Source organism: Streptomyces sp. RB17 (assembly GCF_009604455.1).
Lineage (GTDB): Bacteria > Actinomycetota > Actinomycetes > Streptomycetales > Streptomycetaceae > Streptomyces.
Map to the genome: position 1 here is coordinate 453,383 of NZ_WEGL01000006.1, position 111,765 is coordinate 565,147.

105 protein-coding genes and 5 pseudogenes (2 of these 110 only partly in view) are annotated in these 111,765 nt (G+C 72.6%); 63 read left to right on the top strand and 47 right to left on the bottom strand.

Features of this window, described 5'->3' with window-relative positions; translation table 11 throughout:
• Together SRB17_RS27250 and SRB17_RS48135 are read right to left on the bottom strand one after the other, a co-directional pair.
• Positions 1-639, bottom strand: the 5' portion of a protein-coding gene (locus tag SRB17_RS27250) for an SDR family NAD(P)-dependent oxidoreductase (protein ID WP_153542757.1). The gene continues 192 nt to the left of window position 1, outside the view; the window shows 639 of its 831 coding nt (coding positions 1-639); the start codon lies at positions 637-639; its stop codon lies beyond the left edge, outside the window.
• Positions 640-808: 169 nt separating this feature from the next.
• Positions 809-2,023 carry a PucR family transcriptional regulator gene (locus tag SRB17_RS48135; protein WP_194294155.1) on the bottom strand — a complete coding sequence of 405 codons (1,215 nt, stop codon included), beginning with the start codon at positions 2,021-2,023 and terminating at the stop codon, positions 809-811.
• Positions 2,024-2,197: 174 nt separating this feature from the next.
• On the opposite strand from SRB17_RS48135, the gene SRB17_RS27260 reads away from it, so the two are divergent.
• From SRB17_RS27260 to SRB17_RS46635, 3 genes and pseudogenes are all read left to right on the top strand, one after another.
• Positions 2,198-4,516 (top strand): molybdopterin cofactor-binding domain-containing protein, encoded by a 2,319-nt coding sequence (locus tag SRB17_RS27260; protein ID WP_153542759.1) that lies wholly within the window; start codon positions 2,198-2,200, stop codon positions 4,514-4,516.
• Between the two features lie 8 nt (positions 4,517-4,524).
• On the top strand, positions 4,525-5,001 hold the full coding sequence (locus SRB17_RS27265; RefSeq protein WP_323376306.1) for a (2Fe-2S)-binding protein: 477 nt from the start codon (positions 4,525-4,527) through the stop codon (positions 4,999-5,001).
• Positions 5,002-5,234: 233 nt separating this feature from the next.
• Positions 5,235-5,423, top strand: a pseudogene (locus tag SRB17_RS46635) (XdhC/CoxI family protein); the annotation flags it as partial.
• Here SRB17_RS46635 and SRB17_RS27270 read toward each other — a convergent pair.
• Together SRB17_RS27270 and SRB17_RS27275 are read right to left on the bottom strand one after the other, a co-directional pair.
• Positions 5,371-6,021: a TetR/AcrR family transcriptional regulator gene (locus SRB17_RS27270; RefSeq protein ID WP_228396302.1), complete on the bottom strand. Its 651-nt coding sequence runs from the start codon at positions 6,019-6,021 to the stop codon at positions 5,371-5,373. The pseudogene SRB17_RS46635 and the gene SRB17_RS27270 overlap by 53 nt on opposite strands.
• Positions 6,022-6,105: 84 nt before the next feature.
• Positions 6,106-7,056 carry an alpha/beta fold hydrolase gene (locus SRB17_RS27275; protein ID WP_153542761.1) on the bottom strand — a complete coding sequence of 317 codons (951 nt, stop codon included), beginning with the start codon at positions 7,054-7,056 and terminating at the stop codon, positions 6,106-6,108.
• Between the two features lie 182 nt (positions 7,057-7,238).
• Here SRB17_RS27275 and SRB17_RS27280 point away from each other — a divergent pair, with 182 nt between their 5' ends.
• From SRB17_RS27280 to SRB17_RS27290, 3 genes are all read left to right on the top strand, one after another.
• Positions 7,239-7,910 carry an HAD family hydrolase gene (locus SRB17_RS27280; protein WP_153543023.1) on the top strand — a complete coding sequence of 224 codons (672 nt, stop codon included), beginning with the start codon at positions 7,239-7,241 and terminating at the stop codon, positions 7,908-7,910.
• Between the two features lie 42 nt (positions 7,911-7,952).
• Positions 7,953-9,173 carry an acyl-CoA dehydrogenase family protein gene (locus SRB17_RS27285; RefSeq protein ID WP_323376307.1) on the top strand — a complete coding sequence of 407 codons (1,221 nt, stop codon included), beginning with the start codon at positions 7,953-7,955 and terminating at the stop codon, positions 9,171-9,173.
• Between the two features lie 334 nt (positions 9,174-9,507).
• A complete protein-coding gene (locus tag SRB17_RS27290) occupies positions 9,508-11,223 on the top strand; it encodes an MFS transporter (RefSeq protein ID WP_153542762.1) in 1,716 nt (571 codons plus the stop codon).
• A 371-nt stretch (positions 11,224-11,594) separates the two neighbouring features.
• On the opposite strand, the gene SRB17_RS27295 is transcribed toward SRB17_RS27290, so the two are convergent.
• Positions 11,595-12,080, bottom strand: a complete 486-nt coding sequence (locus SRB17_RS27295) for a hypothetical protein (protein ID WP_194294156.1) — start codon at positions 12,078-12,080, stop codon at positions 11,595-11,597.
• Between the two features lie 294 nt (positions 12,081-12,374).
• Between SRB17_RS27295 and SRB17_RS27300 the strand changes: the two genes are divergently transcribed.
• Together SRB17_RS27300 and SRB17_RS27305 are read left to right on the top strand one after the other, a co-directional pair.
• On the top strand, positions 12,375-13,016 hold the full coding sequence (locus SRB17_RS27300) for a phosphoribosyltransferase (protein ID WP_153542763.1): 642 nt from the start codon (positions 12,375-12,377) through the stop codon (positions 13,014-13,016).
• Between the two features lie 34 nt (positions 13,017-13,050).
• On the top strand, positions 13,051-14,463 hold the full coding sequence (locus SRB17_RS27305) for an RtcB family protein (RefSeq protein ID WP_153542764.1): 1,413 nt from the start codon (positions 13,051-13,053) through the stop codon (positions 14,461-14,463).
• Positions 14,464-14,511: 48 nt separating this feature from the next.
• Here SRB17_RS27305 and SRB17_RS27310 read toward each other — a convergent pair whose 3' ends face one another.
• Positions 14,512-14,970, bottom strand: coding sequence for an archease (locus SRB17_RS27310; RefSeq protein WP_153542765.1), 459 nt, complete (start codon positions 14,968-14,970; stop codon positions 14,512-14,514).
• Positions 14,971-15,147: 177 nt separating this feature from the next.
• Here SRB17_RS27310 and SRB17_RS27315 point away from each other — a divergent pair, with 177 nt between their 5' ends.
• Positions 15,148-15,573: a CBS domain-containing protein gene (locus tag SRB17_RS27315; protein ID WP_153542766.1), complete on the top strand. Its 426-nt coding sequence runs from the start codon at positions 15,148-15,150 to the stop codon at positions 15,571-15,573.
• Between the two features lie 104 nt (positions 15,574-15,677).
• Here the strand turns inward: SRB17_RS27315 and SRB17_RS27320 are convergent, their stop codons facing one another.
• The 3 genes from SRB17_RS27320 to SRB17_RS27330 are packed head-to-tail and all read right to left on the bottom strand — an operon-like array spanning position 15,678 to position 18,027.
• On the bottom strand, positions 15,678-16,667 hold the full coding sequence (locus tag SRB17_RS27320) for an acyl-CoA dehydrogenase family protein (RefSeq protein ID WP_153542767.1): 990 nt from the start codon (positions 16,665-16,667) through the stop codon (positions 15,678-15,680).
• Positions 16,667-17,890, bottom strand: coding sequence for an acyl-CoA dehydrogenase family protein (locus tag SRB17_RS27325; RefSeq protein WP_153542768.1), 1,224 nt, complete (start codon positions 17,888-17,890; stop codon positions 16,667-16,669). Before SRB17_RS27325 ends, SRB17_RS27320 begins: the two co-directional genes overlap by 1 nt.
• Positions 17,890-18,027: a hypothetical protein gene (locus SRB17_RS27330; protein WP_153542769.1), complete on the bottom strand. Its 138-nt coding sequence runs from the start codon at positions 18,025-18,027 to the stop codon at positions 17,890-17,892. Before SRB17_RS27330 ends, SRB17_RS27325 begins: the two co-directional genes overlap by 1 nt.
• Before the next feature lie 78 nt (positions 18,028-18,105).
• On the opposite strand from SRB17_RS27330, the gene SRB17_RS27335 reads away from it, so the two are divergent.
• Together SRB17_RS27335 and SRB17_RS27340 are read left to right on the top strand one after the other, a co-directional pair.
• Positions 18,106-18,894 carry an SDR family oxidoreductase gene (locus tag SRB17_RS27335; RefSeq protein ID WP_153542770.1) on the top strand — a complete coding sequence of 263 codons (789 nt, stop codon included), beginning with the start codon at positions 18,106-18,108 and terminating at the stop codon, positions 18,892-18,894.
• A 104-nt stretch (positions 18,895-18,998) separates the two neighbouring features.
• Positions 18,999-20,156 carry an acetyl-CoA C-acetyltransferase gene (locus SRB17_RS27340; RefSeq protein ID WP_153542771.1) on the top strand — a complete coding sequence of 386 codons (1,158 nt, stop codon included), beginning with the start codon at positions 18,999-19,001 and terminating at the stop codon, positions 20,154-20,156.
• A 14-nt stretch (positions 20,157-20,170) separates the two neighbouring features.
• On the opposite strand, the gene SRB17_RS27345 is transcribed toward SRB17_RS27340, so the two are convergent.
• Genes SRB17_RS27345 through SRB17_RS27360 form a run of 4 tightly spaced genes read right to left on the bottom strand, consistent with a single transcriptional unit; the run spans position 20,171 to position 23,646 of the window.
• Entirely contained in the window at positions 20,171-21,220 is a 1,050-nt protein-coding gene (locus SRB17_RS27345) for an NAD(P)H-dependent flavin oxidoreductase (RefSeq protein ID WP_323376353.1), read from the bottom strand.
• Between the two features lie 11 nt (positions 21,221-21,231).
• Entirely contained in the window at positions 21,232-22,005 is a 774-nt protein-coding gene (locus SRB17_RS27350; RefSeq protein WP_153542772.1) for a CoA-transferase subunit beta, read from the bottom strand.
• On the bottom strand, positions 21,998-22,855 hold the full coding sequence (locus tag SRB17_RS27355; RefSeq protein ID WP_153543026.1) for a CoA transferase subunit A: 858 nt from the start codon (positions 22,853-22,855) through the stop codon (positions 21,998-22,000). Before SRB17_RS27355 ends, SRB17_RS27350 begins: the two co-directional genes overlap by 8 nt.
• A gap of 14 nt (positions 22,856-22,869) precedes the next feature.
• Positions 22,870-23,646, bottom strand: coding sequence for an enoyl-CoA hydratase family protein (locus SRB17_RS27360; protein WP_153542773.1), 777 nt, complete (start codon positions 23,644-23,646; stop codon positions 22,870-22,872).
• 79 nt (positions 23,647-23,725) lie between these two features.
• Between SRB17_RS27360 and SRB17_RS27365 the strand changes: the two genes are divergently transcribed.
• Together SRB17_RS27365 and SRB17_RS27370 are read left to right on the top strand one after the other, a co-directional pair.
• Positions 23,726-24,565, top strand: a complete 840-nt coding sequence (locus tag SRB17_RS27365; protein ID WP_153542774.1) for an SDR family oxidoreductase — start codon at positions 23,726-23,728, stop codon at positions 24,563-24,565.
• A 2-nt stretch (positions 24,566-24,567) separates the two neighbouring features.
• A complete protein-coding gene (locus SRB17_RS27370) occupies positions 24,568-25,479 on the top strand; it encodes an SDR family oxidoreductase (protein ID WP_323376354.1) in 912 nt (303 codons plus the stop codon).
• Positions 25,480-25,590: 111 nt separating this feature from the next.
• Here the strand turns inward: SRB17_RS27370 and SRB17_RS27375 are convergent, their stop codons facing one another.
• On the bottom strand, positions 25,591-26,355 hold the full coding sequence (locus SRB17_RS27375) for an alpha/beta fold hydrolase (protein ID WP_153542776.1): 765 nt from the start codon (positions 26,353-26,355) through the stop codon (positions 25,591-25,593).
• A gap of 114 nt (positions 26,356-26,469) precedes the next feature.
• A complete protein-coding gene (locus SRB17_RS27380; protein WP_153542777.1) occupies positions 26,470-28,179 on the bottom strand; it encodes a carbohydrate binding domain-containing protein in 1,710 nt (569 codons plus the stop codon).
• 255 nt (positions 28,180-28,434) lie between these two features.
• Here SRB17_RS27380 and msrA point away from each other — a divergent pair, with 255 nt between their 5' ends.
• Complete coding sequence (gene msrA, locus SRB17_RS27385) at positions 28,435-28,956, top strand: peptide-methionine (S)-S-oxide reductase MsrA (protein WP_153542778.1); 522 nt, start codon at positions 28,435-28,437, stop codon at positions 28,954-28,956.
• 131 nt (positions 28,957-29,087) lie between these two features.
• On the opposite strand, the gene SRB17_RS27390 is transcribed toward msrA, so the two are convergent.
• The 4 genes from SRB17_RS27390 to SRB17_RS27405 all read right to left on the bottom strand — a co-directional run bounded on the left by SRB17_RS27390 (position 29,088) and on the right by SRB17_RS27405 (position 32,807).
• Positions 29,088-30,167 (bottom strand): sensor histidine kinase, encoded by a 1,080-nt coding sequence (locus tag SRB17_RS27390; RefSeq protein ID WP_153542779.1) that lies wholly within the window; start codon positions 30,165-30,167, stop codon positions 29,088-29,090.
• Positions 30,160-30,855, bottom strand: a complete 696-nt coding sequence (locus SRB17_RS27395) for a response regulator transcription factor (RefSeq protein WP_153542780.1) — start codon at positions 30,853-30,855, stop codon at positions 30,160-30,162. Before SRB17_RS27395 ends, SRB17_RS27390 begins: the two co-directional genes overlap by 8 nt.
• A gap of 68 nt (positions 30,856-30,923) precedes the next feature.
• Positions 30,924-31,628 carry a VanZ family protein gene (locus SRB17_RS27400; RefSeq protein ID WP_153542781.1) on the bottom strand — a complete coding sequence of 235 codons (705 nt, stop codon included), beginning with the start codon at positions 31,626-31,628 and terminating at the stop codon, positions 30,924-30,926.
• Between the two features lie 105 nt (positions 31,629-31,733).
• Entirely contained in the window at positions 31,734-32,807 is a 1,074-nt protein-coding gene (locus tag SRB17_RS27405) for an NAD(+)/NADH kinase (protein ID WP_153542782.1), read from the bottom strand.
• Between the two features lie 266 nt (positions 32,808-33,073).
• Here SRB17_RS27405 and SRB17_RS27410 point away from each other — a divergent pair, with 266 nt between their 5' ends.
• From SRB17_RS27410 to pqqB, 8 genes are all read left to right on the top strand, one after another.
• Positions 33,074-34,813: a hypothetical protein gene (locus tag SRB17_RS27410; protein ID WP_323376308.1), complete on the top strand. Its 1,740-nt coding sequence runs from the start codon at positions 33,074-33,076 to the stop codon at positions 34,811-34,813.
• A 233-nt stretch (positions 34,814-35,046) separates the two neighbouring features.
• Positions 35,047-35,187 (top strand): hypothetical protein, encoded by a 141-nt coding sequence (locus SRB17_RS45535; RefSeq protein ID WP_194294157.1) that lies wholly within the window; start codon positions 35,047-35,049, stop codon positions 35,185-35,187.
• Positions 35,188-35,197: 10 nt separating this feature from the next.
• Positions 35,198-35,521 (top strand): DUF2795 domain-containing protein, encoded by a 324-nt coding sequence (locus SRB17_RS27415; protein WP_153542783.1) that lies wholly within the window; start codon positions 35,198-35,200, stop codon positions 35,519-35,521.
• Between the two features lie 140 nt (positions 35,522-35,661).
• Positions 35,662-37,176, top strand: coding sequence for a purine-cytosine permease family protein (locus SRB17_RS27420; RefSeq protein ID WP_153542784.1), 1,515 nt, complete (start codon positions 35,662-35,664; stop codon positions 37,174-37,176).
• On the top strand, positions 37,173-37,724 hold the full coding sequence (locus SRB17_RS27425) for a cysteine hydrolase family protein (protein ID WP_153542785.1): 552 nt from the start codon (positions 37,173-37,175) through the stop codon (positions 37,722-37,724). The genes SRB17_RS27420 and SRB17_RS27425 overlap by 4 nt, the downstream gene beginning before the upstream one ends.
• Entirely contained in the window at positions 37,721-38,428 is a 708-nt protein-coding gene (locus SRB17_RS27430; protein ID WP_323376309.1) for a GntR family transcriptional regulator, read from the top strand. The genes SRB17_RS27425 and SRB17_RS27430 overlap by 4 nt, the downstream gene beginning before the upstream one ends.
• Positions 38,429-38,811: 383 nt before the next feature.
• Positions 38,812-39,210, top strand: a complete 399-nt coding sequence (locus SRB17_RS27435) for an SseB family protein (RefSeq protein WP_153542786.1) — start codon at positions 38,812-38,814, stop codon at positions 39,208-39,210.
• Positions 39,211-39,418: 208 nt separating this feature from the next.
• On the top strand, positions 39,419-40,315 hold the full coding sequence (pqqB, locus tag SRB17_RS27440) for a pyrroloquinoline quinone biosynthesis protein PqqB (RefSeq protein WP_153542787.1): 897 nt from the start codon (positions 39,419-39,421) through the stop codon (positions 40,313-40,315).
• Positions 40,316-40,369: 54 nt separating this feature from the next.
• Here the strand turns inward: pqqB and SRB17_RS27445 are convergent, their stop codons facing one another.
• The 4 genes from SRB17_RS27445 to SRB17_RS27460 all read right to left on the bottom strand — a co-directional run bounded on the left by SRB17_RS27445 (position 40,370) and on the right by SRB17_RS27460 (position 44,351).
• A complete protein-coding gene (locus tag SRB17_RS27445) occupies positions 40,370-40,789 on the bottom strand; it encodes a MarR family winged helix-turn-helix transcriptional regulator (RefSeq protein ID WP_153542788.1) in 420 nt (139 codons plus the stop codon).
• A 75-nt stretch (positions 40,790-40,864) separates the two neighbouring features.
• Positions 40,865-41,215, bottom strand: a complete 351-nt coding sequence (locus SRB17_RS27450; RefSeq protein ID WP_153542789.1) for a VOC family protein — start codon at positions 41,213-41,215, stop codon at positions 40,865-40,867.
• Between the two features lie 119 nt (positions 41,216-41,334).
• Entirely contained in the window at positions 41,335-43,647 is a 2,313-nt protein-coding gene (locus SRB17_RS27455; protein WP_153542790.1) for an ABC transporter permease, read from the bottom strand.
• On the bottom strand, positions 43,644-44,351 hold the full coding sequence (locus SRB17_RS27460; protein WP_153542791.1) for an ABC transporter ATP-binding protein: 708 nt from the start codon (positions 44,349-44,351) through the stop codon (positions 43,644-43,646). Before SRB17_RS27460 ends, SRB17_RS27455 begins: the two co-directional genes overlap by 4 nt.
• A 140-nt stretch (positions 44,352-44,491) precedes the next feature.
• On the opposite strand from SRB17_RS27460, the gene SRB17_RS27465 reads away from it, so the two are divergent.
• Both SRB17_RS27465 and SRB17_RS27470 read left to right on the top strand, forming a co-directional pair.
• Entirely contained in the window at positions 44,492-45,343 is an 852-nt protein-coding gene (locus SRB17_RS27465; protein ID WP_228396303.1) for a sensor histidine kinase, read from the top strand.
• Positions 45,344-45,360: 17 nt separating this feature from the next.
• Positions 45,361-46,086, top strand: a complete 726-nt coding sequence (locus tag SRB17_RS27470) for a response regulator (RefSeq protein WP_153542792.1) — start codon at positions 45,361-45,363, stop codon at positions 46,084-46,086.
• 52 nt (positions 46,087-46,138) lie between these two features.
• Here the strand turns inward: SRB17_RS27470 and SRB17_RS27475 are convergent.
• Positions 46,139-46,783 (bottom strand): annotated as a pseudogene (locus SRB17_RS27475) (LacI family DNA-binding transcriptional regulator); the annotation flags it as partial.
• Here SRB17_RS27475 and SRB17_RS27480 point away from each other — a divergent pair.
• The 14 genes and pseudogenes from SRB17_RS27480 to SRB17_RS48140 form a co-directional block, all read left to right on the top strand.
• Positions 46,775-47,422, top strand: a pseudogene (locus SRB17_RS27480) (glycosyl hydrolase 53 family protein); the annotation flags it as partial. The pseudogenes SRB17_RS27475 and SRB17_RS27480 overlap by 9 nt on opposite strands.
• A 188-nt stretch (positions 47,423-47,610) precedes the next feature.
• Positions 47,611-47,898, top strand: coding sequence for a helix-turn-helix domain-containing protein (locus tag SRB17_RS27485; RefSeq protein WP_153542793.1), 288 nt, complete (start codon positions 47,611-47,613; stop codon positions 47,896-47,898).
• A gap of 62 nt (positions 47,899-47,960) precedes the next feature.
• The gene (locus SRB17_RS27490) at positions 47,961-48,920 is read left to right on the top strand and encodes an SMP-30/gluconolactonase/LRE family protein (RefSeq protein ID WP_153542794.1); all 960 of its coding nucleotides are present in this window, start codon (positions 47,961-47,963) and stop codon (positions 48,918-48,920) included.
• Between the two features lie 67 nt (positions 48,921-48,987).
• Positions 48,988-49,449: a fluoride efflux transporter CrcB gene (crcB, locus tag SRB17_RS27495; protein WP_153542795.1), complete on the top strand. Its 462-nt coding sequence runs from the start codon at positions 48,988-48,990 to the stop codon at positions 49,447-49,449.
• Positions 49,446-49,826 carry a DUF190 domain-containing protein gene (locus SRB17_RS27500; protein WP_153542796.1) on the top strand — a complete coding sequence of 127 codons (381 nt, stop codon included), beginning with the start codon at positions 49,446-49,448 and terminating at the stop codon, positions 49,824-49,826. Before crcB (SRB17_RS27495) ends, SRB17_RS27500 begins: the two co-directional genes overlap by 4 nt.
• Positions 49,823-50,197: a fluoride efflux transporter CrcB gene (gene crcB, locus SRB17_RS27505; RefSeq protein ID WP_323376310.1), complete on the top strand. Its 375-nt coding sequence runs from the start codon at positions 49,823-49,825 to the stop codon at positions 50,195-50,197. Before SRB17_RS27500 ends, crcB (SRB17_RS27505) begins: the two co-directional genes overlap by 4 nt.
• 75 nt (positions 50,198-50,272) lie before the next feature.
• Positions 50,273-51,109: an undecaprenyl-diphosphate phosphatase gene (locus SRB17_RS27510; RefSeq protein WP_153542797.1), complete on the top strand. Its 837-nt coding sequence runs from the start codon at positions 50,273-50,275 to the stop codon at positions 51,107-51,109.
• Positions 51,110-51,281: 172 nt separating this feature from the next.
• Positions 51,282-51,962, top strand: coding sequence for a FadR/GntR family transcriptional regulator (locus SRB17_RS27515; protein WP_153543030.1), 681 nt, complete (start codon positions 51,282-51,284; stop codon positions 51,960-51,962).
• Positions 51,959-53,398, top strand: coding sequence for an amino acid permease (locus SRB17_RS27520; protein WP_323376311.1), 1,440 nt, complete (start codon positions 51,959-51,961; stop codon positions 53,396-53,398). The genes SRB17_RS27515 and SRB17_RS27520 overlap by 4 nt, the downstream gene beginning before the upstream one ends.
• A 40-nt stretch (positions 53,399-53,438) precedes the next feature.
• Entirely contained in the window at positions 53,439-54,455 is a 1,017-nt protein-coding gene (locus SRB17_RS27525) for an asparaginase (protein WP_153542798.1), read from the top strand.
• Positions 54,456-54,588: 133 nt separating this feature from the next.
• Positions 54,589-56,001 carry an aspartate ammonia-lyase gene (aspA, locus tag SRB17_RS27530; protein ID WP_153542799.1) on the top strand — a complete coding sequence of 471 codons (1,413 nt, stop codon included), beginning with the start codon at positions 54,589-54,591 and terminating at the stop codon, positions 55,999-56,001.
• Positions 56,002-56,065: 64 nt separating this feature from the next.
• Positions 56,066-57,004, top strand: coding sequence for a glutaminase (locus tag SRB17_RS27535; RefSeq protein WP_153542800.1), 939 nt, complete (start codon positions 56,066-56,068; stop codon positions 57,002-57,004).
• Positions 57,005-57,149: 145 nt separating this feature from the next.
• Complete coding sequence (mptB, locus tag SRB17_RS27540) at positions 57,150-58,553, top strand: polyprenol phosphomannose-dependent alpha 1,6 mannosyltransferase MptB (RefSeq protein WP_153542801.1); 1,404 nt, start codon at positions 57,150-57,152, stop codon at positions 58,551-58,553.
• Entirely contained in the window at positions 58,550-59,932 is a 1,383-nt protein-coding gene (locus SRB17_RS48140) for a glycosyltransferase family 87 protein (RefSeq protein WP_323376312.1), read from the top strand. Before mptB ends, SRB17_RS48140 begins: the two co-directional genes overlap by 4 nt.
• Before the next feature lie 59 nt (positions 59,933-59,991).
• Here the strand turns inward: SRB17_RS48140 and SRB17_RS27550 are convergent.
• Together SRB17_RS27550 and rho are read right to left on the bottom strand one after the other, a co-directional pair.
• Positions 59,992-60,825, bottom strand: a pseudogene (locus tag SRB17_RS27550) (D-alanyl-D-alanine carboxypeptidase family protein); the annotation flags it as partial.
• 101 nt (positions 60,826-60,926) lie between these two features.
• Positions 60,927-62,075 (bottom strand): transcription termination factor Rho, encoded by a 1,149-nt coding sequence (gene rho, locus SRB17_RS27555; protein ID WP_153542802.1) that lies wholly within the window; start codon positions 62,073-62,075, stop codon positions 60,927-60,929.
• A gap of 362 nt (positions 62,076-62,437) precedes the next feature.
• Here rho and SRB17_RS27560 point away from each other — a divergent pair, with 362 nt between their 5' ends.
• A complete protein-coding gene (locus SRB17_RS27560; RefSeq protein ID WP_323376313.1) occupies positions 62,438-63,703 on the top strand; it encodes a cytochrome P450 in 1,266 nt (421 codons plus the stop codon).
• Between the two features lie 94 nt (positions 63,704-63,797).
• On the opposite strand, the gene SRB17_RS27565 is transcribed toward SRB17_RS27560, so the two are convergent.
• Positions 63,798-63,935: a hypothetical protein gene (locus tag SRB17_RS27565; RefSeq protein ID WP_153542804.1), complete on the bottom strand. Its 138-nt coding sequence runs from the start codon at positions 63,933-63,935 to the stop codon at positions 63,798-63,800.
• On the bottom strand, positions 63,932-64,330 hold the full coding sequence (locus SRB17_RS27570) for a nuclear transport factor 2 family protein (RefSeq protein ID WP_153542805.1): 399 nt from the start codon (positions 64,328-64,330) through the stop codon (positions 63,932-63,934). Before SRB17_RS27570 ends, SRB17_RS27565 begins: the two co-directional genes overlap by 4 nt.
• A gap of 89 nt (positions 64,331-64,419) precedes the next feature.
• On the opposite strand from SRB17_RS27570, the gene SRB17_RS27575 reads away from it, so the two are divergent.
• Together SRB17_RS27575 and SRB17_RS27580 are read left to right on the top strand one after the other, a co-directional pair.
• Entirely contained in the window at positions 64,420-64,983 is a 564-nt protein-coding gene (locus SRB17_RS27575) for a PadR family transcriptional regulator (RefSeq protein ID WP_153542806.1), read from the top strand.
• Positions 64,984-64,987: 4 nt separating this feature from the next.
• Positions 64,988-65,740 carry a class I SAM-dependent methyltransferase gene (locus SRB17_RS27580; protein WP_153542807.1) on the top strand — a complete coding sequence of 251 codons (753 nt, stop codon included), beginning with the start codon at positions 64,988-64,990 and terminating at the stop codon, positions 65,738-65,740.
• Here SRB17_RS27580 and SRB17_RS27585 read toward each other — a convergent pair.
• The 6 genes from SRB17_RS27585 to SRB17_RS27610 all read right to left on the bottom strand — a co-directional run bounded on the left by SRB17_RS27585 (position 65,710) and on the right by SRB17_RS27610 (position 71,145).
• A complete protein-coding gene (locus tag SRB17_RS27585) occupies positions 65,710-66,453 on the bottom strand; it encodes a GntR family transcriptional regulator (protein WP_153542808.1) in 744 nt (247 codons plus the stop codon). The two genes, SRB17_RS27580 and SRB17_RS27585, sit on opposite strands and share 31 nt — an antisense overlap.
• Before the next feature lie 128 nt (positions 66,454-66,581).
• The gene (locus SRB17_RS27590) at positions 66,582-67,748 is read right to left on the bottom strand and encodes a serine hydrolase domain-containing protein (protein ID WP_153542809.1); all 1,167 of its coding nucleotides are present in this window, start codon (positions 67,746-67,748) and stop codon (positions 66,582-66,584) included.
• 120 nt (positions 67,749-67,868) lie between these two features.
• On the bottom strand, positions 67,869-68,837 hold the full coding sequence (locus SRB17_RS27595) for an acetylxylan esterase (protein WP_153542810.1): 969 nt from the start codon (positions 68,835-68,837) through the stop codon (positions 67,869-67,871).
• A gap of 116 nt (positions 68,838-68,953) precedes the next feature.
• A complete protein-coding gene (locus tag SRB17_RS27600) occupies positions 68,954-69,538 on the bottom strand; it encodes a hypothetical protein (protein ID WP_153542811.1) in 585 nt (194 codons plus the stop codon).
• Positions 69,539-69,785: 247 nt separating this feature from the next.
• Positions 69,786-70,547, bottom strand: a complete 762-nt coding sequence (locus SRB17_RS27605; protein WP_323376314.1) for a ferredoxin reductase — start codon at positions 70,545-70,547, stop codon at positions 69,786-69,788.
• Positions 70,540-71,145, bottom strand: a complete 606-nt coding sequence (locus SRB17_RS27610) for a sulfite oxidase-like oxidoreductase (RefSeq protein ID WP_153542812.1) — start codon at positions 71,143-71,145, stop codon at positions 70,540-70,542. Before SRB17_RS27610 ends, SRB17_RS27605 begins: the two co-directional genes overlap by 8 nt.
• 179 nt (positions 71,146-71,324) lie before the next feature.
• Between SRB17_RS27610 and SRB17_RS27615 the strand changes: the two genes are divergently transcribed.
• Together SRB17_RS27615 and SRB17_RS27620 are read left to right on the top strand one after the other, a co-directional pair.
• Positions 71,325-72,248, top strand: a complete 924-nt coding sequence (locus tag SRB17_RS27615) for a quinone oxidoreductase family protein (RefSeq protein ID WP_153543033.1) — start codon at positions 71,325-71,327, stop codon at positions 72,246-72,248.
• On the top strand, positions 72,245-73,006 hold the full coding sequence (locus SRB17_RS27620; RefSeq protein WP_323376315.1) for a GNAT family N-acetyltransferase: 762 nt from the start codon (positions 72,245-72,247) through the stop codon (positions 73,004-73,006). The genes SRB17_RS27615 and SRB17_RS27620 overlap by 4 nt, the downstream gene beginning before the upstream one ends.
• 22 nt (positions 73,007-73,028) lie before the next feature.
• On the opposite strand, the gene SRB17_RS27625 is transcribed toward SRB17_RS27620, so the two are convergent.
• The gene (locus SRB17_RS27625; protein WP_153543035.1) at positions 73,029-73,427 is read right to left on the bottom strand and encodes a MarR family winged helix-turn-helix transcriptional regulator; all 399 of its coding nucleotides are present in this window, start codon (positions 73,425-73,427) and stop codon (positions 73,029-73,031) included.
• Positions 73,428-73,552: 125 nt separating this feature from the next.
• Between SRB17_RS27625 and SRB17_RS27630 the strand changes: the two genes are divergently transcribed.
• Positions 73,553-74,665: a hypothetical protein gene (locus SRB17_RS27630; RefSeq protein WP_153542813.1), complete on the top strand. Its 1,113-nt coding sequence runs from the start codon at positions 73,553-73,555 to the stop codon at positions 74,663-74,665.
• Between the two features lie 122 nt (positions 74,666-74,787).
• Here the strand turns inward: SRB17_RS27630 and SRB17_RS27635 are convergent, their stop codons facing one another.
• From SRB17_RS27635 to SRB17_RS48150, 3 genes and pseudogenes are all read right to left on the bottom strand, one after another.
• On the bottom strand, positions 74,788-76,029 hold the full coding sequence (locus tag SRB17_RS27635; RefSeq protein ID WP_323376316.1) for a DUF2201 family putative metallopeptidase: 1,242 nt from the start codon (positions 76,027-76,029) through the stop codon (positions 74,788-74,790).
• Positions 76,026-77,282: an AAA family ATPase gene (locus SRB17_RS27640; protein WP_153542814.1), complete on the bottom strand. Its 1,257-nt coding sequence runs from the start codon at positions 77,280-77,282 to the stop codon at positions 76,026-76,028. Before SRB17_RS27640 ends, SRB17_RS27635 begins: the two co-directional genes overlap by 4 nt.
• A gap of 1,461 nt (positions 77,283-78,743) precedes the next feature.
• Positions 78,744-79,460 (bottom strand): annotated as a pseudogene (locus SRB17_RS48150) (hypothetical protein); the annotation flags it as partial.
• Between the two features lie 298 nt (positions 79,461-79,758).
• Between SRB17_RS48150 and SRB17_RS27655 the strand changes: the two are divergent.
• Positions 79,759-80,565, top strand: coding sequence for a putative protein N(5)-glutamine methyltransferase (locus SRB17_RS27655; protein WP_153542815.1), 807 nt, complete (start codon positions 79,759-79,761; stop codon positions 80,563-80,565).
• Between the two features lie 148 nt (positions 80,566-80,713).
• On the top strand, positions 80,714-83,020 hold the full coding sequence (locus SRB17_RS27660; RefSeq protein WP_228396306.1) for a SpoIIE family protein phosphatase: 2,307 nt from the start codon (positions 80,714-80,716) through the stop codon (positions 83,018-83,020).
• A gap of 52 nt (positions 83,021-83,072) precedes the next feature.
• Here SRB17_RS27660 and SRB17_RS27665 read toward each other — a convergent pair whose 3' ends face one another.
• Entirely contained in the window at positions 83,073-85,151 is a 2,079-nt protein-coding gene (locus tag SRB17_RS27665; RefSeq protein WP_153542816.1) for a SpoIIE family protein phosphatase, read from the bottom strand.
• A 318-nt stretch (positions 85,152-85,469) separates the two neighbouring features.
• On the opposite strand from SRB17_RS27665, the gene SRB17_RS27670 reads away from it, so the two are divergent.
• The 4 genes from SRB17_RS27670 (at position 85,470) to SRB17_RS27685 (ending at position 89,724) form a co-directional block, all read left to right on the top strand.
• The gene (locus tag SRB17_RS27670; protein WP_153542817.1) at positions 85,470-86,351 is read left to right on the top strand and encodes a hypothetical protein; all 882 of its coding nucleotides are present in this window, start codon (positions 85,470-85,472) and stop codon (positions 86,349-86,351) included.
• Positions 86,352-86,457: 106 nt separating this feature from the next.
• Positions 86,458-86,829, top strand: coding sequence for a hypothetical protein (locus tag SRB17_RS27675; protein ID WP_153542818.1), 372 nt, complete (start codon positions 86,458-86,460; stop codon positions 86,827-86,829).
• Between the two features lie 302 nt (positions 86,830-87,131).
• A complete protein-coding gene (locus SRB17_RS27680) occupies positions 87,132-89,147 on the top strand; it encodes an NADPH-dependent 2,4-dienoyl-CoA reductase (RefSeq protein WP_153542819.1) in 2,016 nt (671 codons plus the stop codon).
• 31 nt (positions 89,148-89,178) lie between these two features.
• Positions 89,179-89,724 (top strand): PadR family transcriptional regulator, encoded by a 546-nt coding sequence (locus SRB17_RS27685; protein ID WP_153542820.1) that lies wholly within the window; start codon positions 89,179-89,181, stop codon positions 89,722-89,724.
• A 21-nt stretch (positions 89,725-89,745) separates the two neighbouring features.
• Here the strand turns inward: SRB17_RS27685 and SRB17_RS27690 are convergent, their stop codons facing one another.
• Both SRB17_RS27690 and SRB17_RS27695 read right to left on the bottom strand, forming a co-directional pair.
• On the bottom strand, positions 89,746-90,309 hold the full coding sequence (locus SRB17_RS27690) for a hypothetical protein (RefSeq protein WP_153542821.1): 564 nt from the start codon (positions 90,307-90,309) through the stop codon (positions 89,746-89,748).
• A 204-nt stretch (positions 90,310-90,513) separates the two neighbouring features.
• Positions 90,514-91,488 carry a fibronectin type III domain-containing protein gene (locus tag SRB17_RS27695; RefSeq protein ID WP_323376317.1) on the bottom strand — a complete coding sequence of 325 codons (975 nt, stop codon included), beginning with the start codon at positions 91,486-91,488 and terminating at the stop codon, positions 90,514-90,516.
• Positions 91,489-91,927: 439 nt separating this feature from the next.
• On the opposite strand from SRB17_RS27695, the gene SRB17_RS27700 reads away from it, so the two are divergent.
• The gene (locus SRB17_RS27700) at positions 91,928-92,692 is read left to right on the top strand and encodes a glycoside hydrolase family 75 protein (protein ID WP_323376355.1); all 765 of its coding nucleotides are present in this window, start codon (positions 91,928-91,930) and stop codon (positions 92,690-92,692) included.
• A 22-nt stretch (positions 92,693-92,714) separates the two neighbouring features.
• On the opposite strand, the gene SRB17_RS27705 is transcribed toward SRB17_RS27700, so the two are convergent.
• The 3 genes from SRB17_RS27705 to dhaK form a co-directional block, all read right to left on the bottom strand.
• On the bottom strand, positions 92,715-93,125 hold the full coding sequence (locus SRB17_RS27705; protein ID WP_323376318.1) for a PTS fructose transporter subunit IIA: 411 nt from the start codon (positions 93,123-93,125) through the stop codon (positions 92,715-92,717).
• Entirely contained in the window at positions 93,122-93,727 is a 606-nt protein-coding gene (gene dhaL, locus SRB17_RS27710; RefSeq protein WP_323376319.1) for a dihydroxyacetone kinase subunit DhaL, read from the bottom strand. The genes SRB17_RS27705 and dhaL overlap by 4 nt, the downstream gene beginning before the upstream one ends.
• A 67-nt stretch (positions 93,728-93,794) precedes the next feature.
• Positions 93,795-94,787, bottom strand: a complete 993-nt coding sequence (dhaK, locus tag SRB17_RS27715; protein WP_153542823.1) for a dihydroxyacetone kinase subunit DhaK — start codon at positions 94,785-94,787, stop codon at positions 93,795-93,797.
• Between the two features lie 656 nt (positions 94,788-95,443).
• Here dhaK and SRB17_RS27720 point away from each other — a divergent pair.
• Both SRB17_RS27720 and SRB17_RS27725 read left to right on the top strand, forming a co-directional pair.
• Positions 95,444-97,261, top strand: coding sequence for an ABC transporter ATP-binding protein (locus SRB17_RS27720; protein ID WP_153542824.1), 1,818 nt, complete (start codon positions 95,444-95,446; stop codon positions 97,259-97,261).
• A gap of 467 nt (positions 97,262-97,728) precedes the next feature.
• Positions 97,729-98,073, top strand: a complete 345-nt coding sequence (locus tag SRB17_RS27725; protein WP_323376320.1) for a DUF3040 domain-containing protein — start codon at positions 97,729-97,731, stop codon at positions 98,071-98,073.
• Positions 98,074-99,185: 1,112 nt separating this feature from the next.
• Here SRB17_RS27725 and SRB17_RS27730 read toward each other — a convergent pair.
• Together SRB17_RS27730 and SRB17_RS27735 are read right to left on the bottom strand one after the other, a co-directional pair.
• Positions 99,186-99,749 (bottom strand): hemerythrin domain-containing protein, encoded by a 564-nt coding sequence (locus SRB17_RS27730; protein ID WP_153542825.1) that lies wholly within the window; start codon positions 99,747-99,749, stop codon positions 99,186-99,188.
• A gap of 240 nt (positions 99,750-99,989) precedes the next feature.
• The gene (locus SRB17_RS27735) at positions 99,990-100,142 is read right to left on the bottom strand and encodes a hypothetical protein (protein WP_153542826.1); all 153 of its coding nucleotides are present in this window, start codon (positions 100,140-100,142) and stop codon (positions 99,990-99,992) included.
• Positions 100,143-100,591: 449 nt separating this feature from the next.
• On the opposite strand from SRB17_RS27735, the gene SRB17_RS27740 reads away from it, so the two are divergent.
• From SRB17_RS27740 to SRB17_RS27775, 6 genes are all read left to right on the top strand, one after another.
• Complete coding sequence (locus SRB17_RS27740) at positions 100,592-101,890, top strand: carbamoyltransferase C-terminal domain-containing protein (RefSeq protein WP_228396307.1); 1,299 nt, start codon at positions 100,592-100,594, stop codon at positions 101,888-101,890.
• Positions 101,887-102,882 (top strand): glycosyltransferase family 2 protein, encoded by a 996-nt coding sequence (locus SRB17_RS27745; RefSeq protein WP_153542827.1) that lies wholly within the window; start codon positions 101,887-101,889, stop codon positions 102,880-102,882. Before SRB17_RS27740 ends, SRB17_RS27745 begins: the two co-directional genes overlap by 4 nt.
• A gap of 386 nt (positions 102,883-103,268) precedes the next feature.
• Positions 103,269-103,841: a glycosyltransferase gene (locus SRB17_RS27755; protein ID WP_416237093.1), complete on the top strand. Its 573-nt coding sequence runs from the start codon at positions 103,269-103,271 to the stop codon at positions 103,839-103,841.
• Between the two features lie 117 nt (positions 103,842-103,958).
• Entirely contained in the window at positions 103,959-104,417 is a 459-nt protein-coding gene (locus tag SRB17_RS27760; protein WP_153542828.1) for an STAS domain-containing protein, read from the top strand.
• A gap of 121 nt (positions 104,418-104,538) precedes the next feature.
• Positions 104,539-106,068, top strand: a complete 1,530-nt coding sequence (locus tag SRB17_RS27765; RefSeq protein WP_228396308.1) for an ANTAR domain-containing protein — start codon at positions 104,539-104,541, stop codon at positions 106,066-106,068.
• Positions 106,069-106,139: 71 nt separating this feature from the next.
• Positions 106,140-106,592 (top strand): RpiB/LacA/LacB family sugar-phosphate isomerase, encoded by a 453-nt coding sequence (locus tag SRB17_RS27775; RefSeq protein ID WP_153542829.1) that lies wholly within the window; start codon positions 106,140-106,142, stop codon positions 106,590-106,592.
• Positions 106,593-106,682: 90 nt separating this feature from the next.
• On the opposite strand, the gene SRB17_RS27780 is transcribed toward SRB17_RS27775, so the two are convergent.
• Positions 106,683-107,048: a DUF6479 family protein gene (locus tag SRB17_RS27780; RefSeq protein ID WP_228396309.1), complete on the bottom strand. Its 366-nt coding sequence runs from the start codon at positions 107,046-107,048 to the stop codon at positions 106,683-106,685.
• 165 nt (positions 107,049-107,213) lie between these two features.
• On the opposite strand from SRB17_RS27780, the gene SRB17_RS27785 reads away from it, so the two are divergent.
• The 4 genes from SRB17_RS27785 to SRB17_RS27800 all read left to right on the top strand — a co-directional run.
• Positions 107,214-107,585: a ferredoxin gene (locus SRB17_RS27785; protein ID WP_323376321.1), complete on the top strand. Its 372-nt coding sequence runs from the start codon at positions 107,214-107,216 to the stop codon at positions 107,583-107,585.
• A gap of 136 nt (positions 107,586-107,721) precedes the next feature.
• Positions 107,722-108,900: an acyl-CoA dehydrogenase family protein gene (locus SRB17_RS27790; protein ID WP_323376322.1), complete on the top strand. Its 1,179-nt coding sequence runs from the start codon at positions 107,722-107,724 to the stop codon at positions 108,898-108,900.
• A gap of 9 nt (positions 108,901-108,909) precedes the next feature.
• Entirely contained in the window at positions 108,910-109,752 is an 843-nt protein-coding gene (locus SRB17_RS27795; RefSeq protein ID WP_153542830.1) for an oxygenase MpaB family protein, read from the top strand.
• Between the two features lie 119 nt (positions 109,753-109,871).
• Positions 109,872-111,765 carry the 5' portion of a serine/threonine-protein kinase gene (locus tag SRB17_RS27800; RefSeq protein WP_153542831.1) on the top strand. The gene runs 278 nt beyond the window's last position, so only the first 1,894 of its 2,172 coding nucleotides appear in the window; it begins with the start codon at positions 109,872-109,874; the stop codon falls past the right edge of the window.

A 111,765-nucleotide genomic window follows, 5' to 3' on the forward strand; every position in this document is an offset into this window, starting at 1 on the left:
CAGCGGCCTGGTCGCCTCCGCGTAGGCGGAGTCCACACCGCCGTCCGCCAGGCCCGCTTCCCTGGCGAAACGCGCCATGCGCCGGTCGGCCATCTCGGTCCTCACCCAGCTGGGGCACACGACGTTGGCACGCACCCCCGCGCGCCCGTAGTCGACGGCTACGGAACGGCACAGCGACACCAGAGCGGCCTTGGACACGGCGTAGGGGGCGTTGCCCTGGCCGTTGCGCAGGGCGGAGACCGACGCGACGGCCACGACCGCACCGCGCGCCCGGAGCAGATGAGGGATCGATGCGCGCAGGAGCAGCATCGGACCGGTGACGTTGGTGCGCATCACCTCCTCCCAGTCCGCCGGCGACAGGTCCCCGACGGTGCCGCCGCGTCCGATGCCCGCGTTGAGCACGACGCCGTCCAGTCGCCCATGGGCGTCGAGGGCCGTACGGACAAGGTCGTCGACGGCGTCGGGGTCGCCCGCGTCGCCCGGACACGCGAGCGCGCCGGTCTCCTGCTCCAGCCGCCGCAGCGGCTCCGCCCGGCGCCCGGAGACCACCACATGGTGCCCCTGGTCGCGCAGCAACCGGGCGGTGGCCTCGCCGATGCCGGATCCGGCGCCGGTCACGATGACAACTCGCTCGTCCATCGGAGTGGTTCAGCTTTCTGTTCCGGGAGCACGCAGGAAGCCGATCGTAGAAGGGTCCCCGCGCCGGGCCTCCCGCCACCGTCGATCTTGAGACACACACAACCGCCCCACCGACCGCGCCGGAGGCCCCTTCGTCGGCCACGCGCCTGCGCGGCGGACGGGACCAGGCTCAGTCCGGCGCGCCCTGCCTGTCGCACGAGCCCGGCCGCCCGCTCAGGCGTACGGCCTCCAGGGCGATGTAGAGCTCGGCGGAGCACTCCGCGTCGGTGGCGCGGCGGCCGGTCAGTTCGGCGATGCGGTTGAGGCGGTACAGGACCGTGTTGCGGTGGCAGTGCAGCCGGCCGGCCGCCGCCGTCGTCGATCCGCCGCAGGTGAACCAGACGTGCAGGGTCTCCAGCAGGGTGGCCTGTTCCCGCGGGGGCAGCGCGAGCAGGGGGCCGAGGACCGCCCGGGCGACTTCCTGCGCCATGTCGGGAGAGGCCGCCGCGAGGAGCGACACCGGCGCGCTGCCGTACAGGTGGGTGCCGCCCGTTCCGTGGGGCAGGCACTGTACGGCGAGTTGGGCCTGCCGCCAGGCCGCCGGGGCGTTCACCGGCGAGGTGAAGGCACGGCTGATCCCGACCCGGGACAGCGCGATGTCGGACAGCTGGTCGACCGCATGCGCGATGGCCTGTTCGTCGGTGAGGGCCAGCAGGCCCACCCAGGCCCCTATCGGCTGGATCCACTCGGAGCCGATCCCGGCGGCACGCAAGCGGCTTCGTATGCTGGGCAGTGGCTCGACCCCGTCGAGGACCTCTGCGCAGACCACCAGAAAGGGGCCCTGCCGGTCGAGGTCCAGTACGCGTGCGATCTCCCATGCGCTCGCACTGGTGCCGGCCCTGCCGTCGAGCAGGGTGGTGAGCATCGTGCTCCGAGCCGTGGTGTCTCGACGCGACTGTTCCTCGACGGTGGCCCGGTAGGCGTCGGCTGCCGCACTGGAGTAGTCGTCGATGGCCGCCCAGATGTCGGAGGCCATGTGCAGCAGTTGCACGGTGCTCTCCTCATCGACGGCGGTCGCGAGCAGCCGGTCCCAGATGAAGCGGCCGGCCAGCCGGTAGGCGTGCAGGAGTGCGGCGAGCGGGATGCCCTGTGCGGCCTGGAGCCGGCCGGCGGCGCGGGGTGCCTGGAGCGTGGTGGGCCGCCCCTGCAGCGCCGCGAACATCGTGGTCAGGTTGTCGCGGACCACAGCGCGCAGCTGTTCCCGGCCGAGCAGCGTGCTCTCGGCGTACGAGTGCTCGCCTCCGAGGATCTCGGCGGTGAGGTCCGCCGCGAGCCGGTCCACCTCGGCCAGCAGGCGGCCGACCAGTTCGACAACCCGGTCGGCGGCCCTCAGCTGCGTCGTCACGGGCGCAGTGTAATCCGGCGGGACTGTGCGCCGGCACAGTCCCGCGTCCCCTTTTCCCGCCCCCTGCCTATGGCCGAAACCGGCGGCGAGCGGTGGAATCACCGGCGGCGTGTCCCACCGTGGCTCGCACGGATCGGGCATGTGCACAAGTCGTGGCGGATCGAAGGAGATCGCATGGACAGCTGGGGACACGCACCCGGTACGGCAGGGATGGGGCGCCGGAGATTCCTCGGGTATGTGCTGGCCGCCTCGACCCTGACCGTGGCCGCCGAACTCGGTGAGGCCGTGCTCGCGCCGGACGAGGCGGCGGCCGTCGTCCCCTCCGTGCCGGGTCCGGCGGAGATCTACGACCTCAACGACATGCTCACCGATGCGGCACTTCCCACGGCGAACCTGATCACGATCCGGATCGACAGCGACGGCACGGCCTCCTTCGCGCTGCCCCGGGCAGAGGTCGGACAGGGCATCACGACATCCAGCGCCATGCTGATCGCCGAGGAACTGGAGCTGCCGCTGGAGCGGATCAGGGTCACGCTCGCGGACGCGCGGCCGGAGCTGCTGTTCAACCAGCTCACCGGCGGCTCCAACACCACGATCTCGACCTTCACGCCGATCCGGGTGGCCGCCGCGGTGGCCCGGGGCAGGCTGTTGAGGGCGGCGGCCCTGGAACTCGGGGAGGCCCTGGACACCCTGACCGCCAAGGCCGGGGTCATCACCTCGTCGGCGAGCGGACGCAGTGTCACCTACGGTGAACTCGCCGGAAAAGCAGCCTCGGTGACGACAAGTCAGGTGGCGGTCGCGCTCAAGGAGGCCACGCACTTCGAGGTCATCGGCACCGCGCAGCGTCGTATCGACGCGCGGGAAGCGGTGACCGGGCGCAAGACGTTCGCCATGGATCTGCAGATCCCCGACGCCCTGCCGACGATGGTGTGCCGGCCACCGACGATCAACGGCACCGTGCGCTCGGTGGAGAACCTCACCGAGGTGCGGGCGATGCCCGGCGTCACCGACGTCGTGGCCGTCTCCACCGGCGTCGCCGTCCGCGGGCGTACGTTCGGCCAGTGCATCGACGCCGTGCGCGCGCTGAAGGTCTCCTGGGGCCCAGGAACGGCCGACGCACAGAGCGACGACACCGTCCGCGACGAACTCCGCCGGGCCGAACTCCCGCTTCCCGCACTGGACCTGCTGACCAAGTCGGTCGACGCCCGGTTCACCTTCCACTTCGCGAGCAACAGCGCGCTGGAGACCAACTGTGCCATCGCCGACGTACGCGACGGCTCGGCCGAGATCTGGGGAAGCCTGAAGTCCCCGATCGTCGCCCGGGAGCAGATCGCGCTGAAGCTGGGGCTGCCGGTCTCCGCGGTGAAGGTGCATGTCACCGAGGGCGGGGGCTCCTTCGGGCGGAAGCTCTTCCACGACGCCGCCGCCGAGGCCGCCGAGATCTCCAAGGCGATGGGCAAGCCGGTCAAGCTGATGTGGCACCGCACCGACGACTTCCGTCAGGGCCGTACCCACCCGATGGCCACCTCGCGGGTGCGCGCCACCTACGCCCTCGGCCAGGTGCTCGCCTACGACCAGCGGCACACCTCCGTGGCCACCGACTTCGGCCACGGAGTCGGCGAGATCATCACCGCTCAGGCCGCGCGGCTGCCCGTCGGCGACCTCACCTTCTCCGAGACCATCTTCGCGCTCAGCCAGCAGACCCCGTACAACTTCGGCGTCGTCACCCAGGTGCTCGGCGAGACGGACAAGGGCTTCAACACCGGCTCCATGCGCAACATCTACTCGCCCAATGTGCGCTGTGCGCAGGAACTGGTCGTGGACGAGCTGGCCAAGCGGATGGGCAAGGACCCCTACCGGTTCCGCCGGGAGTTCCTCAAGGAGGAGCGGGCGCGGGCCGTCCTCGACAAGGTGGCCGATGTCGGGGAATGGGGCCGGAGCATGCCCGCCGGGACGGCGCAGGGCATCGCGCTCCATCCCGAGTACCACGCGTACGTCGCCGTCCTCGCCGAGATCGACTGCCGGCCGGAGACCACCGGGCGCACGGTCCGCGACGCCTACACCGGCCCGCGCGTCACCAAGGTCGTGTGCGCCGTCGACGTGGGCCTGGCGGTCAACCCGCGAGGCCTCGAGGCGCAGATGATGGGCGGCATCATGGACGGCATCGCGATCACCCTCAGCTCCGGCCTCCACCTCGACAACGGCCACTTCCTGGAAGGGAGCTGGGACAACTACTTCTACACCCGGCAGTGGAACACCCCGCCCGAACTGGAGATCGTCGTCATGCCGCCGACCACCGGGCAGCCCGGCGGCGCGGGCGAGCTGGCCGTGGCGGGTGCGGCCGCCGCCGTGGCCTGCGCCTACGGCCGGGCCACCGGCTCCATGCCGACGAGCTTCCCGCTCAACCACGCCGGTCCGCTCGGCTTCGAGCCGCTGCCCACCACACCGCCGATCCCCGCGTCCCCCACCGACGGACTCGAACGCACCTTCTAGGAGACCACGTGCCCCGACACACCTTCATCCTCAACGGCGAGCGGGTGACCGTCGACATCGAGGACGACGTCCGGCTGCTCTGGGTGCTCAGAGACGTCCTCGGCGTCACCGGACCGAAGTACGGCTGCGGTCTCGGCGTCTGCAAGGCCTGCACCAGCCACATCAACGGCAAGGCCTTCAACCCGTGTTCGGTGCCGGTGAAGGACATCGGCACCGATGACGAGATCACCACCATCGAGGGCCTGCCCGGCACGGTCGGCGCGGACCTGCACCCCATGCAGGAGGCCTGGCTGGAGTACGACGTCGCCCAGTGCGGCTACTGCCAGCCCGGCCAGATCATGACTGCCGTCGCCAAGGTCCGCCAGGCCCGCGAGGAGGGCCGGGAGATCACCGAGGCCGACCTCGACGAGATCCGCAACGTCTGCCGCTGCGGCACCTACCACCGCATACGGCAGGCGATCACGGCCGGCGAGAAGAAGTACTGAGGCGCCGTGCTGGACCTCGCCGGGCAGTTGGAGCCATGGTGCGCCGAGGGTCCCTCCGGCCTCCTGGGGAAGGAGATGTGGCTGAGCGGGAACGACATCGTCGGGGCGGGTTCGGGGATCCCGTCCTGGAGGCCACCGTACGGGCCGAGGACGCCGCTGCGGCTGCTGGTGGAGTCGAGGGCGGTGCGGCCCGAGGATGCTCGTCCGCCGTACCCATGGCAGGAGGCTCGGCGCTCGTGCGGCTGTGCTCACCGATCGGGGTCGACCTCGGCGCGTGTACCCCGGAGGAGACGGCCCTGTCGACAGCGGCCGAGATCGTGGCCGTACACCATGGCAGCGGGGGCACACCGCTGACCGGCGGCGACGGTCCTATTCATGGCCGGCGGGCTTCAGTTGGAGCGCGTTCTCCCAGATCCTGTTGAGCGTGGTCACCAGCCGTTCGAAGGGGATGCGCTGCCCGAGCACGAACACGCTGTAGGCCATGCGGCTCACCATGCCGGACAGGGCGTGGGCCGTCACCAGGGGATCGAGCGTCGGGTCGGCCTCGCCGCTGTCCTGCAGGGCGCGGATCATCTTGGCGTTGCGTCGCGCGAAGGCGTTGCCCCGCTCGACCCGCAGGGCCAGGAAGTTGTCGTCGATGTGGGCGACCTGCTCGAAGAGGGCCATCAGGCGCGCGTTCTTCTTGTACGAGCGCAGATAGTCACGGTTGGCCGCGTCGATGAGCTGCCGGGTGTCGGTGATGCCGGTGCGCTCGCGCAGGTGCGGGTGGAGCATCTCCTCCTGCACGATGGCCACGAGTGCCCGGAAGACGTCCTCTTTGTCGTTGAAGTACGTGTAGAACGAGCCGGACGCGACATGGGCGGCCGCGGTGATGTCGGTGATCCGGGCGTCGAGATAACCGTCGCGCTCGAAGACCTCGCGCGCCGCGGCGATGAGCGCGTTGCGCGTGCGCTCGCCCCGGGGGCTGCGCGGGGCGAGCGGTTGCCGGGAGCCGTCATGAGCCGGGGCCTGGGAAGCCAATGCAGTCCATTCGCCGTCGTTCGCACACATGCAGGTGGCAGCAGATGATAGTCGCCGCCGGGCGCATCGGCCCCGGCTGCCGCTTCAGGCTCCCTGGCCGACGGATCCGAGGAAGCGGAGCAGCGCTGCGTTGACCTCCTCGGGCCGCTCCTGCTGCACCCAGTGACCGGCGCCCTCGACGACGACGAGTTCACGCAGGTCGGTGAGGACGTCTCCGAGGCGGTCCGCGGGCATGAACCTGGCGACGGGGTCCTTGGATCCGGTGAGGAAGAAGGACGGTCGCGTGATGGGGCGTCCCTCCAGTTCCCGGGTGAGCGCCCAGTTGCGGTCCATGGCGCGGTAGTAGTTCAGGCCGCCCGTGAAGCCCGTCTCCTCGAAGGCCTTGACGTAGTAGGCCAGCTCGTCCTCGTCGAGCCACGGCGGCGGTGCGAGCTCCGCCTCCTCGCGGGATGCCCACTCGGCGGACCAGACCTCCGGCGTCACGAGCGTCCCGCGGACGTTCCGCGCCAGCGCCGGCTCGGCGACTCCGGGCTCCTGGAACCACACCATGTAGAAGTCGTCGCCCAGACGCGATCGCAGGACGGGCAGCGGCGGGACAGGGGAGCGCGGGGTGACGGGGACGCTCAGGCCGGCCACGGCGCGCACCCGTCCGGGGTGCAGCCAGGCCATGTGCCAAACGACGTTCGCTCCCCAGTCGTGTCCCACGAAGACCGCGTCCTCGGCACCCACGTCGTCCAGGAGGCCCGCGAGGTCCCCGCACAGGTTCAGCACGTCGTAGGCCTCGGCGTCCCGCGGCCGTGAGCTCCCTCCGTAACCGCGCATGTCGGGGGCGAGGACCCGGTATCCGGCCTCGGCCAGGGCGAAGACCTGATGCCGCCAGGAGAAGGCGAGCTCGGGAAACCCGTGGCACAGCACGACCGGCGGTGTGCCGGGCCTGTGCTCGCCATGCTCGAAGACGCGCAGCGTGATGCCGTTCGTCGTGACATCACGCGAGACGAGGCGCTCCCAGTCCGCGAGTGAAGCCTTCGTCGTCATGTGCCACCGCACCGCCAATCGGCCGACCCGTCGAGCGAATCTTCCCTGCTCGCTGGGGAGTTGTAAGTATTGAACTTGACGTTGGATTCAACTATACAGGGTGGTGGTCCCGCACGCGAGGACGTCGCGGCGATCGGCATGGTCCGCAGGACACGTCCGACAAGGTGAGTTCGATCGTGAGTATGGATCTCTTCGGTCAGGGCGCGGACACGTCGCCCGGGACCCGCAGTGCGGTGTTGTTCGACTTCGGAGGGGTGCTCACCACCAGCGTGTTCGCGGCCTTCGAGCAGCTGGGGGCCGACCTGGGCTGCGACCCACGGCTGCCGCTGCGGCTCCTGGCCAGGGACAGGGCGAGCGGCGCCCTGCTCGTGGCGCACGAGGAAGGCCGGATCGGCGAGCTGCAGTTCGAACAGGGCTTCGCCGAGCGGCTCCGAGCCCACGGAGTGGCGGTCGACCGTACGGAGCCGGGCATCGTACGCCGGCTCCAGAGCGCCATGGGCCCCGACCGCGCCATGATCGACCTGGTCGCACGGGTGCGCGAGGCCGGGTACCGCGTCGGGCTGCTGTCCAACTCGCTCGGCGACGACTGCTACGCCGGGTTCGACCTCCCGGCCATGTTCGACGCCGTCACCGTCTCCGGAGAGGTGGGCGTTCGCAAACCCTCGCGCCGGGCCTACGAGATCGCCTGCGAACGACTGGGCGTCCACCCGCGGGACGCGGTGATGGTGGACGACCTGGAGCAGAACGTCGCCGCCGCCGAACGCGCGGGTCTCGCGGGGGTCGTGCACACACACGCCGCCGCGACGGCCGCGGCGCTGACGTCCGTACTCCGCCCACCCGCGCGGACGCGGTGACCGTCCTGCGTCGCGCAACCACGAACCCCCCGAGGTGCATCCGTGTTCCAGACGACCGACAGGGCCAAGGCCTACCAGGAGAAGCTGCTCGCCTTCATGGACGAGCACGTCTACCCCGCGGAGCCCGTCTACGACGCGCAGATGGCACAGTCGGGCGATCCGCACTTCCACCCGCCCGTCCTGGAGGAGCTGAAGGCGGAGGCCAGGAAGCAGGGACTGTGGAACCTCTTCCACCCGCACCCCGCGTGGGGACCCGGACTGACCAACCTCGAGTACGCCCCGCTCGCCGAGATCATGGGCCGCAGCCCGCACCTGGCGCCGGAGGCCACGAACTGCAACGCGCCGGACACCGGGAACATGGAGGTGCTGACGCTCTTCGGCACCGAGGAGCACAAGGAGAGGTGGCTCAAGCCGCTGCTCGCCGGCGATATCGCCTCCGCGTTCGCGATGACCGAACCGGCCGTCGCCAGTTCCGACGCACGCAACATCCAGCTGCGCATGCGGCGCGACGGCGACGACTACATCCTCGACGGACGCAAGTGGTGGACCTCCAACGTCCTGCACAAGAACTGCAAGGTCCTCATCGTCATGGGCAAGACGGACCCGGACGGGCCCAGTCACCGTCAGCAGAGCATGATGGTCGTGCCGCTGGACACCCCCGGCATCACCGTGGTGCGCAACCTGCCCGTCTTCGGTTACCAGGACCGGGAGGGCCACGGCGAGGTCCTCTTCGAGAACGTGCGGGTGCCCGCAACGGCCCTGCTCGCCCGCGAGGGCGACGGTTTCATGATCGGGCAGGCCCGGCTGGGTCCCGGGCGCATCCACCACTGCATGCGCACCATCGGCATGGCCGAGCGGGCCCTGGACCTGATGATCGACCGGGCCCAGGAGCGGACGACGTTCGGTGCGCCGCTCGCCGAGCGGGCCAACATCCAGGACTGGATCGCCGAGGCCCGGATCGAGATCGACATGGCCCGGCTGCTGACTCTCCAGGCCGCCCATCTCATGGACACCGTGGGCAACAAGGAGGCGCGGACGGAGATCGCCGCCATCAAGGTGGCCGCACCGGACATCGCCCTCAGGGTCATCGACCGCGCCATCCAGGTCCACGGCGGAGCAGGCGTCTCCGACGACTTCCCCCTGGCCAGTATGTATGCCCACTTGCGCACCCTGCGCCTGGCGGACGGCCCCGACGAGGTCCACAAGCGGACCATCGCCCACCGCGAACTGCGCCGTCGTGAGGCCGAGCGAGGCCCGAGGTGAGCGCAGGACATGTCCCTCCGAGGGCGGTGGGCGCTCGCGGCTGAGCCCGCGGCCCCCGACGTACCTGTGCGGATCGACGCGGAGCACGGTGTCGATGTCTTCCTCGGACACACCACTTCGTGCGCGCGTCGGTCTGCTCGGTGACCGGCGCGCCCGTGCGCACGGGATCGCGGCACGGATATTGAAGGTGGATTCACCTTCGAATACCGTCGACAGCCGAGCGGTCGGAGCCGTGTGAAGGGGCGGTGCCCCCGCGCGCTCCGGATCCGCAGATGCTCGCTGTCCTGGTGCAAGAACGGGCGATACGACCCACCGACACCTTGGAGCCGCCCCCATGAGCACGATTCCGTCCGCCACGGGTGGGACCGCCACCGCACCCGATTCCGCCCAGGCCCCGGCGCGCGCCCTGAGACGGTTGTGGCGCCGCCAACTCCCCGCGTACCCGGCGCCCTTGGCCCGCTACAGCGGCCTCACGATCGTCGTCCTGTCGACGATCGTCCTCTACTACGCGCTGTACATCCAGTACGGTGTCGGCACGTCGATCATGGCCGAATTCCACATGAGCTTCCTCTACTTCGTGTGGATGTCCGTCATCGGCAACGCCGTGGGAGCCATCGCCTCACTCGTGGCCGGTCTCGCCGACCGGTGGGGCCGGGCCAATCTCGTCGTCTACGGCCTCCTGGTGGTCGGGGCCCTGATGCTCACGCTGCCGTACGCGCCGGACAAGGGCACCTACCTGGCCCTGTTCGAGGGCATCTACTTCGTCGAGGGCCTGGTCCTGGTGGCGACCCCGGCACTGATCAGGGACTTCTCGCCCCAGCTCGGCAGGGCCGGCGCGATGGGCTTCTGGACGATGGGACCCGTGGTCGGCTCGCTCGTGGTCACCGTCGTCACCAGCGCGACACTCGACTCCACGTCCTGGCGCGACCAGCTGCGGTTCGCGGGGTTCGCCACGCTCGCCGTGTTCCTGCTCGCCCTGTTCGGGCTCCGCGAGCTCTCCCCGCGGCTGCGCGACCAGCTCATGGTGAGCGTGCGTGACCGCGCGCTGATCGAGGCCCGGGCGCGGCGGCAGCCGGCCGTGCACGCCACCTCGGGGCACTGGCGGCAGATGCTGCGGCCGGACATCGTCGGGTCGGCGTTCGCGATCAGCGTCTACCTGCTCCTCTACTACTCCGCGGTCGGCAACCTGGTCATCTACTACTCGACCGTGTTCGGCTACACCGAACAACGGGCCAACGCCCTGGCGAACTGGTACTGGGCCAGCAACGCGATAGCCCTGGTGCTCGTCGGCGTGCTCTCCGACAAGCTCGGCGTGCGCAAGCCGTTCATGCTCGTCGGGGCGGTGGGATCGATCGTGGTGACCTCGCTGTTCGCCCTCGCCGCGACGGACAAGGGCACGGGCTACTACCACTTCGCCGCGTTGTTCGTCGGCATCGGCGTGTGCGCGGGACTCACCTACGCCCCCTGGATGGCGAGCTTCACGGAGACGGTGGAACGGCGCAATCCCGCGGCGACGGCGACCGGACTCGCGGTCTGGGCGTGGCTCCTGCGGGTCGTCGTGACGGTCTCCGCCGCGTGTGTCCCCGTGGTGGTCACCTCGGTGACTCCGCTGGTGGAACACGGCGCCGAGGTCCAGGCCGCCGCCGGCACCGCGGCGCCCGCGCAGCGCGTGATCAGCGAGCATCCCGCCCTCTTCGCCGAACTGGAGAAGTACCCGGCGGGTGAGGTTCCGGCCGGCCTCCAGGCACGGGCCCTGAAGGAGGTCGGCGCCGCGGACCTGGCGCTGGTGCGCGAGGCCGGGCCCGCCCTGGGCACGCTTCGTCTCCACGGAGCCGAGGTCGCTCAGGCGGCGGACCAGGGGCCCGGGCAGTGGCAGACCTGGTGGTGGGTGTGCGTCGGCGGCCAGGCCGTCTTCCTGCCCCTGATGTTCCTGATGCACGGCCGCTGGAGCCCGAGACGGGCACGGCAGGACGCCGAGGACCACCGACGGTCCGTCGAACGGGAGCTGTCGTTGCTGGAGAGCTCGGGCGACCGGGGGGCCGTGGAGTGAGGGGACACCGCCTGTCACGGGCGTCGCACACGCGGCTCATGGCCCGCGGCTGTCGCCCGTGCACAGGCGGCCTCGGAGCGAGCGATGAGAGTGATGCGCCGATTGCGCCGAGTTCCCGGCCCGCGACGCGACGGCGGTCCGGGAGGCCACATCCGTCATCGGCTCGCAGCGCGACCTGTCATCGGCTCGCAGCGCGACCTGTCATCGGCTCACTGCGCGCGAACGGCGCCAGGGCGGCGCGCCTCGTTCAGCCCAGGCGGCGATCCCGTCGGCGCCCTCCTGGCCACCGTTGACCGCGGGGCGAGGCGGCCGCAGCCGTGACGATCCGGACAGCGGACACCGCCGTGCTCCAGGCCGTTCCAGGCCGTCGCTCAGTGCGGATGCTCGCCGTCCGGACGCCCCTCGGAGGCCATGGGCAGGGCGGGCGGGGTGCTCCCGGCGGAGGTCTCCTCGGCGACCGGCACCGGCTGCCGGTAGCGCGTGGAGGTGTCGATCCTCGGTGCCGCGCTGCCGAGCCGGTGAGCCGTGGCCCTCGCCTCGTCGTCGTCCGGCACCGACACGGCGAGGAGCCGGAAGGGAGCCGAAGGACGCAGTTCCACGACCACGACAGGCCTCCCGGGCCGCAGGGCCACGAAGTCCGTGCCCCCGGGGTGGCCGCGCGTGCCGACGGACCAGCCCCCGGGAGTCCAGGTGCCGCGCTGCCGGACTCCACGCAGGGCGCGCCACCAGGCGGTGTCGACCGTCACGCGGCACACCGCCGTCAGCGGCACCCGCACGTCACCGCGGCGGGCGGCCGCTTTCTGCCACCACGACAGGTGTACGACCACGTCGTCCCCGTCGATGAGCATGCGTGCCATGTCTCAGCTCCTCCGTTCCATACTCGTCGCTTCTCCGGGCGGCTGCCGGACACCGCCGGGAGCGCTGCCGCCCGGCACCGGAACCCTGAGTCCGGGGGCGCGGACACGCCGGCGTGTCCCGTGTCGTGGCGGCCCGGTCCGGGTACCCGGCCGGGGCGCCGGAGGGAGGTGCTGCCGTGTCCGTCCGGTCGTCCGAGTGCGCGCGGGCGCACCCGCCGGGCGCGAGCCGTCGTACGACCGCACGCCGTGGCCCGGTGACGAGCACGGCGCGGGTGTGGAAGGAGTCGACTGGGCATGCGGTTTCATGATCGCGTCCATGCCGGCCGGGAGCTGGCCGAGCGGCTGCGCATCCGGCAGGAGGCGGGGGCGCTGACGCATCCGGTCGTGCTGGCCCTGCCGCGCGGCGGGGTGACGGTGGCCCGCGAGGTGGCGCGGGCGCTGGAGGCACCGCTCGACGTGGTGGTCGCGCGCAAGATCGGCGCGCCGTTCCAGGAGGAGCTGGGCGTCGGGGCGCTCGCCGGTGACGATCCTCCGCTGTTCGACGAGCGGACCCTGGACGACCTCGGGCTGACCGAGTCGGCCCTGGACGACACGGTGGAGCGGGAGCGGGCCGAGCTGCACCGCCGGGAACAGCGGTACCGGGAGGGCCGTCCCGCGCCCGAGCTGCGGGACCGCACCGTGATCGTGGTGGACGACGGGGTGGCCACCGGGGCGACGGCGCGTGCGGCGCTGCGCTGGCTGCGCCGGCAGTCGCCGGAGCGGGTGGTGCTGGCGGTGCCCGTGTGCTCGCCGCAGGCGGCCGACCTGCTGCGCGGCGAGGCCGACGAGGTGCTGTGCCTGCAGCGGCCGACCGTCTTCCTGGCCGTGGGGGAGTGGTACGAGGACTTCGAGCAGCTGACGGACGACGACGTGCTCGCCGTGCTGCACGGGCAGTGACCCCCGGGCGCGCCGAGCCGGAGCGGAGACCGCGATGGAGTTGGTCGAGGAACGTTCCTTCCGCTACCGCATCGAGCCGCACGCGGACATGCGGGTGCCCGGGGTCGTGTTCGCGTCCCGGGAACTGCTCGCGGATGCCGAGCAGTCCCTGGAGCAGGTCGTGCACGTGGCCACGCTGCCCGGCATCGTCGCCGCCTCGTACGCCATGCCGGACATCCACTGGGGGTACGGCTTCCCCATCGGCGGTGTCGCCGCCACCGACGTGGACGCCGACGGGGTGGTCTCGCCGGGCGGCGTCGGCTTCGACATCTCCTGCGGGGTGCGGCTGCTGGCCGCCGACTGCGACGCCGACACGCTCCGGCCCCGGCTGACCGCGGTGATGGACGGCCTGGACCGGGCGATTCCGCGGGGCGCCGGCCCCGGTGGCGTGTGGCGGCCGGACGGTCCCGGCGAGCTGGAGCGGCTGCTGGCCGAGGGCTCCCGCTACGCCGTGGAGCGGGGCCACGGCGAGGAGCGCGACCTGCTGCGCTGCGAGGACGGCGGCGCGGTCGCCGACGCGGACGTGACCCAGGTCGGGCAGCGGGCCCGGGAGCGGGGCCTCGGCCAGGTGGGCAGCCTGGGCTCCGCCAACCACTTCCTGGAGGTGCAGCGGGTGGCCGAGGTGTACGACGGCCCGGCCGCGGCCGCCTTCGGGATCGGGCCCGGCCAGGTGTGCGTGATGATCCACTGCGGCTCGCGCGGGCTGGGGCACCAGATCTGCACCGACCACGTGCGGCTCATGGACCGCGCCATGGCCCGGTACGGCATCTCCGTGCCCGACCGGCAGCTCGCCTGCACGCCGGTCGACTCGCCCGAGGGCCAGGACTATCTCGGGGCGATGGCCGCCGCCGCCAACTACGGCCGGGCGAACCGGCAGTTGCTCTCCGACGCGGCACGCGGCGTGTTCCGGCGCACCGCGGGTGCCGGGCTGACGCTGGTGTACGACGTCTCGCACAACCTCGCCAAGATCGAGACCCATCCGGTGGACGGCCGGACGCGGCGGCTGTGCGTGCACCGCAAGGGCGCCACCCGTGCCTTCCCGCCCGGGCATCCCGAACTCCCGGACGACATAAGGGAGTTCGGGCAGCCGGTGCTCATCCCCGGCACCCTCGGGACGGCGTCGTACGTGCTGGCCGGCGTGTCCGGGGGCGACGCCTTCCACTCGACCTGCCATGGCGCGGGCCGGACCATGAGCCGTCATCAGGCCGCGCGCAGCATCACCGGCAGCGAGCTGCGGTCGCGGCTGCGCGAGGCCGGTATCGCCGCGCGCCCGAAGTCCTGGCGCGGCCTGACGGAGGAGACGCCGGAGGCGTACAAGGACGTCGACGCCGTCGTCGCCGCGAGCGAGGGGGCGGGGCTGTGCCGGAAGGTCGCCCGGCTGGTGCCGCTCGGGGTGGTGAAGGGCTGACGGCGGTGGCCGGCGGCTGCCCGTGCCGCGGGGGGTGCGCGGGTGCGGTCACACGTCCACGATCACCGTGCACGACCAGCCGTACGCGTCCGGACCGATGTGCAGCTCCTGCCAGGAGACACCCTTGGGCGCGGCGCCGATGACGGCGACGTCCCTGAGGTCGGCGAGCGAGAGCCGTACCGCAAGTCCACCGTCGTCGGTCGGCTCCGCCTCCACGTCGACGGGGATGCGGCCCGCCACCTCGAGCCGGTAGACCACCTCCTCCAGCAGCGCGACCAGCAGGTCCGCGTCGTCGCCGGGGGCGAGGCGGACCCGTTCCATGGTGGTCGGGTGTGCCTCTGACACATCGGCGAAGGCCTCGACCATGGCGCGTACGGCCTCGGTCAGGCACTGCTCCCGGGTGGGGCCCCAGGCCTGCAGGCGTGTGTCGGCGGTGTGCGGCATCGAGCGGTGGCCGTTCTCGCCCTCGCGCCGTGCCTGCAGCTCGTCGCTGATGTCACCCACCATGGCTGCCGTGATCCCTTCTCCGGCCCCCTCGGGTTCCATCGTCGCTCGCCGGGCTCGGCGGCGCCATGTCTGCCCCGGCCGCCCGGTGCGGGAAAAGCCGGTTTGCCCGCGCCGTCCCGGGCTACGCGGGCGGGCGAGGCCCTACGCCTCACCATCTCGGACCCGGGAGGTGCCCCGATGACACGGCGGATACGCGAAGTCATGTCGCCCGGTGCGGTGGCGGTGGAGCCGATGACCACGGTGGAACGGGCGGCGCTCCTCATGCGGGAGCACGACATCGGTGACGTCCTGGTCGCCTACGACTGCGATCTGTTCGGTGTGCTCACCGACCGCGACATCGTGGTGCGGACGCTCGCCGCGGGACTGGACCCGCACACCACCACGGTCGGCAGGGTGTGCAGCCGGCCGCCGGTGCTGACCCTGACCCCCGAGGACACCACGGATCACGCCGTCGAGCTGATGCGCCGGCACGGCCTGCGCCGCCTCCCCGTCGTGGAACACGGCGGCTGCCCGGTCGGCTTCATCAGCCTCGGCGACCTGGCGGCCGTCGAGGACCCGCACTCGGCCCTGGCGGAGATCAGCGCGGCGCGACCCAACCACTGACCTCTCGCGCGCCGACGCCTTCGAGACAGCCACCGGCTGCCGGGTGACGTCCTGTGCCGTCGGCGCCGTCGCTTCAGATGCCTTGACCGGCCCCCGGCCCCCGGTCAGGGCGCGAGCACGCGGGCTCGGCAGGCCGATGGTGTGCCCCAGGAGGATCGCAGGGCGCGGGCCTTGCGGATCCACAGGGAGAGGTCCAGTTCCTCGGTGTAGCCGAGGGCCCCGTGCAGGTGCAGGGCGGTGCGCGCCGCGGTGTACGCGGCCTCGCAGGCGGAGACCTTCGCCGCTGCGATCTCGCGCCCGGACCCGGTGTCGCCCCGGCCCAGCGCCAACGCGGCGGCGTGGACCAGTGGCTGGGCGAACTCCAGGGCGATCAGCGTGTCGGCCAGGCGGTGCTTGACCGCCTGGAAGGAGCCGATGGGAACCCCGAACTGGCTGCGCTGCCGGGCGTGTTCGACGGTCCGGTCCAGCAGGGTGCGGCCGAGCCCCAGGGCCTGCGCGGCGGTGGTCAGCGCCGCGACCTCGGTGGCGTGCGCGGCCGCGGCGGCGACGGCCGGACCCCGGGCCAGCTCGGTGCCGCCCAGCGGGCGGGCCGGCCGCCGCGCCGGGTCGAGCGAGTGCTGTACGGGACCGTGCGCCTCGGCCAGGCGCAGGGTGTCGCCCTCGACGACGAACACCGCGTCGGCGGCGTCCGCGTCGAGGGCGTAGGGACTGCCGGGGGAGAGCAGGCACACGGAGGCGACGACCTTGCCGGCCGCGATCCCGGGCAGCCATGCGGCGGCCGTCGTCGCGTCGCCCAGACGGTCCAGAAGGGCCGCAGCCGCGACCGTCTCCGCCAGCGGGCCCGGCACGGCGTGTCGGCCCAACTCCACAAAAGCGACGGTCAGTTCGAGGGACAGCGCCCCCAGGCCGTCGTACCGCTCCGGTACCGCGAGCGCGAACACCCCGGCCTCGGCCAGCCTGGTCCACAGCGCGCGGCCGGGTGCGGTGTCCCCGGCCGCCCAGGACCGTACGACGGCCGGCGTGCCCGTCGCCGTCAGCATGGCGTCCAGCGAGCGGGCGAAGTCGCGCTGTTCGGCGTCGAGGAGGAAGAGCATCACCGGCGTCCCTTCGGCAGGCCGAGCAGCCGCTCGGCGATGATGTCGCGCTGGATCTCGTTCGTGCCCGCGTAGATGGGCCCGGCCAGGGAGAAGACATAGCCCTCGGCCCAGCCGCCGTGCGCGGGCGCGTCCGCGGCGTCGTCGGCGAGCTCCCCGTAGGGGCCGAGCAGGTCCAGGGCGGTCTCGTGCAGGGCGATGTCCAGCTCGGACCAGAACACCTTGTTCAGGCTCGATTCCGCGCCGATCGAGCCTCCCGCCCGTCGCCCGCCACCACCCTTGTCCGCGGGCCCCGCGGGACCGTCGCCCTCTTCTGCCAGGCGCGAGGCGGCCGCGTACGTGAACAGCTGATAGGCGCGGGCGCCGATCACCGCGTCGGCGACCCGGTCGCGCAGCGCGGTGTCGGACGGGTCGGACTGCTCCCGCCACAGCCGGGTCAGCCGGTCGGCGGCGGCCGAGAAGCGGCCGGGACTGCGCAAGGTGAGTCCGCGCTCGTTGCCCGCCGTGCTCATCGCCACCCGCCAGCCCCGCCCCGGTACGCCGATGACGTCCTCGTCGGGCACGAAGACCTCGTCGAGGAAGAGTTCGGCGAAGGCGGGCTTGCCGTCGAGCCGCCCGATGGGCCGTACCGTCACCCCCTCCGCGTCCAGCGGGAACATCAGGTACGTCAGCCCCCGGTGCGGCCGGCCGGCGTCCGGGTCGCTGCGGAACAGTCCGAAGGCGCGGTCGGCGAAGGCCGCACGCGACGACCAGGTCTTCTGGCCGCTCAGGCGCCAGCCGCCGTCGGTGCGCACGGCTGTGGAGCGCAGGGAGGCGAGGTCCGAGCCCGACTCCGGCTCGGACCAGGCCTGGGCCCAGATCACCTCGCCGCTCGCCATGGACGGCAGGATGCGCGCGCACTGCTGCGGTGTCCCGTGCTCGAAGAGGGTGGGCGCAAGGAGGTTGATGCCGTTCTGACTGACCCGGCCGGGCGCGCCGGCCGCGTAGTACTCCTCCTCGAAGATCAGCCACTGGAGGATCGAGGCGCCCCGGCCACCGTACTCCTCGGGCCAGGAGACCACCGACCAACGGTCGGCGAACAGAGTGCGCTCCCAGCCCCGGTGGGCCGCGAAGCCGTCCGCCGTCTCCAGCGAGGGCAAGGGGGTGGCGGGCACATGGGCGGCGAGCCAGGCGCGGGCCTCGGCACGGAAGGCGTCGTCCGCGGCGGAGAAACCGAGGTCCATCAGCTGCCCGCCTCCTTCGTCGTCGCGGAGTCCGGGGTGTCGCGGTACTCGGGCCGGTGCGTGGTGACGACGGTGGCGACGGGGCCGTGGCATGGGGAGCTGACGGGTTCCCTGGGCGCGGTGCGGGCAGCGGGCATCCGCCCTCCTTCCCTAACAAGTGTTTGGTAGGTTAACGTAACGGTCCGTCAGCCGTCGAGAGCCGCCCGGAGCCGCCCATGAGCACGCCCCCGCCGCCCTACGTCCCCGGGCACGCTCTCCTGCACGGCCGTACCGCCGTAATCACCGCCGCGGCGGGCGCCGGCATCGGCGGCGCCACCGCCCGCCGGCTGCTGGAGGAAGGCGCCCGCGTCGTGCTCTCCGACGCCCATGCCCGCAGGCTCAAGGAGGCGGAGGCGGCGCTGGCCGCGGAGTTCGGCGCGGACAGCGTCGTGGCGCTGCCCTGCGACGTCACCGACGAGGACCAGGTCGCCGCGCTCTTCGACTTCGTGGCGGAGCGGCACGGGCGCCTGGACGTCGTCGTCAACAACGCGGGCCTCGGCGGCACCGCCGACCTGGTCGAGATGACGGACGAGCAGTGGGCCAGGGTCCTCGAAGTCACCCTCACCGGCACCTTCCGCTGCACCCGCGCCGCGCTGCGCCGGATGAAGGCGGCGGGCGCCGGGGGCGTCCTCGTCAACAACGCCTCGGTGATCGGCTGGCGGGCGCAGCGGGGTCAGGCGCACTACGCCGCCGCCAAGGCCGGGGTCATGGCCCTCACCCGCTGCGCCGCCGTGGAGGCCGCGGAGTACGGGGTGCGGGTGAACGCGGTCTCGCCCAGCCTCGCCATGCACCCGCACCTGGTGAAGGTCACCACACCGGAACTGCTGGAGGAACTGACCGCCCGCGAGGCGTTCGGCCGCTGGGCCGAGCCCTGGGAGGTGGCCAACGTCATCGTCTTCCTGGCCAGCGGCTACTCCTCGTACCTGACCGGCGAGGTCGTGTCCGTCAGCAGCCAGCACGCCTGAACCGGGAACGACCGCCGCCGAGGCGTTCGCGCATGACACCGCAGACATCACGACCCCCGGAACTGATCTCCGACCAGCCGGAACCGATCCCCCAAGGAGTGGCCATGGCCGAGGCGTACATCGTCGAAGCGGTTCGCACCCCGGTCGGCAGGCGTGGCGGTGGGCTCGCCGCCGTCCATCCGGCCGATCTCGGGGCCCATGCGCTGACGGCGCTGATGGAACGTTCGGGCATCGACCCGGCCGCCGTCGAGGACGTCGTCCTCGGCTGCCTGGACACCGTCGGACCGCAGGCCGGCGACATCGCCCGCACCTGCTGGCTGGCCGCCGGGCTGCCGGAGGAGGTGCCGGGGGTGACGGTGGACCGCCAGTGCGGCTCCTCCCAGCAGGCGCTGCACTTCGCCGCGCAGGGAGTGCTCTCGGGCACCCAGGACCTGGTGGTCGCGGGCGGCGTGCAGAACATGTCGATGATCCCGATCGCCTTCGCCACCCGCCAGGCCGCCGAACCCCTCGGCCTCACCCAGGGCCCCTACGCCGGCTCCCGGGGCTGGCGGGCCCGCTACGGCGACCGGCCGGTCGACCAGTTCGCCGGCGCCGAGATGATCGCCGAGAAGTGGGGCATCTCCCGCCGCGACATGGAGGAGTTCGCGCTGCGCTCCCATCAGCGGGCCGTCCGCGCCATCGACGAGGGCCGCTTCGACCGCGAACTCGTCGCCTGCGGCGAGGTGACCACCGACGAGGGCCCGCGCCGCGACACCACGCTCGAGAGGATGGCCGGCCTGAAGCCGGTGGTCGAGGGCGGCCGGCTGACCGCCGCCGTCTCCTCCCAGGTCTCCGACGGCGCCTCCGCCCTGCTGATCGCGAGCGAGCGGGCCGTACGGGAGCACGGTCTGACGCCCCGCGCCCGCGTCCACCATCTCTCGGCGCGCGGCGAGGACCCCATCCGCATGCTGTCCGCACCGATCCCGGCCACGGCGTACGCCCTGAAGAAGGCCGGGATGACCCTCGACGACATCGACCTCGTGGAGATCAACGAGGCCTTCGCCCCCGTGGTGCTCGCCTGGCTGAAGGAGACCGGCGCCGACCCGGAGAAGGTCAACGTCAACGGCGGCGCCATCGCCCTCGGCCACCCTCTGGGCGCCACCGGCACCAAGCTCATGACCACGCTGCTGCACGAACTGGAGCGCACGGGCGGACGGTACGGCCTGCAGACGATGTGCGAGGGCGGCGGCCAGGCCAATGTCACCATCGTCGAGCGGCTCTGACGCCGGGAGGTCCGCTACTCGGCCAGGGGCAGTCCACGGAGCACCGCCCCGGCCTCCGTCATGATCCGGTCGACGAGTTCGGCGCAGGACGGCAGGTCGTCGATGAGGCCGGCGACCTGACCCGAGGCCATCACGCCGAGGTCGGTCCGGCCCTCGACCATCGACGCCCTGAGCAGCATGGGGGTGTTGGCGGCGAGCAGGATCTGACTCCAGGTCAGCTCCTTGCCGTGCTTCATCGCCAGGCCGTCGCGGACCATCCGCGTCCAGCTCATGCCGGACAGCTTCTTGAAGGACGCCGCGTGCCGTGCGGCGCGCAGGAGCGCGGTCACCCGGCCCGCGCGTTCGAGGGAGTCGACCAGTTCGGTGCGCAGCATCCGGTGGGGGAGTCCGTCGACCTTGGTCGTGACGGCGATGTCGTCCACCGTGGCCGCCAGGTACCGGGCCTTGACCGCGTCGGGGACGGTGCTGTCGGAGGTCAGCAGGAAACGGGTGCCCATGGCGATCCCGGCGGCACCGTAGGCGAGCGCGGCGACCAGACCGCGTCCGTCGCGGAAGCCGCCGGCCGCGATCACCGGGACGTCCACGGCGTCCACGACCTGGGGGAGCAGGACCGTGGTGGCGACCTTCCCGGTGTGCCCACCGCCCTCCCCTCCCTGCACCAGCACCGCGTCGGCGCCCCACGCGGCGACCTTCTCGGCGTGCCGCCGGGCGCCGACGGACGGGACGACGACCACGCCGGCGTCCTTGAGCCGGGCGATCAGCTCCCGGGAGGGCGCGAGCGCGAACGAGGCGACCCTCACCCCCTCGTCGATGACGATCCGCACCCGCTCGGCCGCGTCCGAGGCGTCCGCCCGCAGATTGACCCCGAACGGCGCGTCGGTACGGGACTTGACCTCGCGGACGGCCGCCCGGAGCTGGTCGGTCGTCATGGTGGCCGAGGCGAGGATCCCGAGCGCGCCGGCGTCGGCGGCGGCCGACACCAGTCGGGGGCCGGCCACCCAGCCCATGCCGGTCTGCACGATGGGATGCCGTACGCCGGTGAGCTCGGTCAGCGGGGTGGCGATCGCGATGTCGTTCACGCGGGCACCTCGCGGTCGCGCAGCGCCTTCGGGTCGATGACCTCGCGGATCAGCCGCAGCTCCGCGGCGGTGGGTTCCCGGGTGTACGGCACCTCGTCCGGGACGGCCAGCGGGAAGCCGGTGGCCTCGGCGACCTGCTCGACCGTGACCCCGGGGTGCACAGAGCGCAGCCGCATCGTCCGGTCGGGCGTCCGGAAGTCGAAGACGCCCAGGTCGCTGACGACGTCCGCGATGCGGTGGTGGCGGGACGCGGAGGGACCGGCCGCGGCGGCACGGTCGTGGCCGACGCCGCACACCATGTCCACCCGCTCGACGAACACCCGCTTCGAGTGCCGTGGCACCCAGTAACTGGTCGGATTGTTGAGGGTGTTGGCGGGGGCGCCGCGCACGCCCAGCAGCTGCCGGGTGGGCCGGTTCCAGTCGCCGATGCAGGAGATGTTCTGGTTGCCGTACCGGTCGAGCTGGCTCGCGCCCATCATCACGTGCCGCCGCCCGGTCGCGACCAGGGCCAGATGCTGCCGGTACGGCAGCCAGCCCTCGACCACTCCGGCCTGGGCACCGAGGGCCGGGACGTCGCCGATCAGCAGTGCCTCGCCGTCGGTCAGCAGCAGGTCGGGGGAGAAGGCCAGCTTGGCCAGCCGGGCCCCGATCGTCGGGACGGTGCCCATCGGGCTCGCCAGGACCTCCCCCGCCCCGCGCCAGGCCTCGGCACAGGCCACCACGCAGTACTCGGCGCGCGTCGCCTTCGGCGTCGTACCGGGGTCACTCATGCGCCGCCTCCTCCTCGTGGAACGCCCCCACCGCGGACTGGTACGCGTCCTCGTCGCCGGACAGGAACCGGTCGGCGAAGGCCCGCCAGGCCTCCGGGTCCCGGGCGGCCCGTGCGTAGGCCCGCTGGAAGGTCTCGTCACGGTCGTGGTCGGGGACGCAGGAGGTGAAGTGGGCGCCGTTCGGTGTCTCCACGACGCCGTTCACGAACGCGCGCTTGACCAGCAGGGTCTGTGGGCCGGCGGCCTTGAGCAGGTCGGCGCTGTCCACGATCCGCTCGCAGGAGACGTATGCGGCGTCGGCGGCCTCGCAGAACAGGTCGTCGAAGTACGGGTCGGGGCCGAGATACTGGGCGTTGCCGTGCGCGTCCGCACGGTTGAGGTGCACCAGCGCGGCGTCCAGGCGCAGGGCCGGGACGGCGACGAGCTCCTCGCCGTCCTCGTACGGCGAACGCACCGTCCGCAGACGGGGGTTGACCCTCATCACGTCCGATCCGAGACCGGCCCGGACCGGCATGAAGGGCAGCCGGTGCGCGGCGGCCGTCAGCCCCCACAGGAACATGGCCTCGTCCAGCTCCACCAGTTCCAGCGCGCCCCGCTGCCGCGCCGCTGTGAAGTGCGGCTCCAGGGGGATGGAGTCGAGGGTGGCGAAGGCGGCCACCAGCGTGCGGATCTTCCCGGCGGCGGCCAGCAGCCCCACGTCCGGGCCGCCGTAGGAGACGACGGTCAGGTCGGTGACGTCCGAGCGCAGCAGCGCCCGTACCAGCGCCATCGGTTTGCGCCGCGAACCCCAGCCGCCGATGCCGATCGTCATGCCGCTGTCCAGCCGGCCGACGACCTCCTCGGCGGTCATCGTCTTGTCCCTGCTCACGACGGCTGCTCCTGGTCCGTGCCGACGGATCGCCGGTCCCTGCCGAAGGTGTCGCGGACGCGCTCGGCGACGCCGCTGAGACCGGCCTCGAAGGTGAAGCCCTGTTCGAAGCGGTAGCTGCGGCGCACGTCGACCGGGTCGATGCCGTTGATCGCCGCCTTGGCCAGCCGGATCAGGGACCCGTCCTTGGCGGCGATCTCCCGCGCCAACTCCAGTGCCGCCGTGTTGAGTTGTCCGCGCGGGACCACCCGCCACACCGAGCCGTGCCGGTGCAGCTCCTCGGCGGTGACGGTACGGGAGGTGTAGTACAGGGCCCGCATCAGGTGCTGGGGCACCAGCCGGGCGAGATGGGTGGCCGCGCCGAGGGCGCCACGGTCCAGCTCGGGCAGGCCGAACACCGCGTCGTCGGCCGCGACGATCGCGTCCGCGTTTCCGGCGAGCCCGATGCCGCCGCCCAGACAGAAGCCCTGTACGGCGGCGACCACCGGCACCTCGCAGTCGTACACCGCGGCGAATGCCTCGTAGCAGCCCCGGTTGGCGCCGATGAGGGCCTCGTGCCCGGCCGTGCGCTGCATCTCCTTGATGTCGACACCGGCGTTGAAGCCGCGGCCCTCGGCGGTGAGCACCACGCAGCGCACCTTCGGGTCGGCGCCGGCGGCGCGCAGACAGGCGGCCAGTTCGTACCAGCCGTGCACGGGGAGGGCGTTGACCGGCGGGAAGTCCACGGTGACGACGGCGATGCCGTCTTCGGGGACGGAGGTGGAGACAACCATGGGCAGATCAGCTACCTTTCCACCAAACGTTTGTTAGGTGAGAAGGTAGCAGCGGAGTGCGCGCTGCGGGAGGTGTTCCTTGGCGGCGGTCATCGATCTCACCGGGCGCGTCACGGTCGTCACCGGCGGAAGCCGGGGCGTCGGCGCCGGCATCGCCCGGGCGTTCCTGGAGGCCGGCGCGGACGTCGTGACCTGCGCGCGCCGCCCCCCGGACGCGCCGGTCGAGGCGGCCGGCCGAGCGGCGCGCTTCCTCCCCGTCGACCTGCGTGACGCCGACGCCGTCGCAGCCTTCTTCGAGCGGCTGCGGAGGGAATACGGCCGCCTCGACACCCTGGTCAACAACGCCGGGGGCGCCCCCTTCCGGATGCTCGCCGAGGGCGGGGCCGGACGGCACGCCCGGGTCGTGGAACTGAACCTTCTCACCCCCCTCACCACCTCGCTCGCCGCGTACGAGGTGATGCGCGGTCAGCGGGGCGGCGGGTCGATCGTGATGATCGGCAGCGTCAGCGGAACGCGTCCGTCACCGGGCACCGCCGCGTACGGCGCGGCCAAGGCCGGCCTGGACAACCTGGCCCGCTCCATGGCCGTGGAATGGGCGCCGCGGGTGCGGGTCAACACGGTCGTCCCCGGCATGGTCCGCACCGAACTGTCGCACCTGCACTACGGTGACGCGGACGGCATCGCCGCCGTCGGCCGCACCGTCCCGCTCGGCCGCCTCGCCTCGCCCGCCGACATCGGCGACGCCTGCGTGTTCCTCGCCTCCGACCGGGCCGCCTACATCAGCGGGGCGAGCCTGCACGTCCACGGGGGAGGGGAGCGCCCCGCCTTCCTCGACGCGGCCGGCGTCAACGAGCAGCGGGCGCCGCGACATCCGACGAAGGGACTTCCCCCCATGACCGGAAAGGACGTCCAGCCATGACCGTGAGCGGACTGTGCACCGGACGCGTCGCCGTCGTCACCGGTGCGGGCCGCGGCCTGGGCCGCGCGCACGCCCTCGCCTTCGCCGCCGAGGGAGCCAAGGTCGTCGTCAACGACCTCGGTGTCGGGCTCGACGGCACGGGCGGGACCGCCGGACCGGCTCAGCAGGTCGTCGACGAGATCCGCGCGCTCGGCGGCGAGGCGGTCGCGCACGCGGGCGACATCGCCACGACCGAGGGCGCCGCCTCCCTCGTCGCCACCGCCGTCGACGCCTTCGGCCGCCTGGACACCCTGGTCAACAACGCCGGATTCCTGCGGGACCGGATGCTCGTCAATCTCGACGAGGACGCCTGGGACGCGGTCGTGCGCGTCCACCTCAAGGGCCACTTCCTGCCGCTGAGGCACGCCGCCGCGCACTGGCGTGCCGAGGCGAGGGCGGGCCGCACGCCCGAGGCCCGGGTGATCAACACCGGCTCCGGGGCGGGGCTGCTGGGCAGCGTGGGCCAGGGCAACTACTCCGCCGCCAAAGCCGGGATCGTCGGCCTGACCCTGGTCGCCGCCGCCGAACTCGGCCGCTACGGCGTCCAGGTCAACGCCATCGCCCCGGCCGCCCGGACCCGGATGACCGAGCGGACCTTCGCCGAGACCATGGCCGCTCCGGAGAACGGCGGTTTCGACGCCATGGCCCCGGAGAACGTCTCCCCGCTCGTCGTCTGGCTCGGCTCCGCCGCCTCCGCGGGGGTCACGGGCCGGGTCTTCGAGTCCGAGGGCGGCCGCATCACCGTCATGCAGGGCTGGCGCCCCGGCCCCACCGCCGACAAGGGCGCCCGCTGGACCCCGGCGGAGGCGGGCGAGGCAACCCTGAAACTACTGGCCGAGACGGAGACCCCACAGCCGGTCTACGGCGCCCGGTGATGCCCGGTGGCCTGCGAGCGCCCGCTCCCCCCGGCCGTCGCGCTGAGCATCCTGCGGGCGTCCGTGTGTGACGGGGAGGCGCTCGGCGACGAAAGCTGGCCCGGCGAGGAATTACCGCTGGCCGGCGAGGAAGTCGACGATCGCCGTGACCAGTTCGGGCGAGCCGGCCGCCGTCCAGTGGTCTCCGGGCACCACGACCCCGGTGGCATGCGCCAGTGCCGCGACCAGCTGGCCGGCCGAGGAGGCGGCGCCGCTGTCGTCGGCGCCCACCGCGACGAGCGTCGGCACCGTGATCCGGGCGAGCGACTCCGCCGGCGTGGCCACCAGCGAATCCAGGACACGCAGGAGCGCGACCGGGTCCGCGCCGCCGGAGCGGAGCCACCGCTCCTGGCGTTCCTCCGGCGAGCCGGGCTCGAACGTCCCCCAGCCGGTGAGGACCGGCCGCAGTGACGCGTCCGCCCCGCCGCCCGAGCCGAGCACCTGACGCAGGCCCTGGCCCGCGACGACGGCCCGGCCGGGTGCCGCGCCGCGCACGAGCATCCTCACCACGATGCGTGCGCCGAGTGAGTATCCGCCGAGGTCGTACTCGCTCAGTCCGAGGTGCTCGACGAGAGCGAAGCCGTCGTCGGCCAGTACGTCCGGGGGACAGGAGGCGGCGTCATGGGGCTTGTCGCTCCTGCCGTGCCCGCGGAAGTCCGGCATGATCACACGGTGACCCGTCGCCGCGATCGCCTCGGCCTGGCCGTTGAGCAGCCACAGCGTCGCGTCTCCGGTGAAGCCGTGCAGCAGGATCAGTGGGCGGCCCGCACCCGTCTCCCGGTAGGCGAGGCGCACACCGTCACGGCCGGAGAAGGAGGAGACTGCGGGATTCGGCATGTGCCGGAGCCTATACATGGCTCCACCGCGACTCGGCGCGCGCAGCGATGCGTGCGGCGCCCTGCCTCTCCCGGAGGAGTGCGCCGCACGCTCGACGGGTCGGTCCGGTGCTGCCTAGCCGACGGTGAAGTCGTCGGCCTGGACGTCGGACTGGCCGTACCAGCCGTGGACGTAGACGGTGACGGTTCCGCTGCTGCCCGTCGTGAAGTTGACGGTCAGCTGGTTCCAACTCGTGTTGCTGGACCAGGTGCTGGCGGTGGCGCCGCCGCCGACCCCGACGTAGGCGTAGGGACCCTGGACCCAACCGGTGAGCGTGTAGCTGTGGTTGGGGGACAGGGTGACGGTCTGGTCGCATTCGCCGGTGCTGCTGGAGCTCGGGGTGACCTGGAGGGCGTGGCTGCCGCTGTGGACCGGGCTGGAGACCACTGTGCTGCCGCCCGTGCAGGTCCAGGGGCTCAGGGTGCCGGTTTCGAAGCCGGCGTTGGTCAGTGAGCCGCCTCCTCCGCCTCCGCCGCCACTGGAGGTGACGGTGAGCGTGTAGGTCGCGCTGTGGCTGCCGGTGGACGCGGTGCCGGTGACGGTGATCGGGTAGGTGCCCGCGGCCACGGACGAGCCGACCGTCGCCGTCAGCGTCGAGCTGCCGCCGGACGTCACGGACGCGGGGCTGAAGGAGACGCTGACGCCGGAGGGCGCGCCGGAGGCGGAGAGGCTGACGGATTCGGCGCTGCCGGAGGTGACGGCCGTGGCGACGGTCGCGGTCGCGGAACCACCTTGGGCGGCCGAAGCGGAGCCCGGGGACAGGGACAAGGAGAAGTCACTCGTCGTGCCTCCGCCTCCGCCCGAGCTGCCCTCGTACGGCACGAACGCGTCCGTGAAGGCCAGGCTGCTCTGGCTGATCTCGCTGCACGTGGGCAGCGAGTTGGCGCTTCCGCTGCACGGCTGGTCCCGGTTCACGGACCAGAAGGCGAGCCGTCCGACGCCGTTCTGCGCGGCGAAGTTCTCCACGGTCCGGGCGTCGGCCAGGGTGAACGTCGAACCGTCGTCGTTCTTGCCGATCATCGGGGTGATCCCGAGGTTGGCGTAGGTGTAACCGGAGTCGACGGACTGCATCTGCGCCAGCGTGGCCCTGGCCGCGTCCACCGCGCCCTGGCCCATCTCGGTGCCCGTGCCGGCGTAGTAGTCCATGGCCATGATGTTGACCACGTCGATCTTGATGCCGGCGCTCTTGGCGGCCTTGAGGATGTTGACGCCGTCGTTGGTGAGGCCGCTGGTCAGCACCGGCAGGGTCATGGAGAACTGCAGGCCGGGGTTGGACGCCTTGAGGTCCTTCATCGCCTGCATCTGGCGGGCCGCGGCCGCGGTGTCCGCGACGGCGGCGCCCTCGACGTCGAAGTCGAGCCGGGTGACGCCGTAGTCGTTGATGAGGGCCTGGTAGCCGGCGTCGATGCTGCTCTGGGTGGAGCACGTCCAGGCGAGCGGTTCGCCGCTCGCGCCGCCGGAGGAAATGATGACGGAGGCACCTTCGGACTTCGCCTTGGCGATCTCCGGGTCGGTGTAGGAGTCGTTGCCGATGGGGAGGGTGTCGCCCCAGATCTGGGTGCAGCCTTCGCCGAGCGCGAACGCAGCGGTGTAGGCCTTGAGTTGGTGTCCGGTGATGGCGGTGTCGAGGAGTCCTTCCTGACTGTTGGACATGTCGACGTAGGGAGCGACGGAGTAGACGCTGCTCGCCGTCGCGGCGCTGCCGGCCGGTGCCAGAGCGACGACGGCGCCGGTGGCGGCGAGCGCGAGCGCGCATGCGGAAGCCGCAAATCTTGCCAGGTGCATGACAGTGCCCCTTCCGGGGATGCCTCGGGCGTGGAGTGGTGGGTGGTGCCGTGCGAGCCGAGTTGGTACATACCAAAGCGCCGGCGTGTCACCCCGTCAAGAGGACTAGACCAACTTGTTCCATCCGGATGTCCGATGCCCGGGACCGCGGGGGAGGGTGGTGAAGACCGGTCGCGCGCGGGCCGTATTAGGCTGGGTGACCGTCTGACCGGCACGTCGACGACGGCGCCGGGGCCGAGCTTCAGGGAGTGACCGATGACCGTGGGAACCGAGCGGGCCGTCCTGGCGGGCGGTTGTTTCTGGGGCATGCAGGATCTGATCCGCAAGCAGCCGGGCGTGGTGTCCACGCGCGTCGGCTACAGCGGCGGCGACACGCCGAACGCCACGTACCGCGACCACGGCGATCACGCCGAGGCCATCGAGATCCTCTTCGATCCCACGGTGACGAGCTACCGCGACGTCCTGGAGTTCTTCTTCCAGATCCACGATCCGACCACGCGGGACCGCCAGGGCAACGACCTCGGTCGCAGCTACCGGTCCGCCATCTTCTACGGCGACGAGGAGCAGCACCGCGTCGCCGTGGACACGATCGCGGACGTCGAGGCGAGCGGGCTGTGGCCGGGGAAGGTGGTCACGGAGGTGGAGCCCGTGGGCGACTTCTGGGAGGCGGAGCCCGAGCACCAGGACTACCTGGAGCGCTATCCCAACGGCTACACCTGCCACTTCCCGCGACCGAACTGGAAGCTGCCGAAGCGGCAGTCGTCCACGACGGACTGAAGCGGGCGGGACAACACGCGGGACGCGCTGACGGATCGCCGCCACGCATCACCCTGGCCTGCACGGGCTTCCGGCTGACCTGCACCGCACTTCCGGTGAACGATCCGGGTGGGCCCCTTCGGGGACGACACCTACGGCGTGCCGGGAAGCCGGACCGTGACGAGGAGACCGCCGGCGGTGCGGGGGACGAGGTCGAGGGCCCCGCCGTGGGCTCGGACGATGCTGTGCACGATGGCCAGGCCGAGGCCGACGCCGGCGTGCTCGTCGGTGCGCACACGTTCCGTCCCGCGCCGGAAGGGTTCGGTGAGGGACGGCACCAGTTCCGGTGGGAGCCGGCGGCCCGTGTTCTCGACCCGCAGCACGCTCGTGTCGCCGTGCGCCTCGGTGTGGACCGTCACGGTGCCGCCGGCGGGGAGGTTGTGGACGATGGCGTTCTGGACGAGGTTCGTCACCATCCGCAGCAGCAGCTCCGCCGAGCCGCTGGTCCGGGCCGCCCCGCCGGTGACGTCGAGCGTGATCCGGCGCTGTTCGGCGAGGGGGAGCAGCGTTTCGGCGGCTTCTTCGGCGATGAGGGAGAGGTCGACGCTCTCGCGGGCGAAGTTTCCGCGGTCGCCGCGGCTGAGCAGCAGGAGGGCCTCGGTGAGGTCGATCGCCCGCGTGTTGACGGCGTGCAAGCGCTCGATGAGCTCGCCCCGGTCCCGCGTGGGGTCCTTGCGGGCGACGTCGAGGAGCGTCCGCGAGATCGCCAGCGGGGTGCGCAGCTCGTGGGAGGCGTTCGCGGCGAACCTCTGCTGCTCGGCGACGTGGGACTCGAGTTGTTCGAGCATCGAGTCGAACGCGTCGGCGAGTTCACGGAATTCGTCCTGGCGGCCCTTCATGCGGATCCGGTGGGACAGCGACCCGTTCCCGGCCATCCGCGCCGCGGCAGTGATCTGTGTCAGCGGTGCGAGCATCCGGCCGGCCAGGATCCACCCCCCGACCAGGCCGAACACGAGCAGGAAGGCCATCGCCTCGGCCGCGGCGGAGGCGAAGGTGCGCTCGAGGAGGTAACGGTTGGGCGCGATCCCGAGAAGGCCCTTGGGCTTGTCGGGAACGTAGCGCAACACGGACACCCACACCACGGCCAGCAGGAGAGCACCGGCGACGGCGAGGAACCCGGCGTAGCTGAGCGTGAGTTTCAGTCGGACGCTGAGCCCTGGGCGTCTACGCATCCGTAGTGCCGGGGCGGGTGCTGTCCGGGCCGGTGTCGATGCGGTAGCCGACACCCGGCACCGTGGCGATGATCCATGGTTCGCCGAGCCGTTTGCGCAGTGCGGAGACGGTGATCCGCACGGCGTTGGTGAGCGGGTCGGCGTTCTCGTCCCAGGCCCGCTCCAGCAGCTCTTCGGGGCTGACGACACCGCCCTCGGCGGCGACGAGGACTTCCAGCACGGCGAACTGTTTGCGGGTGAGCGCGACGTAGCGTCCGTCGCGGAAGACCTCCCGGCGGAAGGGGTCGAGCCGCAGGCCCGCGATCTCGCGGACCGGGGGGCGGGCGTGCGCGCGTCTGCGGTCGAGCGCCCTCAGCCGCAGGACGAGCTCCCGCAGCTCGAACGGTTTGGTGAGGTAGTCGTCGGCGCCGAGCCCGAATCCGGAAGCCTTGTCGTCGATGCGGTCGGCAGCGGTGAGCATGAGGATCGGGATGCCGCTGCCGGAGGCGACGATGCGCCGGGCGACCTCGTCGCCGGAGGGGCCGGGGATGTCGCGGTCGAGGACCGCGAGGTCGTAGGAGTTGACACTGAGCAGTTCCAGGGCGGAGTCGCCGTCGCCGGCGATGTCGGCGGCGATCGCCTCCAGCCGCAGACCGTCACGCACGGCTTCGGCCAGGTAGGGCTCGTCCTCCACGATCAGTACGCGCATGTCTGAAGCCTAAACAGCACGCCATATCGCCGACATATGCAAAGACGGGTGCACACCGGACACGCGACTCAGCCCGCCGGTGCCGTCATGGGGTGAGGCTGGTCCGACGGCGCCACCGCCCTGGTCCGCCACCAGCGGCGCGACGCCAGCCCGGCCAGCACGGTGCCCACGGTGTTGACCAGTACGTCGTCCACGGAGGACACCCGGTCCAGCATCAGGACGTACTGTGCGGTTTCCACCAGGGCCGAGCAGCCCGCCCCGAGCGCCAGGATCCGCGGCACGGACGCCAGCGCCGCGAACCGCATCGGGGCGAAGAACCCCAGCGCCGCGAAGACCAGCAGGTTGCCGACGATACCGAATGGCCCCATCGTGACCAGGTCCCGCAGCGGTACCAGGCTCACCCGTTCGGGGACGGTGCCGGCCCCGGCGCCCGGCATCATGGTCCCCCACAGGAACGGCACCGTCCCGTGGACCATGCCCACCTCGGCCAGCGACATCCGCCACGCCCATGCGGTGCCGGCGGCACGCCGACGGCGCGCCAGGGCCCACACCACCAGCGCGGACAACGGCAGCGTGACCAGCGTCATGAGCGCCACACCGTTGAACGTGTCGAAGCAGCCGTGCCACCGCCCGGCCATGCACCTCGGAGCGGACATCATGAGCGGCCGCCGTATGACGAACAAGGCGCCCGCCATGCCGAGGACCGCCAGGCTGAGGAGCACGATCCCGCGCGCTCGGCGGGACGGTGCTGACAGGGATGCGTCGGGCTTCATGCCCCCATTGGAGACGGAGGGCCGTTGCGATGGCGTATGCGATTTTCGATACGCCCGCGATACACGGAATCCCGGGCATCAAGACCGACGGGCCGTCTCCTGGTCTCAGGTCAGCCGGCGCCCGTCCTCGGGAGCCGGGGGCAGCGCCAGGTGGGCCAGGTCGGCCGGTCGGGGCGAGGTGACGGGCCACAGGGGAGCGGCCTTGCCGTCGGCGAGCGCGGCAGGCGCGTCGGTGAGGTGCATCCGCTCGCGCAGCCGGCCGTAGAAGTCCATCGGGCCCAGCCGGACCGCCTTCAGCCGGCGTGGTGCGGCGTACACGCCGATCCAGTCCCCGGGGCTCAGCACTCCGCGCAGCTGACCGTCGATGCTGACGGCGGCCTGGCCCGACCGGTCGAGGATCCGCAGCGCGATGGGCTCGTCGGGGGCGGCCACGACCGAGCGGTTGAACACCATGTGCGGGGCGACCGGCGTGAAGATCAGGCCCTCCGCGCGCGGCGAGACCACCGGACCGCCGGCGGCGAAGCTGTACGCGGTGGAGCCCGTGGGCGTGGCCACCAGCAGCGCGTCGGCGGAGTAGCTGGCCAGGAGCCGGCCGGCCAGATAGACGGCGACCGACACCTGCCGGTCCCGGGCGAGCTTCTCCACGACGACGTCGTTGAGCGCCGTGACATTGAGCGCGACGCCCCAGTTGTCACCGACCTCGCACTCCGCCCGCACCCGGGGCGGCGGCAGCATCGGCCCACGGCCGTACTCCAGCAGCGCCTCCATCTGCGCGGGCACCTCAAGCCGGCACGATGCCCGCATGGTGAGGAGCATCCGGCTCTCCACGGTGATCCGCTCGGAGCGGACCGCGTCCAGCGCCGCGCGCACCGCCGACGCCGGGACCTCGGTGAGGAAGCCGACGCGGCCGAGGTCGACGCCGAGGACCGGGGCGTCGCTCTCGGCGGCCACCCTGGCGCCGCGCAGGAAGGTGCCGTCCCCGCCGAGGGTGACGATGAGGTCGGGATCGCCCGCGGCGTCGGCCTCCTCCCGGGCACTGTGCCGCGCCCCTTCCCGCCACACGTCGATGTCCGCGCATCTCACGGCGTGCTCCGCGCACCACTCGCGCACCACACGCGCGGCGGCCACGGCCTCGGCACGGCCACCGTGCACCACCAGGCCGATACGGCTCACCGTCATACCCGCCTCCGAACCGTCATGCCCATCTCCCAGCCGGCTGCCCCCGCCCGCCATCCTCACCACGGACCGCACCCGCGCCGCACGCGCCACGCCGAAAGGACGAAGGACAGGAGGCGCAGCCGACGCCCTCCCCATGACCAGCGACGATCCCCCTCATCGTGTCCGCCGCCGTAAAGAAGGCGAAACGGCGGAGCAATGACGCGGCGCGAACCTTCCTGCAACGCCTCGGGGCCCACCGGGGCGGACCGCAGGAAGAGGGAGCAGCCGTGACGGAGACCGTCCACAAAAAGGCGCCGCCAGCCCCGCCGCCCTCCCCGGGCGGCCCGACGTCCAACAGTGCCGCGCACAACGGCCGTACGTACAACGGGTGGACCCGCAACGACACGCTGGAGGACTACTCGCTGCGCTACGCGCCCAAGTCCTTCCGCCGCTGGACGCCCTACGTCGTGGCCACGACGGCGCTCGGCGGCATCGCCTATCTCGCGGACTTCGCCATCGGCGGCTCGATCGCCGTCTCCCACGGCTTCTCCAGCGCGATGGTGGCGATCCTGACCGCGGCGGTGGTCATCTTCCTCACCGGTATCCCGATCTCGTACTACTCGGCGAAGTACTCCATCGACATGGACCTGCTGACCCGGGGCGCCGGATTCGGGTATCTGGGCTCGACGCTGACCTCGGTGATCTACGCGAGCTTCACCTTCATCTTCTTCGCCCTCGAAGGCTCGATCATGGCGCAGGCCCTCGAACTGGGCCTGCACATACCGCTCCCCGTCGGGTACGTCATCTGCTCGCTGGTCATCCTGCCGCTCGTCGTGTACGGCATGACCGCGCTGTCCAGGATGCAGGTGTGGACCCAGCCGGTCTGGCTGGTGCTGATGGTCGCACCGTTCGTGTCCATCGCGATCCAAGAGCCGGGAAAGTTCGCGGAGTTCACGCACTTCGCGGGCGACTCGCCCACCGGGTCGGGCATCAGCATGCTCGGCGTCGGGGCGGGCGCGGGCGTCGCCCTGTCGCTGATCGCGCAGATCGGGGAGCAGGTCGACTATCTGCGCTTCATGCCCGACAGGACGGCCGGCAACGGCAGGCAGTGGTGGGCCGCGGTGCTCGGCGCCGGACCCGGCTGGGTGGTGCTGGGCGCACTGAAGCAGATCGGTGGCGCCTTCCTCGCCTTCTTCATCGCCGGGAGCGTGGGACTGGCCAAGGCCAACGAGCCGATCCAGCAGTACGTCCACGGCTTCGGGACGTTCGCCGCGCCCGTCGCCCTGGGACTGGCCACCTTCTTCGTCATCCTGTCCCAGGTGAAGATCAACTCGACGAACGCGTACTCCGGTTCGCTGTCCTGGTCGAACTTCTTCTCCCGGCTGACGCACCGTCACCCAGGGCGCGTCGTCTACATCTTCCTCAACGTGGGCATCGCGCTGGCCCTGATGGAGGGCGGCGTCTTCGGCTTCCTCAACACCGTCCTCGGGTTCTACTCCAACGTGGCGATCGCCTGGATCGGCGCGGTCGTCGCCGACCTGGTCATCAACAAGCCGCTGAAGCTGAGCCCGTCGTACATCGAGTTCAAGCGGGCCCACCTCCACCACTTCAACCCGGTCGGCTTCGGCTCCATGCTGATCGCCTCGGCGGTGTCCATCGCCGCGTACTTCGACGCCTTCGGCGCCTACGGCAAGGCGTTCTCGCCCTTCGTCGCGCTGTTCCTGGCCATGGTGCTCTCGCCGTTGTTCGCGGTGCTGACCAGGGGCAGGTACTACATCGCCCGCGCGGACGTCCTGGACGAGCCGCTGCTGGGACCCGACGGGCTGCCGTCGGCGGCCACGCTGACCTGCTCGGTGTGCGCGACCGACTTCGAACGGCCCGACATGGCCGGCTGCCCCTTCCACCAGGGCGCCGTCTGCTCGCTGTGCTGCAGCCTGGAGAAGGACTGCCACGACACGTGCAAGACGGGAGCAGCCACGGCGGGCCCGGTCGAACTGGGCGTCCCCACAGTCCGCGCCGTGGACTGAGCGCGGGCACACGTGTCCGGAGCATGCGGCGGCCGGGGCGGTGTGCCCCGGCCGCCGCACGCCGGTGACCGGTCACTCGTGCTGGAGCGGGACCGATCAGGTACCCGTCCCCGGGCAGCGAATTCACGGATTTCCCCAGTCCCGGGAGCCGGGAGCACCCCCCGCTCATGGGAGGCGAGCGGTACGGGTACTCGGGGTCTTCGGAACCGGCACGGACGCGCGTGGGAGGCCCGATGAGTGAGAGCACCCCTTCGCAGGCCGAGGGCGAGCGGGAGCCCGGCGTGACGGAGGACGAGCAGCCGCCGCGTACGACTCCGTCCCAGGCGGAGGGCGAGGACACGGCGGACGAGAACGCCGAGGAAGGCGACGAGTGAGGGAGGCGCCATGAGCACGGCACACACGAGCGTCCCCGAGGTGCTGGCCGCGCTGAAGGACGTGTCGTACCCGGCCGACAAGGAGCGCCTGGTCACCGCGGCTCGTGCGGCGGGCGCGTCGGACGAGGTCGTCAAGGCCCTGCGCGGCATCCCCGCCGAGCGGTACACGGGCCGCGACGACGTGGCGAGGTCGGTCCGGGGCGATCCGGACTCGGACCTCGACCGCACCGCCGCACAGCGCGCGGAACGGGCGCGGGAGGGCGGGAAGCCCGGCCTCTCCCAGCACCTGCGGGAGGAGCCGAAGACGCCGATCCAGGAGGAGTTCGACCGCTGAACCGCGCTACCGCAGGGCTGTACCGCCGGGCCGTTGTGAGCGCTCGTCCCTCAGCGCCGTACTTCTTGACGGCCCGGTCCGCCGCTCCTAGCGTCAGCCACCACTGGACACGTCTGGACAGGTAGGCAGGTGGCTCGGCGATGACGCGACCGCAGGACCCGCTCGAACCCACCGACGGCAGATCCGGCGGCCACCCGATGCAGGTGGAGACGCACGGACTCGACGTGATCGGGGACGCCGAGCGCAAGGGCACCCCGCGCACGCTGTTCTGGCCCTGGTTCGGCGCCAATGTCTCCGTCCTCGGCCTGAGCTACGGCGCCTTCGCGTTCGGCTTCGGGATCTCCTTCTGGCAGGCCCTCGCCGCCGGGGTGCTCGGCATCGTCGTCTCGTTCCTGTTGTGCGGGTTCATCGCGGTCGCCGGGAAGCGCGGCTCGGCGCCCACGATGGTGCTCAGCCGGGCGGCGTACGGCGTGCGCGGCAACCGGCTGCCGTCGGTGATCTCCTGGATGCTCACCGTCGGCTGGGAGACCGTCCTCACCGCGCTCGCCACGATGGCCACCGCGACCGTCTTCGGCCGCCTCGGCTGGGGCGGCGGCACGGAGACCAAGGTCGCCGCCCTCGTGGTGGTGGCCGCGCTGACCGTCCTCGGCGGTGTCATGGGCTTCGACCTCATCATGCGGCTGCAGACGGCGATCACCGTGATCACCGGCGTCCTCACCGTCGTCTACGTCGCTCTCGTCGCCGGCCACATCCACTGGAGCGCGGTGAGTGCCCTCCCGTCGGGTTCCGCGCAGGAGTTCATCGGCGCGCTGGTGTTCATGATGACCGGCTTCGGCCTGGGCTGGGTGAACGCCGCCGCCGACTACTCCCGCTATCTGCCCCGGAGTTCGTCCGGCCGCTCAGTGATCGGCTGGACCACCTTCGGCGCCTCGGTGGCCCCGCTGCTCCTGCTGGTCTTCGGCCTGCTGCTGGCCGGTTCCTCGCAAGCGCTGAGCAAGGCCGTCGCCGCCGACCCGATCGGCGCGCTCACCACGATCCTGCCCACCTGGTTCCTGGTGCCGTTCGCCGTGGTCGCCGTCCTCGGCCTGGTCGGCGGCGCCGTCCTCGACATCTACTCCTCGGGCCTCGCCCTGCTCTCCGCAGGCCTGCCGGTGCCCCGCTGTCTGGCCGCCTTCCTCGACGGCGTCCTGATGATCGCCGGCTCGGTCTACATCGTGTTCTTCGCCGGCGACTTCCTCGGCCAGTTCATGGGCTTCCTCACCACGCTCGGCGTCCCCATCGCCGCCTGGTGCGGCATCGTCCTCGCCGACCTCGCCCTGCGCCGCCGCGACTACGACGACGGTGACCTCTACCGCCCGCACGGCCGCTACGGCGACATCCCCCTGCCACCTCTGCTCCTCACCCTGGCCGCCACGGCCGTCGGCTGGGGCCTGGTCACCAACACCGCGGCGAGCTGGCTCACCTGGCAGGGGTACCTCCTCGCACCGTTCGGCCTCGGGGGCAAGACCGGTGCCTGGGCGTACGCCAATCTCGGCGTCCTGGTGGCGCTGGCTCTCGCCTTCCTCGGCACCCTGTTGCTGGGCCGGGGCCGGATCCGTGCCCAGGAGGCGCAGACGCCGAGCCCGGTGACCGACGAGGGGGTGCTCCACCCATGACCGCCGGACACCTCGCCGTCATCGACATGCAGCGCGTCTTCGCCGACCCGGCGAGCCCCTGGGCCACCCCCCGGTACGCCGACGCGGTGGCGGGCGTACGCAGCCTGCTGCCGGCCTTCGCCGACCGCGCCACCTTCACCCGCTTCCTGGCCCCCGCGAATCCGGCCGGGGCCTGGCGCGCCTACTACGCCGCATGGCCCTTCGCCCTGCAGCCCCCGGACGCCGAACTGTGGCACCTGTCCGAGGAGTTCGCCGACCTGGCCCACCACGTCGCCGACACCACCACCTTCGGCAAGTGGACCCCGGAACTCGCCGCCCGCGTCGGCACCGACGACCGTCTGGTCCTGGCCGGTGTCAGCACCGAGTGCTGTGTGCTGTCCACCGCCCTGGCCGCCGCCGACGCCGGCATGGAGGTGCTGGTGGTCGCGGACGCCTGCGCGGGTGTGGACGACGACTCCCACCTCAAGGCCCTGCAGATCATGGAGCTGTACCGGCCGCTGGTCCGGGTCACCACCGTCGACGAGCTCCTCGCCGAGGCCGGTCCGTGACCGGCGTCCCGCTCAAGCACCAGCGGATCAGCCGGATCCTCGCCCGGGAGATCCGGGCGGGCAGCCGCCGAGCCGGCGAGCGACTGCCCGGCGAGCACGCCCTCGCCGAGCGCTTCGGGGTCTGCCGTACGACCATCCGCGCGGCCCTCGCCGAACTGTCCGAGGAGGGCCTGATCACCACCCGTACCGGCAAGGGCTCGTACGTCCTCTTCGACGCCCGCCCGCCGGACGACCGGCTCGGCTGGGCCCGCGCCCGGGCCGTGCGGGACGCGGACACCGCCGTGCGGACCCTCGCCGTACGCGAGACGCACGAGAGCGGCCTCGCCGCCGAACTCGGTCTGGAGAAGGACGAGTTCGTGTGCGTGGAGCGGATCCGTGAGCTGGTCGCGGACGGCACCGTGGTGTCGTACGAACGCAGTTACCTGCCGCCGGTGCCGGTGATCCGCGAGCTGCCCGCCCGCGTACTGGGCCAGGGGGCGCTCACCGAGCTGCTGCAGCGGGCCGGGCTGCGGCCCGACCACGGGGAGCAGCGGATCTCCGGGCGGCCGGTCGGTTCCCGGGAGGCGGAGCTGCTGCGGCGCGCGCCGGGCGACTGGTTCCTCGAGACGCGGCGGACCAGCCGGGCGGCCGACGGCACCTTCGTCGAGCATGCCGTCAGCCTGCTCGACCCGGACCACTTCGAGGTGACCCTCACCTTCGGCTGACGCTCCGGCATCAGGTGCGCCCCGTACCCGGGCAGAGGTCCGGGCCGGGTCCCTGGCCCCGCGGCACACGAGGTACAGCGTCCGCCGGTCGGCCCGCAGGGTGCTCGGGCCATGGTGGTGTCCCGGTGGCGGGCCGGCCACCGTGCCGTACACCGCCCCGGCGCGTCGGCCGGTCCACACCCAGGGCCCGCGTGGGCGACGGCCACGCCGGCCGGCCCGGCCGTCACCGTCCCCGGCCACCACCGCGACCGGGCCACCATCGGATCTCCCGCCGATCCTCACGCATGTCCCGTGGCCCACCGGGTACGCGAGGCGGAGCACGCCCGGGGCGCGGTACCGCCTCCCGGGTGGCCTGTACGACCGTCGCTACCAGGGGACCTGCCATGGAGACACCCGCACACAACGACCTGCCGACGCCGGCCCAGCAGGCGCTGGACACACTGGCCGTGAACGCCGAGGACCAGGCCGCGCTGGACGTCCTCGCCCACAGTGACGTGCTCGTCCCCGTGCCGGACGACGCGGTCGACGGGGAGGGCGCCGACGCCACGACCGTGGCCCTGCCCGTCCTGGAACAGCCCGGAGGCGATCCGGTCGTCCCCGTCTTCACCACGGAGGGCGAGATGGCCGGGCTTCTGCCCTTCGTCTCCCGCTACCGCCTCATCCCCCTCGGTGCCCTGGCCTCCCAGTGGCCCGACGAGGAGCTCTCCCTGGCCATAGACGGCAACTCCACCCACGCCCTGACCCTCACGTCACAGGGGGTACGCACGTTGTTGGCGCGGTGATTCAGCGCCCCGAAAGGGGCGCGGGGAACCGCGCGGGAAACCGAGGACGACCCGCACGCGCACACAACCGATCACCGACCCCCTGAGCCGCAGTCGACCCCCATCGACCCCGGCAAAGGACGTCCGGAACTGCCCCCTGCCAACGGGTGGTCACAAGGCTCCGAGAGGGAAGATCCCCGGCGAGAGAGAACGGCGCGCGAAGGAGCCGATGGTCGTGAGGGTCGTCCTGCTGGGCACCGCCGCCGGTGGCGGCTTCCCGCAGTGGAACTGCGCCTGCTCACTCTGTACGGCGGCGAGGGACGGCAAGCTGCCCTCCCGCACCCAGGAGTGCGCCGCCGTCACCGGCAACGGCCGCGACTGGTGGCTGCTGAACGCCTCGCCCGACCTGCGCACCCAGCTCACCGCCACACCGGCGCTGCGGCCCGGCCCAGGCCCCCGGGACACCCCGCTGCGTGGCGTCCTGCTCACCGACGCCGAGGCCGACCACGTCGCCGGCCTGGCCGAGCTGCGCGGGGCCGCGGGCCTGAAGGTCTACGCCACCTCGCCGGTCCGCGCCGCGCTGGCCCCCGCCCGGGCCGCCCTGGACCGCTACGCCGCCTGGGAGTGGGCGGACAGCCACGCCGACGGCGGGTTCGTGCTGGCCGGCGGGCTGGTGGTCACGGCCCATCCGGTGGGCACGAAGATCCCCATGTACGTGCCGGCGCAAGCGCCGGAGCCGGCCGGACCCTGGGTGACGGCGTACCGTGTCGAGGACCTGGCCAGCGGGGGAGTGCTGGTGTACGCGCCCTGTGTGGGCAGCTGGAGTCCGGAGCTGGACGAGCTGTGCGCCGAGGCCGACTGCGTGCTGCTGGACGGCACCTTCTTCGCGGCCGACGAGATGGGCACGACGGTACGGTCCGGGGCCCGCCAGGCCGCCATGGGGCACCTGCCGGTCACCGGCCCGGACGGCACCCTCGCCGCTCTCGCCCGGCATCCCGGCGCACGCCGGATCTACACCCACCTCAACAACACGAACCCGCTGCTCGACCCCGCCTCACCGGCACGTGCGCATGTCGCCGCGACAGGCGTCGAGGTCCCGTCCGACGGGACCGAACTGGTGCTGTGAGGGCCCTGCCCGGTGCTCTGTGCCATGGTCCTGCCGGGTGCTCCAGGACAGTCCCTAGCGGTCCTGCCCGGTGTTGTGGCGCTCCTGCCCGGTCAGCATGCGCTCCAGCACGGCGCGCTGCAGCGGCTGTACCTCGGCGTGCAGCGCGCGGCCCTTCGGGGTGAGCGCCACCCACACCCCGCGGCGGTCCTCCGCGCACACCGAGCGCGAGACCAGCCCGTCCTTCTCCAGCCGTCCGATCAGCCGGGACAGCGCGCTCTGGCTGAGATGAACCCGGCCGACCAGGTTCTGCACCCGGCACTGGTCGCCCTCCGCGGGCGACTCGGTCGCCAGGATGTCCAGCACCTCGAAGTCGCTGGCGCCCAGCCCGTGCGGGTGCAGGGCCCGGTCGATCTCGCACATCGTCCGTGCGTGCACGGCGAGGATGTCCCGCCACCGTTCCTCGAGCCCGGTGTCGGCCGTCTTGACTGCCATACCCGCACCGTAGCACCGATCCGGCCAATAGTTGAGTGTGCAACTAGTGCGGGTGCAAGGGGAGGAGGGCGGTGCTCAGGCGACCGGGTCCTGGAGGAGGCCGATCATGTTGCCGTCGGTGTCCTTCACGGAGGCGATCAGCCGGCCGTTGCCGACGTCGCGCACGTCCTGGACCACCTCGGCGCCCGCCTCGAGCAGGGCCGTGAGCCGCTCGCGGAGATCGGTGACGTGCCAGAACGGCACGGGCCCGGTCAGGCCCTGGGCGTGCCCGTTCGGGTCGAGGCCGACGTCCTGTCCCTCGGCCTTGAAACCGACGTAGTAGGGCTGGTCCGCGTACGGCTCGACACCCAGCAGAGCGGTGAACAGGGCCTTGGCGGCGTCCTTGTCCTTGACGGGGTAGATGATCGTCTGCACGCCGGCGGTCATGGGAGTCTCCTTCTGAGGGTCGTGGCCGGCGGGGTTCTCCGCCGGTGCACCTCACGCTAGGACCGGGGAGCCCGCTCCGGCTTCTTCGATTCTGACCGGTTGCGGGCTCCCCGGCAGCCCTACTCGTTGTGCAGCACCTCGGCGACGGTGAGGCGGGCGGCGCGCCGGGCGGGGACGAGGGCGCCCGCCACGGCGATCGCCAGACCCGCCAGCGCGAGACCGGCCAGTTTCGGCGCGTGCCAGACGTCCGTCATGTACGACGGCAGAGTGATGTCGACCCCTGCGGCCATCCGCGGGACGACCACCTCGTAGGCGGCGATGCCCAGCGGGACGCCCAGCACCGACCCGATCACACCGAGCACTGCCATCGACGTCACCGTCATCACCGTCACCTGGCGCGGGGTCATGCCGATCGACTTCAGCATGCCGAGGTCGCGGCGCCGGTCGTGGGTGTTGAGCACGGCCGTGTTGAAGACGCCGAGTGAGGCCACCAGGGCGAGCATCAGGGTGAGGGCGGTCGCCGAGCCGTTGATGGTCTGGGTGACGGTGTTCGGGCCTTTCAGCTCCGTACTGAGTCCCTTGTCGAGGGCCCGGGCGGCGCGCGCGTACGCCGCCGGGTCCGCGCCCTTGCGCAGTTTGACGTGATAGACGAAGGCCTTTCCGCCGGGGTCCAGGGCGGTGAACGTCGGCCACGTGCCCGTGACCACCCAGTCGTTCTGCGACATCAACTCGCCGACCACGGTGACCTCCTCCTCGTGGCCCTCCTTGCGGAGCCTCAGATGATCCCCGATGCCCACTCCTTTGCGGCGCAGGAAGGCCGAGCCGACCACGACCTCTCCCCTCCGGTGCATCCACCGCCCTCGTACGACCACGTCGTCCAGGGGCAGGTCCGGCCCACGCCTGCCTTCGATCCAGACCTTCTGCGTGGAACCCACGAGCTGTGCGTCCTCGTCCGCACGGGCCGTCACCCGGGACGCACCCGGCAACGAGCCCAGAAGCGATGGGAGTTCCCGGTCGCCGTGCACCGGCAGCACCTGCTTGCCGTGCACGTAATTGCTCGCATACACCGAGACGTCGAACGCGCCCTTACCAGCGTCGCCGAACAGGGTCATCGTGGCCCCCAGACCCGACGCGAATGTCACGGTCGTCACACCCAGGACCACGGCCGCCAACGTGAGCGCGCTGCGTGCAGGCCGGGCGAAAGGAAGTCCCACCCCGAGGCTCACGGATCGCGGCAACCGCAGCCCCGCGAGCCGCCGTTGAACGCCGAGCGCCCGTCCGGCTCGTGGCGCGGTGCCCGCGCTGATCGCCCGGGCCGCCGACAGCCGCTGCGCCCGCACGGAAGGGCCGAGCGCGGCCAGTACACAGACGAGTGGCATGCCTGCCAGGGCCAGCGCGTTCACCCAGGGCGCGATGCCTACCTGGTCGTGCAGCATCCCGGAATCCGGTCCCGTGAACACGAACCGGAAGAACGGCCCGGCCAGCAGGTTGCCGATGAGCGTGCCGAGCGCACAGCCGAGAACGGCCGGGAGGGAGGTCATCACGAGGTAGACACCCAGCACCTGCCCCGGGGCGAACCCGAGGGCCTTGAGGATGCCGATGTGCCGGAAGCCGGACACCACCGCACCGCCGACCACGTTGGCGACGATCAGTACCGACACCAGAATGCCGAGGATGCCGAATGCCATGAGGTACGGGGCGTAGGCGCGGGCGTTGCTGCCGACTTGGTGCCTGAGCGACAGATAGGTGTGCGATCCGGCGAGGGCGTCCGTGGGCAGCCCCGCGGTCACCCCGGCCAGTCCGGCGCGCAGTGCGCTCTGTGACGAAGCGTTCCGGTACCGGTACAGCATCTGCGTGGCGTTCGGGTGCAGGGCCGCGATCTGGTCCGGGGCGACCCACACGTCGGCGGTGTGGCTCAGGTCGAAGGCGAACCCGACGATGGTCAGCGTGGGTCCGGACGGCACATGGAACTTCTTGCCGAGGTCGTCGGCGGTCCAGTCCGACTGCCGGTTCATGACCATCTCACCGGGCCGCGTCGGCCACCGGCCCGCCCACAGATCCACGCGATCCACCGGACCGCCGGGCCCGGAACGGCCAACGACCGTGATCTCGCCACCAAGGCCCAGAGCCGACGCACCACGCGAAATCTCCACCGTGGCCTGCGGAAACGGCCCGGCGACCGCCTCGACCCCGGGCTTGCGCGCCGCATCCGTCAGCTGCGCGTCCGACACCTTGCCCGGATCGAACTCGGCGACCACATGCGGCCCGTGCTGCTCGCCGAAGACATGGTCGAACGGCGCCGACGCCGCGTCCACCAGTCCCAGCGCGACCACGATCGACCCCGTCGACACCAGGGTGACCAGCCAGATCACCAGCGTCTGCAGCCTCCGCCTGCGCACCGCCGCCCGCGCGGCCTTCCACACCGCCCTCATGCCGACGGCTCCAGGGCGTGCTCGCCGGTGACCCGGCCGTCGGCCAGCTGTACCAGCCGGCTCGCACAGCGCTGCGCGAGCCGCTCGTCGTGCGTGACGATGATCAGGGTCTGGCCGATCTGGTTCAGGTCGATCAACAGGTCCATCACCTGCTCCCCGGCCCGGCTGTCCAGCGCGCCGGTCGGCTCGTCGGCCAGCAGCAGCGCGGGCCGGTTCATCAACGCCCGTGCCACGGCGACCCGTTGCCGCTCACCACCGCTGAGCACCGCCGGATAGGCGTTGCGACGGTCCGCGATGCCCAGTTCCTCGAACAGCTCCAGCGCCCGCCGCCGGGCCTGCCGGGCCGGAGTGCCGGTCAGCTGGGCGGCCAGGGCCACATTGTCGAGCGCGGACAGATCGTCGATGAGGTTGAAGAACTGGAAGATCATGCCGATCCGGCGCCGCCGGTACAGCGCGAGCCCCTTCTCGCTCAGCTTCCCGACGTTCTCCCCGTGTACGACGACACTGCCGGCCGTCGGCCGGTCAAGACCGGCGATCATGTTGAGCAGCGTGGACTTGCCGCACCCCGAAGGGCCCATCACCGCGACCGCCTCCCCGGCCCGGATCTCCAGCGACACCCCGTCGAGCGCGACCGTCTCGCCGTACTCCTTGCGCACACCGTCGAGCCGTACGACGGTGTCTCCCGTTCTCACCTCGGTGACCATGGACAGGACGCTAGACGCGGGACGCCGACCCCGGCATCCCTCTCCGGATGGCACTGTGCCCCCGGACTCATCCTCCGGATGCAGACGGCTGAATCCCCAGGTCGATGCGGATGTCAGTGCCGTCTGCGACCATGAGCGGCATGGGGGAGTACGACGTGCTGACGGCGGCGCTCGCGGTGGCGTGCGCGGCCGTTCTCGGGCTGACGGTGGCGCTGGTGCGCACCCGGCGCCGCTGGCAGGCGGCGGTCGGGCAGCGCGGCTGGCTGCTGGAGCGCGAGCGGGAGAGCGCCACGGAGGCCGCGATCGCGGCCGAACGCGACCGGATCGCCCGCGAGTTGCACGACATCGTCAGTCACAACGTCAGCCTCATGGTCGTCCAGGCCAGCGCCGCCCGCGAGGTGCTGGGCACGATGCCGGACGAGGCGGCGACGGCGCTCAGGGCCGTGGAGGACGCCGGCCGGGGCGCGATGACCGACCTCAGACATCTGCTGGGACTCCTGGCCCCCGCACCGGACGGCACCGACAACGACATCGGCCCGGGACCGGACCCGGGCGCGATGAGCACGCCGCTCGCCCCGCAGCCCGGACTCGACCGGCTCGGCCCGCTCGTGGACCGGATATCGTTCGCCGGGCTGCCGGTCGAGGTCCGCATCTCCGGCGAACCGCGGCCGCTGCCCCAGGGCATCGACGTGACCGCCTACCGGATCATCCAGGAGGCCCTGACCAATGCGCTCCGACACGGCGACGGCGGCAAGGCGGAGGTGACTGTGCGATACGCCGACCACGCCCTGCGCGTCGAGGTCCTCAACACCGGCCCCAGCGTGCTGACCGGCACCGCCCCCGCCACCCCGAGACCGCAGGCCGGAGGCACCGGCCGTGGCCTGATCGGGCTGCGCGAGCGGGTCGCCGTCCACGGCGGCGACCTGGACGCCCGCCGCAGACTCGGCGGCGGCTATCGCGTCCGCGCCCGCATACCCCTGGACCGCCCGTGACGGCGGAGGAACGCCCCATGGCCGCGGACGCGCCCGAGCGGGCGCCCCGGGTGCTGATCGCCGACGACCAGAGGCTGATCCGGACCGGCTTCCGGCTGATCCTCACCGCCCGGGGCATCGAGGTGGTCGGCGAGGCAGCCGACGGCGCCGAGGCGGTGTCCGCGGCACGCGAACTGCGCCCGGACGTGGTCCTCATGGACATCCGCATGCCGGCCATGGACGGCCTGGAGGCCACCCGCCGCATCCTGGAGCAGACCCCTGGTTGCCGGGTGCTCATGCTGACCACGTTCGACCTGGACCGGTATGTGTACGAGGCCCTCTCGATCGGTGCCAGCGGCTTCCTGCTCAAGGACGTCACCCCGGAGCACCTGGCCGCGGCCGTACGGCTCGTCGGCACCGGGGACGCCCTCCTCGCACCGCAGATCACCCGGCGCCTGGTGGAGCGGTACGCGGCCGAGGCCGTGCGGGCGCCCGAGGCCGTACCCGCAGACCTGGCCGCGCTCACCCCCCGCGAGCGGGAGGTGCTGGCCCTGCTGGGCCGCGGCCTGTCCAACACGGAACTGGCCACCGAGCTGACGCTCAGCGAGGCCACGGTCAAGTCGCATGTGGCGCGGATCTTCGCCAAGCTGGGCCTGCGGGACCGGGCCCAAGCGGTGGTCCTCGCCTATGAGACGGGCCTGGTAGCGCCCCGCAGCGGCGCGAGGAACTGCGCGACCGGCCACAAGGGCGCGGCAGACGCCTGACGGCCTTCCCCGGCATCCCGCGGAGCGCACGGCACTCCGCGGAGTGCCTCGCTCAAGCCGACTCCCGCCGTACCAGCTCCGTAGGAAGAATCACCGCCGCCGGATCCTCCCCGCCGATCTGCGCGAGCAGCACCCGCACCATCTCGTTGCTGATCCGGTCCCACGGCTGCCGGATCGTGGTGAGCTGAGGGGTCGCGGCCGTGGCCGCCGGGGAGTCGTCGAAGCCGCCGACAGCGATGTCATCCGGCACCCCCTTCCCCGCCCGGCGCAGCGCCGCCGGCACGCCCTGCGCCATCAGGTCGGAGGCGACGAACACCGCGTCCATGTCCGGGGCCTGCGCCAGCAGCCGCTCGGCGCCCGCCTCGCCGCTCGCCCGGCTGTAGTCGCCGGAGACGATCAGGCTCTCGTCGGCCCCGATGCCCGCCTCGGCCAGCACCTCCTTGTACCCGGCGAGCCGCTCCACACCACCGGGGGTGTCCAGCGGGCCGGTGACCACACCGATCCGGCGCCGGCCCAGCGACAGCAGATGCCGGACCATGTCCCGGGCCCCGTCCCGGTCGTCGGCGGCGACGTAACTCACCTTCGAACCCAGTCCGATCGGTTTGCCGCAGGCGACGAGCGGCACGCCCGCCTCCCGCAGCTCCTCCGCGACCGGATCGCCCGAGTGGCTGGACACCAGCAGCACCCCGCCGACATGGTCCAGATCGGCAATGAGATCAACGCCGCCATCCTGTGGTCCGAGGGCTCGACCGACAACTGGAGCCAGCCGGCGGGTCTGCTCAACTCGGGCTACGACGCGGCCAAGGCGGTCAGCTCCTCCACGGTCGTCGCGCTGCACCTGGCCAAGGGCGGGGACACGTCCGGCATGGAGTGGTGGTTCGACAACGCGGTGGCCAACGGGGTGAAGTTCGACGCGATCGGCCTGTCGTACCACGGCTACTGGCACGGCCCGCTCGCCGACTTCCAGACCACCCTGGACGACGCGGCCTCCCGCTACGGCAAGCCGGTGTTCGTCGCGGAGACGGCCTACCCGTTCACCCTGACCCAGAACGACTCCCTGGACAACCAGATCGACACGACGGGCGAGCTGGTCTCCGGCTACCCGGCGACCGTGGCCGGCCAGACCAAGTGGATGAACGACGTGGCGAGCATCGTGGAGGCCGTACCGAACCACCGTGGCCTCGGCGTCTTCTACTGGGAGGCGACCTGGACCGCCGTCACCGGAAACGGCTGGGACCCCACCGACGCCGGCTCCGGCAACGGCTGGGAGAACCAGGCCCTGTTCGGCTACGACGACAAGGCGCTCTCCTCCATGACGTGGTTCAGCCACCGCTGAACCACCGGTGACGGGCCCGGCCGTAAGGGGCGGCCGGGTCCTCGCCGATTTTCCGGGGTCATATGCCCCGCCTCGGTCGTACGGCCGCTCGGTACCGGACAACGGCCGGCGAGTCCCGGACGCGACGGAGTCGGCCGCGCGACAGTGGGAACACTGCGTACGAGGAGGCCGGGGACGGAGGCGGACGGATGATGGGAACCCCCTCGGGCCGGATGCGGCAGACGATTCTCGAATGGCTCAAGGACCCCGCGGCCCACTTTCCGGCGCCCCGTCGCCGCGAACTCGCCGAGACGGGAGTCACCGCGCGCGCCGTGGCCGCCAAGCTGGGCGTGCCCCGCCGGACCGCCGTCGCCCACCTGGACTTCCTCACCCGGCTCGGCCTGCTGCGCACCCGCCGCAGTTGCCGGGGCACCTGCTACCGGCGCGACGAGATACGCATCGCCGAGGTGACCCGGGTTTTCGAGAAGGGGTGGTGAGGGGACGACACAGGGGGCACAGCCGGCCGCAGGACGGCCGACCGACCGCGAAGGGCACACGTATGGACCGACCCACGGCACTCGTCCCGCTCCACTACGTCTCCCTGGGTGCCCGCGGCCCCGAGGACGTCGTCGTGGACGCCCACGGACGCGTGCTGACCGGAGTGGAGGACGGCCGGATCCTGCGCGTGCACGACCTCGGCGACCCGCGCGCGGCCCGCGCGGAGGTGCTGGCGGACACCGGCGGCCGTCCGCTGGGCCTCGAACCGCTGCCGGACGGCGGCCTGTTGGTGTGCGACGCGGAACGCGGCCTGCTGCGTGTCGACCCCGGCGACGGCACCGTACGGGTCCTCGCGGACTCCGTGGCAGGGGAGCCGCTCCGCTTCTGCAGCAACGTCGTCGCCCTGCCCGACGGCAGCGCGTACTTCACCGTCTCCAGCCGACGCTACCCACTGCAGCAGTGGATCGGCGACATCGTCGAGCACACCGGCACCGGCCGGCTGCTGCGCCTCCCGCCCGCGGGCGGTGAGCCCGAAGTGCTGCTGGACGGGCTGCAGTTCGCCAACGGCCTGGCCCCCGGCGCCGACGGATCCTTCCTGGTGATCGCCGAGACCGGCGCCTGCCGCCTCACCCGCTACCACCTGACCGGTCAGCGCGCCGGCCACGCCGACCTCTTCGCCACGCTGCCCGGCATGCCGGACAACCTCTGGCGCGAGGGCCCCGACGGCCCGCTCTGGGTCGCGCTCGCCAGTCCCCGGGTCCCGCCGCTGGACCTGCTGCACCGCACCTCGCCCGCCGTGCGCGGCGCCGCAGCCCGGGCCGCCGTACACGCGCCGTACCGCCCGAGCGGGACGACCGCGGTCATGGCCCTCGACGACACCGGACGGACCGTGCGGCACCTCACCCGCCGCCGCTCCGGCTTCCGCATGGTCACCAGCGTCTGCGCGACCGGTGACCATCTCGTCCTGGGCAGCCTGTGGGAGCCCGGCGTCGCGGTCTGTGCGCGGACGGCCGCCCGCTGACTCGGCGGTACGCTGGTGCCCGGCCGTGATCACCCGTAGGGGCGGGCCGAACAGGAGACGCACCAGCATGACAGCCCCGGAAGCCGAGAGCCTCCGCGTCCGCCCCGCCCCACGGGGGCGGTCCGAGTGGCGTGCTCAGATACCCGTCGTCGCGGTCGTCGCCCTCGGCGGCGCCCTCGGCGCCTGCTGCCGCTACGGCCTCTCCCTCGCCTGGCCCACACCACCCGGCTGCTTCCCCTGGGCGACCTTCCTCACCAACGTCATCGGCTGCGCGGTGATCGGTGTCTTCATGGTGCTCATCACCGACGTGTGGGCCGCCCACCGCCTCGTACGCCCCTTCTTCGGCACCGGCGTGCTCGGCGGCTTCACGACCTTCTCCACCCACGCCGTCGACGTCCGCAAGCTGCTCGACGCGGGCCGCCCGGGCCTCGGGCTCGCCTATCTCGCCGCGACGCTGTGCGCGGCCCTCGCCGCGGTGTGGCTCGCCTCGGTCGCCGCCCGCCGCGTGCTGCTCAGGAGGCAGCGATGACATCACTCACCGGCCGGGCCCTCAGGCTGACCGTCTACATCGGCGAGGACGACACCTGGCACCACAAGCCCCTGTACTCGGAGATCGTGCACCGCGCGCACGCGGCCGGGCTCGCCGGGGCGAGCGTCTTCCGGGGCATCGAGGGCTTCGGCGCCTCCTCCCGGATCCACACCTCCCGCCTGCTGTCCCTGAGCGAGGACCTGCCCGTGGCGGTCGTCGTCGTGGACGCCGAGGAGCGGGTACGGGCGTTCCTGCCGCAGCTCGACGAACTCGTCGACGAGGGGCTCGTGACCCTGGAGGAGTGCGAGGTCGTCCGGTATGTGGGGCGCACGGGCGGCCCCGAGGGCACGGATCCGAAGGGTAAGAAGTCGTTGTGAACTGGCTGCTCGTGATCGCGGGGGCCGTGGTCGGCGCACCGTTGCGCTATCTGACCGACCGTGCCGTGCAGGCCCGCCACGACTCGGTCTTCCCCTGGGGCACCTTCGTGGTGAACGTCACCGGCTCCCTGATCCTCGGGCTGCTCACGGGCGCCTTCTCGGCCGGGGCGGCCGGCCCCCATCTGCAGTTGCTGGTGGGCACCGGGTTCTGCGGAGCGCTGACGACGTACTCGACCTTCTCCTATGAGACCCTGCGGCTGGCCGAGGCCGGCTCCGGCCGCTATGCCGCGGTCAACGTCGCGGCGAGCCTGGTGGCGGGGCTCGCCGCCGCCTTCGCCGGCGTCTCGCTCGCCGGCGCCCTGTGGGCCTAGGCGCTTGCCAGAGCGCCGGGCGCAGCAAGTACTGTCTACAGCAATGTCGACCAACTCTCCTCAGAACTGGATCCCATGAGCGCCATCTCCGTCGGTCAGGCCGTCGTCCTCGGGGTAGTCGAGGGGGTGACCGAGTTCCTCCCGGTGTCCTCCACCGGTCACCTGAAGATCGCCGAGGGACTCATGAACATCCCGGTCGACGACAAGTCCGTCGTCGGTTTCTCCGCCGTCATCCAGGTCGGCGCCATCGCCGCCGTGCTCGTGTACTTCTTCAAGGACATCAAGCGGATCGTCTCCGCCTGGTTCCGCGGTCTGACCAACCGCGAGGAGCGCTACCACCACGACTACAAGTTCGCCTGGTGGGTGATCGCCGCCACCGTCCCGATCGTCGTGGTCGGCCTGGCCGCCAAGAAGCTGGTAGAGGGCCCGCTGGGCTCGCTGTGGGTGGTGGCCGGCTCGCTGATCGTCGGCTCCGGTGTGATGTGGGCGGCCGACCAGATGGGCCGGCACAAGCGCGGTGAGGACGACACGTCGTTCAAGGACGCGATGTGGGTCGGCTGCTCGCAGATCCTCGCCCTGCTCTTCCCCGGCTTCTCCCGCTCCGGCGCCACCATGTCCACGGCGCTCATCCTCGACCTCGACCGCGTCGCCGCCACCCGCCTGTCCTTCTTCCTCGGCATCCCGGCCCTGACCGGCGCCGGCATCTACGAGCTCAAGGACGCCCTCGGCGCGGGCGTGGGCGCGGCGCCGCTGGCCGTCGGGACGATCGTGTCGTTCGTGGTCGCCTACGCCTCCATCGCCTGGCTGCTGAAGTTCGTTGCCAAGCACTCCTTCAACGCCTTCGTGATCTACCGGATCGTCATCGGCGTGGGCCTGCTCGGCCTGCTCGGCGCGGGCGTGCTCAACGCCTGACCGAACCCTCCTGATCACCCACGGGGTGCGGATGCCTGCATTCAGGCGCCGCACCCCGTGAATGTTTTCTTACGGGACGCCTTGACAGTCCCGGCCCGCAACCCGCAGGATCGCTCCCGTGAACCTGTCAGACAGCCAGACAGGTGGCCCAGGCCCCCGGCGTGTGAGCGCCATGGAAGCGGTCCTGGCCCACCTCCGCGGCGCCATCGAACGCGGCGCGTACGCCATCGGCGACAAGCTCCCCTCCGAGGCCGAGCTGTGCCGCACCCTCGAGGTGTCCCGGCCCGTGCTGCGCGAGGCACTGCGCGCGCTGCAGACGATGGGCCTGACCGTCTCCCGGACCGGCAAGGGCACCTTCGTCGTCGCGAACGCCGTCGAGGACCCCACCTTCGGCGACTACGCCGCCAGCGACCTGCTCGAGGTGCGCCGGCACATCGAGGTCCCCGTCGCCGGGTACGCGGCCGTGCGCCGCACCCCGGAGAACCTGGACCACCTGGCCCATCTGCTCGACCGCATGGAGCGGGAGACGGACACCACGGCCTGGGTCGCGATGGACACCCTCTTCCACCTCGCGATCGCCGAAGCCGCCCAGAACCCGGTCTTCCGCCGGGTCATCGAGGAGATCCGCGACGCACTGGCGCGTCAGTCGGCCTTCCTCAACGAGCTGGGCGGCCGCCGCGAGCAGTCCAACCGCGAGCACCGGGCCATCGTCGAGGCGCTGATCGACGGTTCCGAACACGACGCGGTTCAGGCCATGAGCCACCACCTGGACCGCGTCGAGACGACCCTCACCGACATCGTGCGTCCCCAGCGGACGGACGACCTCCCCACGGAAGGCGGACCCGAGGCGTGAGCGAGCAGCACCTCAAAGACGAGACGCGCCCCTCGTCCGGCCATGTCGACGCCGGAGACGCCGGCTACAGCAAAGGCCTGAAGCACCGGCACGTCAACATGATCGCCATCGGCGGAGCCATCGGCACCGGCCTCTTCCTCGGCGCGGGCGGCCGGCTCGCCGACGCCGGACCCTCCCTCTTCATCGCCTACGCCGTCTGCGGCGTCTTCGCCTTCCTGGTCGTACGCGCCCTCGGCGAACTCGTTCTGTACCGCCCGTCCTCCGGCGCCTTCGTGTCGTACGCCCGGGAGTTCCTGGGCGAGAAGGGCGCCTACACCGCGGGCTGGATGTACTTCCTGAACTGGGCGACCACCGGCATCGCCGACATCACCGCGGTCGCCACCTACACCCACTACTGGGGCATGTTCTCCGACATCCCTCAATGGTTGATCGCATTGATCGCCCTTGCGGTCGTCCTGACCGTCAACCTGATCTCCGTCAAGATATTCGGTGAGCTGGAGTTCTGGTTCGCGATCGTCAAGGTCGGCGCGCTCGTGGTCTTCATGGCGATCGGTATCTTCCTGCTGGTCACCCAGCACCCGGTCGCCGGCCACCACCCCGGTCCGTCCCTGATCACCGACAACGGCGGCGTCTTCCCCAACGGCCTGCTGCCGATGCTGCTGATCATCCAGGGCGTCGTCTTCGCCTACGCCTCCGTCGAGCTGGTCGGCGTGGCCGCCGGTGAGACCGAGAACCCCGAGAAGATCATGCCGAAGGCGATCAACTCGATCATGTGGCGGGTGGGCCTGTTCTACGTCGGCTCCGTCGTCCTGCTGTCCATGCTGATGCCCTGGACCGGCTACAGCGCCGGCGAGAGCCCCTTCGTGACGGTCCTGTCCCACATCGGCGTCCCCGCGGCCGGCGACGTGATGAACCTGGTCGTGCTGACGGCCGCCATGTCCTCGCTGAACTCCGGCCTGTACTCCACCGGCCGCATCCTGCGCTCCATGGCCATGAGCGGTTCCGCGCCGAGGTTCACCGCGCGGATGAGCCGCAGCCAGGTCCCGTACGGCGGAATTCTGCTCACCAGCGGCATCTGCGTCCTCGGCGTGGGCCTCAACTACGTCGTCCCCGCCGACGCGTTCGAGATCGTCCTGAACTTCGCGGCGATCGGCATCCTCGCGACCTGGGGCATGATCATGCTCTGTCACCTGCTCTTCTGGCAGAAGACCCAGAAGGGCGAGCTGACCCGGCCGTCGTACCGGCTGCCGGGCTCCCCCTGGACCGAAGTCGTGACGCTGGCGTTCCTCGCCTCCGTCCTGGTCCTCATGTACGCCGACGGCGGCACCGGACGCACCACCGTGCTCTGTCTGCCGCTGATCGTCGCAACCCTGGTCGCGGGCTGGTACGGCATCCGCGGCCGGATATCCCGCACGTCCACCGGCGCCGACGCGTGACCCGCGTACCGGCCGACCCGACTCATCGATGCAGGCAGTGATGTACAGCAGTTCCCCGGCGGACGCACCCCTTGTCCGCGAACCCCTCCACGCCCCGGTCGCCCACCTCATCCGCGGTGGAGTCGTCGAGGGCATCCACTACGGTTCCGTCGTCGTCCTCGGCGCCGACGGCACGGTGGAGTTCCAGCTCGGCGACATCGAGGCCGCCTTCTACCCGCGCTCGGCCGTCAAGCCGCTGCAGGCCGTGGCCATGCTGCGGGCCGGGCTGCCGCTCGACGGCGAACTGCTGTCGCTGGCCGCCGCCAGCCACTCCGGCGAGAACCGTCACCTCGCCGGCGCCCGGCGCATCCTCGAACTCGCCGGGCTCACCGAGGACGACCTGCGCAACGTCCCCGACATGCCGTTCGACCCGGCCGTCCGGGACGCCTGGGTGCGCGCGGGCCGCACGCCCTCCCGGCTCGCCCAGAACTGCTCCGGCAAGCACGCGGCCATGCTGTGGACCGCCCAGCTCAACGGCTGGTCCCTCACGGACTACCTCGACCCGAAGCACCCGCTGCAGCAGGCGATCCAGGAGATCGTCGAGGACCTGACCGGCCAGCGGGTCGCCCGGGTCACCGTGGACGGCTGCGGCGCGCCGCTGTTCTCCATCTCCCTGCACGGCCTCGCCCGTGCCCTGTCCCGGATCACCTCGGCCGCCCCCGGCACGCCCGAGGCCCGGGTCGCCGACGCGATGCGCTCGCACGCCGAGATGGCCTCCGGCGCGGGGCGGGACGTGGCTGCGTTGATGCGAGCCGTGCCCGGGTTGCTCGCGAAGGATGGTTTCGAGGGCGTGCAGGTTGCCGCCCTGCCCGATGGGCGGGCCGTCGCGGTGAAGATCGCGGACGGGGCGAACCGGGCGCGGATTCCGGTGGCTGCGGCGGCGCTCGCTCGCGCGGGCGTGGATCCCGAGCTGCTGACCGAGTTCTCGGGGGAGCCGCTGCTCGGGGGTGGGGAGCCGGTGGGTTGTGTGCGTGCGGTGCGTGCGCTGGACCCCGTTGAGCTTCCTGCCTGCGCATAGGGATTCGCCGATTTCAGAGGGGGACTACGGGTCGTCGCGGGTCTGCCGGCCGTCTGTGGTCGATCGCGCAGTTCCCCGCGCCCCTTTCAGGGGCGCTTTCACCTCCGTACCTCAGAAAGAGGACCGTTTCCTCATGACCGCCGCCACCACTCGCAGCGAACACGATCTGCTCGGCGACCGGGACATACCCGCCGACGCGTACTGGGGTGTGCACACCCTGCGTGCAACGGAGAACTTTCCCATCACCGGCACCGCGATCTCCGCCTACCCGCACCTGATCGACGCCCTGGCCGCCGTCAAGGAGGCCGCCGCTCTCGCCAACGAGGAGCTCGGCCTGCTGGCGCCGGAGAAGGCGCGCGCGATCGTCGCCGCCTGCCAGGAGATCCGGGCGGGCAAGCTGCACGAGCAGTTCGTCGTCGACGTCATCCAGGGCGGCGCCGGCACGTCCACCAACATGAACGCCAACGAGGTCGTGGCGAATCGCGCGCTGGAACTCCTCGGCCATGACAAGGGCCGGTACACGTACCTGCATCCCAACGAGGACGTCAACCTCAGCCAGTCCACCAATGACGTCTATCCGACCGCCGTCAAGATCGCGACGGTGTTCGCGGTCCGTGGACTGCTCAAGGCCATGGCTGTACTGCAGGACGCCTTCGCCCGTAAGGCGGTCGAGTTCCGTGACGTGCTCAAGATGGGCCGCACCCAGCTGCAGGACGCCGTGCCGATGACGCTCGGTCAGGAGTTCTCGGCCTACGCCGTGATGATCGAGGAGGACCGCAGCCGGCTCGCCGAGGCCGTCGAGTTGATCCATGAGATCAACCTGGGCGCCACGGCCATCGGTACGGGGCTCAACGCGCCCGCCGGGTACGCCGAGGCCGCCCGCCGACACCTGGCCGACATCACCGGACTGCCGCTGGTCACCGCCGCCAACCTGGTCGAGGCCACCCAGGACTGCGGTGCCTTCGTGCAGATGTCCGGTGTGCTGAAGCGGATCGCCGTCAAGCTCTCCAAGAGCTGCAACGACCTGCGGCTGCTGTCCTCCGGTCCGCGTGCGGGCCTCGGTGAGATCAACCTGCCGCCGGTGCAGGCCGGTTCGTCCATCATGCCGGGCAAGGTCAACCCGGTGATCCCCGAGGTGGTCAACCAGGTCGCCTTCGAGGTGATCGGCAACGACGTCGCCATCACCATGGCCGCCGAGGCCGGACAGCTCCAGCTCAACGCCTTCGAGCCGATCATCCTGCACTCCCTGTCGGAGTCCGTCACGCACCTGCAGAGCGCCTGCCTCACCCTGGCCGAGCGCTGCGTGTCCGGCATCACCGCCAACACCGAGCGGCTGCGCGCCACCGTGGAGAACTCCATCGGCCTGGTCACCGCCCTCAACCCGCACATCGGGTACACGGCCGCCACCGAGATCGCCAAGGAGGCGCTCGTCACCGGCCGTGGCGTGGCCGAACTGGTGCTGGAGAAGGGCCTGTTGCCGGCCGAGAAGCTGGCCGGGCTGCTGCGTCCCGAAGTCGTCGCCGGCAGCGGGGCGCCTGCCGCCTGACCTGCGGTTACGGGCCGGTATCAGCCCGTACGCGAGTGGGCTCCAGGGCCGGTGCGGAGGCACAATGGTGATCATGACAACGACGTCGTCCCTCACCTTCCTGCCGGTCCTGGAGCGCATCGCCGAGGAGATCGAGCGCACGCCCGGACGCGGCCGGGCCGCCGACTACATCCCGGCCCTCGCCGCCTGCGATCCCCGCCGCTTCGGCATGGCCGTCGCCGAGCTGGACGGCACGGTGTACGGGGTGGGGGAGTGGCGCGAGCCGTTCTCCACGCAGTCCATCACCAAGGTCTTCACCCTGGCCCTGGACCTGTCCCGCGAGGGCGACGAACTCTGGGAGCACGTGGGCCGCGAGCCCTCCGGCAACCCCTTCAACTCCCTGGTCCAGCTGGAGTACGAGAACGGCATCCCGCGGAATCCCTTCATCAACGCGGGCGCCCTCGTCGTCACCGACCGCCTCCAGACCCGTACCGGAGACGCGGCCGGCGAACTGCTGACCTTTCTGCGCACCGAGAGCGGCAACGCCACCCTGGACTTCGACAAGGAGGTCGCCGCCTCCGAGACCGCCCACGGCGACCGCAACGCCGCCCTCGCCCATTTCATGGCGTCCTACGGCAACATCGACAACGACGTGCCGACCCTGCTCGACCAGTACTTCCGGCAGTGCTCCGTCACCGCCTCCTGCGCCGACCTGGCCCTCGCCGCCGGCTTCCTCGCCCGGCACGGCATCCGCGCCGACGGCAGCCGCCTGCTCACCCGCAGCCAGGCCAAGCAGGTCAACGCGGTGATGCTGACCTGCGGGACGTACGACGCGGCCGGTGACTTCGCCTACCGGGTCGGTCTGCCCGGCAAGAGCGGCGTCGGCGGCGGAATCATCGCGGTGGTGCCGGGCCGCTGCACCCTGTGCGTGTGGAGCCCGGGCCTGGACGAGCGCGGCAACTCGGTGGCGGGGGTGGCGGCCCTGGACCGGTTCACCACGCTGACTGGGCTCTCGGTGTTCTGACAGGACTTGTTGACAGGAGACAAGCCACGACGTACCCGCAGCCGGCAACGCGCTCTCACCCACCAGTTACATCGCGGCCCCCGCCCGGCAGGGCTGCCGTCGCCTTCCGGCCACCCGGCGTTGACACGCTGAAGCAGTGTTGGCCATGGCATTCCCCGTCGATCTCCGCCGCTGCCAGGTGCTCGGGCTGGCCGGCACCGCCTTTCTCGCGCTGGGCGGTGAGACGGCCGGTGCCCTGCCCGTGCAGGATCTCCTGGCCCCCGCCTCGGTGCAGGTCGCGCTCGGCCTGGTCGGGGTGTACTTCGGCGTCGTCCTGCTCATAGCGGCCTGGGTGCTCCTCGGCCGGCTGGTGCGCGGCCCCCAGCCGCCCACCCCGCGTGCCCTGCTGCTGGTGCTCGCCGTGTGGACGGCACCGCTGCTGCTCGCGCCCCCGCTGTTCAGCCGGGACGTCTACAGCTATCTCGCGCAGGGCGCCATGGTCGACGCCCACATGGACGTCTACGCCCAGGGCCCGGCCCAGCTCGGTGGCCCGCTCGCCGACGAGGTGGCCCCGATGTGGCAGCACACCGGCGCCCCGTACGGCCCCGCCTTCATGGCCCTGGCCTCCGCGCTGTCCGGCCTGACCCGCGGGCAACTGCCCGAAGGACTGCTCGGCATGCGCCTGGTCGCGCTGCTCGGCGTGGCCCTGATGGCGGTGGCGCTGCCCCGCCTCGCCCGGCACAGCGGCGCCGACCCGGCCGCCGCCCTCTGGCTCGGCGCCCTCAATCCACTCGTCCTGCTGCATCTGGTCGCGGGTGCCCACAACGACGCCCTGATGCTCGGTCTGCTGGGGCTCGGGCTGGTCGCCGCGCGCGGGGACCGGCCGGCCGGCGGTGTCCTCGGGGCCGTCCTCGTCACCCTGGCCGCCCTGGTCAAGGCGCCGGCCGCGCTCGGGCTGCTGGCGGTCGTGGCCCTCCAGGCCCGCTCCGGCCGCCGCCCGCTGCCGGCCGTCCTGACCGCGGCGGCCGCCTCCGCCGTGACCACGGTCGCCGCCACGGCCGTCGCCGGCACCGGCTACGGCTGGATCGGCGCCCTGGCCACCCCCGTCTCCCCGCACAACTGGGCCCTGACCAGCCTGCTCGGCCGTGCCACCGGCGCGCTGCTGGAACACCTCGGCAGCAGTCTCGCGCCGCTGGCCGTGCCGGCCTGGCATCTGCTCGGCCTCGCCGCCACCGCCGTCGCCGTGGCGCTGATATGGCTCCGGCTGCGCGTCAGACCGGTGTACGCCCTCGGGCTCAGCCTGCTGACGGTCGCCGTGTTCGGCCCGGCGATCCGCCCCTGGTACGTGCTGTGGGGCCTGTTCCTCATCGCCGCCGCCGCGCCCAGCACCTCGGTACGGCACCGGGTCGCGGCCCTGGCCGGCGTCCTCGCCCTCGCCGTACTGCCCAGCGGCGGCCCGGCCGACCTCGGGCAACTGGTGCTCGCCGTCTCCGGCGGGGTGCTCGGCGTGGTCGTGCTGTGGCAGGCCCACCAGGCGGCCCAGGCCCCGGCCCCGGGACGCATGGCGTGAGGGGGCCGCGTACGACCAGGGGCCGTCTGCTGCTGGTTCTCTTCCTCGGTGCCGCGGTCACCGTCTTCACGGCGACCGTGCCGCTGCTGCGCGACTTCTTCGACCTGCGCGTCTACTACGGCACCGTGCACACCTGGGCGCACCACGGCGGGCGGATCTACGACTACCAGGTGCCGGGCACCTCGTACGGCTTCACCTATCCGCCGTTCGCCGCGGTCGCCATGCTGCCGCTGGCGCTGCTGGACCGTACCTCGGCGATCGTGGCCTCCCTGCTGGTCAACCTGGCCGCGCTGGCGGTGGTTCTGCGGATCCTGGCCGGAGGGGACTGGCGGCGGCACGGCTGGTACCGGTGGTCGCTGTGCCTGTGCGTGCTCGCGCTGTTCGAGCCGCTGCGGGACACCTTCAGTTTCGGCCAGGTCAACCTGGTGCTGCTCGCCCTCGTCCTGGGGGACTGTCTGCTGCTGGCGACCGGACGGGAGCGCTGGGCGGGCGCCGGGATCGGGCTCGCCGCCGCGGTGAAGCTCACGCCCGCCCTGTTCATCGGCCTGCTGCTGCTCGCCGGACGGCGCCGGGCGGCCGGTGTCGCGACGGCCGTGGCCGTCGCGGCGACCGCGCTCGCCGCCTGGGCGGACCCGCGGGCGTCCCGCTTCTACTGGACGCAGGCGCTGTGGGACACCGGCCGGGTGGGCCGGCTCGACTATGTGTCGAACCAGTCGCTCCAGGGGGTGCTGGCCCGCCTCGGCGAGCCGGGCCGCCCGCTGTGGGCGACGGTGGTCCTGCTGACCCTGTGCATCTGGGCCTGGCGGGCCCGTCGGGCGGTGCGGGCCGGTGACTGGGCGGCGGCGTTCGCGCTCACCGGGGCGGCGGCCTGCCTGGTCAGCCCCATCACCTGGGTGCACCACCTGGTGTGGCTGCTGCCGTCGTTCGCCGTACTGCTGCGCACGGGGCACCCGCGGATCGCGGGCGCCCTGTACGCGGTGCTGTGCACGAGCGTGGTCTGGCTGTGGTTCGACGACGCCTCCGGCATCGGCGGCTTCCTCGGCAGCAACACCTACACCTGGATCACACTGGGTCTGCTGCTCGGCCTGCCGACGGGTCAGCCGGGCGGGGTCCGGTTGTCCTTGGCGCGCAGCGCCAGCGCCGTGGTGCCCGCGGCGAGGGCCGAGAACCCCACGACGATGGCGACGCCCGGCCAGAACGAGTCGTCGTCCGGTGCCTGCGACGTGGCCGCGGCCACCGGCTTGGCCGTCGACGACGGCCGCGACTTGGCGCGCAGCCCGTCCAGCGAGCCGACCGGATCCACCCGGCCGGCCGCCGCGAAGCCCCAGTCGAGCAGCTTGCGCGCCTCCTGGTACACCGCCAGCCCGCCGCCCTGCTGAGGGTTCATCACGGTCACCACCAGCGTGCGGCCGCCATGCCGGGCCGCGGCCACCAGGGTGTTGCCCGCGTGGGTGGTGTAGCCGTTCTTGATGCCGAGCAGCCCGGGATACTTCGTCACGCCGTTCGCGCCGGTCAGCAGCCGGTTGGTGTTCCGGATGCCGTACGACGCGCCGTCCCCGGGGAAGTACGCCTCGGCGGTGGAGCAGTACCGGGCGAAGTCGGGATTGCGCAGGCCCTCACGGCCGAAGAGCGCCAGGTCGTAGGCGGAGGACACCTGGCCGTCGGCGTCGTAGCCGTCGGGGGAGACGACATGGGTGTCCAGGGCGCCGAGGGAGCGCGCCTTGGCCTGCATCTGGGCGGCCGTGGCCTCCCAGCCGCCGTTCAGCGAGGCGAGCACGTGCACGGCGTCGTTGCCGGAGTTGAGGAAGACCCCGCGCCACAGGTCGGCCACCTTGTAGGTGAGTCCCTCCCGGACGCCGACCAGGCTGCTGCCCGCGCCGATGTCCGCCAGCTCCTCGTTGCGCACGGTGTGCCGCATCCCGGCGGGCAGGGAGGGCAGCACGGTGAGGGCGAACAGGGTCTTCAGGGTGCTCGCGGGCGGCAGCTTGCGGTGCGCGTCGCTCGCGGCCAGCACCGCCCCGCTCGCGGCGTCGGCCACCACCCAGGACAGCGCCGACACCTCCGGCACCTCGGGAGCGTCCCGGTGCGGCCGGACCAGGGTGCCGGAGCCGTAGAGCTGGTTCGGTCCGGGCATCGCCGCCCGGGGTGCGGGCGGGGCGGGTTCGCCGGTACGGGGCCCGGCGGAGGCGGCGGCCGGGGTGAGTGCCAGCACGCCCGCCGCGCACAGGGCACAGGTTGATACGGCCACCCGATGAGAAAGAGCGGTGATCATAGGATCAACGTACGAACGTGTTGGCCGTCCCTCGCGCTGGAGCGGCCGTTCGGCTCACACGAGCAACCCGGATGCCGCACCCCGGCCGCCCGCGGGGGCGCTCAGCCGGCGGGCAGGGTGGGCCGGATCTGCCGCAGGAACGCGGCGTTGTCGGGGGTGGAGCGCAGCCGCTCCAGCAGGGTCTCCAGACCGGACGGGCCGCCCTCGCGGGAGCGCAGGACGCGGCGCAGACCGGGTACGGCCGTCAACTCGGCCGGAGTGAGCAGGAGCTCCTCGCGACGGGTGCCGGTGGCGTCGAGGTCCACGGCGGGGAAGAGGCGCCGGGCGGCGGATTCCCGGTCCAGCCGCAGCTCCATGTTGCCCGTGCTCTTCAGCTCCTCGAAGTAGTAGCCGTCGGCACGGGAGCCGGTGTCCACCAGGACGGTGGCGAGGATGGTCAGGGAGCCGCCCTCCTCGGCCTGGCGGGCGGCGCCGAAGAACCGCTTGGGGCCGAGCAGCGCGCCCGCGTCGACACCGCCGCTCAGCGTGCGGCCACCGGCGGCGGAGGCGTTGTTGTGCGCCCGGCACAGCCGGGTCAGCGAGTCCAGCAGGATCACGACGTCCTCGCCGGCCTCCACCAGGCGCTTGGCCCGCTCGACGACGAGCTCGGCGAGGGCGATGTGCTCCTTGGGCGTCCGGTCGAAGGTGGAGGCGTACACCTCGCCGCGCACCGAGCGGCGCATCTCGGTGACCTCCTCGGGGCGCTCGTCCAGCAGCAGGACGATCAGCCGGCATTCGGGGTGGTTGCCGGCCACGGCGGCCGCCAGCTGCTGGAGCAGCACCGTCTTGCCGGTCTTCGGCGGGGCCACGACGAGTCCGCGCTGGCCCTTGCCGATCGGCGCGAAGAGGTCGGTGACGCGCCCGGCCAGTCCGGACGCGGGGTGCTCCAGGCGGATGCGCTCGTGCGGGTGGAGCGGGGTGAGGTCGCGGAAGTGACGCCGGCCGCGGAGGTCCGCCGGCTCGCGTCCCTCGATGCGCGTGACCTCGGTCAGGGCCCGGCGGTCACCGCGGACGCCTTCGACGAGGTCGCCCTTGCGCAGTCCGTGGCGCCGGATCAGGTTCGCCGGGACCTGGGGATCGGCGGGGGAGGCCAGCAGATGCGCGGCCCGCAGCTGCCCCTTCCCCTGCGCGTCGATGTCGAGGACACCGGTGACGAGTCGGGCGGCCGGGGCCTGCTGTACCACGGGAGGGTGTTCGAGTGTGGTGGTCATGGTGGGAGGTCCTTTCACGGACGGAGGAAGGAGCTGGGAAGGGGGGAGAGGCCGCGAGCGGGAGGCCTTGGCAGCTGCCTCCGGGCGGCGGGAACGGCACCTCGGGTACGGCATGGACGCCCTGGTCACGAGGTGGTGCTGAGAAGAAGCCCGGGCCGGTCGGAAACCTCGGCCGAGGGGCTGATGAGAGAACAGCGGCACCGGTGTCCGTACAACGGGACACGCACATGCGCTGATCGCACTATACCCGTGCGCTTGCTTCGGTCAACATGAAGCCGTCCGCGTCCATTCCCGCTCCGAGCCGACACTGCTCTTGCGCCGAGCCACGCCGCTCTTCCGCCCGACCGTCAGGAGAAGAACCCGTGCAGACCTCTTCCGCCCGGCCCCCGCACCGGCTCGACCCCGCGGGTGGCTGCCCGCACACCGTCAACGCGCGGCTGCTGGCCGACGGTGCCGTGGCACCGGTGGAACTGCCCGGCGGGATCGGGGGGATGGCCGTACTCGGACACGAGGCGCTGAAGGCGTTCCTGCAGCATCCCGGCGTCGCCAAGAACGCACGCCACTTCACGGACCTGCGGGAGCGCCGGATTCCCGCGGGCTGGCCGCTGCTGACGTTTGCCACCGTGCCGGGCATGACCACCGCCGACGACGAGGACCACCGGCGGCTGCGGTCCCTGGTGAGCCGCGCCTTCACGCCCCGTCGTGTGGAGCAACTGCGGCCCCGGATCGAGCAGTTGACCGACGCCCTGCTGGACGGCCTGGCCCGCGCCGCGAAGGCCGCGGAGGGCGTCGCCGATCTGCGTCGGCACTTCGCCCTGCCCCTGCCGATGGGAGTCATCTGCGAACTCCTCGGCGTCGGCGTCGAGTTCCGCGACCGGCTGCACCACCTCAGCAGCCAGGTCGTGGCCACCGACATCGAACCGGCCGAGGCCATCGCCGCCAACCGTGAACTCGTCGCGGTCCTGGGCGAGATCGCGGCGACCAAGGCCGCGGCGCCCGCCGACGACCTCACCAGCGCGCTCATTTCAGCCCGCGACGAGGGCGGCGACCGGCTCGGCGACCAGGAGCTGATCGGCACCCTCCTGCTGATGATCGTCGCCGGGCACGAGACGACGCTCAACCTGATCACCAACGCCGTACGCGCCCTGTGCGCCCACCCCGACCAGCTCGACCTCGTGCGCGCGGGCGAGGCGGGCTGGGCGGACGCGGTCGAGGAGACCCTGCGCTGGGACGCTCCGGTCAGCTACTTCCCGTTCCGCTACCCGGTGCGCGACCTGACCGTCGACGGCACGCTCATACCCGCCGGCACCCCCGTGCTCGCCGGCTACTCCGCCGCCGGCCGCGACCCCGCCGCGCACGGCCCCGACGCCGACCGCTTCGACGTCACCCGCCCCGCCCGGCCCGACGCCGTACGCCATGTCTCGCTCGGGCACGGCGCGCACTACTGCCTCGGCGCGCCGCTGGCCCGGCTGGAGGCCGGCATCGCGCTGGAGCGGCTCTTCACCCGCTTCCCCGCCCTCGAACTCGCCGTACCCGAAGCCGGCCTTGCCCCGCACGCCGGGTTCGTCGGCAACAGTGTGCGCACCCTGCCGGTCCGGCTCGCACGCACCGGAACCCCCGGAGCCTGAGCCGAATACGTCAATGCCCTGCCTGGGCTGCCACCACCGCGCTTCGGCGGCAGCGGGAGAGGGGCTTGGCAGATACACGACCAGCGGGGCGACCTCACCGGCCGTGCCCGCGCGTTGCCGGGGTCGGCTCCAGCGCCGCCACCTCGGACAGGCCCCGCGGCGCCCGCGCCTGGATGCCGAGCGGCGGGGCCACCGAGTTCACCGCCAATGCCCGGTGGCCCTGCGCGCTCACGCCGACCGCGCCTCCGCCTCCTTCGCGATCGCGTCGAACCGCGCGCCCATGGCCTCGGCGAGGGCGTGTGCCCCGGACAGCGGGCGGACCATGACCATGAGCTCGTCGATCAGGCCGTCCTCGTTGACATGGAGGAAGTCGCAGCCGGTCAGCTCGCGGTCGCCCACCCGGGCGGTGAAGACGAGCGCGTGGTCGGGGGCGGCCGGGTCGCCGATCTCCCGGACGTACCGGAAGTCCTCGAAGACCTGGGAGACCGCGCGCAGGATCGCCGCGGTGATCGCCTTGCCCGGATAGGGCTTGAAGACGACCGGGCTGGTGAAGACGACGTCCTCGGCCAGCAGCGCCTCGACGGCGTCGATGTCGCCGGCCTCGACCGCCGCGCGGAACGCGTGCATCGGACCTCCTCGCATACATAGTCGATGGGGGTAGTCAATTAATTGAATAGGTGCGGATGAGATTAATCAACGGCTGCTAGCCTGTCCATATGTCGCTCAAGTACGCCGTCCTGGCCGCCCTGCTGGAGGGCGAGGCCTCGGGCTACGAGCTGTCGAAGTCGTTCGACGTCTCGCTCGCGAACTTCTGGCCCGCCACCCCGCAGCAGCTCTACCGGGAGCTGGAGCGCCTCGCGCAGGACGGGCTCGTCCAGGCCCGTACGGTGCAGCAGGAGCGACGGCCCAACAAGCGGATGTTCACGCTCACCGAGGCCGGCCGGGCCGAGCTGGACGCCTTCGCCGCCGAACCGCCGAAGCGACCCACCGCGATCCGCGACGAACTCCTCATCAAGATCCAGGCGATGGACGGCGGCGACCCGGAGGTGACCCGCGCGTTGATCGAGGAGCGCATGGGGTGGGCGCGCGGAAAGCTCGACCGCTACCGGCGGGTGCAGGGCCGCCTCCTCGGCGGCCGGACCGAGGACGAGTACCTGCGCAGCGCCGACCGCGTCGGCCCCTACCTCACCCTGCTGGCCGGGATCGCCTTCGAGGAGGAGAACGTGCGCTGGTGCGAGCGGGTTCTCGGGGTCCTTGCGGAGCGTGTGGTCCTAGGCTGAGGAGATGTTCGGTCCCGAAGGCCCCAGCCTGCGTGAACTCGCCGTGCAGGCGCTGTCGTCCGTGGAGCACGGCTACGACCTGCTCGCCCCGAAGTTCGACCACACGCCCTTCCGGACGCCCGACGAGGTGCTGGAGTCCGTGGCGAAGGCGCTCACCCCGCTCGGCCCGTTCGAGGACGGGCTCGACCTGTGCTGCGGCACCGGCGCGGGCACCGAGGTCCTCACCGGGCTGTGCCGCCGGAGCGTCACCGGGGTCGACTTCAGCGCCGGCATGCTCGATGTCGCCCGACGCCGGGTGCGGCCCGCAGGCGGGCCCGGGGTCGCCTGGGTGCGCGGCGACGCCCGTGCCCTGCCGTTCGCGGCCGCCTTCGACCTCGTGGTCTCCTTCGGGGCCTTCGGCCACTTCCTGCCGCGCGAACTGCCGGGGCTGTTCGACCGGGTCCACGCCGTCCTGCGGCCGGGCGGCCGGTTCGCCTTCCCGGTGCTCGCCCCGCCCCGTCCGGCACAGGCCGGCTACTGGATGCTGCTCGGCTTCGACGCGGTGATGCGGGTGCGCAACGCGCTGTGGCGGCCGCCGTTCGTCATGTACTACCGGGCCTTCCGGCTCGGCCGGGTGCGCGCGGAGTTGGAGAGCGCGGGGTTCACGGTGGAGCTGTACGCCCTGCCCGGGTTCGGGCGGCGCGGTGACGGCAGCCCGCGGGCCCGCCTGGTGGTGGCCCGGCGGGCTCAGCCGGCCGCCGGCAGCGTGAACTCGTAGACCAGCGCGTCCCGTTCGGCGTCCACCACCAGATCGGTGATCTCCAGCGGCCGGGCGTACTGGTCGTGCACCCGCCGGGTCACCCGCACCGAAGTGGCGCCGTCGAGCTGGGTGATCGCATCGTGGTGGTGCAGGGACAGACCGGCCTTGCGCATCCAGTCGTAGGCCCGGCGCAGCTGCGCGGGGGTGGTGCCGTCGGCCCGGCCCCGGTAGCGGGCCAGCTCCGCGACCTCGGCCAGCGCCACCGCCGAGAACGACGTCACCGCCGTGCGCAGCGACCGGCCGTCCGGCGTGGCCGACCGGTACCGGTGCACCAGCGTCGGCCGGTGCGGGGCCAGGCCCAGCGCCCGCGCGTGCTCCTCCGGTGGTGCCTCCCAGGTCACCGTGGCCCGGTCGACCGCGGACGGGTCGGCCGAGCGGGCGCCCAGCGGGAAGGCCGGCGTCCCCGGTGCCGCGACCGGCCGGGCGGGCAGCGTGGCATGGCTGCCCCGCCGGTCGGTGGCGACGGCACCGCTGCGCCGCAGCACCTCCAGGGCCTGCCGGACGGTCTCCCGGCTGACCTGGAAATACGCGGCCAAGTGCCGCTCTCCCGGCAGCCGTTCGCCCGGCGGAATGGTGCCGGCGCGCAGTTCGTCGAGGAGCAGCGCGGCGATCCGCCCGTACAGGGGCCGGTCGTCGCGCTGCGCGGGTTCGTGCGGGGTGGTGCGGGCCATGCCGCGCCCTCCTGTGGTGACAAGACGTAGTCGTGCGGGCTCGTTGCGCGACCACAATTAGCATTGGTCTAAACCACGAGGGAAGAGTGGCCCGCCGGTTCGGCCGAAACCCGCCCGCGCGATCGCCGTCACAGGGCGCTGTACAGGGCGTCGATCAGCGCCGTCTTCCGTGGGTCGTCGGCGATGTGCGGCCCCATCCGGTTCATCACGTACCCCAGTGACACGCCCGCCTCCGGGTCGGCGAGCCCGCACGAGCCACCGAACCCGTCATGGCCGAAAGCCCGCGGATTCGGGCCGTACGACCCCCGCGGGCCGCTCAGCCACAGACCGAGTCCGATCTCGGTCTCGCCCCCGACGCCCGCGCCCAGCACCAGATCGACGCAGCGTCCCTGGCCCTCGCGCACCCGCTCCGCCGCCTCCGGCGACAGGATGCGCCGACTGCCGTGGGACCCGAGCCCGGCGAAGACGCCGTACAGCGCGGCGACCGCGCGTGCGGTGCCGTGCCCGTTCGCCGCGGGGATCTCCGCCGCCCGCCACTCGGGCGTGTTCGCCGCCGCCGCGCCGACCACGGGGTTCGTCAGCGCCGCCAGCGCGGCGGGGGCCAACTGGCTGAAGATCGCCGCCTGTTCACTGCGCGAGACGGCCGGCGGGTGCACCAGCTCGGCCGCCCGGCCCGCCTCCTTCGCCGGCAGCCCGACCGTGAAGTCGATCCCGAGCGGCCCGGTCACCTCCCGCTCCAGGAAGGCCCCGGGCCGCAGCCCCGAGACCCGCCGGACGACCTCGCCGACCAGGAAGCCGTACGTCAGCGCGTGATACCCGGACCGGGTGCCCGGCTCCCACCACGGCTCGGTCGCCGCCAGCCGGGCCGTCGTCAGCTCCCAGTCGTACAGGTCCGCCAGGGAGTGCGGCTCGCGCAGCCCGGACAGCCCGGCGCGGTGCGAGAGCAGATGCCGTACGAGCACCGCGTCCTTGCCCTCGGCCGCGAACTCGGGCCAGTACGCGGACACGGGCGCGTCGAGGTCGAGCAGTCCCCGGTCGGCGAGCAGATGCGCGCACAGGGCCACCGGGCCCTTGGTGGTCGACCACACGTTCACCAGCGTGTCCCGCTCCCACGGCCGGGTGCCGGCCACGTCCGCCCAGCCGCCCCACAGGTCCACCACCGTGCTGCCGTCGACGGTCACCGCCACCGCGGCGCCCAGTTCGCCCCGGTCCCGGAAGTTGTCCTCGAACGCTTCCCGCACCGCCGCGAAGCGCGCGTCGCAGTGGCCGTGGACCTGTGTCGCATGCGCGGACATGGGACCTCCGTCGTCGCCGGGAACCCGGGCCGCGACGCTGCGACCCGGGTCCCCAGAACGTACCGACTGGTCGGACTGGAAGGGAAGTGCCCGGCAGGTCCTCGTGCCCGCCCGCCGTTCTCAGGCGTACGACCGCAGCCAGCGCATCTTCTCCGCCTCGTGGAAGGGGCCGCCGCCCTCGTGGTCGTTGAAGTCGTAGACCTCGATCGCCTTGTCCTCGTGCGCCCAGGCGTTGAACGCGGCGAACACGGTCGACGGCGGGCAGGTCTGGTCCTCCAGCGCCGCCGAGAAGAGGGCCGGGGCCCGGCCGCGGGCCGCGAAGTGCACCCCGTCGAAGTAGGACAGCGTGCGCAGCACCTCCGCAGAGCGGCCGCGGTGCGTCTTGAGGAACAGGCCGATCTCGCGGTAGGGGTGGCGGTCCGTCAGCGTCGTCGCGCGCGGGAAGTCGCACAGGAACGGCACGTCCGGGGCCACCGCGACCAGGTCGGGGACCAGACCGCCGACGGCCAGGGTGATGCCGCCGCCCTGGCTGGCGCCGAGCGCCACGGTGCGCGCGGCGTCGGTCAGCGGGTGTGAACGGGCCGCCTCGACGGCTCGTACGGCGTCGGTGTACACCCGGCGGTAGTAGTAGTTCTCGGGCGCGTCGATGCCCCGCGTCATGAAGCCGGGGTACGCCGGGCCCGCGCCCGCCGGGTCGGCCGTGCCGCCTCCGGCACCCCAGGTGCTGCCCTGGCCGCGGGTGTCCATCACGAAGTGCGCCCGGCCCGTCGAGGCCCACAGCAGGTTCTCGTGGGGCAGCCCGCGCCCGCCGCCGTAGCCGACGAACTCCACGACCAGCGGCAGGGGTTCGGTCGTGCCGGCCGGCAGCCGGAGCCAGCCCTTGACCGGGTGACCGCCGAACCCGGCGAACGTCACGTCGTACACCTGGACCGTCGACAGTCCGGTGTCCACCGGCTCGAAGCGGGCGTCCAGCTCGTGCTCGCGTGCCTCCTCGAGGGTCTTGTCCCAGAAGGCGTCGAAGTCCTCGGGCTCGGTGGACTCGCTGCGGTGCTCGCGGAGTTCGTCCAGGGGCAGGTCGAACAGGGCCATGTACAACCACCTTCGAGAAGGGAGACAGCGTCAGCTCACGGTACGTGGGTGCCGGAGGCCTGACCAGTAAGCGTTTGCTCCCTCTCGGTGGCCGGACACCTGCCCCCGTACGGCCCTCACGCCCGCGGCTGGGTCCACCTCGGTCCGGTCCGCGCCCACTCCCGTTCCCACTCCGCCAGCCGGTGGCGCAGCGCGATCCGGCGCTCGACGGCGTGTCCCAGGAGCACGACGGCCGCCGCACCGCCCGCCGCGGCCAGCCCGACGGTCACCGTGTGCTGCCAGACCGCCGCGTCGTCCGGCGGCGGCGCGACACTGCGGCCCCGGGCGTCGAACCACACCGAGACCGTGTCGCCGGTACGGGTCCCCGCCGGCACCCGGGCCCACGCCGTGCGGGTGCCCTTGCCGGGCTCGGTCCAGCGGACGTGGGCGCGGTACGGGTACGCGCGGTCGCCCTGCCCGCCCGACAGCCGCTCGGGCGGGTCGCCGATCACCCGCGCCCGCACCTGGTGGCGCTCGGCCCGCTGGGTGGCCGCGAGGCTCCGGGCCGTGTCATGCGCGCGCAGGCCCGCGGCCACGCCGACCAGGGGGGTGACGACGAACAGCAGGACGGCGACGATCAGCACCGTCCACGCCTCCACGACATCCGAGCGGCGCCGCAGCGGATTGCGCCGCCAGCGCCAGCCACGCACCCGGGTACGCATGTCCGCCTCCTCGCACCGCCGGAGCCGGAGAGCCGACGAACCGGTCCCTGCGGCCCGTCACCCCCTCCGCCGCTCACGCACACGAGCGTCCACACCCGTCTCGTACCCCGTACGGAGCACCTCGCTCACGCCGCGAACCGCGAGTTCGAGCCCACCTGGAGCGCGGAACGCGCCATGCGCCCCACGGCTGCGCGAACGACCCCGGCGCGCGACCCGGAGGCCCACCCGAGGGCCGGCACCAGGCATCTCAGCCGAAGCGCTCGATCCGGATCCGGTCCACCGGCTGGCCCGCCGCGACCAGCAGCCGGGACGCGTGCTCGGCGAAGGCGTTGGATCCGCACACATAGGCCTCCCACCCACCGGGAGGCTGCTCGGCCAGGAGCGGCGCCACATGTGCGTCCGCCATGCGTCCCACGGGCACACCCTGTGGGGCGCTGCGAGTGAAGACGGGCGTCGTCTCCGGGCCCAGCTCGGCCGCGTAGATCAGTTCCTCGGGGCTGCGCGCGGACACCAGCATGCGCAGCGGCGTGCCGAGCCGGCGCCTGCGGTGGTGCCGCACCATCGACATCAGCGGGACGATCCCGGAGCCGGCGCCGATCAGCAGCGCGGGCCGGTCGCCCGGCCAGGCGAAGAAACCGCTCAGCGGCCCGCGCACCTCGACCGTGTCACCGGGGCGGGCGACGGTGTGGAACCAGCCCGACACCTCTCCGTCCGGCACGTGGTCCAGGGTCAGCTCGAGGTGCCCGGAGTCGTCCGGCGCCGACGCGATCGAGTAGTGGCGCTGGGCCACATACCCGTCCGCCGCGGTCAGCCGCAGCATCAGATGCTGGCCGGGCAGATGCCCGGCCCAGCCCGGCACCGCCAGCCGGAAGGTGGCCGCGTGCGGCGTCTCCCGCCGGATCTCCGTGAGGGTGGCGACCTGCCACTCGGCCGCCACCTGCTCACTCACCGCGATACGCCCGGGCGCGGCGAACGGCGCGGTGGGGTTCGTCGTCATCGTGTCAGTCACCGGAGTACCGCTGCTCCTCCCAGGGATTGCCGCGTTCGTGGTAGCCGTTGCGTTCCCAGAAGCCCGGTTCGTCGTGGTCGAGGAGCGTGAGGCCGGCGATCCACTTGGCGCTCTTCCAGAAGTAGAGGTGCGGCACCAGCAGCCGCGCCGGGCCGCCGTGCTCGGCCGGCAGCGGCTCGCCGTCGTACTCCCAGACGATCCACGCCCGCCCGCCGGTGAGGTCGGCGAGCGGCAGGTCGGTGGTGTAGCCGGTGTGGGACCGGGCGAGCACATGGGTGGCGGACACATGGGGGCGGACCACATGGAGGAAGGCGTCGAGGGAGACACCGCCGAAGCGCACGCCGAACTTGGACCAGCCGGTCACACAGTGGATGTCGCCGTCGTACGCCGATGCCGGCAGCGCGTGCGCCCCCTCCCAGTCCCAGGTGTGCGGCCGCTCCACCAGGCCGTCGATGCGGAAGGACCAGTCGGCCGGTGCCAGGTCGGGGGTGACCTCGGCGGACAGGACGGGCCAGTCCTCGCCCGCGTCGTACTGCCCGGGCGGCAGCCCCGGGTTGTGGACGCGCGGGCGGCCCGTGAAGCCTCGCGTAACGTTCATCCTTCAACCGTACGGTGTCGTTCCGAGTGCTCCGTCCCTGCTCACCGCCCGTCACGCCCGGATGATTGCGGCCGTATGAACTCTTTCGGACCAGGGGAATAGCTCTGCGGCGCTTCTCCTTTGCGCTGGATGCCGGCACCGGTAGACCGGTGGCAGCGCGAGAGAAGCGAGGAATGAGCATGCCCAAGGCGTATGTCTACACGCGGCACGGGGGACCGGAGACCGAGGCGCTGATCGACCTGGACCGCCCCACCCCAGGCCCCGGCGAGATCCTGATCGCGGTCCGCGCGGCAGGCGTCAATCCCGTCGACTGGAAGCTGCGCCAGGGCTTCCGCCGCCCCGGCGAGAGCGAGCGCGTCTTTCCCGCGGTCTTCGGCAGCGAGGCCGCCGGCGTCGTGGCGGAGGCCGGCCCGGGGGTCACCGGCTTCGCCGCCGGCGACGAGGTGTTCGGCAGCGCCGCGCACGGCGGGTACGCCGAGTACGCCCTGCTCACCGCCGACGTGACCGCCCACAAGCCCGCCGCGCTGTCCTTCCGGGACGCCGCCACCCTCCCGGTCGCCGCCGCCACCGCCTACGACGGCGTCCGCCAGCTCGACCTGCCCGGTGGCTCGACCCTGCTGGTGACGGGCGCGGGCGGCGGCGTCGGCAGCGCGGCCGTGCAGATCGCCCGTGCCTTCGGACTGCGGGTCGTGGGCGTGGCGAGCGAGGGCAAGAAGGAGTTCGTGGAGTCGCTGGGCGCGGTGCACGTGTCCTCAGGACCCGACCTGGTCGAGCGGGTGCGGTCCGCCGCGCCGGACGGGGTCGACGGGGTGTACGACCTGGTGGGCGGCCCGCTGCTCACCGAGGCGGCCGAACTGCTGAAGGACCGCGGCAAGCTGGTCACCGCGGGCTCGCCGCAGGACGCCGTGGCCGCACTCGGCGGCGCTCCGGTCAAGCGGGTCCGCACCGCCGCCGTCTTCGAGGCGGTGGCCGACCTGGCCGTACGCGGCGCTCTCAAGCCGCACATCACCCGCACCTTCCCGCTCGAGCAGGCCGGCCAGGCGCTGCGCACCGTCGAGGACGGGCACGCCCTCGGCAAGATCGTGATCGAGGTGGCCGCGTGAGCGTCATAGCCGGAGCGGGCGTCGGAGACGGGCCCGCCCCCGATGCCCCGCACGTCCTCGACAACCCCGCCCTCGCCTCACTGACCGGCCCGCACGCCCGCTTCGCCGAGCGGCGCGGCCGCGTGCTGCGCTACCCCGCGGACGTCTCTCCCTGGCTGGCCCTGCCCGACGAACCGGTCGCGCGGGACTGGGCGGACCTGGCCGCGCTGGCCGGTCCCGGTGCCGAGATCCCGCTGGCCGGGTACTGCGGCGAGGTGCCGGACGGCTGGGAGATCACCTTCCGGATCGACGGGGTGCAGTTCGTGGACGACGGCCTCGCCGCCGCGCCGGACGCCGAGGCGGTCCGCCTCGGCCCCGCGGACGTACCCGAGATGCTCGACCTCGTGGCCCGCACCCGGCCCGGTCCGTTCCTGCCGCGCACCGTCGAACTCGGCACCTACCTGGGCATCCGCCGAGAGGGCGCGTTGGTCGCGATGGCGGGGGAACGGCTGCACCCGCCGGGCTGGACCGAGATCAGCGCGGTCTGCACCGACCCCGCCGCCCGCGGCGAGGGCCTCGCCACCCGGCTGATCCTCGCGGTCGCGCACGGCATACGGGAGCGCGGCGAGACGCCCTTCCTGCACACGAGCGCCCAGAACACGGGCGCGATCCGGCTGTACGAGTCCCTCGGCTTCCGGCTGCGCCGCCGCACGGCCTTCCTCGCGGCGCGCGCCCCGGAGCGGCTGGCCGACGGGCGGGTCGCGGTGCCGGTGGCATGAGCGGCGCCGGACCAGCGAGGGCTCAGTCGGCCCCGGTCTCGCCCGGACCCGCGTTGTACCGCTCCAGGTAGGCCGCGAAGCGCACCAGGTCCTCCTCCGGCCAGTCCGCCAGCCGCGCGCGGAACGCGGCCCGGCGGCTGCGGGTGACCTGGGCGAGGATCTCCCGGCCGGCCTCCGTCAGATGCAGCACCTGGACCCGGTGGTCCTCCGGGTCCAGGCGACGCTCGATCAGCCCGGCCCGCTCAAGCGCGGCCACCTGGCGGCTTACCGTGGACTTGTCCAGCGCGTAATGGGCCGCGAGATCCGTCGCCCGGCAGCCGTCGCGTTCCTCGAGATGGCCGAGCAGGGTGTACGACACCAGGGACAGCTCGGGATGCATACGGCCCGCCGAGGCGCGGGCCCGGCGGGCGAAGATGGTCATCTCGCGCTGGATCGTCTCGACAGCCGACTCCGCTGCGCTCACGGGAATACCTCCTCCGGCGTTCTGGTTGTATAGTACAACTTGAAGCGAAAGTTGTATAAGCCAACCTTTGGAGGTCGCGCGCGATGAGGTCACCGGCACTGCGCCATGTGCTCACGCACCTGATCACCCCGCTGCTGATGTGTCTGGGCATGGGGCTCGCGTACATGGGGGCCTTCGTGACCCCGGAGCCGCACCACCTGCCGGTCGCCGTCGTCGGCAGCGCCCCGCAGGCGAAGGTCTTCGCGCAGACGGTCAAGGACACCGCCGGGGACAAGCTCGACGTCCGTACGGTCGCGAGCCGCGCCGACGCCGTCCATCTGCTGAAGTCCAGGGATGTGACCGGCGCCTATGTGCCGAGCGCCAAGGCGCCCGAGCTGCTGGTGGCGAGCGCCGCCTCCGACATGGGCGCGACGGCGGTCGAGAAGGTCTTCACGCCGGTCGCCGCCCAGGAGGGCGTGCCGCTGAAGGTCACCGACGTGGCCGAGCCGGTCGCCGACGACCCCACCGGGCAGGGCCTGTTCTTCCTGCTGATCGCCCTCAGCATCGGCTCCTACGCCTCGGTCGCCGCCCTCGGTGCCGCGGGCGCCGCCCTCTCGATGCGGATGCGGGCGCTGCTCGCGCTCGGTGTCTCCGCCGTGGTCAGCGGCATCGGTGTGCTGCTCGCCGGACCGGTGTTCCATCTCGCCCACCACGACCTCGCGGGTGTGTGGGGCATGGCCTGGCTGTACTCGGCCGGCATCCTGTTCATCGGCGTCGGCCTGCACACCTTCCTCAAGCGGTGGACCACGCTCACCATGATGGTGCTGTTCGTGATGCTCAACTTCACCAGCTCCGGCGGGTTGTTCCGGCCCGAGCTGCAGAACGGCTTCTTCGGCACGCTGCACGCCTTCTGGAACGGCGCCGGCTTCGTCGAGGGCGTCCGCAGCCTGCTGTACTTCGGCGACGACGGTCTTACGCGCACTGTGTGGACGCTCGTGGGCTGGCTGCTGGTGGGCCTGGTCGTGACCGGGATCGCGGCCCTGTACGAGCGGCCCCGCCGAGCCCGGCACGCGGCCGGCCACCCCGGTACCGCGACCGGGACCGAGCCGACCGCCTCGCCCGCCGTGACGCCGAGCGAGCGGGAGGCGGCGCGGGCGGCCGAGGAGGAGGCCGAGGAAGCGGTCGAGGAAGAGGTCGAGGAGATGGTCGGCGTCTGACCCGATGCCATCCAGGACAGGGAGCACGCCCGGCGACGGGCGGGGCTCCCTGTCGGTCCTTCACCGAACCGAGCCTCTGCCGGTACTTCGATGGGTGGACTTCCTGCCGGCATCCCACCCCGTCACCCCGCAGCCGACCCGATCGTCACCACGCGGGCCCACGCCGGCGGCGCGGCCGGGCGGCAGGCGGGGGCGTTCTCGTCGTACGAGCCGCCGGTGCGGGGAAACAGGCCCACCACCGTCCGGCACGACGGGCGTTCGTCCGGCCACGGTGTCTGGCCGTCGGTCAGGACCACCACCGCGTCGGGCCGCGTCCGCAGCGCGCGGGTGAAGCCGGTGCGCAGATCCGTTCCGCCGCCGCCCACCAGCTCGATGCCCTCCGTCCGGCACAGCGGCTGCACGGTCCGGGCCGCGGCATCGCAGGACAGTACGGAGACCAGGTCCCGGCGGCCGCCCACGGCCCGGCAGATCGCGGCCACCTCCAGCAGCGCGCTGCCCAGTTCCGCGTCGCTGACCGACCCCGAGGTGTCGACGACCACGCACACCCGGGGCGGCCTGCGCCGCAGACTCGGCAGGACGACCCCGGGCAGCCCGGCGGAACGGCGCGCCGGCCGGCCGTAGCTGTAGTCCTCGCCCACGCCCGGTGCGGAGACCGCCGACCGCAGTGCCGAACCCAGCAACTTCCGCCATGGCTGCGGCGGATGGAACACCTCCTCCGCCCACCGCCGCCAGCCCTGCGGGGCGCTGCCCGGGCTGCCCTTGATGCCCTGCGCCACCCGGAACCGGACCGCGTCCCGCTCCTGCTCGCTCAGCCCGTGCGCGCCGTCCGGTCCCAGCTCCCAGCCCCGGTCCAGACCGTCGGCGCCGCTGCCGCAGTCCAGCCAGGCCAGTCTTTCCAGACGCGGGCCGAGCCGGAACCCGGGCAGGTAGTCCTCCATCAACCAGCCCGTGGGCAGCCCCAGTTTCGCCGGTGTCGCCGCGCCCTCGGGACACACCAGCCCGTCGCCGTACACGTCGTCGTTGATCTCGCAGTCCGCGGCGATGTTCATGCGCAGCCGCTCCGCGGGCCCGGTCAGCTGGTGTTCGCGGGCGTACCGCTCGCCGCGTCCGTGATGGTCGCGCAGCAGATGCGCCACCTCGTGCACCCACACCGCCGCCAGTTCCGCCAGCGGTGTGCGATCCACGAATGCCGGGGAGACATAGCACCGCCAGTACCGGTCCACCCCCATCGTCGGCACCGCCCGAGACTCCACCGGCCGCAGCGCGAACAGTGCCGTCGCCAGGTACGGTCGCACGCGGGCCGCGTGCAGCCGCGCGGCGAACAGCTTGCCGAGGTCCAGCGCACCGGGCGCGTCCGCCGTCACCGGTGTGCCCCGGCGACCCCGGCGCCGGCGACCCGGGCGGCCCGGTCGGCCCGCCGGGACAGCGACACCGCCCCGGCCAGCCGCTCGATCGCCGTCGGCACGTCCCAGTCCTCCCGGCGAAGGGAGGCCAGCGTGGTCGCGGGCACGACCACCACGTCCGGTGCCCCGGTCTCCATGGCCCGCACCAGCAGGTCCCAGGCCGCGTCCCAGCGGGCCCGCTCGGGGCGCTTGCGGACCGCCTCCACCACGCCGTCGAGCACGGCCTGCCGCAGATCCCCGCGCTCGGGCAGTTCGGCATCCGCCGGGTCGGCGAGCAGCGTCTCGGGGTCGGGCAGGTCCATCCGGTCCAGGCTCGCCAGCAGTTCGAGCCCGGGGCCGTCCCCCACGGTGCCCCGGACCAGCAGCGACAGTACGTCCCGCGAGGAGCCGGCGGCGGTCGCGAAGGCGATCAGCCGCAGCGTCGCCTCCCAGCTCCGGGGCGACGGCCACGCTCCGCCCCGGCGGCTCTCCCCGCTCGGCAGCCGGTGCACCAGCCCCGGCCGCGCGACGAGGAAGGCGCACACCGCGCGCCGGGCGAAGGCCACGGCCTCGGACAGCCGCTCCGGGGCGAGCCTTGGCAGGGTCGCTCGCGGCCAGGTCCCGGCGAGGCCCCGTACGACCACGTCGGGGTCGTGGGCCCACTGCAGATGCACGAACCGGTTGGCCAGTGGCGGGCTCAACTCCCAGCCGTCGGCGGCCGAGGACCGCGGGTTGGCGGCGGCCACGATCCGCACCCCGGGCGGCAGCCGCAGCGCGCCGATCCGCCGCTCCAGCACGAGCCGCAGCAGGGCCGCCTGCACCGCCGGGGGAGCGGTGGACAGCTCGTCCAGGAACAGCAGTCCCCGCCCGGCCCGTACGAGCCGAACCGCCCAGTCCGGCGGGGCCATCGGGACGCCCTGCACCGCCGGATCGTCTCCCAGGACGGGCAGGCCGGAGAAGTCGGACGGCTCGTGGACGCTCGCGATCACGGTCGTCAGCGGAAGGTCCAGGGCGGAGGCCAACTGGGTGAGCGCCGCCGTCTTGCCGATGCCCGGTTCGCCCCACAGCAGCACCGGAAGATCGGCTGCCACGGCCAGGGTCAGCGCCTCCAGCTGGATGTCGGAGCGCGGTTCGGTGGTCGTGTCGCGGAGCAGTGCCGACAGGGCATCCGCGACGGCGAGTTGGGAGGCGACCGGCCGGTCTGCGGGCAGGGTCACGGAAGCGTACGAAGTCATGAGGGCATCACCTTGGGTGTGAAGGAGAGCGAGAAGTAGGGGGAAAGGAAAGGGAGTTCAGAAAAAGGTGCCGTAGCGGGTCTGCCGCCGGGTGGGGCGGCGGCTTCGGCCGGTGCGGCGGCCCGGGTGGGTGGAGCTGCCGCCGGGGCCGGTCAGACCGGCCCGGTACAGCCCGTAGGCGATGCGTCGCTCGGCGGCCGCTGTCAGCTCGTCCCGCAGTGGACCCTCGCGCAGCAACGCGCCGGGGCCCAGCAGCGCCTCGACCACGGCCAGGGCGCCTTCGGTGTCCCCGTGGTCCAGCCGTTCCCGCACACCGGCGAGGCAGTCGGGGCGCCGGTGCGCCTCGTCGATGACACGCAGACAGGGCAGCGCCGGCCCGCCGAGCGCGGACAGCAGCTCCTCGCGCTCGATCACGTCCGGATCGTGGTCCAGCGGCACCAGGACGCCGTCGACCAGGCCGATCCGATGCGTGGCTCCCCGGCACTCGACCCGACGCGCCTGTTCCACCGGATCCTGGTCGCGGACCGCACCGGGCGCCGCGTGGCCGGGCACCAGTGCGGCGGCCACCAAGGGATGCAGCAGCTCCGCGCCGAGCAGCCCGGCACGCAGCAACTCCAGATCGGGCGCCACCCAGGTCGCCGCCTCGGGCAGCACCGGCACGGCGGAGAGACCACCCGGCGGCAGCGCGTCGACGATCCGCAGCCGCGGCTCACCGACCAGGCCCGAGACCTGCAGCGCACCCCCGCCCGGTCCCGCCGCCCCGTCGGCCGGTGAGACCCCGCGCCGGTTCTCGGCCGGCACGGCCCCGCCTCGGTTCTCGGCCGGTACGGCCCAGCGCAGGTTCTCGGCCGGTTTCGGGGCGGCGCCCTCGCCCGCGCCGTGGTGCGGTGGTCCGTGGCTCCGCGGCCCGGCCGGCCCCGGGGGCCTTTCGGCGGCGCCGCCCCCGCGCTGGTGCTCGGGCGGCTCTGGGGGTTGTTGGGCCTGGTCGCCCTCGCGCTGGTGTTCGGGCGGCTCTGGGGGCTGTTGGGCTGGGTTGGCCCGGTGCTGGTGCTGGGCCGGGTGCGGGGGCCGTGGGGCGGGGTCGTCCCTGCTGCGATGCTCTACCGAGCCTGGGGGTTGTTGGGCCTGGTCGCCCTCGCGCTGGTGCTCGGGCGGCTCTGGGGGTTGTTGGGCTGGGTTGGCCCGGTGCTGGTGCTGGGCCGGGTAGGGGGGCCGTGGGGCGGGGTCGTCCCCGCTGCGATGCTCTACCGAGCCGGCGGGCCACTCGCCCAGGCCGCCCCCGCCCCGATGCTCCACTGAGCCCGGGGGCCACTCGCCCAGGCCGCCCCCGCCCCGATGCTCCACTGAGCCCGGGGGCCGGTCGCCCCGGCCGACCCCGCCCCGATGCTCCACCGAGCTCGGGGGCCGGTCGCCCCGGCCGACCCCGTGTCGGCGCTCGGCTGGATCCGGGGTGTCGGCGGCGTCCGACGTCACCGTCAGAAGCAGTCGGCGGTGGCTGCCGAGCCGTACGGTGAACATTCCGCCGGGCTGGCCTTCGGCGTGCAGCAGGATGCTCGCCTCGGCCGCCCACCGGCCGACGGCGCAGCCGTGGCCCGGCGGGGCGAGGCCCAGCGGATCGCGGTCCGGCGGGGCGGGGCCGCCGGCGCCCGACCGGTCGCGCAGCTCGCCCGCCCTGCTCGCGTCCCACAGGTGCCGGTGCAGATCGAGCCGGTAGCGGCGGTTGGGGTGGGGATGCGGATGGCGGCCGGCGGGCCCGTCGGCCGGATCGAACAGGGCGAGGCTGATCCGCTGGCCGGCGTCCGCCCAGGCCGGTGGGGTACGGGCCACGAGGTGCAGCGGACCGGCCCGGCCGGGCCGCTCGTACCGGGCCAGCGTCAGGGTCAGGCCGGGGCGCAGCAGCCCGTCGGGCGCGATCCTCGGCATGTGCCAGCGCAGCAGGTCCGGGGCGAGACGGCGGAGGTCGGCGCGGAGCCGGGCCGCGAGGTCCCGGCCGTGGGCGCGGGCGACGGAACGCAGATCGAGGTCGACGTCGATCCGGGCGGCGGCGCAGGCGCCCGCCCAGTCCCCGGCGGCACGGCGGGCGGTGGCGAGCTCGATCATGGACGGTGGCACGGCGTACGTCCGTACGCGCAGCCACATGGAAAGCCGGGAATCCCCGTACGCGGTGGAAGGGAGCATCAGCGCTCACCTTGCGCGGACGGGACCCCCAATCTCTGGGAAACATGAGTCGTCATCGCGGCGAGCGTAGCGGCCCGCCCACAACCGCGCCAGGAGTTTTCTCTGCGGAGCCGGGCGCGAGCGTTGGGGTAGTGTGGCCGTCCGGTCGCGGAGGTACGCGGCCCCGAGTGCCGAGGAGGTGGGACCCATCACCGCTGTGCCAGCAGGGGTGCTCCCCTCTCATGACCGCGCGGTGCACCGGCGACGGTGACTGCGGGAGCGCCCTGAAGTCCCGCGCTCCGAAAGGCTCTCGGCCTCCATGTCTGTTCCTGGACCTCTCTCTTCTCCCGCCGCCCTCGTCTCCGCGCTGCGCACCGCCGGGTGTGTATTCGCCGAGGACGAGGCGGAGTTGATCCTCGCCACCGCCCGCACGCCCGAGGAAGCGGTCTCGATGGTGGAACGGCGAGCCGCCGGACACCCGCTCGAACACGTCCTGGGCTGGGCCGAGTTCCGCGGACTGCGCGTCACGGTGGAACCGGGGGTGTTCGTCCCCCGCCGCCGCACCGAGTTCCTGATCGAGCAGGCGCTGGCCCAGGCGCCGCGGGCGACCGTCGTCGTGGACCTGTGCTGCGGCTCCGGCGCACTCGGCGCGGCCCTCGCCGCCGCCCTGGACGGTGCCGAGGTGCACGCGGCCGACATCGACCCGGCCGCCGTACGCTGCGCCGCGCGCAACCTCGCCGCGTTCGACGGCCGGGCCCACGAGGGTGACCTCTACGACGCCGTGCCCGCCGCGCTGCACGGCCGGGTCGGCATCCTCACGGCCAATGTGCCGTACGTCCCCACCGCCGACCTGCCCCTGCTGCCGGCCGAGGCCCGCGACCACGAACCGCGCGTCGCCCTGGACGGCGGCGCCGACGGCCTGGACGTGCTGCGCCGGGTGACCGTCGGGGCGCCCGAGTGGCTCGCACCGGGCGGCTGCCTGCTGACCGAGACCAGCGAACGCCAGGCACCGGCCGCCCTGCAGGCCTTCGCCGACGCGGGTCTGACGGCTCGCCTCGCGGTGTCGGAGGAGCTGTCCGCGCACGTGGTGATCGGCGTACGGACCCAGGGCCCGGCGCGGTCTTAGGGCATCGATCCGCCGCCGCGACGTCGCCGGCGCGCAGGTCGGGTTGCCGGGGGACAGCGACACGCCTGAACTGGTGGAGGGTGCACTGTGCCGATCGTGCGTCCTGCCTGGAAAGAGCACCAGGGGACGCGAGCGGAGGTGTTTTCGCATGCCCGACGGTGACGTGCTCATGAACCTCGATGAAGGCGGTCGTGTCACCGAGTGGCGACGCCCCGCCGAGGAACTGTTCGGCTTGTCCGCCGATGAGGCCGTGGGCCAGTCCATCGCCACTGTGCTGCACGAGGCCGGCGCCATCGGCACCGGCCGTCCGGAAAAGGGATGCGCCATGGCCCCGGTGCTGGTCGACCCGGTACTGCGGGGCACCTCCGTTGTGTGGCAGGTACGCAATGCAGCGGACGCCGTTGCACAGCGCGAGGACGTGGCTGTCCTGCAGGCCCTGTTCACCCGGTCCCCGGTGGCACTGCACGTCCTGGACGATCAACTGCGCGTGGTACGCCTGAACAGTGCTTCCCGCGGGCTGCGCGACGCGCGGGCGGGACAACTGCTCGGCGAGCCCTTCGCCGAGGCGTACGGACTCGAAGACGCCGAGGAAGAAGCCGCCGTGGGGCAGCGCGTCCTGGAGAGCGGAGACCCCGAAGTGAACAGGATCGTCCGGGGCGTCCAGGAGCAGGGCCTGCCCAAGCACCGCATCTACTCCGTTTCCTACTTCCGCCTGGAGGACGCCCACGGCGATGCGCTCGGCCTGGTGGCCTCCGTGGTCGACGTCACCGAGCGCGAGAACGCACAAGGCCGGCTCGTCCTCCTGGACACTGTCCGCACACGAGTGGGGAACGTGCTGAACGTGCTCGCCGTCTGCCGAGAGCTGGTGAAGGCGGTGGTACCTGCCTTCGCGGGCATCGCTGTCGTCGAGGTGGTCGAGGACGTCTTTCGTGGAGAGGAGCCGCCGTCGCTCCCTGTCGACCGGGATGTTCTTCTGCGCCGAACAGCCTTCCAAGGCCCGATCTCGGACCACCCGGTCGGAGAGGTACAGCCATTGCCGACCGGCACCCCCTTCTCGCATGTCCTGGCCGACCTTCGCCCCCGGCTCATCTCGATCGAGGAGAACACCCCGTGGCTGGACGCCGACATGCCCCGAGCCGAAGCCATCAGGCGATCAGGTGCCCACTCCATGATCGTGGCGCCGCTGGCATGGGGCGGCCAGGCTTTGGGCGTGGCCAGCTTCTACCGCCACCAGCAGGAAGACCCCTTTGACGAGGATGACGTGGCGGTGGCGTCCGCCGTGTGCGCGCACGCTTCGCTCTGCATCAGCAACGCCCGTCAGTACATGCGCGAGTGGATCATCGCTTCAACCGTTCAGCGCAGGCTTCTCCCGCAACGTCCGGCCACACAGACCACTGTGGAGACGGCCCGTATTCACCTTCCCGGTCCGGAGGGCGGCGGCGCGTGGTTCGACGCGATCGCGCTACCCGGCGCACGGACCGCGCTGGTCGTCGGCGAGGTCGTCGGACGAGGCATCGCCGCAGCCATCACGATGGGACAACTACGGACGGCCATCCACACACTCACCGCACTTGATCTGCAGCCCGACGAGCTCATGGCCCGGTTGAGCGACACCGCGGCCCGCCTCGCCGCCGAGCGCGCCGCGCTGCCGCCCGAGGACCCTCTTCTCCGCGAGCCGCTCACCGTCAACTGCGCCATCGCGATCTACGACCCGGTCGGTCTTACCTGCACCATCGCGCGCGCCGGCATCCCAGAGCCCGTCGTCGTTCGCCCGGACGGGGATTCGGCCGGCCTGCCCGTACCCTCAGGGCCCCCACTCGCCGGCGCTGACGGCGCCCCGTTCCCAGCGATGACGGTCGACCTCCCGGAAGACAGCATCCTGGCGATGGGCACGGCCGCGCTCGCGTGCGAGGTTCTGGCACCGTCCGGTCCACTGCGTCCGCTCCTGGACAACTGCACCACGCGGCGACTGCCGGACCTGAGCAACGACATCGCGAACGCGCTCACAGACGGCCAACGGACCGGCGAGAAGCTGATGCTGTTCGCCCGGACGAAGGCGCTGCCCCGAGATCGGGTCCTGACCCTCCCCCTTCCGGCCGGACCCGAGGCGGCGCCGATTGCGCGAGCAGCAGCCCGCCGCCGGCTGGAGGTCTGGGGTGTGGACGAGGAGACCGCGTTCACCAACGAGCTCATTGTCAGCGAACTCGTAGGCAACGCGGTCCGCTATGGGGCTCCGCCCCTGCAACTACGTCTGATCCTGGATCGCAGGCTGTGCTGCGAGGTCAGTGACGGTGCGGCCAGTGCCCCACACGTGAAACACGCCCGCACCGTCGATGAGACCGGCAGAGGTCTCTTCATCATCGCGAGCCTCGCCGCCCAATGGGGTGCCCGCTACTCGGAACAGGGAAAGACCATTTGGGCGGAGCAGGCTCCGCCGTTCTCCGTGTGTCCCTGAGCCTGCCGTCGGTCACCACAGGCACCGTTGCGGTACCGGGCCTGACGCTGCCCTAGGGCAGTTCCTGCGCCCGCGCGATGAGCAGGGCGACGTCGTCGTGGTTGTCGGGGTGGTGCAGGGTCCGCAGGAGGAAGTCGCAGGTCTCCTCCAGGGGGCGGGCCGGGTCGTCGAGGAGGGACAGCAGGAGGTCCAGGCGTTCGTCCAGGGAGTGGCAGCGGGTCTCCACCAGCCCGTCGGTGTAGAACACCAGCTCGTCGGCGGGCTCGAAGTCGACGGTGACGGTGGAGAATTCGACCCCGCCCACGCCCAGCGGCACCCCGGTCGGCAGGTCGAGCAGTACCGGCGGCCGCCCCGGGCGGAGATGAGCCGGCGGCAGATGGCCGGCGTTGGCGATCCGGCACTGCCGCAGATGCGGATCGTGCACGGCGTACATGCAGGTCGCGATGGAGTGGTCCAGGGCCGACGTCGTCTTGTCCAGGTGCTCCAGCAGCAGCGCCGGGTCGAGGTCCAGGGCGGCCAGCGTGGTGGTCGCCGTGCGCAGCCGGCCCATGGTCGCGGCCGCGCTGAGCCCGCTGCCCATCACATCGCCCACCACGAGCGCGGTCTTGTCGCCCCCCAGCGGGATGACGTCGAACCAGTCGCCGCCGACCTCGCTGGTGGCCCCGGCGGGCTGGTAGCGGGAGGCCACCTCCAGGCCGGTCGTCACCGGCGGCCGGCTGGGCAGCAGACTGCGCTGCAGGGTGAGGGCGGTGTTGCGGGCGTTCTGGTACCAGCGCGCGTTGTCGATCTGCACGGCCGCGCGGGCGGCCAGCTCCCGGGCGAGCAGGACGTCGTCCTCGTCGAACGGCGCCGGATTGCGGGTGCGTTTGAGGTCCAGGGCACCGAGCACCTCGCCGCGCGCGATCAGCGGCACCGCGAGATACGAGTGCAGTCCCGCGCGGCCCAGCAGTTCGGCCGCCTCGGCGCAGCGGGCGATGCGCGGCAGGTCCTCGTCCTTCACCTGCGGCACCAGCACCGCCTCGCCCGAGCGCACGCACTCGGTGACCAGCCGGTCGGGTTCGTACCGCGCGATCCGGCCGGGCGGATCGGCGGCCAGCACGGCGTCCGAACCGTCCTGCGGACGCACCGCGAGGGCCCGGATCATCGCCGACTCCGACGGCCCGAGCGTGCTGCGCCGGCCCTCCACCACCGAGTCCAGCAGGTCCACGGCGGCCAGGTCGGCGAGTTCCGGTACGGCGACCTCGGCCAGCTCACAGGCGGTGCGGTCCAGTTCGAGCGTCGTACCGATCCGGGCGGAGGCGTCGGCGATGACCGCGAGCCGGCGCCGTGCGGCCTCCGCCTCCACGGAGGCCCGGTACTGCTCGGTGATGTCGACCACCGTGACCGCGACTCCGAGCACGTTGCCCATGGCGTCCTCGAGCCGGTACAGCGAATGCGCCCAGGTGTGGTCCTCGTCCGGGTCGGCGGGGGTACGGCCGACCAGCGTGTTGTCGATCACCGGCACACCGGTGTCCAGCACCTGCCGGGCGTCGGTCTCCACCGGCTCGGGGTCCAGCATGGGCAGAACCTCGCGCAGCGTCCGTCCCATGTGCTCGGCGGCCGGCACCCCGTTGATCTTCTCCAGGGCCGGGTTGACCGAGACGAAGCGCAGCCGGGTGTCCAGGACGGCGTATCCGATCGGCGACTGCTTCACCATCCGCTCGGACAGCGCCACGTCCTGCTCCAGGCGCCGTACCGTCGACTGATCGGCACAGAGCCCGAGCGCGTACACGTCACCGTGGTCGTCCAGCAGCCGCATGTTGCGGAACTCCACCAGTTTGGTGCTGCCGTCCTTGTGCCGGATCGGGAAGCCGCCGGCCCAGCTCTGCCCGGTGCGCATCACATCGGCGAAGAGCTTGCCGACCAGCTCGAAGTGCCGTTCGTGGACCATGAGCCGGGCCGCGTACTGGCCGAGGGCCTCGCCCGCGCCGTACCCGAACAGCTCCTCCGCCTGCGGGCTCCACAGCACGATCCGCCCGGTGGCGTCCAGCACCACCGAGGCGACGCCCAGCACGTCGAGCAGGCCGCCCGGCCGCACCGGCCCGCGCACGGGCTCGCCGCCCTCCGTCACCGGAGCCTCGGCTGCACTCATGCCATGCACCGCCTTCGCCCGTTGGCACGGCACGTCGTCCCCCGTGCCGACTCCCCTTGATCCACCGCGCTCACACCCGACTCTCCGACGCCGTCGCCGGTTACCTCCACCATCTCTCACCACGGCGATGCACGTCCGCCGAAGCCGTCACGCCGGGACCGGACTCCTTTCGGGGGACATCGTGCACGCCCGTTCGCCGGACGGGGAGAGTTCACGCTCATGTTGCTGCATTGGCCTGTACATGACCATCACGCCGCGCCAGACTGTCCGCCGACCGAGTGTTCCCGCCCGCGCCCAGACCCGTCCGAGGAGTCGGCCATGCCCGCGTCCGCCCGGCAACGTTGTCACGCAGTTCTCGCCGGATTCGTCACCCTCGCCACCGCCGCCGTCGTGTCCCTCGCCGCGCCCGGTTCCGCAGCCGCGGCCGACACCTGGACGGAGACCGGCTCCGACCGCGCCCGCCCGCTGGACGAGAGCCAGGGACTGACCTCCGTCGAGGTCCCCGCGAACAGCCCCAACCGGTACACCGGCATCGGCACCATTCCCCTCGGTGTCTCCAGTCGCGGCTGGAACCACGTCGGTGATCCCGACGCCTCGTACAACGGCTACTACATCGAGCCCTACCAGCGGGACTCCGGCAACTCGAAGATGTACCGCGTCCAGGCGCCCGACGGCACCTGGTCGGAGTACGTCCACACGCTGAGCCCCGGCGAGGCCCTGAACAACTCCTGGGACGCGATCTCGCCCGACGGCCAGTGGATGCTCTCGGGCGAATGGGGCACGATGAACCGCTTCCTGGTCTTCCCGACCCCCGGCGTCAACCCGTCCACCTCGCCCTCGGCGAACCTGCCGCAGGTCTCCACGGTCAACCTCGATCACGCCGTCCGCGACGTCCAGGGCTGCGACTTCTCCGGCCCCACCACCCTGCTGTGTTCCTCCGACGACCCCGACGGCAGCCTCTTCGGCCTGACCAAGCCGCTGCTCCAGATCGATCTGTCGGCCCCGCCGAACGGCTCCGGGGACGTCACCGGCCATGTCACCGCCCTGCGCCAGCTGCCGCTGCGCAGTTCCTGCTCCGGCACCTTCGAGGCCGAGGGTATCGACTACGACCGCCGCACCGGGATCCTGCGCGTGATCGTGATGTCGCCGGGCTTCTGCATCCTCACGGACAGCAAGACGTACAAGTTCTCCCGCGGCTGACCCCGCCTGGGGGTGTGCCGACCGGCAGGTGGTGCTTTCCTGAGGGGTGGACGCGGTTCGGCGGGGTACTCCCTTCCACCGCGGCGCGCCACGAAAGGAGCGATCAATGGCACACATGGAGCGGTCGCATCCGGAAGCCGTCATGGTGGAGATCAGTGGTTCCAAGGAGGACGCCCGCCTCGTCTTCGACGCGCTGAGCTCCTGCTTCGCGTCCGACCGGGGCGCGGACGAGATCCCGCAGCAGCTCCACGAGGTCCGGCCGATGGTGTGGCTCGGCACGTACGACGTCGCGGACGCCCGGGGGCCGGCCTGCCCGCCGGTCCACCTCGACGCGTCCGTCCAGGCGGACGTCCAGGGCGGTTACTGGGCCGTGGACCGGTTCCGGCACACCCTGGACTCGATCTTCACCGTCGAGGAGACCTGCACGGCCTCCGGCGACCAGGAGCGGGACCTGCATCTGCGGCTGACCAGCCGCTGACCCTCGCGCGGTCCTGCGGCAGCGCCCCGGCCGGCGCCTGACCGGCCGGGGCGTACTGTGCCTCGCCGTCGCCGAAGGGCCAGTCGGCGGACGTGTTCTCGGTGACGGTGACGACGACATTGCGCTGCCGACGAAGGGCATGGTGAGCGTCCTTTCGGGGCAGCCATCGGTCGATGTTGACTGTACATACTAGTAGTTACAGAGTGGTCGGTGTCACTCCCTCCACGGTTGTGCAACTAGTTGCATAAACCCTTGGGTTTCCCCTACAACAAGAGGCGACGACACCGCGCACGGAGGGCCCGATGAGCCGTTACCCCCATCTGATGACCCCGCTCGACCTGGGCTTCACCACCCTGCCCAACCGCGTGCTCATGGGCTCCATGCACGTCGGCCTGGAGGAGGCCGAGCGTGGCTTCGAGCGGATGGCGGCGTTCTACGCGGCCCGCGCCCGCGGCGGCGTGGGTCTCATCGTCACCGGCGGCATCGCGCCCAACGAGGAGGGCCGGCCGTACGAGGGCGGCGCCAAGCTCACCACCGAGGCGGAGGCCGAACAGCACAGGGTGGTCACCGAGGCCGTGCACCGCGAGGGCGGCCGGATCGCGATGCAGATCCTGCACTTCGGCCGGTACGCCTACCACCAGGACCTCGTCGCACCCAGCCCCCTGCAGGCGCCGATCAGCCCCTTCGTGCCGCGCGAGCTGTCCGACGCCGACGTCGAGCGGACCGTCGACGACTATGCCCGCGCCGCCCGGCTCGCCCGGCAGGCCGGGTACGACGGCGTGGAGATCATGGGCTCCGAGGGCTACCTCATCAACGAGTTCATCGCCCGCCAGACCAACCGGCGTACGGACCGTTGGGGCGGCTCCTACGAGAACCGGATGCGCTTCCCCGTCGAGATCGTCAAGCGGGTGCGCGAGGCCGTCGGCGAGGACTTCATCGTCATCTACCGGCTCTCCATGCTCGACCTGGTCCCGGGCGGCTCCTCCCTGGACGAGGTGATCACCCTCGGCAAGGCGGTCGAGGCCGCCGGGGCGACGATCATCAACACCGGCATCGGCTGGCACGAGGCCCGCATCCCCACCATCGCCACCTCCGTCCCGCGCGGCGCCTACACCTGGGTCACCAAGAAGCTCATGGGCGAGGTGTCCGTGCCGCTGGTGACCACCAACCGCATCAACACCCCGGAGCTGGCCGAGGAGTTGCTGGCCGGCGGGTACGCCGACATGGTCTCCATGGCCCGCCCGATGCTCGCCGACCCCGAGTTCGTGGCCAAGGCCGCCGCCGGTACACCCGAGGCCATCAACACCTGCATCGGCTGCAACCAGGCCTGCCTCGACCACACCTTCAGCGGCCGGATCACCTCCTGCCTGGTCAACCCGCGTGCCTGCCACGAGACCGAGCTGGTGCTCGCCCCGACCCGGCTGAAGAAGCGCGTCGCCGTCGTCGGCGCGGGACCGGCGGGCCTGGCCTGCGCGGTGAGCGCCGCGGAGCGCGGCCACGAGGTCACGCTCTTCGATGCCGCGAGCGAGGTCGGCGGCCAGCTCAACGTCGCCCGCAAGGTCCCCGGCAAGCAGGAGTTCGACGAGACGCTGCGCTACTTCCGCCACCAGCTCGACGCGCACGGGGTCGACGTACGCCTCGGCACCTGGGTCACCGCCGAGTCCGTCGCCGGATACGACGAGGTCGTGGTCGCCACGGGTGTCACCCCGCGCACCCCGGACATCCCCGGCGTCGACCACCCCCGCGTCGTCGGCTACCTGGACGTGCTGCGCGACGGCGCTCCCGTCGGCGACCGGGTCGCCGTCCTCGGCGCGGGCGGCATCGGCTTCGACGTCGCCGAGTACCTCACCGACGGCGGGGACAAGGCGAGCGAGGACCCCGAGACGTACTTCCGCGCCTGGGGCGTCGACATGGACTACCGGACGCCGGGCGGCCTCGCCGCGCCGCAGCGGCCCACCGCGCCCCGCGAGGTCCACCTGCTCCAGCGCAAGACCACCAAGGTCGGCGGCGGTCTCGGCAAGACCACCGGCTGGATCCACCGCACCGAGCTGAAGCACCGCGGCGTGACCATGGTCCCGGGCGTGCGCTACGACCGGATCGACGACGCCGGCCTGCACATCACCGTCGGCGAGGAGAGCACGGTGCTGGAGGTCGACACGGTGGTCCTGTGCACCGGCCAGGAGCCGCGCCGCGACCTGTACGAGGAGCTGGCCGCCGCCGGGCGCAGCGTCCATCTGATCGGCGGCGCGGACGTCGCGGCCGAGCTGGACGCCAAGCGGGCCATCAAGCAGGGCACGGAGCTGGCGGCGGCGCTGTAGGTGCCGTAGGGGCGATCCCTAGGATGAGGCCATGTCACTCCCGCACGCGATCCTCACCGCCCTGCTGGAAAAGCCGTCGTCGGGGCTGGAGCTGACCCGCCGGTTCGACAAGTCGATCGGCTACTTCTGGTCCGCGACGCACCAGCAGATCTATCGCGAGCTGGGGAGGCTGGAGGCCGAGGGCCTCATCCGCACCCTGCCGGCTCAGGCGCCGGCCCGAGGGCAGAAGAAGAGCTACGAGGTCCTGCCCGCGGGCCGTGCCGAACTGGCCCGCTGGGCCGCCGCCGCCCAGGATCCCAAGCCGCTGCGGGACACACTGCTGCTGCGGCTGCGCGCCGCGGCAGTGGTCGGCACGGCGGGTCTGGAGGCCGACCTGCACCGCCATCTGGAGCTGCACCGGCGGCAGTTGGCCGAGTACCAGGAGATCGAGAAGCGCGACTTCCCGCCGGACCGGGACGCCCCAGAGGACCGGCTGCGCCATCTCGTGCTGCGGGCCGGCATCGACCTGGAGACCTTCTGGACCCAGTGGCTCACCCACGCCCTCGCGGAGTTCACCGAACTGCCCGGGGCCGACTGAGCCGGGTCCGCCCTCGGCCTTTCAGAGCCGGTACGGCTTCGAACGCCGGCGCAGATACCAGCCCGTGGCGATCGCTCCCGTGCCCACCACGGCCGCGCCGATGCCGAGCGTCAGCGGGCCGTGGTCCCTGACGGCACCGCCCAGGCCGCCGAGCACACCCCGGGACGGCGCCGGCGAGGAGGTCAGGGCGGCCGCCGAAGGGGCCGTCGAGGCGGTCATCGGCCGCGAGCCGGACGGGACGATCACCGTCTGGGTGCCCGCGGTGCTGCCGCTTGAGCAGACCACGGCCACGGTGTACGTCCCCGGGCTCACTCCCGACCAGGCCGCGGACTGGCTGCCCGACGTGCCCGCCAGAGCCGCGTGCCGGCCGCGGGAGAAGTTCGCCTGCTTGCCGGCGAGCAGGGCCGCGTTGCCCCAGCTGCCGTTGATCTCGGAGCACGCGCTGGTGACCACCGAGACGGTGGACCCGGTGGTGCTGACGGAGATGCCCGAGGCCGCGGCGGACGGTCCGGCGAGGGCGGCCGGGAGCGCCACGGCGGCCGCGAGGGTCAGACCGTAGCGGACGAGGAGTCGCGAGGTGTCCATGGGCAGCAGCCAACGCGGCTGCGGGGGTGCGCGCACGTGGGGGGCACCCGGACAGGTGACGGTGTTCTGCGGCCGGAGGAGAGCGGGCCTGCTCGTCCGCCGGGATCCGTCCGCTGGCGGGTGCGGGCCGTCTTGGGTTGGGCGCGCAGTTCCCGGCGCCCCTGGGCTGGCTGCCGTCACCGGCGTCAGGAGGTCGCCCCCGGGTCACCCGCCCGTCGTCACCGTCCGCTCCGGCGACCAGCCTCCCCAAGTGCCGTCCGGCAGCCTCGCCCGCAGCCGCACCCGGTGTTCCTCTCCGGCGGTCCGGCCGACGTAGAAGCTGTGGCTCGACCGGCCGCGCGGGGGCGCGCCGCCCCACACCAGCGAGGTGGTTGCCGTGCCGTCGAGCCGGATCTGGTACTCGGTGATCAGCCCGTCCGTGCGCGGGGGGTCCCAGGACAGGTCGAGGTAGTACGCCCCGCCGGCCCGGTGGGTCGTCGCGGTGAAGCCGGTGGGCGCGGTGTCCCGGCCGTCGTCGGTGCCCGGGGTCGTGAGGCGGACCGGGGCGCCGGCGGGTGAGAGGTTGTCGGCGGCGTCGCGGGACCGCACCGTGAAGACGTAGCCGGTGCCGGGGCGCAGTCCGGTGACCACGGCCGCGGTCTGGTTCCCGCCGACGCTGTGGATCTTCGCCCCGCCCTGGTACACGTCGTAGGACACCACGCCGCGGTCGTCCCGGGACGCGCCCCAGGACAGCTGGACCTCCCGGGCGCCGAGCACCCGCCCGGCGGGATGCGACGGCCGGGTGGGCGCCGAGCGGTCCGCCGCCACCCTGGCCGGGGTCCGCGCCCGCACCGCACGGCTCGGCGGCCCGAGCCGCCCCTCGGTGTCCCGGGCCCGCACGGTGAAGGCATACACGGTGGACGGCCTGAGCCTGGTGACGTCCACCATGTGCTGCGAACCCGGCACGTCCTCCACCTTCGTGGTTCCGCGATACACCTCGTACCTGCGGATGCCCGGGCCGTCCGGCACCGCGTTCCACATCACGTGCACGCTGTCGGCGCTGCCCGCCTGCGCGGTGACCCCGGTCGGAGCGCCGGGCGCCCGGCCCTCGTCGCCTTCGTCGGCCTGGCTCCAGGCGCAGGACGCGACCAGCAGCAGGGCCCCGCAGACCGGCACGAGAGGCCACAGAACGCGTCGCACGGCTCTGCCTCCCCGGGGCCGGCGGCATGGGCATCGTCACGTAAAGGTCCGGACCAATATGGCGCGGCGGAAGGCGGCGCGGCAAGAGGGCCGCATGGGTGACCTGTGGGGGCCTGGGTTGGTGACCATGCCGGGACGTTTCGTATGCTGAGGCTTCCCAGGGCTGAACTTCCCGAGAGGGCAGGGGAGTTCATGCCGCCGGCGCGGACACGCTGTCGTCGCCGAAGCCGCGCCGACACGGGCGGCCGGGGGGTCCGGGGCGGGTTTCGCTCCGGACCCCCGGCCCCTGTTGTCCCGCACCCGTCCTCGTATTCCCTCATCAGACGTCAGAAGCGTGCTCCATCCAGCCCCTTCCGGGCCGCACGTACGCCCGGGTGAGCGGGCCCGCACCACAGTGTGCTGGATGTCCGCCCGTTCCCGACGAGAGGGTTCCCTGATCGTGCGTGTCCCGTCGCTGACGCCAGCTCTGGCCGGCGTCGCCCTGCTCGCCCCGGCCGCACTGAACGCCCCTGCCGCACTGAACGCCCCCGCCGACGCCCCTGCCGCGCTGACCCCCCCGGCCGCAGCCGTCCCGCGCGCAGCCGCCCCGCCTCCGGAACGGCACCCGGCCCGCAGCAAGGGCGCGGTGGCCGCCACCGACCTGCTGGCCCGGCTGGGCGCATGCCACCAGATCTCCCGCGGCCGGTACCGTACCGACGCCGGCAGACCCGCGACCGTACGCGTCTGCGGCACCCGGGACGCCGTCTTCTGGAAGGCCGACCTGGACATCGACTGCGACGGACGGTCCACCGCCCGCTGCAACCGCCGTACCGACCCGCAGTTCGCCGGCATGACCGCCTACCAGCAGTCCGACGGCCGCCATCTCAACGCCGAGACCCTTCCCTACATCGTCGTCCCGGCCCCCAGCCGCATCTGGAACCCCCGCAAACACGGTGTACGCGGCGGCTCGGTCGCCGCCGTCGTCTACCGGGGCCGGGTGCAGTACGCCGTGGTCGGCGACACCGGTCCGCGCGACCTCATCGGCGAGGCCTCCTACGCCACCGGCCGGGCCCTCGGCATCCCGGCCGACCCGCGCGACGGCGGGGTGCCCTCCGGGGTCACCTACATCGTCTTCAAGCACTCCCGCCTGCACCGCATCGAGGACCACATGGCGGCCGTGGCCGCGGGAACGCGACTGGCCAGGCTGTTCGTCGCGAGCAGATGACCAGCCGGCCCCCGTGGCCGGGTCACACCTTGCGGTAGGCGTACGCCTCCGTCGCCGCGGCCTCCACCGCGTCCAGGTCTGCCCCGGTGGCGGCGGTGACCACCGCCGCCACCGCGCCCTCGACGAACGGCGCGTCCACCAGGCGGGTGCCGTCCGGCAGTTCGTCGCCCTCGGCGATCAACGCCTTCACGGTGAGTACGGCACTGCCGAGATCGGTGAGCACCGCCACTCCGGCGCCCCGGTCCACCGAGGCGGCCGCCGCGGAGATCAGCTCGGCGCTGGTGCCCAGCCCGCCGCCCTCGGTGCCGCCCGCCGGGGCCACGGGCACCGCCGAGGCTCCGCCGGCCAGGCCCTTCGCCAACTCGGCGACCGAGGCCGCCACTGCGGCGCTGTGCGACACCAGCACGATCCCGACCACCTTCGCGTCACTCACCGTCCGCCCTCCGCGGCCTCTTCCAGCCCGGCGATGAGCAGCGCCGACGAGGTCGCCCCCGGGTCCTGGTGGCCGATGCTGCGCTCGCCGAGATAGCTGGCCCGGCCCTTGCGGGCCTGCAGCGGTGTGGTGGCCACCGCGCCCTCCTCGGCGGCGGCCCGCGCGGCGGGGAAGCCGTCGCCGAGCGCGTCCACGGCCGGCACCAGGGCATCGATCATCGTCTTGTCGCCGGGGGCCGCCCCGCCCAGCGCCATCACCCCGTCCACGCCCGCGCGCAGCGCCTCGGCGAGCTGCTCCTCGCTGACCTCGGCGGCGTCGCCGAGAGCCTTGCCGGTGCGGCGCAGCAGGGTGCCGTACAGCGGCCCGGACGCGCCGCCGACCGTGGAGATGAGCTGTCGCCCGGCGAGCACCAGGACCGCGCCCGGGGTGTCCGGCACCTCCTTCTCCAGGGCGGTCGCCACGGCCGTGAAGCCGCGCTGCAGATTGCTGCCGTGGTCGGCGTCCCCGATGGCCGAGTCGAGGTCGGTGAGCCGCTCCGCCTCGCGGTTCACGGACGCGGCGGTCGCCGCCATCCAACGGCGGAAGAAGTCGGCGTCGAGCACTGGATCTCCTTGCGTGGTAGGGATGTTGACCGGCGTGCTGCGGGTGGTGGTCGCCTCCTCCGCCGTATCACATCCCCCACCGCAGTGCGGGAGTCCTCACCGGCGCGTCCCACAGTCGCAGCAGTTCCTCATCGACCTGACAGAGCGTCACCGATGCGCCCGCCATGTCCAGCGAGGTGACGTAGTTGCCGACGAGCGTGCGGGCCACGGCGACACCGCGCTCCCGAAGCACCCGCTGCACCTCGGCGTTGAAGCCGTACAGCTCCAGCAGCGGGGTGGCGCCCATGCCGTTGACCAGCACCAGCACGGGGCTGCGCGGGGGCATGTCCTCCAGGATCGCGTTCACCGCGAAGTCGGCGATCTCCCCGGAGGTCATCATCGGCCGCCGCTCCCGGCCCGGCTCGCCGTGGATGCCGATGCCCAACTCCAGTTCGCCGTCGGGCAGATCGAAGGTGGGACTGCCCTTCGCCGGGGTCGTACAGGCGCTGAGCGCGACACCGAAACTCCGGGAGTTCTCGTTCACCTGACGTCCGATGGACTCGACCCGCTCCAGCGGCTGCCCCTCGGCCGCGGCGGCACCCGCGATCTTCTCCACGAACAGCGTCGCACCGGTGCCGCGCCGCCCGGCCGTGTAGAGGCTGTCCGTGACCGCCACATCATCATTGACCAGCACCTTGGCGACCTGGATGCCCTCGTCCTCGGCCAGTTCGGCCGCCATGTCGAAGTTGAGCACGTCGCCGGTGTAGTTCTTCACGACGAACAGCACGCCGGCGCCGCTGTCCACGGCCGCCGCGGCCCGCGCCATCTGGTCCGGCACCGGGGAGGTGAACACCTCTCCGGGACAGGCGGCGGAGAGCATGCCCGGGCCGACGAACCCGCCGTGCAGCGGCTCGTGCCCCGACCCGCCACCGGACACCAGCGCGACCTGACCGGCCACCGGGGCGTCCCGGCGGACGATCACCCGGTTCTCCACGTCCACGGTCAGATCGGGATACGCGGCCGCCATCCCGCGCAGCGCGTCCGCCACGACGGTCTCCGGCACGTTGATCAGCATCCTCATGGGTGTCTCCTCGGGAGCTTGGCGCGTGCGCTCAGGACCTGTGTCTTCCCAGGTCACTGGCGCTGACTCAGTGCTGACTACGGTGACGAGGCGTCAGGTGCTGACGGCCGCCCGGTGGAGGTGGCCGCCCGCCCTGTCTACTGGAAGTATCGACCTTGTGGCAGCGAAGGTCACCTGCGACCGTGCGGCTTTACGGTGCGTGACATCGAGGCGACCGAGAATGCTCACCGTCTGCATGCGGACGCTTTATCGGTGCGGGACGGTGAGCGGCATCGCTCTGGTGGGTGATCAGCCGGCAGACGGCCGCGTCCTCGGCCTTGCACCCGTTCGGAGGCGGCCATGAGCCACGACGTGGCATCGGGCGCCGGCCGGCAGTGCGCCGGCCGCCAGTGTGCCGGCCGCCTGCGCGCGTGCCGCCTGTGCGCCGGCCGCCCGTGCGCCGAGCGTCGGACGGTCGATGCGGCCTTCCGCTCCTGGCGGTCGCCCCCGGCGGCAGGCCTCGACCTCAACCGGGGCCTCGGTCCACCGAGTTGAACCCCCGGGACGGGGCCGGAAAACGCTTGGACGGCGGCGGCGCCCCTGCGGGAGACTGCGATGTCTGCTCTGCCCGTATTCGCGGCATGTGGCGAACTGTCGTACGAGACAACTGGGTTGGGATGGAATCGCCTCGATCACCCCATGAATCACCGCGCCGGGGCTCCGTGCTCCTCGCGCTTCGCTACTACGGAAGGGAACTGGCCCGGCTCCGGCGCCTGACGGTTCCCGCGCTGCTGCTGCCCGCACTGGGCAACATCGGCATCGCCTACGTCGCACCGCTGATCGTCGCCAAGCTCGGCGCCCGCGTCGCCGACGCGCCGGACTCCGACACCGGCACGACACTGCCCTACGTCCTGGCCTTCGCCGGCGTCCTGCTCTTCGCGGAGACGCTGTGGCGCATCGGTATGCACTGCCTGAACCGCCTCGACGCCCTCGGCATCGAGCATCTGTACGTCATCGGCATGGAGGAACTGTTCGCCAAGGACGCGGCGTTCTTCCACGACAACTTCGCCGGGTCCCTGACCAAGCGGGTCCTGAGCTTCGCCACGCGCTTCGAGGAGTTCGCCGACACACTCGCCTTCCAGCTCGTGGGCAGCTTCGTCCCGCTGCTGTTCGGCGCCGTGGTGCTGTGGCGCTACGACCCGCTGCTCGTCGTGGGACTCCTGGCGATGATCGCGGTGACGGCGCTGTGCGCGGCGCCCCTGATCCGGCGCCGCCAGGCACTCGTCGACCAGCGAGAGGAGGCGATCGCCCGGGTGTCGGGCCATGTCGCCGACGTCCTGATGAACATGGACACGGTCCGGGCGTTCGCCGCCGAGGGCCGCGAGTCCGCCGAACACCGGTCCCGCGTCGCGGCATCGCGGCGGCTCACCCTGCGCTCGTGGGACTACGGCAATCTGCGCATCGACACCCTCATCGCGCCGATGTCCGTGCTGACCAACGCGCTGGGCCTGCTGCTCGCCGTCGGGCTCGCCGGGGGCGGACACGGCGTGGAGGCGGTCGTGGTCGCCTTCACCTACTACTCCAACGCGACGCGGATCATGTTCGAGTTCAATCAGATCTACCGCCGGCTGGAGAGCTCGATGACGGAGGCGGCCCAGTTCACCGAGCTGCTGCTGACCTCGCCGACCGTGGTCGACCCGCCGGCGCCCGAGCCGCTGCGCACCGAGGCCGCCGACGTCCGCTTCGAGAAGGTGTCCTTCACCCACGCGGGTGCGGAACGCCTCTTCGGCGGCCTCGACCTGACCGTCCCCAGCGGGACGAAGGTCGGACTCGTCGGGCGGTCCGGCGGCGGCAAGACCACGCTCACTCGTCTGCTGCTGAGGATGACCGACATCGATTCCGGCCGCATCCTGATCGGCGGCCAGGACATCAGCCGGATGCGTCAGGCCGATCTGCGCGGCCTCATCGCCTACGTCCCGCAGGACCCGGCCATGTTCCACCGCACCCTGCGGGACAACATCGCCTTCGCCCGGCCGGACGCCACCGACGCCGAGATCCGCCGTGCGGCCGAGGCGGCGCACGTCACCGAGTTCGCCGACGCGCTGCCGGACGGCTTCGCCACGCTGGTGGGCGAGCGCGGGGTCAAGCTGTCCGGCGGGCAGCGCCAGCGCGTCGCCCTCGCCCGGGCCATCCTGCGCGACGCGCCGATCCTGCTGCTCGACGAGGCGACCAGCGCCCTGGACTCCGAGAGCGAGCTCCTCGTCCAGGAGGCGCTGTGGCGGCTGATGGAGGGGCGGACCGCGCTCGTGGTGGCACACCGGCTCAGCACGGTCGCCGGCATGGACCAACTCGTCGTACTCGACCGCGGACGGATCGTCGAACAGGGCACCCACCAGGAACTCCTCGCCGCGGACGGCGCCTACGCCAAGCTGTGGCAGCACCAGTCGGGCGGCTTCCTCGACGACACCCGGGCAACGACGGCCGACCTGCCCTGACCGCCACCGACCCACCGCCCCGAACCGTGACCGCGCCACCGTACGGTCGGGGCACAAGTCCCCTCACCGGGCGGAACACGCCCGCCACAGCCTGCGGCGATACGGTTCCCACGCACTGCCGCCGCCGGGCCCACCTACAGCGGTCCGCCACCCGCCGCGCACCGCCGGGCCGGGCGAGCGGTGCTCACCGCCGACGGGGCCCCACGCCGTCCCCTCACGGTGTCGCTGGGCCTCGACCGCGTCATCGGCCGCGCGCGCCAAGGAACTGACGGGCTGCCTCCCCACGCAACGCGCCCGGCGGGGAAGGGAATCCGGCGCCGACCAGGCAGCGCGCGCACAGCGGGAGGACGGGCACGGCATCACCCAGGGCGCGGCAGGTGGTCGCGGCTCCGCATCGGCCGGGCCGTCCGGGGAACTCGGGTCGCCGGGGACGGAAACCGCCGACGGGCGGAGGAGGTGCCGTTGCCGTGGACGACTGGGAAACATGGGAGATGCACGACGAGGTACAGCTGTCGCCCCGCGAACGGCTCGCGCTGCTGCAGATCGAGAGCCGCCTCAGGCAGGACCGCCGGTTCGCGCGTCGTATGGGCGACACCCGGCGAGAGGTGTGGCTGCCTGTGGCGGTGCTGCTGCTCGGCATCGCCTCGACGTTCGTGTCCGTGATGGGGATCCGTACCTCGGATCCCGCGCTGTTGTGGTGCTTCGCGCTGCTGTGGCCGCTGACTCTCTTCCAGGCGTTCCGCCTCCTGTGCCGAGCAGTCCGCCGTCGGGCCCGCGCCCGCTCCGGAGGAAGTGCGCGGCCATGGCTCTGACGTGCCGGGGAGGGGACGGGGGCGGGGCGGCGTGCGGGGGCTTGTGATCGCAGACGCCGGTGGCGGAGCCGCTGCGCCGGGCCCGTGAGTGGGCCGGCCGGCCGGTGATGCGGAGAGGGACGTGTGGTGAAGGGCCTGTGACACCTTTGACGAAGGGGCCCGAGATGCTGGTACGGCCCTGATCGGGGCCGTGCTGATCGGGGCTGTTCGGCGGTGTCTCCTCAGCTTGCGGCGTGAGAACGCCGGTGACTGCGGGCGCGGAGAGCGGCCCGGCGGGCGCGGATGACCGACCGGCCCCTGGGCGGTCAGCCGTCATGGGAGTCGCCGTCCGCAGGCGACGGCCACGGCCGGTGACCGGCGAACCACCGCTCGGACACTGGCCCGGTCCGCGCTCACCGCCGGCCGAGCTGTGGTCTGGTCACGGGCTCCCCGGCCCATGCGGCGCCCATGCGGCAGAGGCGGCCGCACAGGACGGCCCCCCGCCGGACAGGCCCGGCGTCCGCCCGCCATTCCGCCACGGTGGCAGCCGCCGGGGAATCTCCCGGCCTGACGCGCGTGCGGCCGTGCTGGGTCGAGTTGCGTGGTGTCTGGCCGGCGGTCGTCGGCCCGATCCGTCGCGCTGGTCTGATGGGCGTCCGGCTATGCGTGCTGGCTCGAGTTGCGTGGTGGCGCTCCGGGTGTCTGGCCGGCGGTCGTCGGCCCGATCCGTCGCGCTGGTCTGATGGGCGTCGGGCCATGTGCGCTGCGCCGAGCCGCGTTGTGCCCCCGGCTCCCCGACTGTCGCTTCGGCCGGACGCGGGTCCGGCCGTGCGCGCTGCGCCGGGCTGCGTGGAAGCTTCTCCCGGCTGCCCGACCGCCGCCCCCTGGCCCGCCTCGTCGCCCGTCCCTCGCCCGGGTCAACCGGCCCCGATCCCCGGCGCGGTCAGACCGGTCCCCGCCCTCGCCACAACCCAGCCGCCGCAGCTCTCGATCCCCCGCCCCTGCTCGGCCGCTCCCGCCGCAGCTGTCTTTCCCCGCCCCTGCTCGGCCGCCCCACCTGGGCTCTCCTTCCCCCGCCCCCACCTTCCCCGACCCGAATCTCCCCCCCCGCCCCAGCTCTTCCTCGGCTCGGCTCAGCTCTCCTTTCCCCGGCCCGACAGCGCGTCGCGCATCCGGTCGACCAGGCCCGCTGCCGGGGCGAGCAGCTTGTTGGCCGGGGGAGTGTCCGGTGCCGAGGGGTGCGGGCGGGTGGGGGCCATCTTCTTCGCGCGGCGCACCTGGTCGCCGAGGTGCATCAGCGCGTCCGCCGGGCAGGCGGTCTCCAGCTTCGGGAAGAGGTTCTGCTCCTCGTCCCTTATGTGCGACCGGATCTCGCTCATCAGCTGTGTCATGAGCGTGTCGAACCGGGCGTCGTCCGCCTGCAGGTCCTCCATGTCCTTCATGATCTGCTCGGCCTTGGCGTGGTCCTCGATCTCCTTGTCGGCCATGGCGTCCCCGCCGGTGATGTGCTCGCGCACCGCCGGGTACAGATAGGACTCCTCCGCGACCGAGTGCCGTACCAGTTCGATCGTCGCCTGGTCGGCGAGGTTCTTGCGGTCCTTGGAACCGGGCGGCAGTGCCTCGATACGGCCGAAGAGCTCCTCCACCTCACGGTGATCGGTCGTCAGCTCCTGGATGACGTTTCCGCCGTGACCCATGTCGTCACCTCCTGCAAGACATCGCGGCCGCCCATGAGCGGCCTGCCGTCGCCGCGCCGAGTGCCCCGCGTACGACGGGCTACACGGCGCATCCGCTGCCGGGCCGCGGCGGGCCGACCTGCCCCGGACAGTGCCCACCGCCACCAGTGGTCGAGGAACTCTTCGCTCAGCGTCTCCGCGCCCACCAGCGCCGGCCAGTCGATCGCCCGTACCTGGGCGCCGTCCCTGGCGCCGCCAGCGTCAGGAACTGTTCGGCCGTGGCCAGGCGGGTGTCGGCCGGCAGGCACGCGCGTCCTTGTTGGCCGGCCAGCCGGTGAGCCGCGCGTCGACCTTCTCGTGCCGGCGGCGGGCGCCGTACTCGCCGTGCCCGTGGGAGAGCACCCCCGCGGTCACGGGCGCTGGACTGCCGTCCCGGGTGACCGCACACGAAGAGCAACGTGTCGTACGCCTCCGACCGGGCCGCCTCCAGCGACTGCTCGCCGGGACAGAATCCCAGGCTCCACGCGGTCTCGTGCCGGGTCGGGTTGCCGCAGACCTCGCAGCAGCGGGGCCGTCTCCACCTGCTCCGCCATCGCTGGAGTCGCGCGAGTACCCGGCCCTCCGGAGAATGAGAATGCAACGCGTGAAACCAACTGGTGGGGAAACTCATCGCCGGTGCCGTCCAGCAAGCGGCGGCCTACCAGGGCGGGTCCCCCGGACCAGCGGGGCCCGAGCCCTGTGCCTGTTTCCCCAGCACCTCCCCCAGGGGGCCGACCAGCTCTGCCCCGGCGACACGGTACGCGCCGAACGCCCAGGCAGGAGCGTTCCCCGGGCGCGACGACGTGGACGAAGGAACAGCCCCCATGACCGGTGGCACACCGCTTTCCCGGCGGCGGTCCCTTGTGACCGGAGGCGCCGGCTTCCTCGGCTCCCACAGGCTCGACATCTCCCCGCCCGACGGCGCGCAACTGTTGCCGGCGCCGTACGACCCGGTGCTGCACTTCGTCGGCCCCGCCTCGCCCGCCGACCATCTGCGCCTGCCCCCGGAGACCCTGGACGTCGGCCGTCTCGGCACCCGCAACGCGCTCACGATCGCCGCACGCGACGGGGCGCGCCTCGTGCTCGCCTCGACCTCCGAGCTCGCCCCCTACGGCACCCCGCGCGTCGCCGAGCGGCTGCGGGAGTACGTCCAGGCCGACGCGCAGGGCGGTTTCGGCGCCCGGCCCGTCCCCTGGGCCGATCTCGTCCGTGCTCGTCCGGTCGGCGGAGCCTGGAGCGGGGACCAGGCCGACCGCGCCGCCGGCGCCCGGCTCTGCCTGGCGGAGGCCGTGCTCGCGCCGGCCCGGTGGCTGCGCGGGCGCACCGGCGAGGACGCGCTGACCATGGCCGGCGGTGTCACGCTGAACTGCGTGGCCAACACGCGGCTGTGGCGGGAGAGCGGCTTCCGGCACGTGCGGGTGCAACCGGCCGCCGGGGACGCCGGTACGGCCCTGGGCGCGGCCGCGCACGTGGCAGGCCAGGAGGACACCCTGGAGCCGATGCCGACCGCCGCGCTCGGCCGCTGCTGGAGCCACGCCGAGCTTCGCCAGTGGCTGGAGCGGGCCGCCGTACCGTACGACTGCGAAGAGCCCGCCGACATCGCCGAGACGGCCGCCGACGGGATCGTGGCCTGGTTCCAGGGCCGCGGCGAGTACGGGCCGTGCGCGCTCGGCCACCGCTCGCCGCTCGCCCGCCCCGGCAAGTCCGCCGGCCTGGAGCAGCGCAACGCGGTCAAGAGTCGCGAGGAGCTCCGGCCGGTCGCGCCCATGGTGCTCGCGGAACGCGCGGCCGGGATCTTCGACGGACCGCTGCCCAGCCCGCACATGCCTTTCGTGCACGACGTGGCCGCGGCCTGGAAGGCCCGCATCCCGGCCGTGGTCCACGTCGACGGCACGGCCCGCATGCGGACCGTCGACCGCGGCCAGGAGCCTCTGGTCGCGTGGATGACCGACGGATTCGAGCGGCGCACCGGGCTGCCGGTGGCCGTCAACGCCAGCCTGGACGCCGCCGGCCGGCCCATGGTCGACGACCCGCGCGACGCCCTGGAGTGCTTCGGCTCCGCGCCCGTGGAGCTGCTGGTGCTCGGCCCGTTCGCGATCCGCCGCGGGAAGGCGTTCGCATGACCGGCGCGCCCGCCTACACCGTCGTCGTCCCGACGATCGGCCGGCCCTGCCTCGCCGAGTGCCTGCGCGCGCTCGCCGGGGCCGAGGGGCATCCCCCGCGCGAGGTGATCGTCGTGGACGACCGGTCCGAGTGCGACGGCGACCTGCCGCTGGCGGCGGCCGGGCCGCTGCGCGAGCGGATACGGACCCTGCGCACCGGCGGCAGGGGCCCGGCCGCCGCCCGCAACGCCGGCTGGCGCACCGCCGGGACACCCTGGACGGTCTTCCTCGACGACGATGTCACGGTGCTGCCGGACTGGTCCCGGTTGCTCGCCCAGGACCTGCGCGAGGCCGGTGAGGACGTCGGCGGCATCCAGGGACAGCTGTGTGTCCCCCTGCCCCTGGACCGCCGGCCCACCGACTGGGAACGAGGCACCGAGGGTCTGGAGAACGCCGCCTGGACCACGGCCGACATGGCCTACCGCACCGAGGCGCTCACCCGGGTCGACGGCTTCGACGAACGCTTCCCGCGCGCCTTCCGCGAGGCCGCCGATCTCGCCCAGCGGGTGCAGCGGGCCGGCTGGACGCTGCGGCGCGGCCGCCGGATCACCTGTCACCCGGTCCGACCGGCCCACTGGTGGGCCTCGCTGCCCGCGCAGCGCGGCAACGCAGACGACGCGCTGATGAACCGGCTGCGCGGCCGCGACTGGTGGGCCCGCGCCCGGGCACCCCGCGGCCGGCTGCCCCGCCACCTGGCCGTGACCGGTGCGGCGCTGGCCGCCGCCGCGTGCGCCCTCGCCGGACGCCGGCGCGCGGCGACGGCCTGCGCGGCCCTGTGGACGCTCGGCACCGCCGAGTTCGCCCTCGCCCGGATCCTGCCCGGCCCCCGTACCGCCCGGGAGGTCGCCGGGATGGTCGGCACCAGCGTGCTCATCCCGCCCCTCGCCGTCCGGGACTGGCTGCGCGGAGTCGTCCGCCACCGGCACGCCGAACCGCCGGGAGGTGCCGGGTGATCCCCTTCTGCGCCGTCCTGTTCGACCGCGACGGCACCCTCGTGGCGGACGTGCCCCGTCCGGCTCCTGCTCGGCGTCGCGGCGGCCGTAGCACTGGCGCGCTCCCACGGCCTGGCCACCGGTGTCGTCGGCAACCAGTCCGGCATCGGCCGCGGACTGCCCACCGACGCCGTACGCCGGGTCAACGAACGCGCCGACGCCTGCAGAGCGGCCTCGACACCTGGGTGTTCCGCCCGCACGCCCCGGACGCCGGCTGCCCTTGGCGCAAGCCGCGCCCGGGCCTGGTCCGCACGGCCGCCGCACGACTCGACGTCCCGCCCGCCGGATGCCCGGTGATCGGTGACATCGCAGCCGACGTCCATCCTCGTCCGGCACGTGCACGGATCGTGGCTCACCACCTTCGTGCCCCCGAGATGACGCTGCTGCGCCCGGACCGCAACCTGGGGGCCGTCGGCCGCGACATCGCCGTCCGGCACGCGCGCACGCCCTACATCCCCTTCTGCGACGACGACACCTGGTGGCAGCCCGGCAGCCTGCGGCGCGCCGCCGACCTGCTCGACGCCCGACCCCGGCTCGCCGCCCTCACCGCGCGGACCATGATCGGACCGGACGGCACCGGGGATCCCGTCCTACGGGAGCTGCGCGAGCGAGGAGAACCTCACCGTCCGCCACCAGGCCGCCCGGCTGCGCGCCAGCACGGCCCGCCGCGTCCTCGGCATCCGCGACACCCTGTGGTTCACCTGGCTGCGCCGCCCCCTGCTACCGGTGCTCCGCCGCACTGGACATCTGATGCGCACCGTGCTCCGGGACTCGCCTCCGCGCGCGCCTTCGCCCGCGCCACCGCCGGGCTGCCGTGGGTGCTGCGGCAGCACGACCCCGTGTCGCCCGACCTGGAACGCCGGCCGGCGGCGCTGGAGCGGGCCCGTCGAACCTCACCCGCCCGGCGGTGTGTCGGCTGACCCGCCTCCGTTGCGACACGCCCGTGGAGAATCGTTGCGTCAGGCGTGGGGCGGGGGCAGAGTGAACGTCCCGGTCAAGACGCGGCTGGCTGATCCTTCTCCCTCCAGGAAAGCCCCATGCCCATGGAAAAAGGTCAGCTGTCCCGTGCCCGGGTCCGCCCCGGCGGCACCGCCCCGCTGCTCCTGCAGACCGTGCACGAACACCGGCCCGAGGCCGGCGCCGTCAGCGTCCTGAAGGCGCGGGGCACCGTCGACGCCGGCAATGCCACGGAGTTCTCCGAGACCCTCGCCGAGCACATCGCCCAGGCCGAGCGGGCCGGCGAACACCCCGTGCTGGACATGACCGAGGTGTACCTCGCCTGCGCGGCCGCGGTGCGGGCCGTGGACCGGGCCACCGGCGCCCTGGCCTTCTCCGGCCGCGCCCTGCCCGTCGTACAGCCCCGGCCGCATGTGCGGGAGGCGCTGCGCGCCGCGGGACTGCCGGGCGTCCGGGTGCACGCCACGCTGGCGTCCGCCCTGAACTCCCTGGAGGCCCGCAGGCGGGCCGGTCCACGGTCCGGCGGCACCGGTTGGTGAGCACCCCGGCCCGCCCCGTCCGGCGCGGTGGAGGGCGCGGCCGAGCGGCGGGCCGTCACCGTGCACAGCCGTCAGGAAGAGGCCGCCCGAGTTCGTCGCGCCGTCTTGCCCGGGTGATGTCATGAACCCCTCTTCCGACCCCTCCGCCGCCCCGGCGCCGCTCGTCATCGAGTCGTCCGTCGTGGACGGGCTGCCCGCCGAGGCCGCGCTGCTGCTGCGCATGTCCGGCAGCCTCGACGCCGCGGGCGCCCAGGCCTGGTCGGCGGAGCTGCGGGGCCACCTGGACCAGGCGGACCGGGCGGGGCTGCGGCCCGTCCTGGACATGGCCCATGTGCAGCTCGGCGGTGCCGCGGTGCTGCACACGCTCAGCGAGGCGACCCGGGCGCGCACCGGACGCCCGGACCTGATCATCGTCCGCGCCCGGCCCGGCGTGCGCGAGGCGGTGCATCTCGCCCGCCTGGACGGCGTCCGGCTCTACGCCACCCTCGACGAGGCCCTGCGGGATCTGGCTCGGGCCGCCACCCGGGTGGAGGAGCTGCCCGCCTGGCGGTCGCAGATGGCGGATCCGCTGCGCCCGAGCTACGACGATCTGCGCAAGGAGGTCCGGGCACTGCGCGCCCGGGTGCGCACCGCCCCGGTCATCGGCATGGCGCAGGGCGTGCTCATGGTCCGCTACGGCCTGCCGGACTCCGGCACCGCCTTCCGGGCGCTGCGCGAGGCCTCGCAGCGGTTCAACGTGCCCTTGCGCGTCCTCGTCTCCGCCGTGGTCGTGGCCCGGCCCCCCGACGGCGAGGTGTGGTTCCCGGGCCGCCGCTCACTGCCCGTGCCGCAGCTGCGGATCCTGGCCCGCGACGGCCGCGACCCCCGCTACCGGCGGCAGATGATCGACGCCGTGCTGCACGAGGCGCTGGCCATCGGGCGGGCGCCGGCCGGATACGTACGGTTCGTGGACCCGGCCGTGAACGCGCTGATGCTGGAGACCCAGCACGGCTGCGCCGACACGTTTCTCGACCTGCTCGTGCGCGGCCGGGACGAGGGCACGGCCGACGCGCTCGCCCGGCTGCGCGGGCGCCGGGTGAGCGTGCCCGACGTGGCCGCCGACGCGCTGCTCTCCGACGAGGCCCGGCGCGTCCTGCTGAGCACCGGCACCGGTGCCCTGCAGAGCGTCCCCGTGCTGTCCTCGGCCGGCTCCTGCACCGGCGTGATCACACTGCAGTGGCCCGACCCCGGGCACCGGCCGGCCGCCGCCCAGGCCGAGGCCCTCGGCCTGCTGGCCTCCGACACGGCCGCCTGGCTGAGCTGGTACCACCGCTCGGTGCTCCTCGACGCCCTCGAACACCTCCACCGGACGGTGACCGGCACCGCCGCGCCCGCCGAGGACGGTGGGGGTGACCCGCGCCGGCCGGGGAAACCGGAGCCCGCAGGCGCCACGCACCACCTGGAGGGAGTCCGGCGCACGTCCAATCCGCAGCAGCCCGAACAGCGGCGCAGCGACCAGGGAGGCGCCACCCCGCAGGACAGCGGCCAGTTCAAGGCTCGCCAGACGGGCGGTCGCGACGCGGGCGGCCGTCCGCACGGCTCGGAGAAGGGAAAGAAGGGCGGCGGCGAAGGCGGAGGCGTGCCCCCGGCACAGCGGCCCGATCACCCCTGAAACGGATCACAGCCTGATCCCGCCGCAGCCTTCGGGGCGCCGACCCCGCCGCAGGCACTAATCTCACCGGTATGCGGATCTCCGTCTCCTCCGACATGGACGAACCCGTGGCCCGCCTCCTCGTCGACGAGCTGAGGAGGCGCGGCCACGCTGTGCGCTCGCACGGCGCCCTGCGGCCCGGGGCCGACGCGCAGTGGGCGGCCTGCTCGGAGGCGGCCGCCCGGGACGTGGCCGAGGGGGAGGCCGAGCAGGCGGTGGTGTGCTGCTGGACCGGTACGGGCGCGTCCATCGCGGCCAACAAGGTGCCCGGCGTGCGTGCGGCGCTGTGCACGGACGCCGTGACGGCGGACGGCGCGCGCCGCTGGAACGACGCCAACGTGCTGGCCCTGAGCCTGCGCCTGACCTCCGAACCGCTGCTGAAGGAGATCCTCGACGCCTGGTTCGCCGGCGAGCCCAGCCAGGACCCCGAGGACCGGCAGAACGTGGCCCGCGTCGGCCGCCTGGACGCCGCCCGGAATTCCTGAGGCGTACGGCGGCCCGCCGCGGGCCGGGTGGAGTGACTCGGTGTGTGGAGTGACTCGGTGTTCGGATTCGGTGGTCGTCAGGGCCGGGGGTCAGTGGGCGCCGAGTCCGCCGCCACCGAACGAGCCGCTGGAACCCCGGCTCCAGCGCGGACGCTCCTTGGTCGCGCTCGGCTTGGAGTCCTGGTTCCTCAGGTCGTACGGGGTGAGCGGACGGCCGCCCTCGGGGGTCGGGGGGACCTCCTCGTAATCCCTGTTCTCCCGCAGCTCGCGCACCGGGCCCTCCGGCGGCAGCTTGGGCTGCTCCTCCGGCCGCGGCCGAGGGGACTCGCGGTACTTGACGCGGGAGGTCATCCAGAAGCCGCCGGCGAGCAGCGCCAGGAGGCCCACGGCCACGACGAACAGGACGAGGCTCATCAGACCGCTCGCCGCGGCCAGCTGCATCGATGCGGTGTTCATAGGACAGGGATACCCCGCCCAGAACCGGACGAACCGGACACCGTGCGTGACTGGTGGTGAACGGACGGCGACCCGGCACCTCCCATGGCCCGTCCCGGTGCGTCCGGGGCGCCATCCGGCCGGTCGCGGTGGTTTGTGGCCCGGTACCCCGGCTACCCGCACGGTGTGACATCGCCGACTTCGCAGCAGCTCTACCGGTTCCTGGAGGACCGATTCGCCTGTGCCCAGGCGTGCACGGAGTGCGCCCGGGCCTGTGCGGTGCGCGCGAGCCTGGTCGACCCGGACGGCACCGAGTGCCATGAGCGGGTGCGCAGGCTGGGCATCATGTGCGCCGAGGTGTGCGACGCCACGTGCCACGTGCTGTGCGAGGAGAGCCGGCAGGACGAGGACGAGATCCGGGTCCGGCTGGAGTGGTGCCGCTCGGTCTGCCTGGAGTGCGCGCGCGCCTTCGACGAGCATCCCGGCGCCGAGTCGGCGGCGGCCACCTGCCGGTCCTGTGCCGACGCCTGCTCGGAGTTCCTGCGCTGCCTCGTGTGATCCTCTTCCTGCTCCTCTTCCTACGCCGCCTCGGGTGACCCCAGCGGAATTCCCCCAGGGAGCGTCATTCCCTATTTCTGAAACACGTTCTACGGTGTGCGCCGTCAGGACCGCCCGTGGGGACCCTGGAGGCGCCGTGCATCTCGACCACACGCCCGAGCAGCAGCGACTGCGCGCCGAACTGCGCGCCTACTTCGCCGAACTGGTTCCGGACAACGCATACGCCCGGTACGCCGACCCGGTCGCGCAGAAGCGGTTCTACCGCGACACCATCCGCCGGCTCGGCGCCGACGGCTGGCTCGGCGTCGGCTGGCCGAAGGAGTACGGCGGGCGCGGCATGACGGCGATGGAGCAGTTCATCTTCTTCGACGAGGCCGCCCAGGCGGGCGTACCGCTGCCGCTGATGGCGCTGAACACGGTCGGCCCGACGCTCATGCGGTACGGCACCGAGGAGCAGAAGGCGTACTTCCTGCCGCGCATCCTCTCCGGCGAGATCGACTTCGCGATCGGCTACAGCGAGCCCGACGCCGGCACCGATCTCGCCTCCCTCAAGACCAGGGCCGTACGCGACGGTGACGCGTACGTGGTCAACGGGCAGAAGATCTGGACGACGAACGGCGACACCGCCGACTGGGTCTGGCTGGCCACCCGCACCGACCCCGCCGCCCCGCCGCACCGGGGCATCACCATGTTGCTGGTGCCGACGTCGGACCCCGGCTACTCCTGCACCGTCATCACCACGCTCGCCTCGCACGACACCACCGCGAGCTACTACGAGAACATCCGCGTCCCCGTCTCCCGCCGCGTCGGCGAGGAGAACCAGGGCTGGCGCCTGATCACCAACCAGCTCAACCACGAACGCGTCACCCTCGCCGCGCACGGCACCATGGCCATCCGCGCCCTGCACGACGTCCAGCGCTGGGCCATGGACACCAAGCTCGCCGACGGCCGCCGGGTCGCCGACCTGCCCTGGGTGCGCCGGCTGCTCGCCCGCACCCATACCCGGCTCGACGCGCTGAAGCTGCTCAACTGGCAGATGGTCGGCGCCGTCGAGGACGGCACGCTCACCCCGCAGGACGCCTCCGCCGTCAAGGTCTACGGTTCCGAGGCCCGCCGCGACGCCTACGCCTGGCTCATGGAGATCGTCGCGGCCGCGGGCCCGCTGAAGGAGGGCTCGGCGGGTGCCGTTTTGCACGGCGAGCTGGAGCGCGGCTACCGCTCGGCGGTCATCTTCACCTTCGGCGGCGGCAACAACGAGATCCAGCGCGAGATCATCTCCTGGATCGGCCTGGGGATGCCCAGGGTGCGGCGCTAGCCTGCGGGCATGGGCGACCCCGGGCTCTTCACGCCGACATCCGTGACCTGGCAGATGCACGGCGACCCGATGATGTGGGTCGCCGGCGTCCGCGCGCTCTACCTCCAGGCCCTGCACCCGCGCGCGGTGCGAGGCGTCATGCAGAACTCCGACTTTCGCCGCGACGCCTGGGGCCGGCTGATGCGCACCGCGAACTTCGTCGGGACGACGACGTACGGCACGACCGAGGCCGCCGAGCGGGCCGGCGCCCGGGTGCGGAAGATCCACGGCATGCTGACGGCGACCGACCCGGACACCGGCGAGCGGTACGGCGTCGGCGAACCCGCGCTGCTGCTCTGGGTGCACTGCGCGGAGATCGACTCCTATCTGCACGTCCTGCGCCGCTCCGGCTACCCGCTCACCGATGCCCAGGCCGACCGGTACATAGCCGAACACCGCGTCAGCGCCCGCCTGGTGGGCCTCGAGCCGGAGACCGTGCCGGCGAGCCGGGCCGAACTCGCCGCGTACTTCGAGAAGGTACGGCCGGAACTGGCGGCGGGACCCGAGGCACGCGAGGTGGACGACTTCCTGCTCCGACCGCCGACGCATCCCCTTCTGGTCCCGGCGCGCGAGGCGCTGTGGCGGCGCGTGGCCCAACTGGCGTACGCCGCTCTGCCGCCGTACGCCCACGAGTTGTACGGCAGACCGGCCCCCGCACCCGCCGTCGTCACCCGCCGGCTGCGGGCCACGGGCGCGCTGCTGCGGTGCGTTCCCGCACGTGTGCGCTGGCAACTGCCGCCCAAACACATCCTGCGGGCCATGGCGCGGCTGGGACCGGGGGCGCGCCCGGCACCGTACAAAGTCGGGCGATAGGCCGCCATACTGGGCGAGCAGGGGGTGTGGCGTGGATCGGGCCGGCGCGGTGCGGCCGGGCGCGGTCCGGCTGCGGCCTCCCACGGCGGGGCGGACGGCGACGGGGGCGGCGGATCGCTATGGGGGAGAACAGGCTGGTTCAGGGCCGGTACCGGCTGCTCGACCTGATCGGGCGGGGCGGCATGGGCGAGGTGTGGCGGGCCCTGGACGAGTCCCTGGGCCGGCAGGTGGCCGTGAAGTGCCTCAAACCGCTCGGCCCGTACCACGATCCGGCCCTCGCCCGGGTGCTGCGCGAGCGCTTCCGCCGCGAGGCCCGGGTGGCCGCAGGGCTCTCGCACCGCGGGGTGACCGTCGTCCACGACTTCGGCGAGTCCGACGGGGTCCCGTACCTGGTGATGGAGTTCCTGGAGGGCCGCGATCTGAGCCGGCTGCTGCAGGACAACAAGGGGCATCCGCTGCCCGTGGAGGACGTGGAGGACATCGCGGCGCAGGTCGCCGCCGCTCTCTCGTACACCCACCGACAGGGCGTCGTGCACCGTGACTTGAAACCGGCCAACATCGTCCGGCTGACCGACGGCACCGTGAAGATCTGCGACTTCGGGATCGCCCGCCTCGGCCACGGCATCGGCTTCACCGCCCGGCTCACCGGCACCGGTGTGGCGCTGGGCACTCCGCACTACATGTCCCCGGAACAGATCGGCGGCGACGCGGTGGACCAGCGCAGCGACCTGTACTCGCTGGGCTGCGTGCTCTACGAAATCGCCACCGCGGCGCCGCCGTTCGACCTGGAGGACGCCTGGGCGATCCTCATCGGCCACCGCGACACCCCACCCCGGCCCCCACGCGAACTGCGCCCCGAGCTGCCCGGCGCCCTTGAACGGATCATCCTCGACCTGCTGGCCAAGCGGCCGGAGGAACGGCCCTGCGACGCCGCCGAGTTGGTCCGCAGGATCCGGGGCGGGCGCGGGGCGGCCACCTCTGTCACGGCCGCGGAGATCCCGGAGCCGAGACGCGCGGCTCGCTTGCCGTCCTGGACCTGGGGGATGACCACCGGCCACAAGGCGCTGGGCGCCGGACCGGGCGCCCTGCCCCCGGACGCGGGGGCGGCACTGTCCGGCCCATGGGCTGCGCCCCGAAAGGGCGCGGGGCCGCGTCCGACATGCGGCGACGGCCGTGTGGGCGCGACCGGCCACGACGGACCCGCGGACGCTCGGCGACCCGTACCGCCCCTCACCGCGGAGCGCCCGGCACAACCCGCGCAGCGCACGGGCCCCCACCACCCCGAGACCCTGACCGGTCGCCACGACGCGGCCTTCGCCCTCGTCCGCGCCGGCCGGGTCGCCGAGGCGCTGGCCGCCTACACGGACCTCGCCGAGGCCGGCGCGCGCATCCTCGGATCCGACCACCCCGACACCCTCGCCGCCCGCCAGGAGACGGCCTACGCGCTGGGCCGGCTGGGACGCCACTTCGAGGCCCACCAGGTGTACACGGAGGTGCTGGCCGCCCGGGTGCGCGCCATGGGTCCCGACCACCCCGACACCCTGCGCTGCCGGCACAACCTGGCCTGCACCCTCGGCCGGCTCGGCCGCCTGGACGACGCGTGCCGTACGGCGCTGGAGGTGGCCGCCGCCCGGGCCCGGGTGCTCGGTCCCGACCATCCCGACACCCTGGTCTCGCGCTACGAAGTCGCCTACGTCCAGGGCCAGTCGGGCCGCTGGGAGGAGGCCCTGCGCCTCTACCACGAGGTCGCGGAGGCCAGAGCGCGCGTCCTCGGCGCCGACCATCCCGACACCCTCGCCACCCGCTACGAGACCGCCCTCAGCCTCGGCCGCCTCGGCCGCAGCGCGGACGCCCTGCGCGTGTACCGCGAGCTGATCGTGGACCGCACCCGCGTCCAGGGCCCCACCCATCCCGAGACCCTGCGCGCCCGGCACGGCCTCGGGGTCAACCTCGGCCGGCTCGGGCGCTGGGCGGACGCCCTGACCGAGGCCCGCGACGTCTGTCTGCTCCGCG

Excerpts from the sequence above, each read along its gene's own strand:
- SRB17_RS27290 (WP_153542762.1), top strand. The coding sequence starts at position 9,508 with ATGAGCACGATTCCGTCCGCCACGGGTGGGACCGCCACCGCACCCGAT.
- SRB17_RS45535 (WP_194294157.1), top strand. The coding sequence starts at position 35,047 with ATGAGTGAGAGCACCCCTTCGCAGGCCGAGGGCGAGCGGGAGCCCGGC.
- mptB (WP_153542801.1), top strand. The coding sequence starts at position 57,150 with ATGGCATTCCCCGTCGATCTCCGCCGCTGCCAGGTGCTCGGGCTGGCC.
- SRB17_RS27350 (WP_153542772.1), bottom strand. The coding sequence starts at position 22,005 with ATGAGTGACCCCGGTACGACGCCGAAGGCGACGCGCGCCGAGTACTGC.
- SRB17_RS27640 (WP_153542814.1), bottom strand. The coding sequence starts at position 77,282 with ATGACTTCGTACGCTTCCGTGACCCTGCCCGCAGACCGGCCGGTCGCC.
- SRB17_RS27355 (WP_153543026.1), bottom strand. The coding sequence starts at position 22,855 with ATGACCGCCGAGGAGGTCGTCGGCCGGCTGGACAGCGGCATGACGATC.
- SRB17_RS27405 (WP_153542782.1), bottom strand. The coding sequence starts at position 32,807 with ATGACGGTGAGCCGTATCGGCCTGGTGGTGCACGGTGGCCGTGCCGAG.
- SRB17_RS27315 (WP_153542766.1), top strand. The coding sequence starts at position 15,148 with ATGACACGGCGGATACGCGAAGTCATGTCGCCCGGTGCGGTGGCGGTG.
- SRB17_RS27465 (WP_228396303.1), top strand. The coding sequence starts at position 44,492 with ATGGGGGAGTACGACGTGCTGACGGCGGCGCTCGCGGTGGCGTGCGCG.
- SRB17_RS27435 (WP_153542786.1), top strand. The coding sequence starts at position 38,812 with ATGGAGACACCCGCACACAACGACCTGCCGACGCCGGCCCAGCAGGCG.
- SRB17_RS27595 (WP_153542810.1), bottom strand. The coding sequence starts at position 68,837 with ATGGCCCTGTTCGACCTGCCCCTGGACGAACTCCGCGAGCACCGCAGC.
- SRB17_RS27685 (WP_153542820.1), top strand. The coding sequence starts at position 89,179 with ATGTCACTCCCGCACGCGATCCTCACCGCCCTGCTGGAAAAGCCGTCG.
- SRB17_RS27340 (WP_153542771.1), top strand. The coding sequence starts at position 18,999 with ATGGCCGAGGCGTACATCGTCGAAGCGGTTCGCACCCCGGTCGGCAGG.
- SRB17_RS27680 (WP_153542819.1), top strand. The coding sequence starts at position 87,132 with ATGAGCCGTTACCCCCATCTGATGACCCCGCTCGACCTGGGCTTCACC.
- SRB17_RS27760 (WP_153542828.1), top strand. The coding sequence starts at position 103,959 with ATGCCCATGGAAAAAGGTCAGCTGTCCCGTGCCCGGGTCCGCCCCGGC.
- SRB17_RS27455 (WP_153542790.1), bottom strand. The coding sequence starts at position 43,647 with ATGAGGGCGGTGTGGAAGGCCGCGCGGGCGGCGGTGCGCAGGCGGAGG.
- SRB17_RS27460 (WP_153542791.1), bottom strand. The coding sequence starts at position 44,351 with ATGGTCACCGAGGTGAGAACGGGAGACACCGTCGTACGGCTCGACGGT.
- SRB17_RS27610 (WP_153542812.1), bottom strand. The coding sequence starts at position 71,145 with ATGAACGTTACGCGAGGCTTCACGGGCCGCCCGCGCGTCCACAACCCG.
- SRB17_RS27535 (WP_153542800.1), top strand. The coding sequence starts at position 56,066 with ATGGTGATCATGACAACGACGTCGTCCCTCACCTTCCTGCCGGTCCTG.
- SRB17_RS27690 (WP_153542821.1), bottom strand. The coding sequence starts at position 90,309 with ATGGACACCTCGCGACTCCTCGTCCGCTACGGTCTGACCCTCGCGGCC.
- SRB17_RS27305 (WP_153542764.1), top strand. The coding sequence starts at position 13,051 with ATGGAGTTGGTCGAGGAACGTTCCTTCCGCTACCGCATCGAGCCGCAC.
- SRB17_RS27580 (WP_153542807.1), top strand. The coding sequence starts at position 64,988 with ATGTTCGGTCCCGAAGGCCCCAGCCTGCGTGAACTCGCCGTGCAGGCG.
- SRB17_RS27400 (WP_153542781.1), bottom strand. The coding sequence starts at position 31,628 with ATGAAGCCCGACGCATCCCTGTCAGCACCGTCCCGCCGAGCGCGCGGG.
- SRB17_RS27665 (WP_153542816.1), bottom strand. The coding sequence starts at position 85,151 with ATGAGTGCAGCCGAGGCTCCGGTGACGGAGGGCGGCGAGCCCGTGCGC.
- SRB17_RS27730 (WP_153542825.1), bottom strand. The coding sequence starts at position 99,749 with ATGGGTCACGGCGGAAACGTCATCCAGGAGCTGACGACCGATCACCGT.
- SRB17_RS27590 (WP_153542809.1), bottom strand. The coding sequence starts at position 67,748 with ATGTCCGCGCATGCGACACAGGTCCACGGCCACTGCGACGCGCGCTTC.
- aspA (WP_153542799.1), top strand. The coding sequence starts at position 54,589 with ATGACCGCCGCCACCACTCGCAGCGAACACGATCTGCTCGGCGACCGG.
- SRB17_RS27740 (WP_228396307.1), top strand. The coding sequence starts at position 100,592 with ATGACCGGTGGCACACCGCTTTCCCGGCGGCGGTCCCTTGTGACCGGA.
- SRB17_RS27325 (WP_153542768.1), bottom strand. The coding sequence starts at position 17,890 with ATGGACCTCGGTTTCTCCGCCGCGGACGACGCCTTCCGTGCCGAGGCC.
- SRB17_RS27320 (WP_153542767.1), bottom strand. The coding sequence starts at position 16,667 with ATGCTCTTCCTCCTCGACGCCGAACAGCGCGACTTCGCCCGCTCGCTG.
- SRB17_RS27570 (WP_153542805.1), bottom strand. The coding sequence starts at position 64,330 with ATGCACGCGTTCCGCGCGGCGGTCGAGGCCGGCGACATCGACGCCGTC.
- SRB17_RS27500 (WP_153542796.1), top strand. The coding sequence starts at position 49,446 with ATGACATCACTCACCGGCCGGGCCCTCAGGCTGACCGTCTACATCGGC.
- SRB17_RS27425 (WP_153542785.1), top strand. The coding sequence starts at position 37,173 with ATGACCGCCGGACACCTCGCCGTCATCGACATGCAGCGCGTCTTCGCC.
- SRB17_RS27335 (WP_153542770.1), top strand. The coding sequence starts at position 18,106 with ATGAGCACGCCCCCGCCGCCCTACGTCCCCGGGCACGCTCTCCTGCAC.
- SRB17_RS27280 (WP_153543023.1), top strand. The coding sequence starts at position 7,239 with ATGGATCTCTTCGGTCAGGGCGCGGACACGTCGCCCGGGACCCGCAGT.
- SRB17_RS27300 (WP_153542763.1), top strand. The coding sequence starts at position 12,375 with ATGCGGTTTCATGATCGCGTCCATGCCGGCCGGGAGCTGGCCGAGCGG.
- SRB17_RS27295 (WP_194294156.1), bottom strand. The coding sequence starts at position 12,080 with ATGGCACGCATGCTCATCGACGGGGACGACGTGGTCGTACACCTGTCG.
- SRB17_RS27395 (WP_153542780.1), bottom strand. The coding sequence starts at position 30,855 with ATGCGCGTACTGATCGTGGAGGACGAGCCCTACCTGGCCGAAGCCGTG.
- SRB17_RS27660 (WP_228396306.1), top strand. The coding sequence starts at position 80,714 with ATGCCCGACGGTGACGTGCTCATGAACCTCGATGAAGGCGGTCGTGTC.
- SRB17_RS27310 (WP_153542765.1), bottom strand. The coding sequence starts at position 14,970 with ATGGTGGGTGACATCAGCGACGAGCTGCAGGCACGGCGCGAGGGCGAG.
- SRB17_RS27330 (WP_153542769.1), bottom strand. The coding sequence starts at position 18,027 with ATGCCCGCTGCCCGCACCGCGCCCAGGGAACCCGTCAGCTCCCCATGC.
- SRB17_RS27390 (WP_153542779.1), bottom strand. The coding sequence starts at position 30,167 with ATGCGTAGACGCCCAGGGCTCAGCGTCCGACTGAAACTCACGCTCAGC.
- SRB17_RS27585 (WP_153542808.1), bottom strand. The coding sequence starts at position 66,453 with ATGGCCCGCACCACCCCGCACGAACCCGCGCAGCGCGACGACCGGCCC.
- SRB17_RS27260 (WP_153542759.1), top strand. The coding sequence starts at position 2,198 with ATGGACAGCTGGGGACACGCACCCGGTACGGCAGGGATGGGGCGCCGG.
- SRB17_RS27360 (WP_153542773.1), bottom strand. The coding sequence starts at position 23,646 with ATGGTTGTCTCCACCTCCGTCCCCGAAGACGGCATCGCCGTCGTCACC.
- msrA (WP_153542778.1), top strand. The coding sequence starts at position 28,435 with ATGACCGTGGGAACCGAGCGGGCCGTCCTGGCGGGCGGTTGTTTCTGG.
- SRB17_RS27510 (WP_153542797.1), top strand. The coding sequence starts at position 50,273 with ATGAGCGCCATCTCCGTCGGTCAGGCCGTCGTCCTCGGGGTAGTCGAG.
- SRB17_RS27380 (WP_153542777.1), bottom strand. The coding sequence starts at position 28,179 with ATGCACCTGGCAAGATTTGCGGCTTCCGCATGCGCGCTCGCGCTCGCC.
- SRB17_RS27415 (WP_153542783.1), top strand. The coding sequence starts at position 35,198 with ATGAGCACGGCACACACGAGCGTCCCCGAGGTGCTGGCCGCGCTGAAG.
- SRB17_RS27675 (WP_153542818.1), top strand. The coding sequence starts at position 86,458 with ATGGCACACATGGAGCGGTCGCATCCGGAAGCCGTCATGGTGGAGATC.
- SRB17_RS27490 (WP_153542794.1), top strand. The coding sequence starts at position 47,961 with ATGGACCGACCCACGGCACTCGTCCCGCTCCACTACGTCTCCCTGGGT.
- SRB17_RS27795 (WP_153542830.1), top strand. The coding sequence starts at position 108,910 with ATGGGCGACCCCGGGCTCTTCACGCCGACATCCGTGACCTGGCAGATG.
- SRB17_RS27450 (WP_153542789.1), bottom strand. The coding sequence starts at position 41,215 with ATGACCGCCGGCGTGCAGACGATCATCTACCCCGTCAAGGACAAGGAC.
- pqqB (WP_153542787.1), top strand. The coding sequence starts at position 39,419 with ATGGTCGTGAGGGTCGTCCTGCTGGGCACCGCCGCCGGTGGCGGCTTC.
- SRB17_RS27625 (WP_153543035.1), bottom strand. The coding sequence starts at position 73,427 with ATGACCATCTTCGCCCGCCGGGCCCGCGCCTCGGCGGGCCGTATGCAT.
- SRB17_RS27420 (WP_153542784.1), top strand. The coding sequence starts at position 35,662 with ATGACGCGACCGCAGGACCCGCTCGAACCCACCGACGGCAGATCCGGC.
- SRB17_RS27615 (WP_153543033.1), top strand. The coding sequence starts at position 71,325 with ATGCCCAAGGCGTATGTCTACACGCGGCACGGGGGACCGGAGACCGAG.
- SRB17_RS27525 (WP_153542798.1), top strand. The coding sequence starts at position 53,439 with ATGTACAGCAGTTCCCCGGCGGACGCACCCCTTGTCCGCGAACCCCTC.
- dhaK (WP_153542823.1), bottom strand. The coding sequence starts at position 94,787 with ATGAGGATGCTGATCAACGTGCCGGAGACCGTCGTGGCGGACGCGCTG.
- SRB17_RS27745 (WP_153542827.1), top strand. The coding sequence starts at position 101,887 with ATGACCGGCGCGCCCGCCTACACCGTCGTCGTCCCGACGATCGGCCGG.
- SRB17_RS27720 (WP_153542824.1), top strand. The coding sequence starts at position 95,444 with ATGGAATCGCCTCGATCACCCCATGAATCACCGCGCCGGGGCTCCGTG.
- SRB17_RS27485 (WP_153542793.1), top strand. The coding sequence starts at position 47,611 with ATGATGGGAACCCCCTCGGGCCGGATGCGGCAGACGATTCTCGAATGG.
- SRB17_RS27445 (WP_153542788.1), bottom strand. The coding sequence starts at position 40,789 with ATGGCAGTCAAGACGGCCGACACCGGGCTCGAGGAACGGTGGCGGGAC.
- SRB17_RS27780 (WP_228396309.1), bottom strand. The coding sequence starts at position 107,048 with ATGAACACCGCATCGATGCAGCTGGCCGCGGCGAGCGGTCTGATGAGC.
- SRB17_RS27515 (WP_153543030.1), top strand. The coding sequence starts at position 51,282 with ATGGAAGCGGTCCTGGCCCACCTCCGCGGCGCCATCGAACGCGGCGCG.
- SRB17_RS27600 (WP_153542811.1), bottom strand. The coding sequence starts at position 69,538 with ATGCGTACCCGGGTGCGTGGCTGGCGCTGGCGGCGCAATCCGCTGCGG.
- SRB17_RS27655 (WP_153542815.1), top strand. The coding sequence starts at position 79,759 with ATGTCTGTTCCTGGACCTCTCTCTTCTCCCGCCGCCCTCGTCTCCGCG.
- crcB (WP_153542795.1), top strand. The coding sequence starts at position 48,988 with ATGACAGCCCCGGAAGCCGAGAGCCTCCGCGTCCGCCCCGCCCCACGG.
- SRB17_RS27670 (WP_153542817.1), top strand. The coding sequence starts at position 85,470 with ATGCCCGCGTCCGCCCGGCAACGTTGTCACGCAGTTCTCGCCGGATTC.
- SRB17_RS27765 (WP_228396308.1), top strand. The coding sequence starts at position 104,539 with ATGAACCCCTCTTCCGACCCCTCCGCCGCCCCGGCGCCGCTCGTCATC.
- SRB17_RS27575 (WP_153542806.1), top strand. The coding sequence starts at position 64,420 with ATGTCGCTCAAGTACGCCGTCCTGGCCGCCCTGCTGGAGGGCGAGGCC.
- SRB17_RS27375 (WP_153542776.1), bottom strand. The coding sequence starts at position 26,355 with ATGCCGAATCCCGCAGTCTCCTCCTTCTCCGGCCGTGACGGTGTGCGC.
- SRB17_RS27630 (WP_153542813.1), top strand. The coding sequence starts at position 73,553 with ATGAGGTCACCGGCACTGCGCCATGTGCTCACGCACCTGATCACCCCG.
- SRB17_RS27775 (WP_153542829.1), top strand. The coding sequence starts at position 106,140 with ATGCGGATCTCCGTCTCCTCCGACATGGACGAACCCGTGGCCCGCCTC.
- SRB17_RS27275 (WP_153542761.1), bottom strand. The coding sequence starts at position 7,056 with ATGACGACGAAGGCTTCACTCGCGGACTGGGAGCGCCTCGTCTCGCGT.
- SRB17_RS27470 (WP_153542792.1), top strand. The coding sequence starts at position 45,361 with ATGGCCGCGGACGCGCCCGAGCGGGCGCCCCGGGTGCTGATCGCCGAC.
- rho (WP_153542802.1), bottom strand. The coding sequence starts at position 62,075 with ATGACCACCACACTCGAACACCCTCCCGTGGTACAGCAGGCCCCGGCC.